Genomic DNA, 115,343 nt, shown 5'->3' on the forward strand with positions numbered 1-115,343 from the left:
TCGCCCATGGCCAGCTTCAGATTGGCCACCAGTTCGTCCATGCGCGTCTTGGCGATCTTGGGGAAATATTCGGCGACGTAGGCCTTGCCCACCTGCTCGCCCAGCGAACCGTCGATGGTGTCCACCGCGCGCTTCCAGCGGGCGCGCTGTTCGCTCGTCCCGTTCAGCGCGCTCGTGAACTGGAACCGGCTGTCGACCATTTTTTTGTTGAGGAACGGCGATGCCTGATCGGCGATATGCGCTTTTTCCCACAGCTTGAGCGTGTCCAGATCGGTACTGGCATACAGCGCCGCGATTGCTTTCACCGCCGTGTTATCGGTTACGATGATGCGGTCCTGCGGCGGGATGTTGTTGCCCTGGAAGAATGCATTCCAGTCCACCCCGGGCGCATAACTGGCCAGCTGCGTTCCCGACATGGGATTGTTGATCTTCTCGATCTGGCGCTTCTGTTCCGCATCCCAGTTGAGCTCGGCAACATAGGTTTCGAATGTCATTACGCGGCTGGCCGCCTCGCGCGGGTCGGGCTGGCCGATATTCCGGAACGTGCGTTCGAGGTAATCGAGATAGGCCCCGCGCTGCGGCGCGAACTTCTCGTCGAAATAATACTCTTTCTCCGGCAGGCCGAGCCCGCCGGACGACAGCCACAGCGTGTTCATGGTCGGATCGTCGGGATCGGCATAGGGACCCGCCCCGAACAGCGAACCGCCGAACTTGCCATAGGTCGAGCCCATGTAACGGGCGAATTCTGCCTTGTTCGAAATCGCATCCACCTGCGCCAGCTCGCGCTTCAGAGGGGCGATGCCTGCCTTTTCGATCGCCTTTTCATCCATGAAACTGGTATAGAGCGCGCCATATTGCGAACCTGCCGGCGCATCCGTGACGAGGCCGTTCACTTCTTCGGTTACATCTTCGCGCAGATTGTAGAACGATCCGACAGAGGGGCGGTCAGCGGGGATTTCAGTCCGGTCCATCCACGCGCCGGACGCATAGCGTTCGAAATCGTCGCCGGGGTCGGCGGTCAGATCGCGCGCTGTCAGATCGATGCCGTAATCGCCGATCTTGGCCTGGCCGGTCACGACGATGGTGTTCTCGTCGGACGCGGTTTCGTCGGCAAAGGCAGGAGCGGCGAGGGCAAGGCCGATCGCCAGTGCCGAGGCTGCGGACAGAGTTTGGAGTTTGCGATACATGGCTTTGAGTCCCCGTTGATCGAATACGCCTTTATATAGGATCGGTGGCTTTGCCGGCATCGGGCTAATCGGCAAGCGGCCGACGCGCATCGGCGAAAGACACGCTCGTGCCCTCGCGATCCGGTCGCCTCGGTAAACGGCAGGTCTCGGCACAGGTGAAGGCCGCGGAACACTGTCCCGCGGCCTTCTTGGTTGACGGGCAGAGCCCGTCTGGGAGAACAGTTTAGAAGGAGAAACCGGCTCCCGCAGCCACACCGCCCTTGCCATTGGCACCCATGGTGCCGCTGACTTTCAGGACGGCCTTGCCGTCGGCAAAGGCAGACGACAGGCCAAAGCCGAACGACGCCTCGCCGCGATAGTAGCCGACACCGCCGCCGACCATCATCCTGCCGGGCTCCAGGGCTTGCGGGATCGACGCCATCGCCATGGCCGAAGCCGTACCGGAGAAAGCATCGTCGCGCAGTTCAGCCAGATCGAAGCCGATCTGTGCCACTCGCATGTCGGTGTAGTTCATCGAGTCCGTCAGGACGCCGGTAAGTCCGGCCTCCATCTGGCGCAGATTGACCGCATCGGTTGCCGCAGTCGCATCGGCGACATTATGCAGCGCCACCGGGGCAGACGCATCCCTGCCGATCAGCGTGACATCGTTGGTGATGGTCCCGCCGTTGCTGGCCGTCGGATTGTCGGGGTTCGAGTACTGAACCGCCACAATCGTGCTGCCTGCCAGATTGTTGTTGATGGTCTGGATATCGTCCGTGTTCTGCTGAACGTTCTGGTTCGTGGCAAAGAGCTGCGAACCGTTCACGGCATCGGTCGACGTCGCGGACAGCGTCCCCGCGGCGACATTGGTGACCTGCACCGGACCGTCGTCGGCACCGAAGAAGGCTACCGTATTCGTCGGCGTGCTGCTGCGGGTCGATGTATCGGCCGTCGCCACATAGCCAACCGGAACATTGGCAAGGTCCGCCTGGATCTGGTCGATATCCGTTTCATTGACGGTCACTCGCGTATCGAGAGTGACGATATCGCCCTCGTTCACCGTGACCCGGTCGTCGAGATTGTCGATATCCCCTTCATTGACGGTAACGCGTGTGTCCAGATTGGCGATGTCACCCTCGTTGACGGTAACCCGGCCATCGAGATTGGCAATGTCGCCCTCGTTGACGGCAACCCGACCATCGAGATTGGCGATGTCGCCTTCGTTGACCGTGACGCGGCCATCGAGATTGGCAATATCGCCTTCGTTGACAGTCACGCGGCCGTCGAGGTTGGCAATGTCGCCTTCGTTCACGGTCACACGACCGTCCAGATTGGCGATATCCCCTTCATTCACGGTAACACGGGTATCGAGATTGGCGATGTCGCCCTCGTTCACCGTTACGCGATTGTCGAGATTGACGATGTCCGTTTCGTTCTGCGTGATGCGATCGTCGAAACCGTCCACCGTCACCTGGATCTGGCCCACACTCGTCTGCAGGCTGTTGATGTCGGTGCGGTTCTGGGCAATGTCGGTTTCATTCTGCGTCACCCTCCCGTCCAGTGCATCGACGGCCTGATTGGTGGCGAACAATTGCGAACCGTTCACCGCTTCGGTCGACGTCGCGCTCAACTCGCCGTCTGCGACATTGGCGATCGTAGTGCCGCCAGCGCCGCCCAGAGTGATCGACGTCTGCGTTGCATCGTCATAAGCGACCGACGTATCCTGTAGGGCAGCGATATCGGTTTCGTTTGTGGTTACCCGGGTGTCGATCGTGTCGATATCGGCAGCGTTCACCGCAACATTTTGATTGGTGGCGAACAATTGCGATCCGTTCACCGCCTCAGTGGACGTCCCGCTCAACTCGCCCCCGGCCACGTTGGAGATGGTCGTTCCGCCGGTACCGCCCAGTGCAATCTCGGTCTGGGTGGCGTCGGTGTACATCACGGACGTATCCTGCAGGGCAGCAATGTCGCCCTCGTTTGCAGTTACGCGCGTATCGATGGCATCGATATCATCGGCATTTGCCGTGACGTTCTGGTTCGTTGCGAAAAGCTGCGACCCGTTTACGGCATCGGTGGATGTCGCATCCAATGTGCCGGCAGCCAGGCCGGTTATGGTCGTTCCTCCGACACCATCGAGTGTAATCGTTGTATGGGCAGCGCTATCGTATGTGACCGTGTCGCCCACTGCGGCGGCGATCGATGCATTGACCTGACCTACGGTGGCAGCATCGGTGTCGGCCGTACCGTCCAGAACGTTCGTGATCTGCCGTTCCGCACCCAAGGCGCCGACGGAAACGCTGTTGATGCGATCCGCCAGCGACCCTGTACCCAAGGCAACCGAGTTGATGGCACTCGCGGTCGAGCCGGTACCAAGAGCCATGCCATTGACGGCAGTCACTTCGGCGTCGGTCCCCAGCGCAATCGCGCCGGTCGCCGTCAGGCCAGTGGTGGCACCGTTGCCGAATGCTATCGAATCCGCTGTTCCCGCACTGGCAACCTCACCTTCGCCAAGGCCGGTGATCTGGTTGCCGCCGATGCCGATACCGGCGGGATTGTTGAGGGTAAGGCCATCGACCGTGACATTGCATTCTCCCGGACCGACGATCGTGTTGTTGCTGTTCAGCACATCGACGCTGATCGGATTGCCGGCAACGGCGTTGCCGACGATGTCACCAACGTTGATGTTGAGGGGACTTGGCAGACCCGGCAGCAGCAAAGTGCTCAGTGGACCTAACAATCCATTCAAGTTCGTTTGTAATGGCGTAACGATACCGGTGTTCACCTCTCCCAACAGAGCTGTCAGATCGGATTCGTTCAGGCTCAAGCCCGTACAAACATCCACAACAGGCTGTGTCTGCGCGTAAACCGGTGTTTGCGGGATTGCGAAAGATAAGGCGGCTAAGGAAGTTGCAGTCGCCATGTTAACGATTTTGCTTCTAACCATTGATGTTCTCCCATTTAGGAACGGGCGTAAACATCTGTTTGATAATCTTAATTTGGTCTTCGAACCGAATCGCCGATACCCTAGGAAGTATCCTTACCAATCCCTTATCGAACGCGTTCGCAGATCGGGTTAACCGATTGGTTATCTTTATGATTACCAGTTAATGAACTTTTTGCTCGATGCGCCGGACTAGGGGCTAATACGGGGGGCTCTATCGGCCTCCGCGCCAAATCTTTGTCGCGGCAATGGTTTTTCGGGTCGAAGGGGCCCCACTGGCGTTTTCGATCGTTCGTTCCCATGTGGCAGGCAAACGTGGAAAGGTTGCGATAACGCGTCCTCACGGATACCACGTAATTGCGAACACAACGGGAACACTCTCCTTTTCATGGCACTCACCAAAATCTCGGTCCGCGGCGCGCGTGAACACAATCTCAAGGGCGTCGATATCGATCTGCCTCGCGACAGCCTGATCGTCATCACCGGGCTTTCCGGGTCGGGCAAGTCGAGCCTGGCCTTCGACACGATCTATGCCGAAGGGCAGCGTCGTTATGTCGAAAGCCTGTCCGCCTATGCGCGCCAGTTCCTCGAAATGATGCAGAAGCCCGATGTCGAACATATCGACGGGCTGTCTCCCGCCATCTCGATCGAACAGAAGACCACCAGCCGCAACCCGCGCTCCACCGTGGCGACGGTGACCGAGATCTACGATTACATGCGCCTGCTGTGGGCGCGCGTCGGTGTGCCCTATTCGCCCACGACCGGCCTGCCGATCGAGGCGCAGACCGTGTCCAACATGGTCGACCGCGTGATGGCACTGCCCGATGGCACGCGGCTCTACCTGCTCGCGCCGGTCGTGCGCGGTCGCAAGGGTGAATACCGCAAGGAACTGGCTGAATGGCAGAAGGCCGGCTTTACCCGCGTGCGGATCGACGGCGAGATGTACGGGATCGAGGAAGCGCCCGCGCTCGACAAGAAGTTCAAGCACGACATCGAAGTGGTCGTTGATCGCCTTGCCGTGAAAGAAGGGATCGAAACGCGCCTCGCCGACAGTTTCGAACAGGCGCTCAAGCTCGCCGATGGCCTGGCGTATGTCGATCTCGCCGATGGCGTAGTGCCGGGGCGCGAGGATGAAGGCGAAGCGGGCGGGGCGATGAAGGGGGCGGGCCTGCCTGCCAACCGCATCGTTTTTTCCGAACGCTTCTCCTGCCCGGTATCCGGCTTTACCATCGAGGAGGTCGAACCGCGCCTGTTCTCGTTCAACGCGCCGCAGGGGGCCTGTCCGACCTGCGACGGGATCGGCGAAAAGCAGTTGTTCGACCCGCAACTGGTCGTGCCCAACGAAGCGCTCAGCCTCAAGAAGGGCGCGGTCGTGCCCTGGGCCAAGAGCAATCCGCCGTCGCCCTATTACATGCAGGTGCTGGCCAGCCTCGCGAAGGAATTCGAATTCGATCTCACCACCCCGTGGGAGGAGTTCGACAAGGAAATCCGCGACATCATCCTTTACGGTACCAAGGGCAGGGCCATCCCGCTCACCTTCAAGGACGGGCGCAAAAGCTACACGGTCAAGAAGCCCTTCGAAGGCGTGATCGGCAATCTCAACCGCCGCATGCTGCAGACCGAAAGCGCCTGGATGCGCGAGGAACTGGCCAAGTTCCAGACCGCGCAGCCGTGCGAGACCTGCGGCGGCAAGCGCCTCAACGAGAAGGCGCTGGCGGTGAAGGTCCCGGGCCCCGACGGCCCGACCGATATCGCCACCCCTACCAAGATGAGCGTGGCCGATGCCAAGGGCTGGTTCCTCGCGCTGCCCGACCAGCTTTCCGAAACGCAGGCGCAGATCGCGCATGCCATCCTCAAGGAAATCAACGAGCGGCTGGGTTTCCTCGACAATGTCGGGCTCGACTATCTCAACCTCGACCGGACCAGCGGCACGTTGAGTGGCGGGGAAAGCCAGCGCATCCGCCTCGCATCGCAGATCGGCTCGGGCCTGTCGGGCGTGCTCTACGTGCTGGACGAGCCCTCCATCGGCCTCCACCAGCGCGACAACGACCGGCTGCTGGAAACGCTGAAGCGCCTGCGCGATCTCGGCAACACGGTCATCGTGGTCGAGCATGACGAGGACGCGATCCGCGCCGCCGATTACGTGGTCGATCTCGGCCCCGGCGCCGGCGTCCACGGGGGCGAGGTGGTGGCCGAAGGCACGCTGAAACAGGTGCTCAAGTCCAAGAAATCGCTCACTGCCGCCTATCTCACCGGCCGTCGCGAGATTGCCGTCCCGGCCAAGCGGCGCAAGGGCAACGGGCACAAGCTCACCGTCCACGGCGCGCGGGCGAACAACCTCAACAACGTCACCGCATCGCTGCCGCTCGGCACCTTCACCTGCGTCACCGGCGTGTCGGGGTCGGGCAAGTCGTCCTTCACCATCGACACGCTCTACGCGTCTGCCGCGCGCCACCTTAACGGCGCACGCGTGGTCGCCGGCGCGCACGACAAGGTCACCGGCCTCGATTATTGCGACAAGGTGATCGAGATCGACCAGTCGCCCATCGGCCGCACCCCGCGTTCCAACCCCGCCACCTACACCGGCGCCTTCACCCAGATCCGCGACTGGTTCGCGGGCCTCCCCGAAAGCCAGGCCCGCGGCTACAAGCCCGGCCGCTTCAGCTTCAACGTCAAGGGTGGCCGCTGCGAGGCGTGCCAGGGCGACGGGCTGATCAAGATCGAGATGCACTTCCTCCCCGACGTCTACGTCACCTGCGAGGAATGCGGCGGCAAGCGATACAACCGCGAAACGCTGGAGGTGAAGTTCAAGGGCCACTCCATCGCCGACGTGCTCGACATGACGATCGAGGATGCGGAAACCTTCTTCAAGGCCGTCCCTCCCATTCGCGACAAGATGGCGATGCTCAACGAAGTCGGCCTCGGCTACGTCAAGGTCGGCCAGCAGGCGACCACGCTGTCAGGCGGCGAGGCGCAGCGGGTGAAGCTGGCCAAGGAACTGGCCAAACGCAGCACCGGGCAGACGCTCTACATCCTCGACGAGCCGACCACCGGCCTCCATTTCGAAGACGTGCGCAAGCTGCTCGAGGTGCTGCACCGGCTGGTCGATCAGGGCAATTCGGTCGTCGTCATCGAACACAATCTCGATGTCATCAAGACCGCCGACCACATTCTCGATCTCGGCCCCGGCGGCGGCGTGCGGGGCGGGGAGGTTGTCGCGCAGGGCACACCCGAAGATGTCGCCCGGGTCGAAGGCTCCTTCACCGGCGCCTATCTCGCGCCCATGCTCGAACGGCAGAAGGAAGCGGCGGCATAGGGGGGTTCGCGCCCCGCCGCTGCCGCTTCAGCGCAGCATCCCCAGCTTGAACCCGGCCAGCACGGCCGAAACCCGGTCGTGCACGCCCAGCTTGGTGAACAGGCGCTTCAGATGCGTGCCCACGGTCGCCTCGCTGATCCCCAGGATCATCGCGGTTTCCGGGTTGGACTTGCCCGCCGCCACCCAGTTGAGGATTTCCGCCTCGCGCGGGGACAGCCCGTCGATCCCGGCGCCGTGTTCCTCCTCGATCCGGTCGATCCGCAGATGGGCGTGCTGCGCCACCGCGCACATCAGCGACCGGTCGACCTTCGCCAGGTCCTCCGCCGCCACATTGTCCACGCCGAAGAACCCGCGCGCATGGCGCAGGCCCGATGTCGGGATCGCCAGCCCGTCGGTCAGGCCCATCCGCGTCGCTTCTTCCACGAACAGACGCCCCACGTCGTTCACCGTCAGCTGCTTCAGCAATTCGCCCAGCGTGCCCACCTCGTTGCGGGTCGTCGCCGCGGTGGACACGGGGTCGATCGGGTCGAAATCCCGCTCCAGATAGCGCCGCATCCACTCGGGCGGCATCCCGCGCTCGTACAGGCGGAACTGGTCGGGCTTGGTGACCATGGGAATGACGAAGCAGAACGATCGAAAGCCCCGCGCGCGATAGAATTCGGCCACCACATCTAGCACGTCGTCGCGTGTTGCGGCCTCGTCGATCTGACGAAAGATTTCACTGTCGGGCATTACGCAACCACCTCCTTGGTGATATTTCGTTTCGCGAACCGACAGTCATGCTGCGCTGCTTACTGCAGCGTTCCTTCAATCCCATGTCCCTCAATCACGTGACTGGCGCGTTCGTTCCCTGTTCCGCACATGCGGCCCCCCGGAACACACCCCTCCGGCAAGGACCGGACACCATCGTGGCGCAGCCAAAGTTCATCATCGTCGACCCCGATTTCGCCCGCCAGCGCGATCTCGCCTGCGCGCTCGCGGGGCTGGGCCTGTCGCATTCGGCCGCCGACCCGCGCGAAATTGCAGAGCTATGGCCCGCCCGCTGCCAGATCTTCGTGCATGACGAAGAGAACCGGCTTGGCGAACTGCACGCATGGCTTGAACGCGGCGGCATGCGCTTCCCGCTGATCCCCTACAGCAGCGCCCCGTCGATCGAACGGGTGGTGGAGGCGCTGCACAGTTACGGTGCCGTCGGCTATCTCGACTGGCCCTGCGCGCACGACCGGCTGTGCCGCACGCTGGCGCTCGGCGCGGACAAGGCGGAGGAGATCTTTCGCCGCAACCAGGCCTATGCCCGCAGCCGCGCGCTGGTGGAGGTGCTGACCCCGCGCGAACAGGAGGTGCTGGCGGGCATCTTCAACGGCTGCACGGGCAAGGAGATCGCCCGCGATCTCGGCCTCAGCCCGCGCACGGTGGAAACCTACCGGGCGAACATCTTCACGAAGCTGGACGTGCGCAACGCGGTGGAGGCGGTGCGGCTACTGGCGGAGAAGCTGCCCGAACTGCATCTGGAACACCTCAGCTACGCGCGGCTGGCGGGTGTGGAGGGGTGAGATAACTAGAAAAAGAAGAGTGGGTAGCTCAGGTATGCCTAAGGTCAGCTAGCAGAACTTTTCAGCTAAAGGATGCAGTTAAAAAACTGGGTTCGATCCGCGCGAAGGATGCCAAACTCGTTGCAAATACGAGGTAAACTGAGTCCTGCGCCCTCAAGTGCGTCGGTTATGACTTGAAAGCCGAAAGCTAGAGCAGCTGCGCCGATGTATACAGCCGATTTGTCAATAACGAACGCCTCTCGAAAAGCTGGCTGCTGTTGGATTAGCTTCGAATGCTCAATTATTTGCGGGCATAGAGGAATGTTACAACCGGTGTCTAAGTAACAGGTGCAAAGTTCCGGCAAAGAGCGAAATCGTTCACGATCACTGTGAATAATCTTTACCGAGTTATTTTCACAAAGTTGTCTGACAGCCTCCCGACATTCAGTCGCGTCCTGTTCTTGAATAAGAACAGCAGTGCGATAATCAATTATCCAAGTTCCGTCGGGATCAAGCGGCATCGTCTAGCATTGCCTCGACCCTTCGCCGCGCCAACGCGAATGCCTTTGTTTGGAAAGCTCTCGAAATACCGAGAGCGGATTCCACGTCAAAACTATCAATAATCTTTCGAGAAACCGCTAATCCCGCTAAATATACAGGAAGATATCCAACCTCTCCGATTTGTTTAGCATGGTGTATATTGGGGATCACGACAGCACTATCTGTCTCTATTTTCTTATCTTCCTTGTACCACCTCTTGTTGGATCGAAACCATTCCGAATAATCGGTCTTCTTAAGGTATCCCAGCTCTTTAAGGCGCATCGCGGTCGCTTGTCTGCTTAAGAGAGAGCCGCGCGACGCATTCTCGATCATTGCACTCGGATCGCTACGTATCGTCCGGCCGAGTCCTACAACAAATTCTCCAAATACATTCTCGGGTGCGAGAAATTCTGCTGAAAATGAGTTGCAACGTCTTTCAATTGCATTTTTCGCAGAGTAGGGATTTGAAATTCCCTCGGCATCCTCAATATAATGCGCCATTTCGTGACAAAAAGTGAAAAGCTGCGACTTCTTCGATTGGATTGACCGATTAATAAAAATGGAAGGTAAATCGACACCGGCATCAGTGTAGAAACCCCAAAAGTCTTTCTCGGGCGCATCATGGACTGCCGTTACCGCGCCCTGAAGTTCAGTGAAAATGCGAAGCCAGTGAAGAAATTGGACCTCTGGCGCACCACCTATTTGTTCTTTTGTTTCTGCGCGCAGTCGCCAATCGTCAAATCTCGAACGTAATTCCGAAGCGAAGTCTTGGGTCAAGTCGCCTGTCAATCGCGGGAAAGCAGGGACAAAATTGTCCTTGAGTTCGATCATCAGAAATTTTGTGAATTTCGCGTGACGCTCAGCCCTTACTACCTTCTTCAATCCGTTTGCCGAAAGACGCGCGGGAGCAAGGTTTCTGGTTCGAAAATCGACCAAATCATCTTCAATCTCATGATTAGACTCACCATACAGGTGGCCAATCGATAGTCCTAGAAGATCTGCGATCCGGTCTGATTGCAGCGCTGTTGGATTACGGTCGCCGCGCTCAAATTCCTGCACCCGCTCCAGCGAAGTGCCGAGGAATTTCGCAAGTTCCGCTCGACTAATGTGTCGCTGCTTGCGAAATTGCTTGAGATTTTCGGAATTGAATAAAGCTGGCACGGATTCGTTATGCCCCAATTTGCAGATTTCTCAAGTTTCTTCGAAGTTGGGATTGGTTTGGGTGTCGGACTATCTTTATTTCGGATACCCATCGATAACCGCAAGTTTGCGCTAATCAGGCGTGTGGACAACGAACTCAGGTTATTTTCGCACCAAGGCACACAGGTTGCGGTTGAACGCTTTGAGCGCGCCGGCGAGTTGAGTATTTTGTTAGATGCTGCCGTTTTGCGGCTTGAAAAGCAGGTGAAGGACTTCCCCATAATTTCTCTTATCGGGTCGTTGTTAAACGCGATGATGTTATTTCGGGTTGCTATGTCATCCAGCCAGTATGTGACGGCTGCGGATATCTGGCTGTTCGCGTTTGTCTCAATCGGGTGGTATGTTCTTATGAGCCTTACGATAATTTGGTTCGTGGATAGAGCGTTTGGAAATATCGAGCGCTGCCTTAATGACCCTTCAATACCGCTTAATTCTGCGTGAAGTTCAAAAATTCATCTCTTGGGTCGGTAGGAACGCAGGAAAAACATTCCTCGTTTCAAGTTTAAGGTTGAGCGTTTCACTTCGCTGGCCATCGGGATACGTTGTTAAACAACCTGTGACTAGACGAAGCTGAGGGCGCTCGTCCTAGCATCCTGACAGTCATGTTATGCAAAGTGAGATTTCTTCAATTCCTCTTTTGCATCTTATTCGCGCCTAAATTCCCAAAGGCTAAGCTCCTTGCCAGTTGGCATGGACGTGAACCAACCGCCCAGACAGAGATCCCCCCATCTCACCCCCGCTACATCCCCTAGTCACGCATTAATGGCCAAAACGCCAAAACCTGCTATACAGCCGTCATCGCCGGACCGATCACGGGCCTTTCGGTGACTGAGAGAAGCTTCGGCATTGCTCCCGCCTAGCGTAGTGGAGCGGTCGCATGCCCACCCAAGTCTTTATACCTCTTCTCGTCGTGACGGCGTTCGTCAGCGCGTGGCTTCTGGGCGAGTGGATTATCCGCCACCGTCGCCGCGGCAGCTAGGCGCGCCGCCGCGCGCGCAAAAGGCGCTGTCCTACACGCGATTATTTCTATAGCTGGACCGGTTCCCTTCCACTTTAGCAAGGTGAACCCATGTCCTTCATGCCCGCCCGTCAAGGTCGTTTCATCTCCGCCGCCGAGCTGGCGGCGGCCGAGGCCGCCAGGCTCGCCGAAACGCGTGCCAAAGCCGCCAAACCGCCAGCCGCTCCCACACCGGAAAGCCCTGCCGAACCGCGCACCCGCAGCGCCGCGGCGCTGCGCCAGCGGGGGGAAGGGCAGGGCGCTCCGCCCCCACCCTGCGCAGAACCCGCGCCTGCCCCTGCCAGCCTCACCCCTGCCGCCGGGGCATCGCCCGCTCCCGCGCCCGCCGCAGCGCCTGCGCCCGCCAGTTTCCCCGCGCTGGTCGAGGATCTGCCCGGCGACGAGACGCGCGCCCCGCAAACGCAGTTCACGCTCGATCTGCGCATCGCCTTTCTCGAAGCGCTGGCGGTTAGCGGCAGCGTGCGGTCCGCCGCGCGGCGGGTGAAGATTTCGCACCAGAGCGTCTATCGCGCGCGCCGCTCCAGCGCTCCCTTCGGGCGCGCCTGGGATGCGGCCATGGTGATCGCGCGCGGGCAGGCGGAGGCGCTGCTCGCCGATTACGCCATGTCCGGGGTGGAGGAGGAGGTCTGGTATCACGGCGAGATCGTCGGCACGCGGCGGCGCGTCAGCGACCGGCTGCTGCTCGCCCATCTCGGCCGCCTCGACCGCATGCGCACCGATGCGCGGATAGAGGCGCTGGCGGAAGATTTCGACGGCCTGCTGCACCGTATGCGCGCCGGCGAGCCGATCGACGTGGATGTGGGCGAGGGGGCCAAGCCCGCCGCCGCCGGTCCCAATTCCGCGCCAGCGAACACTGCCAGCCCTCATACCTCCGCTCGCCCTGAGCCTGTCGAAGGGCCCAGCCCAAACCTTACCCCCGGCACCCCGGAAATTTTATCGCCTGGACAGTGTAACACCCGGTCCATGTCTGCAGCGGGGGACGCCGCGTCACCACGCGAGGAACGCCATCCCGACGAACCGCCCTGCGACTGCATCGCCGCGCGCAACGGCACCGATGGCGGCAGGCCGCATTACCGCATGGGCAAGGACGGCTTCGAACCCGTGCTGAGCGCGAAGGGGGAGGGGCCGTGTTGCGGCGAGCCGCGCTGGCCCTCCTGCCGCGCCTGCCCGCATTACCCGCCCGTTGCGCGTCTGCTCAACGAGATGGAGGACCAGCGCCCCCTCGATGCGCCCGAGCCGGACGATCTGGGTGGCGATCCTGCGCAGATCGAGGAATGCCAGATCGCCGCCTTCGAGGCGGGGGACGAGGACTGGTGGCGCTACGGCGTGGACTTCGTCGCCTATGCGATGAACGAGTTCGGCGACTGGGCACCCATCGAGGATGAGCAGGAGGGCGACACGGGCGGGGCTTCCGCGTCGAAGTAGGGCGCCGGGGAGGGGCTTGCGGCGGCTCCCGCCTTGCCCGCAGATGAACCCCTTCCGCATCTCGCACCCGCAGCACGTTTCGTCGCAGGTGCGGGATAGCGCTGGCGGGCGGGGCATTGGGTGAGTGATGGACCCGGCTGCGGGGCGAGATGATCCCTCCCCTCCCTCACGAACCCCGCGGCCGGCTCCTCCCTCTCCCCCTCACGATCTTGCAGGCAGGCAGGGCCGGTGTGCTGGTTCTCTCAGGCTGGTTCTCTCAGACCGAGATGATGCCGAACTTCACGCCCTTGACCGCCGCGGCGGACCGGTCGTTCACCTCCAGCTTGGCGAACAGCCGCTGGATATAGGTCGATACGGTGGGCAGGCCGATGTTGAGGATCGATGCGATCTCCGAATTGGTCTTGCCGTGCGCGATCCAGTGCAGGATCTCCACCTCGCGCGGCGCCAGCTTGGGAAACACGCCCTGCTGGTTGATCCGGTCCAGCTGCGTGTGCGCCGCCTGCATGATCGCCTGCAATTCGTCGATATCGGCGCGCTGCAGCACTTCGGGGCCCGTCACCTGTCCCAGCGCAAAGATGCCCATCTGCTGGTGCGATCCGAAGGTGGGGATCAGGAAGCCGTCGGTAATTCCGCCCGCGCGCGCGCGGCCCACGAACTCGCGTTCCGCCGGCGTCAGCGTCCCGCTCTTCCACACGTCGCTCAGCTGGATCGGGTGCCGGTGCCTTGCCACATACTGGGGGAAGGGGTCGGACTTGCTCAGCCCCTCGTCGCGATAGATGTTCCGCCACGCCTCCGGCAGGCCGCGCAATTCGAAAACCATGGCGCCCGGCTCCTCGGTCGACGGCACCATGTACCCGAACCCCTCGAACCCCTGTTCGCGGAAATGGGCCCCGAGCATGTCGAGCAGCGAATCCCGGTCGGGGCACGCCTTGATCCGTTTGAGCAGCTCGAGCACGTGCAGATCCCTATGTCGGTCAAGCGGATGACATTGATTCGAATGACATCCAATATCATGTCATACTGCACAATGTCTCGCATTCTTGGCACCTAATCAGTTACACGTAGTTAATCATTATGAACGGAAAGTTCATGGTGGCATAAAAAACAGGGTCGAAAACGTGCAAGACAGACAATTCATCGTGGTGGACCGCGACTTTTCCTGTCGCAATCAGCTCGCTCACAATCTCTCCCGCAAGGGTTACGTAATCCCCCTCGACCGCATGGAAGAGCTCGGCACACAGCGTCCCAAGGATGCCTGGGTCTTCGTCGGTGACGATGGCGATCAGGTCGAAGCCGCGGCTGATGTGCTCGACCGTGAACTCGAAAGTTTTCCCCTTGTGGCCTACGGCCGCACCCCGCAGATGAGCCGCGTCCTGGAACTCACCAACGGCCCCTGCGTCGGCTACGTCCAGTGGCCCACCGACGGGATTGAATTCTGGCGCAGCTTCGAAGCGCTCGAAAAACGTATTCCGCTCCGCTCGGAAGCCGCCCAGGTCGCCGCTCGCGCCCGGCGCATGCTCGCGGTCCTTACCGATCGCGAACGCGAAATCGCGGAAGGCATCTCGCAGGGGCTGTCGACCAAGGAAATGGCCGAACCGCTCGGCATCAGCCCGCGCACCATCGAGGTGCACCGCGGCAATATCCTCGCCAAACTCGACGCGCGGAATATGGCGGGGCTGGTCCGGCTCGTGGTTGAATCGGAACTGTCGACGCCCAGCTGATCCGCCGGGCGGGGAGGGGCTGTTACGCCGCTGAATCCAGAACGGCGAGTTCCACGGTTCCGCTTCCCGGGCCGATCAACCCAAGTTCCGTCGCCGCAGCGCGGCTCACATCAATGACCCGGCCACCGTGGAAGGGGCCCCGGTCGTTGATGCGGACCGTCACCGTTTTTCCGTTACGCGGGTTGGTGACTTCGACCAGGCTGCCAAACGGAAGCGTCCGATGCGCTGCAGTCATCGCGTTCATGTCGAACTTTTCGCCACTGGCGGTGGGCCGACCATGGAAGCGGCGGCCGTAATAGGAAGCAACACCACCCCCGATCGACGTAGCGACAGGCGATGCATCGACGGGTGGATCGATATGCGACAGGTCGATGGCATTGGCCGCCGGTGCCGGCGCAGTCGGAAGCGCCGTGCGCGCGACCAGATTGGCGTCGAACGCGGCACTGGCGGTCGCGGTGTTGGCGTTCTCACGCGGCTGAGCCGCGGTTGCGGGCAGCACGAGGGCTGCAAGAAGTACTATGCTGCGAAGCGCGCGATTGGCCATAATTCTGGACCTCCCGTTCGGTTCCGGCGTCTATACGGGAGCCTTTCGCAGGAGTCCTTAACACGACAGCCAGCTGCCCCATTCGTGCCACAGTTCATCGTAGATCGGGAACGACGATGCGCTTTCCTACCGTATTTCGTGGCTGATCGGGGCGCTGGATACCAAAGCTGGTTCCATGATTCCCGCTTCCATTTTCCGGTCGCGGTAAAGCAAATGGGGCCGGCATTGCTGCCGACCCCACTCTCACCGATGCGTGGTCATGTCCGAAGACGAGAACTTGGCATCCGATGTTTTCCCTTCTGAGCATCCGAAGATGTTCGTCCGGTTCTGTCACCGGCGCTCGCACCGGCATCCGGTTCCGTCCGGCGGCCTTACCCGGTCGAGTGCGCCAGATCCGAAGACCCTCGCTTCTGTTCCAGGCCGGCCAGCGATGGGCGGCACCGAGATCGCGCTTCCCATAATGGTCGTTCGCTTTCATCAGCGTCATGTATCCAGTCCGAAGACCTTTTCTTCTGATGCTTCATCAGCAGACGACCGGTTAGCCCGATCCATAAAAGAAGTTTTCTGTGCTCCGTCATCGACCCACTTGCGTCAGACCGAAGTCTTCAGCACGTCAGTCTCTGGAAACACATGGACAGCTTCTTCCATGTCTTTCCGGTTTGGATATTCTCCGTAATTTCAAGCCGTTAGGCTCTCAATTTCGTCGAATGTCCGTGCCGTTCCGATGACCTGAAGCTGCTCCCGATGTAGCGATTCGTCCAGCGCGCAAGGCGCGAGTTATCCACTTTCCCCAGATTTGCTTGTGGAGGAAGGTGGATAACCAAACGCTTTATCGCAAAATCATAATGTCAGAGGGCTTGGCGGCGTAATATTACACCGCCTTGTGGTCTTGTCAGCGTAATTACCGATCGCGTTTTGCGAGAAGGCGGAGACGCAGAGCATTGAGCTTGATAAAGCCTTCGGCGTCTTTCTGGTCATACGCGCCCGCGTCATCTTCGAAGGTCACATGGGCTTCGGAATATAGCGAGTTGGCCGATTTGCGCCCGACGACTATTGCGTTGCCCTTGTAGAGCTTCAGGCGAACGGTGCCCGATACCTTTTCCTGACTCAGGTCCACTGCGGCCTGCAGCATTTCGCGTTCAGGGCTGAACCAGAGGCCATTGTAGACCAGTTCGGCATAGCGCGGCATCAGCTCGTCCTTGAGATGTGCGGCGCCCCGGTCGAGCGTGATCTGTTCGATGCCGCGGTGGGCCCGGGCATAGATCTCTCCGCCGGGCGTTTCGTACATTCCCCGGCTCTTCATCCCGACAAAACGGTTCTCGACCAGATCAAGTCTGCCGATGCCATGTTTGCGGCCCAGATCGTTGAGCGCTGCGAGCAACGTTGCAGGGCTCATCGCCTCGCCGTTCAAAGCGGTGCCATCGCCGTTTTCAAAGTCGATTGTGATATATTCGGGCGTGTCGGGCGCGTCTTCCGGATGGTTGGTGCGCGAGTAGACATAATCCGGCGTTTCCTCCCACGGATCCTCAAGCACTTTGCCTTCGGACGAGGTATGAAGAAGGTTCGCGTCGGTCGAAAAGGGGCTTTCGCCGCGCTTGTCCTTGGGCACGGCGATCTGGTGCGCTTCCGCCCATGCGATCAGCGCGGTCCGGCTCGTGAGGTCCCATTCGCGCCAAGGAGCGATAACCTTGATGTCGGGATCGAGCGCGTAGGCCGAGAGTTCGAAACGGACCTGGTCGTTGCCCTTGCCGGTCGCCCCGTGGGCGATTGCGTCCGCTCCGGTTTCATGAGCGATTTCGACGAGGCGCTTGGAGATGAGTGGGCGGGCAATGCTCGTACCGAGGAGATAGTCGCCTTCGTAACGGGCATTTGCCCGCATCATCGGAAAGACGAAATCACGCACGAACTCTTCACGCAGATCTTCGATGAAAATATGCTGGTCCGGAATACCCATCGCGCGTGCTTTTTCACGCGCAGGCTCGATCTCCTCACCCTGACCAAGGTCTGCAGTAAAGGTGACCACTTCCAGTCCGCGCTCTACCTCGAGCCATTTGGCGATGACGGAAGTATCCAGACCACCGGAGTAGGCGAGGACGACGCGTTTGATATCGGACATGGGGGCACCTTGCTGTTACGCGCGCGCCGCTAGCAGGGGGAAGGGGCGCTAGGCAATCGTTTCACGCTTTGCCCGTCTAAAGCTGAAATGCTCACACGCTTAATGGGCGTGTCATGGGCGTGCGCCAGCATCAGCGCAATTGACTGTCCTTGCTTCCCCGGCGGTTGATGCCCGAACTGCGCGCGTTCGCATCACGGCCAGACTGGCAGGCAACGCACCGCTTGACGCCGGGAAGGGCTTCGCGGCGTTTCTCGGGAATCTCCTCCCCACATTCAACGCACCACCGCTCGCTTTCGCCTACCGGCAGACGTGCACGTGCTGCGCTCACCGCGTCGGACACGGTGTCGTCGATCTGGTCCTGTACGGCGCCATCGCGCGCCCAACCGCCTGCCATGAAAGCTCTCCTTCTCTTACAAAGGTAGGAAAGAAAACGAGATAATCAAATCAGGGGAGGCAGGCGTATTACTCGGCAGCTTCGCGCAAAGCCGGATCGAGATGCCATTGGGGCACATTGCCCTCGTCGGCGGCCCGGAGCCGTGCGCTTTCCGCTTCCAGATATTCGCGGGTCATCGGAATGGCCTCGCGATCCTTCACATACTGGATTTGCCAATTGACCATATTGCCGTGCCGAAAGCTCTGCTCTGCCCCAGCCAAATAGAATAACCACATGCGATAGAAGCGTTCGTCGTACAGTTCGACGATCTTTTTTTCGTGAAGGACGGTGCGGTTGTACCATTCTTCCAGAGTGTGACTGTAATGGAAGCGCATCGCTTCGACGTCCGTTACCTCCCAGCCGAATTTCTCGCTCTGGCTCACGAGTTCGGAGAGGGCCGGAATGTAACCGCCGGGGAAGATGTACTTGCGCGTCCACTTGTCGGTAAATCCGGGAGGGCCTGCGCGGCCACAGCAGTGGCTCATCATGACGCCCTTGGGCGCCAGCAGACGTGCGGTGTGTTCGAAGAACTGCGGGTAATGCGGCGTGCCGACATGTTCGAGAAGGCCGACCGAACTGATCCGGTCGAAGCTTCCGGTAACGTCACGATAATCCATCAATTCGAAACGCACACGGTCGGCCAGGCCAGCTTCCTCAGCCCGCTCCTGGCAGAAAGCGATCTGGTCTGGCGCGAGAGCGACGCCGGTGACTTCCACATCGTAATGGCGTGCGAGGTAGAGCGCGAACCCACCCCAGCCGCACCCGATATCGAGAATTCGCTGGCCCGGCTGCACGTACATCTTGGCGGCTAGATGCGCCTTCTTGTCGAGCTGTGCCTTCTCGAGCGAGGTCGTGGCCGGATCGCCACGGTAATAGGCCATGGTGTACTGACGGTCCTCGTCGAGGAAACGCTCGTAAAGCTCACGAGTGAGATTGTACGTGTGTTCGGCGTTCTTGCGCGCCTTGTCGCGCGGATTGAGGCTGTCGACTGTCGCGAGCAGTTTCTGGGCAGCCTTGCGCAGCGGTCCCTGCGGTTTCAGCGCCCGTTCGCCATCACCTTTGGCATTCTTGGTCACGAAGAGGACGAGGTCGCGAATATCGTGCGGCTCTTCGACATGAAGCCATCCCCACATGAAGGCTTCGCCCGCGCCAACCTGAGGGTAGCGGGCAATGTGATTGGCTGCTTTCTTGTCGGTCAGGCGGATGTGCAGGGGGGGCTCGCCTTCTGAAGCGGAACCGTACTCATACGTCGCGCCATCGTAATCGGTGACGACCATCCGGCCCTGCTTGATCGCGGCTTTCAAAAATTTATCGAGCAGCCACATCTGAGGCGATCTCCCTTGTCTGAATTAAAGGCGTCTGTGGGGCACCGGGGGAGGGCAAGTCAATCGAAGCGGGATCGCGGAGCAGGACGGTGCAGCAAAGCCAAGGTCGATCAGATGCCCGCGTACCACTGGTATCCGGCGCGGTCTTCCCAGTACCCGCCTTTGCCGAGACCCACATCGTCGAGACTGGCGACGGCTTCGATCCCCGTCAGATATTTCGCGTGCTTGTAACCAAGCTGTCGTTCGATCCGCATCCTGAGCGGGGCTCCGTTGCGCACCGGAAGCGCCTGACCGTTCAGCGAGTGAGCGATGATGGTTTGCGGGTGGTACGCATCGATTAAATCGACGCTTTCGTAATAATCGCCGCCGTTCAGATTATCGGCGCAGCGAAAGATCACGAACCTGGCATCGTCGCGCAATTCGGCAGCGTCGAGCAGCACAGAAAGTTGCGGCCCGGTCCATTGGCCGATCGCGCTCCAGCCTTCCACGCAATCGTGGCGGGTGATCTGGGTGCGCTGGGGAAGCCTGCGGATGTTCTCAAGGCTCAGGCTGAGCGGATTTGCGACCAGCCCGGTCACTTCAAGGCGCCAGTTGGCAAAGCCTTCCTCGACATGACGGGGATAGTCGCCGTTTTGCGGATCTGTCGAGCCATTGCCGCGAAAGACGGGCGAGATGGCGCTGGCCGGATATTCCGGAGCGAGAGCGTCGCGGCTCGTCAGCAGGCGCTGGGCATTTTTGTGCCAACTGTCGGCGGCGTCCAGAACCGCTTTGCCCGCGTTCGTTTCGGCTATCCGGTTACATCCGGCGACCAGAGCCGCGCCCGCAGCGACGAGGAAATTGCGACGCTTCATGCCTTGCGCCCTCCCGTAATCATGTCTCGCATCTGGCGGATGGGTCCGGAGAGAATCACCAGCAGAACGTGCACGATAAAGAACCCGGCGATCGCGAAAGCGAAAATGAAGTGCAGGCTCCGGGCCGACTGTCGTCCACCCAGAAGGTCTACCAGCCATCCGAAGGTCGGCTCCATGCCGGGGCTGATGGAGATGCCGGTGAAGATCATCATCGGCAGAAACACACCCAGGACGAGGCCATAGGCGAGTTTCTGGAGGAAATTGTACTTCCCTTCGTGATGATCGAAATTGAGCTTAAGATGTTCGACGACATCCCGCCAGATTGCGGAAGGTCGCCATTCCCTGCGTTTCGTCACGATATCGCGTTTGAAATGGCGATTGACCATCATCGCGATCCACATGAACAGCAGCCCCAATGCGAAAGGCCATGCCATCAGAATGTGCCAGTCCCGCGCAACGGCCAGGCTGTAATACCCCGGTATCGTCATCCAGTCGGGAAAGCGCGGCACCATAAGCCATGCCTGACTGGCTTCGAAGCCCCAATCGCCCCAGTACAGCCGACGATGCGCGTTCGAGATCGTCAGTCCCGACATGAACAGGACGACCACGCACAGCAGATTGAGCCAATGCCAGAGCCGCGTGCTGAGGGCGTGTCGTTTCATGCGTGCCGTTCCTCCCGGGCAAGGTAGATTACGTCGCGTGGCTGAGAGAGCAGGTGCTGCCCGCTGTCGCAATATAGCGTCTGTCCGCTGGCGAGATGACCTTGCGCGAGGAAAAGGGCGGCCTGCGCCACCTCGTCCTGGCCCGTCTTGCGCTTCAGCAGGTTCATGCGGTGGGAGATTTCGGTTTCCTCTTCGCGCTGATCGTGACTGGCAAGAATGGCGCCGGGGGCAAGGGCATAAACCCGGTCGTCCGGTCTGGCGGCACCCATGGCCAGCATCGGGACCGTCGATGCCAGCGCATGCTTGCTCATCGTGTAGCTGAAGAAATCCGGGTTGGGATTGGCGATCTTCTGATCGGTAATCTGGATCACGCGGCGTCCGGCGACTGCACGTGCCGAGCGCAGATAGGCCTGCGCCATGAGGGCGGGTGTGCGGGCATTGATCTGCATCGTGCGTGCATTCGTGCCAGGATCGAGAAAGGTTACATCGTCGGCTTCGAAAATGGCAGCGCAATTGACCAGTGCAGCCCAATCGGACAGGCGGGCGCTCAGATCGGTTATCATCTGTGCAGTGGCCGCGTCATCTGCGAGATCGCACTGCACCGTTTCGGCCGAGGGGAGACTGTCCGCCAGCGCTGCGGCGTCTTCTCGCGAGCTTCCGTAATGGATCACCACATGCCATCCGGCGTTGCCGAATGCCCGCGCGATCGCCGCGCCGATACGTTTCGCGCCTCCCGTTACGAGAACTGCTGGTCTGGCATCACTCATCGCCGCCGACCATAGCGGCACGCCCGGCAAAGAAAAGGCGCGCCGCCACCGATGGTTCGGTAGCGGCGCGCCGCGAGACCGGTTTCCCGATCAGATCCAGCGATTAGCGGCAGCTCAGGCTGCCCCTGTCGATTTCGCGACCGACAACGCCGCCGACGACACCGCCGAGGATCGCGCCGAGGGTACGATCACCGCGGCCGGCAATTTCGTGGCCGGCAAGGGCGCCGACGCCTGCACCGATAACGAGGCCGGTAGTGCCGTTATCGCGCTTGCAATAATAGCGACCGTCATTGCCGCGCCACATGCGGTCACGGCGGCTGATGCGGCGGGGTTCGTAGTAACGGCCGCGATCGTCATAGACCCGGCCACGGCCGCCACGATAACGACGGTCACGGTCGTGCAGGGCTGCCACGGTCGTGGTCGGGGCAGACGTTTCAACCAAGGCGCTTGCCGAAGTGAAAGGGGCGGGTGCAATTTCGACAGCAGCGGCTGGAGCGGCGATTGCTGCCAGCGAACCTGCGGCGATACCAAGGGCGATCCTGTTCATCTGAAATCTCCTCATTCGTGATTTGTGTGTGGATGACGCTCGAAATCGCCAGAGGCTCCACAACGTCCGATGAACGATCTGTTGTCCTGCCAAAAACGCGATGAGCCGAGCCAAAACAAAGGACCAGCCGCTGGTTTTCAGAGCTTTCGGGACAAGGAAAGGCGTACCGCTTCGCTCAGCTTTTCGAGCATGCAAATCTCCTCGAGCTGGTCTGGCGCGGGCTTGAAGGAAGGGGCGTAAAGCGCCGCGAAAAGGCGTGCCACGGTCCAGTCCGTCTTGCCTTCATCGACCTTCGTCAGATGATCGCCTGCCTGCGCGATGCCTTCTTCGATGACGCGGTAATACCAGCCGCTGATGTGCGTCTTTACGATATGCGCAACCATGCCTTTCCGGCCGAAGCGATGTTCGATCTTCCAGCATGGTTTGCGGGGTTGGCTGACCTCCAGCAGAGCTTCGCCAAGACGAAAACGGTCACCGATGCGGACGTCGGTTTCGACGAGGCCCGTAGCCTCGATGTTTTCCCCGAAGGCGGCGGGACCTGACAGCAGTTCGTGGCCGCCGAGCCATTCAGCCCATGCGGAATAGTGGTCGTGAGGATAGTGATGCACGGCCATGTCGGGGCCGCCATGGTGCCTGGTGTCGGCAACCATGTCCCCTTCGAGCCCGAAGCTGCGGATCATGACCGGACCCTCCGCGGGCCGCTTGTCGATCGCGCTGAGTTCTGCGCCGTTGAAAGGCCGGGGCTGGCCCGTGCACAAGGCTTCGACCACAATCGTCATGCGCAATCCCTCATCCGTCCCGATGGTTCGAGACCCGCACGGTAATAGACATGGACCACATGGACCACTGTCCAGGGCACAAAAATGTCAGCTTGCGAAAGGCCCGGAAACGCGCAGTTTTCCTGAGGGTCCGAGAGTGCCATCTGCCCGTTTCAGCACAGGAGAGGGGTGTAGGAAAGCGCTTAGATCCATAGAGGATCAGGACGGGCGCCGGGTCGTCAAGGCCATCCAGTCGCGCGGTGTTCCATCTGCGCCTTGTCCGGGGAAGATTTCCACACCCTCTATGGCGAAGCCGGCGTTGTAATAGCTGTCTTCGAGCCATTGCGGGTCGGGGAAATTATGTAATCGTCCGAGCAGATCGCGACCTTCGCCATTGCCGAGTTTGTAGCTTGCGAAGTGCCACCCACAGGGGCGCAGCGCCCGGCGGATTGCTGTTAGCAGGGTCGGTAGATCGGACCGTCCGACATGAAGCAGGCAAGCATTGGCCCATACCGCGTCATAATCGTCATCTGCCATAAGCTCGTCGAAACGCATCACCCGCGCACCGACGCCATAATGCTCGTTAGCCTTTGCAGCCATTTCAGGGGTGCCGTCCGTGGCATCGACATCGAACCCGCGTTCCATCATCCGCGCAGCATCGCATCCGGCCCCGCAGCCGAGTTCCATAACCCTTGCGCCAGCTTTCAGGCGATCGAGGAATGCGTCCAGATGTCGGCTCGGCTTCTGAGCGAAGTCGCGCGTGTATTGCGGTGCGTTGGCACGGTAAAACGCGAGTGTGGCCGGATCAGCGGTAATCCCAACCTCCAACTTCAGTACGACCAAACCGCACTACCGCGGCAGTGGCCCGCAAGTTGATCTCAGGCCGTCGCGGTTGATTCCAATGCTTCGGCCGCTTCGCGGTCGCGCTGGGCGCGGCTTTTCTTTTCTGCGGCGGTCTTGAGCTGGCCGCAGGCCGCGTCGATGTCGCGTCCGCGTGGGGTGCGAACGGGTGCGCTGATGCCGTGTTCGAACACGATTTCGGAGAAGCGCTTCACCCGTTCGGGCGTCGAACATTCGTAGGGCGCACCGGGCCAGGGATTGAAGGGGATGAGGTTCACCTTCGCCGGCAGTTTGTAATGCTTCAGCAGGCGAACGAGTTCGTGCGCATGCTCGTCGGTGTCGTTCTTGTCCTTGAGCATGACATATTCGAAGGTGATACGGCGCGCATTCGACGCGCCCGGATAGGCGGCGCAGGCTTCTAGCAATTCGTCGATGCCGTATTTCTTGTTGAGCGGCACGATCTCGTCGCGGATTTCTTTGGTCACCGCGTGGAGCGAAACCGCCAGGTTCACGCCGATTTCTTCCCCGCAGCGTTCCATTGCCGGAACGACACCGCTGGTCGAGAGCGTGATGCGCCGCTTCGACAGGGCCAGCCCTTCGCCATCCATGACGAGCTTGAGGGCACCTTTGACATTGTCGAAATTATATAGCGGTTCGCCCATTCCCATCATCACGATGTTGGTCAGTAGCCGGCCATCGGAGGTGTATTGGGCGCTGTCTTCTTCCACTTCGAGACCCGCCATCGAACCCTTGGGCCATTCGCCCAGTGCGTCGCGTGCCAGCATGACCTGACCGACGATTTCACCCGGAGTGAGATTACGCACGAGGCGCATCGTCCCGGTGTGGCAGAAACGGCAGTTCAGAGTGCAACCCACCTGGCTCGATACGCAAAGCGTGCCGCGGTCGGCATCGGGGATGAAGACCATTTCGAATTCATGGCCGTCCGACGTCCTGAGCAGCCACTTGCGCGTGCCGTCCGTCGAATGCTGGGCTTCGACCACGTCCGGCCGGCCGATAAAGAACCGTTCGGCAAGCCATGGGCGCATGGTCTTGGCGATATCGGTCATCGCTTCGAAATCGGTCACGCCGCGATGGTAGAGCCAGTGGAAGACCTGCTTGGCACGCAGTTTCGCCTGCTTGGCGTCGAGGCCCGCTTCGTCAAAAAGTTCGCGGATACGGTCCTTGGGCAGACCGATCAGGTCCACGCGGCCGTCTTCGCGCGGCGTGATGTCACGCGCGACGGGAACCGGGTCGATCTGCCCGGGAATGCTCATCAGTGTCGTCTGGGTCATGGGAGCGCCCCATATAGGGCGTGGAGGGCGATTTGGCCACATTGAAGAATTGCGGGAAAATTACGGACACCGAACAGGGTCCGGCAGGTGAACGCTTTCACTCCGCAGCGGGAGAAGGGTGCGTGGATTCCTGCGTTTCATCCCGGGAAGTACACGCCCGGGCCGTAATAATGTGTCCCTAATGCAACATATTCTTGTTGTGTTACGTTAATGAAACTCGCCAGCGGAACCACCGTTTTCCTAGTCCACGCGATGCAAAAATCGCGGGTTAAAAAACGGAGTATATAATGAACAAGACAACAGCTCTTCTCGTCGCAGGAACCATCGCCGGCATGTCGGCCCCAGCCATGGCGCAGAGCACCGATGGCCAGTTCACCGGCTTTCGTGCAGGTGTGACCGCGGGTTACGACGCCGTACAGGCCGGTAGCAGCGTCGACATCGACAACGAGCCGAACAACAACGACCAGTCGATCGACGGTCTCGCCTATGGCGTGGTCCTCGGTTACGACGTGGACCTTGGCGGCGCGGTTGTCGGTGTGGAAAGTGAATACACCGACTCCACGGCGAGCACCAATTTCGACGACGGCGATTTCGAAGGCTTTGGGCTGGGTGAAGTCGACGCTGGCCGCGATCTCTACATCGGCGCGCGCGTCGGTGCCAAGATTGCACCCGATGCCCTGCTGTACGCAAAGGGCGGTTACACCAATGCCAAGCTGAACATCCTCAGCGACTATGGCACGGTCGAAACAGATCGCGACTTCAAGCTGGACGGCTGGCGCGCAGGTGCAGGTGTTGAATATGCCGTCAACCCGAACACCTACGTGAACCTCGAATATCGTTATTCGAACTACAGCGACGCGAACATCGAGTTCGCCGACGGCAGCACCAGCCGCAACTTCGATGTCGACCTTGACCGCCACCAGGTCATGGCAGGCGTCGGCATGCGCTTCTAAGCCATTGCGCCATTAAGAAGGGGCCGGGGAGCTTTATGCTCTCCGGCCCTTTTTTTGTCAGCGTCGCGAACAGGAAAGCGTTGCTGCATCCATAGCCGTGGCCGCGCCGGCCAGGGAATAGCTGTCGGAGAAGCGACGGCCGTTGATGCCGGTAGCGCGGACGGTCATGCGGCTGGCCGACCGCATCGCTGCAACAATGGCGGCATCCATCGTGCGGTCTTCAGCCCAGGCATCGCCGCCGCCGCCGGTCAGCTGGAAGCTCTTGGCGCCGATGGAAAGCGTAATGCGGGGCCGCTGCGCGAGCTGGCGCGAGAGGCGGAAATGAACCTGCCCGCGGATATTCTGGCGCGGCCAGGTACCGATGGTGGCGAAGGGTTCGAAATCGCGGCGCGCGCGGCTGTCTTCCGCCATCGCGATGGCATAACACCGCGGTAGCGAGGGATCGCGAAATGCCCCCCAGTCGGAAAACACGCCGAGGCTGTCCTTCGCTGCGAGAGGCGCAGCCAAGGTAAGCGCGGCGACTGCGATCAGTTTACGCATAGGCGATCGCAACGATTTCCCATTCCTTCGTGCCGCCGGGCAGATTGACGTTGCGCAGATCGCCGACCGACGCGCCTTTCAATGCCCGGGCGAGGGGAGACGACCAGCCGATGCGCCCGGAGCTGGCGTCCTGTTCATCGTCACCGACAAGGGTGACGACCCGTTCGTTATCATCCTCGTCCGCCAGAGTGACGGTGGCCCCGAAAAAAGCCCGTGACTTGTCGGGCTGTTCGACGGGGTCGATGACCCGCGCGGTCTTCATCCGGCGTGCAAGGTGCGACAGTTCGCGATCGATTTCGCGCATGCGCTTGCGCCCGTAGAGATAATCGCCGTTTTCGCTGCGGTCGCCATTGCCCGCCGCCCAGCTGACTATTTCGACGATTTCGGGCCGTTCGATGCCAAGAAGATGGTCGTAACGGGCCTTCATCGCGGCATAGCCAGCGGGCGTAACGGGATTGGATTTGGGCTGCATGGGCTTGCGCCCTAGCGCAAATCAGCGGCGCAGGTAATTCCCGATATCGCGTTCATAGCTGGACGATTTGTCCGGATGCATGTTGGCATAGCTGACCGCGTTTCCGATCACGCGCATGACATAATAGCGCGTTTCGAAATTGGACGGGATCTGTTCGATCCAGGTAACCCAGTCGACCGAACCATTGCGCGGATCGCCATTGGCCGCGAGCCACTGGTTCACTCGCCCCGGGCCTGCATTATACGCTGCGATGGCCAGGGGATAAGCGCCGCCGTAACGGTCCATCAGGCGGGCGAAGTGCGCATCGCCGAGACGGATATTGTAGCTCGGGTTGGCGGTAAGGTCCGCCGACATGTAGCTGACCCCGATCTTGCCCGCTTCTTCGCGTGCGGTTCCGGGCATCAGCTGCATCATCCCGCGCGCACCGGCATGGCTCACACGGTTGCGGTCAAATTCGCTTTCCTGCCGGGCGATGGCATGGACCATGGTCCAGTTTGCGCCCGAATGGGTCTGGACGGTCGGGTAGCCGAGGCGTTCGAAGCCCTTGAAGCCGTGTTCGCCCGCCACGAGGCCTGCGACGACCGCCATTTCGTCCATACCGGTCTGTTCAGCCAGCTGACCGACGAGAGCCATTTCGCCGGGCGTGTCCGCCTTTTGGGCAATGGCTTCGAAGAAGGCGCGTTCGGTCCGCCAGTCGCGCCGATTGCGGGAAATCGCCCGCAGCGCACCGGTCAGCGGATCGGCTTCAAAAGCGGCGCGTTCGGCCGAACTGGCAGCGGGGACATTCGCGAATGTGGGCATGGGCCGGCCAAGCTCGCTTAGGGCGAGCTGTCCGTAATACCAGTCAGGATATTCGGCGGCCATTTCCCAGTAACGCTGGGCACCGGCACGATCACCGGCGCGGGACGCGGCACGGCCGGCCCAATAGAACCCTTTAGAACGGGTCAACGGCGTCTTGGCCGCAGTACCATAGCGATAGAACAGCGGCGCGGCCTGGGCGCCGTCACCCATCGACCACAATGCCTTCGTACCGCCGAGCCACATGAGATCGGTATATTTGTCGCGCAGAGTGAAGGAGCCGTCCGAAATATCCGTGCCGGGGGCGAAGACATCGTCGATTTTCGACGCGATGCTGACAGCTTGGGCGGAACCCGCGCTCTTGGCCACAGCCAGGGCTTCGCTGACAAATTGCGTGCCATCGAAGGCAGGCGCCGCAAAGGATGCACGGGACGAGAGCAGGTTGACCGCTTCGTAGGGCTGGCCCGAATTGCGATAGTAGCGGGCAAGATTGTAAACGTAACCGGCGTCGTTCATCGCGTTGGGGGGAACCGGCACGCCTGCCTGCGACGGCGTGCTGCCCTGAAGCATGGCGAGCCGTGCCTGCGCGGTCGGACGATAGGCCGGCGATACCCGCACGATGTGGCGCGAGGCGGCTTCGTAATTGCCCTGCCACAAAAGCGCATCCATCCGCGCGTCCTGATCTTCGGGCGCGAAACGCGCGCCGAACAGACCCTGCATGTACAGTTCTGCGGGGCCGCTCATCGTGCCACCACGCCAGGCTTCGCGTGCCACCTCCAGCGCTTCGGGACGATCCAGCGACGCCAGCGCCAGGGCGTAACGCGCCTTGCCGCTATTGGTGAGGGGCGGGTGCCGGTCGAAGAAGGAGACGAGCGTCTGCGGAGACGGCGCATCGCGATCCAGCGCAGCTTCCGCCCGCCGCTGGAGCAAGTCCTGCTTGGGGAAATCGGGATAGCTGTTGATGAAGCCCGCGTAGGAAGAGAAGGGCAGGTTTTCCTGACTTGTCAGATATTCCCACTGACCGACTGCCTGATCGAGGCTGCCCGGCTGCTGCGCGACAAGGCTGGTACGCGCATTGTCCTGTGCCTGAGAAATTGAAGGGAATGCCAGCGAAGTGCCGAGCACAAGTGCGAGAGTGAAAACTGTTTTACTGCCCATGCTGGACATAGTGCCCGGCCCCTCCTTATCAGGCGCTGAATGAATTATGGCGCGTGCCGCCAAAAACTGCCTTGTTTCATATCTCTAACGCAGGACTCACGTAAATGTTTTCAGGCTCGATTCCGGCTCTGGCGACTCCTTTTCGCGACGGATCGTTCGACGAAGCCGCTTTTCGCAAGCTCGTCGACTGGCAGATCGATAACGGGAGCAAGGGATTGGTGCCATGCGGTACGACCGGCGAGGCATCGACCCTGTCGAATGCAGAGCACCACCGGGTCATCGAAGTCTGCATCGAGCAGGCGGCCGGCCGCGTCCCCGTGATTGCCGGCTGCGGTTCCAACGACACGCGCAATGCGCTGCTGCACATGCAGTTTTCGAAGAAGGCGGGGGCCGCGGCCGGACTGTGCGTCGCGCCCTATTACAACCGGCCGAGCCAGGCAGGCCTTATCGCCCATTTCAGCTTTCTTGCAGAAAACAGCGACCTGCCGATCGTTCTCTACAATGTCCCGGGGCGGACGGTGACGGATATCGAGGACGAAACGGTCGTCGAACTGGTCCGCAAATACCCAGATCGGATCGTCGCCATCAAGGATGCTAGCGGCGACCTTTCGCGCGTCGCGGATCACCGGATGGGGATCGGGCGCGAGTTCTGCCAGCTATCGGGCAATGACGAATTGTGGCTGCCGCATTCGGCCGCAGGCGGATCCGGATGTATTTCGGTAACCGCCAATGTCGCCCCGGCGCTGTGCGCGGAATTCCACGATGCCATCGCAGCGAACGAGCTGGTCAAGGCGCGGGAGCTCAACGACCGGCTGTTCCCCTTGCACTATGCGATGTTCTCCGATGCCAGTCCGGCACCGGCGAAGTATGCGCTCAGCCGGGTGCACGACTGGTTTTCGCCCGATGTCCGTCTGCCGCTGTGCAATGCCAGCGAGGCAAGCCGCAAGGCGGTGGACGAGGCGCTCGAGATTGCAGGCCTGATCTAGAGCACTTCGTCTTCGTCGAGCAATGGCGCGGCGGGGAAGGGCGGATCGCTGACCGCCAGCGCTTCGACGATACTGTCGGAATGCTCGCCCGCGTGATTGAGCGCGTCGACTTCGGCGATATGGAATAGCGCATCGCCCTGATTGACGATCGGGAGCGTGGCATGTCCGATGATCACGCCGTCCGATGGGCTGACAAGCTTGATCGGGTCCTCTCCAAAGAGGCCGCCGACGAATGCCAGCGGTTCGCCCTTGCGCACGGCGTCGCCCGATTTGTGGATGCGGCGACTGACCCCGCCGCGCGGCGCGCGGACCCAGCTTGAACGGTTGGACCGCAGCGGCACATGGACATCTTCCAGGCCGTCCTCGGCATCGATCATTCCGATATGCGCAAGCACCCGCAGAACGCCCGCCACGCCGACATTGAGAGCGAAACGGTCGAAGCGAAGGGCTTCGCCTGCCTCCAGCAGGAGCATCGGCGTTTCGCGTTCGTGAGCAAGGGCGCGCATCGAACCGGGCCGCAGGGGACTTTCCATGATGATGGGCGCGCCGAATGCCATGGCGAGTTCCGACAGATAGGGGCTGCCAGAGGCAATGCGTATCTGCGGCAAATTGTAGCGATGGACCGCCGCCGAATGGATATCGATGCCCAGCGAACAGCGATCGATGACGTGGGTGAGGAAGCAGTGCGCCAGCTGAGCGGCCAGACTGCCATGCTCCGCGCCGGGGAAGCTTCGATTGAGATCGCGCCGGTCGGGCAGATAGCGGCTGTGCGCGGCAAAACCGTAAATGTTGACGGCAGGCGCAAAAATGATCGTCCCTGCCAGCATTTCGGGCGACAGGCGTTCGAGCAATCGCTGGATCACGGCTGTGCCGATGATCTCGTCACCGTGAATGGCAGCGCTGACGAAAACGCAGGGCCCTCGCCGCGTGCCGTGCATCACGCGAAGGGAAAGAGCGGAGTTCAGTCCCGTCACCTGCTGACTGACGGGAATGGCAATGGTCGCCTGCGTCCCCGGCGCGATCCGGCTTTCGTGAATGATGAAAGGTTCTGCGGAAGTTTCGGCGTTCATCTGCCTAATCGTCACAACGGCCAGCACCTTGGCAAGCGAAAAGCGTGGTCTGGCCCTTTCCAAGCGGCTCGTGCTCGCCTACATGCGCCCGCCTTATGGCTCGTCCTAAACCCGCCACTTTCGATAAGCAGAAGACCGTCGCCGATAATCGGCGTGTGCGGTTCGACTATCATGTCGAAGATACCTTCGAGGCGGGACTCGCGTTGCAGGGCACCGAGGTGAAGGCGCTGCGGGCGGGCGAGGCCAGTATCAAGGAAAGCTATGCCGAAGTGCGCGATGGGCAGGTCTGGCTGGTCAATGCCAATATTCCCGAATATTCGCATGGCAACCGGCTGAACCACGAACCGCGCCGCCCACGCAAACTGCTGCTGCACGAGCGCGAGATACAGAAGCTTTTCGGTGCGGTCGAGCGCAAGGGCATGACGCTTGTTCCGCTATCGATCTATTTCAACGCGACCGGTCGGGCAAAGGTCGAACTTGCGCTGGCGAAGGGCAAGCAGGCGCATGACAAGCGCGCCACGATCAAGGATCGCGACTGGCAGCGCGACAAGGCCCGCCTCATGCGCGAGCGGGGCTGACCGAGCCATTCGGCCCTTAAAAAATGCGCCCGCGGTAACCACATCGCCAGCCATGCCGCATTCGTCGCAGTCCGCTTCGCGCACCCCCTTGAACTCGCCTTCGAGGCAGCGCATGGCGGCGCTGTGTCAATGAGCAAGCGCAGATCGAAGACCTTTCTGACGGACTGGATCCGCCGGCATATGCCGACGCGCGAACAGATGGCTGAAAACAAGTATTTGCAGCCCATTGCTCACCGCTTTCTGACGCCGGAACTCTGGCGCTTCACGCGCCGCAGCGTGCCGCGCGGCGTGGCGCTCGGCATTTTTGCCGGCTTCATCATTCCGGTGGGGCAGATATTCCTTGCCGCTTTCATGTCCTTGCCCGCGCGTGCGAACGTGCCGTTGTCGGCGCTGGTCACCTTCATCACCAATCCGCTGACCTTTCCCTTCTGGGCCGTAGTGGCAAACAAGCTGGGTGTGTTCATACTCAAGGTGGATCTGGCGGCGACAGGCGGCGCGGCTCAGGACGAGATGACCAGCGGCCGCTGGTCGTGGTTCGTCAATCTGTTCGAAGGTGTGGGCGTGACGGTTCTGGTGACCATTTTCGGCTTCGTCGTCCTCGCCATCGTCGGCGCATCGATCGGCTATGTGCTGGCAAGCATCGGGTGGCGCATCATCGTGGCCCGCAAGCGCAAGCGCCGTCTGCGCGCTATGGAGCGTCGCCTTGAAGACCGCCTGAGCAAAGATGGCGAGGCATGAAAGTGCAGGACGATAACCCGATAACCCGCCTTCCACCCGCTCCACTGATGTTGGGAGTGGTGGCGGCCTGCATCGTTTCCATCGGTTTGGTGTGGCTGGTCGGCCAGCAATCGGTGGTGGCGCTGGCGTATGGCGGCGCGCTGATTGCGATCTTGCTGATGCTGCTGCTGGCCGCTCGTCTCAAGACCGACCCTGCCGAGACGCAGATGCTGCAACCCGATTGGTCCGTCACCAGTGCAGCGATCGAAACCCGGCACCGCGCTATTGCGATTGTCGATCGCGCGAACCGGCTGGTGTGCGCCAATTCCACATATGAAGGATGGTTCGACGGAATTTCCGCTCCGTACGAACTGGCAATGAACCCGGCGTCGCGCGAAGCTGCATCGGAGGCGGCGCGCAGTGCGTGGCGGGATGGACGGGCAGAGGTTCCTGTTGTCCGGCTGTCCAGCGGCGACATGGAATATCGCCTGCGTATCGAGCGCAGTGGGCGGGGCGAGGCCTATCTGGTCTGGCGCTTCGACGAAATTCGTACGCAGCGCAGTTACGATGGCCTGTCCGAACGGCTGGCCGGTCCGTTGGGCGAAGTATTGTCGCGCGCGGGCGTGGAGGTTGCGCTGGTGGCACCCGACGGCATCGTGCAGACGACCACGCCGGGTCTGGCGGAACGGGCCACCGGCCATCGCGAAAATGCAGTCGGCGGACTGGAGTTCGTGCAATTGCTGCGATCCGACGACCGCGACCGGATTTTCTTCGCCAGGGAAGGGCAGCAGGGTTCGCCCCAGACGCTGATCCATGTGCCGCTCGATATCCCGAACGCTTCGAAAATGAGCGATGCGGATGAAACGCCGTCCATCATGCTGTTGCTGGACAGCACCGTGGGTATAGGCGGCGGCTGGGAAAGCACGGGCAAGGCGGCGATACCGCAACTGGAAGCCCTGCTGTCGGCGCTGCCTCTGGGCCTTGCGCTTACCGACCGCGACGGACGCTTTCTGTTTGCCAACAAGGCCTTCTTGCGTGCGGTCGAACGCGAGACGTCCGGCCTGCCGCAGTTTCCATCCGATCTGGTCGTGCGCGAGGACAAGGCTGCGATGGCTGACACCGTCCGCCGTTTTGCAAAAGGGGCGACGGCCAGCGGCGACATGGCTGTGCGGCTTGGCAACAACAAGGACGAACCGGTCTCGATCGGTCTGGCCGGGGTGCGCGGGCTGGGCGATGCGGCGGTTCTTCTATCCATTTCGGATTCGTCGGAAGAAAAGCGGTTGCGGCGTCAGGTGGCCCAGGCGACCAAGATGCAGGCAGTCGGCCAACTTGCAGGCGGCGTGGCACACGATTTCAACAATGTGCTGACGGCCATTATCGGTTACTGCGATCTCATGCTGCTGCGTCATACGCCGGGCGACAGCGATTACGATGACATCCAGCAGATCAAGGCCAATTCGAACCGGGCGGCCAGCCTCACCCGGCAGTTGCTCGCCTTCAGCCGCCAGCAGACGCTGCGCCCCGTAGTTCTGCAATTGCCCGACGTGGTCAGTGAAGTGAGCCAGCTTCTGAAGCGGCTCATGGGCGAGAAGATCGAGTTCTCGGTTCGCCACGATCGGGAGCTCGGTTCGGTTCGCGCCGATCCCCAGCAGCTCGAACAGGTTATCATCAACCTGGCTGTAAATGCCCGCGATGCGATGCAAGCCTATGCGTCGAAACGGGGCAAGCAGGACTGGAAGGGCCGCCTGACCCTGGCCACACGCCGGGTTTCCGCCCGCGACGTGCGCAAGATGGGCATCGATATCATGCCGGCCGACGATTACACGGTCATGATCGTCCAGGACACGGGCGGCGGGATCCCGGACGAGCATCTCAACAAGATATTCGAGCCTTTCTTCACGACCAAGGAGCAGGGGAAGGGGACCGGGCTCGGGCTTTCCACTGTGTACGGTATCGTCAAGCAGTCGAATGGCTTCATTTTCGCCGATAATGTGCAGGGCCCGGATGGCACCCCGATCGGTGCCCGCTTCACCGTTTACCTCCCGGTCCACAAGGGCGAACTGCCCGCCATCATGCGCGCCGACGAACCGGAAGAGCAGAAGGCATCCGAGTGGTCTGCAGGCGGCAAGCTGCTGCTGGTCGAGGATGAGGACATGGTGCGCGCCGTCGCCGAACGGGCGCTGGTGCGCGCAGGCTATACGGTGACCACCGCTTCCGATGGCGAAGAGGGGCTGGGCATCGTGGCCAATGGCGATACGCAATTCGACCTGATCGTTTCGGATGTCGTCATGCCGGCAATGGATGGCCCTGCCATGGCGCGTGCGATCCGCAATGTTCGCGCTCACGTGCCCATCCTGTTCATGTCGGGCTATGCGGAAGAACAGCTGCGCAATGAAATCGACATCGAGAACATGTACTTCATACCCAAACCTTTCAGCGTGCAGCAGATCAACGCGAAAGTGGCAGAAGTGCTGAGTGCCCAGCGCAAGTAGCCTAGGCAGCGTTACGCTGCCGATTGAAAGACAACGGAAAAAACTTTCGTTCCCCACTTGTTCTTTTGGAACAAAGCCGATACATCACGCGTCAGTTGAAGAGTCGATACCGGCTCTGGCCAAGCGCAGGAGGTAATGTCATGGCGGCAAGTCTGAAGCTCGTAGAGGACAAGAAAGTGGACGCAGACCGTCAGAAGGCATTGGATGCCGCGCTTGCGCAGATCGACCGCGCATTCGGCAAGGGTTCGGCGATGAAGCTGGGCCAGAAAGAAGCGATGAATGTGGAGGCCATCTCCACCGGTTCGCTCGGTCTCGATATCGCCCTTGGCGTGGGCGGTCTGCCCAAGGGTCGCGTGATCGAAGTGTATGGCCCGGAAAGTTCGGGCAAGACCACGCTGGCGCTTCACGTAATTGCAGAAGCCCAGAAGGCGGGCGGTACCGCTGCCTTCGTCGATGCGGAACATGCGCTCGATCCGGTCTATGCCAAGAAGCTTGGCGTGGACATTGACGAATTGATCGTGTCGCAGCCGGATACGGGCGAGCAGGCGCTGGAGATCACCGATACGCTGGTTCGGTCCAATGCAATCGACGTGCTGGTCGTCGACTCCGTCGCAGCGCTCGTTCCGCGCGCCGAAATCGAAGGCGAGATGGGCGATAGCCACGTCGGCCTTCAGGCCCGTCTGATGAGCCAGTCGCTGCGGAAACTGACCGGTTCGATCAACCGCTCCAAGTGCATGGTGATCTTCATCAACCAGCTGCGCATGAAGATCGGCGTGATGTACGGCAATCCGGAAACCACCACTGGCGGCAATGCGCTCAAATTCTATGCGTCGGTTCGTCTGGACATCCGCCGCACCGGCCAGATCAAGGATCGCGACGATATCATCGGCAATGCGACCCGCGTGAAAGTGGTCAAGAACAAGGTGGCGCCGCCGTTCAAGCAGGTCGAATTCGACATCATGTATGGCGAAGGCATTTCCAAGATCGGCGAAATTCTCGATCTCGGCGTAAAGGCAGGCGTGGTCGAAAAGTCGGGCAGCTGGTTCAGCTATGACAGTGTCCGGATCGGTCAGGGGCGTGAGAACGCCAAGACCTTCCTGAAGGAAAATCCAGAGATGTGTACCAAGTTGGAAGCCGCAATTCGTGGCCGAACCGACGAGGTCGCCGAAGAGATGATGACCGGCCCGGACGCGGACGAGGACTGAATTCTCTTCAAGCGGGAACACGCTGATCCAGCATCCCCCGGATCAGCGCACTAGCCGGACTGTCCCCCGGCGTTCCCGAAAAAACGGAAAGCCGGTGTGCGCCGCTTCATGGCCACACCGGCTTTTCCGTATGGGATTGGTATCCGCTTCGATCCGGACCTAGTGTAGGTGCGAATCGCACGACAGGAGAGCCGCGTGACAGTCACCGTCCACCATCTCAACAACAGCCGTTCGCAGCGCATCTTGTGGTTGCTGGAGGAGCTGAACACTGATTACGACATCGTGCCGTATCAGCGCGATGCCGAAACCAACCTCGCCCCGCCCGAACTCAAGCAGGTTCACCCCTTGGGCAAGTCGCCGCTGATCGAAGATAATGGTCTGCAAGTGGCGGAAAGTGGTGCGATCATCCAGTATCTTTGCGAGCGTCACGGTGGAGGCAGTTGGCTGCCGGAAGCTGATACGGAAGACCATGTCCGCCAGCTCGAATGGATGCAGTTTGGCGAAAGCAGCTTCTTCGTGCCCGTCATGCTCAAATTGTACACCGGGCGGCTCGGTGACGCGGCGGCTGCCCTGGCCCCCCGCATCGACGAGCAGCTTGCCGCGCATATCCAGTTTGCGGAGGATGCCATTTCCGACGATCTCCATTTCGTCGGCAATGACTGGACGGCGGCCGATGTAATGATGAGCTTTCCTGCCGAAATCGCGATCATGCAGGGATATGGTGACAAGGCGCCCAAGCTGGGCCGCTTCGTCGAGGCGATCCATGCCCGTCCCGCGTGGCAGCGCGCCCGGGAACGCGGCGGTGCGTACTTCATGTGGTGAGTGTTACGGCGCGGTCCGTCCTGCCTTCCAGCAAACGCGTCTGCTCTGCCAGTGTCACGAAAGGTGAGGCATTCGCCATGACGGTAACCCGAATGAGCCCGGACAGAGAGTTTGAGCAGGTTCTTCAGCAACCACTTCAACCCTATAAGGCAGCCGGATATTCAGATTAGTGCAGGAATGATCAATGACTGAGACACGTACGGCACTGGTGACCGGGGCTGCCGGGTTCATCGGTTATTTCACCTGTCTCCGCCTCCTCAAGGATGGCTTCCGTGTCGTCGGTATAGACTCGCTTTCCGATTACTATGATCCCGAGCTGAAGCGACGCCGGCAGCAAGCTTTGCTTCAGCACCAGAGCTTTTCCGTGGTGAATGAGCCGATCGAGACGCCGGGACTGCTCGCCGATCTCTTCGCGAAACACACGCCGGACATCGTAGTTCATCTCGCGGCGCAGGCTGGTGTTCGCTATTCGATCGACAACCCGCGCAGCTATCTTGAAAGCAATCTCGTGGGGACATTCGAACTGCTCGAAGCCGCGCGTTGGAACCCGCCACAGCACATGCTGCTCGCGTCAACGTCTTCAGCCTATGGCGCCAATACGCAGATGCCGTATTGCGAAACGATGAAGGCGGACCATCAGATGTCCTTCTACGCCGCGACCAAGAAAGCGACCGAGGCGATGGCGCACAGCTATGCGCATCTCTACGATTTGCCGGTGACGATGTTTCGCTTTTTCACGGTTTATGGTCCGTGGGGCCGGCCCGACATGGCCTTGTTCAAATTCACAAAGGCAATGCTGAATGGCGAGGCGATCGACGTCTACAATAATGGCGAGATGATGCGCGACTTCACCTATGTCGATGATCTGGTCGAGGCTGTTCGTCGCCTTATCGATGCTCCCCCAATCCGGGTCGACCGCCCGCAGGACGTCGATGCAAACGACAGTCTTTCCCCTGTGGCGTCATGGCGGATAGTCAACATCGGCAATTCGCAACCGGTGCAACTCGGCGATATGATCGCAGCTATCGAGGAGGCGCTGGGAATAAAGGCGGAGCGTAATCTCATGCCGATGCAGCCCGGCGACGTTCCTGCCACCTGGGCGGATGCAGAATTGTTGCAGTCGCTTACCGGGTATGTCCCCCGAACCGATATTCGCGAAGGCGTGTCACGCTTTGTTACCTGGTATCGTGACTATTACCGGACGTGAATTCACCGCCATGGGCATATGCCGCCCCGCAAGGTCGCACGCTTCGCGATGAACGGTGCCATCGTACTTCGTAGCTATACACCCCGAGCATAGCGACTTTCGAGCGTCCGGCCCCGGTCTATCCGGCACCGTCCGCCGGTGCACATCCGTCTCATCCACTGCTGATCGTCTGTACCGCACAGTCTGGCTGGGCTTTCGCGCTTGTCGCATGCCACGCGATTGCTTACTTGCCTCGCCATGACTTCGACCAACGACATCCGCCGCAGCTTTCTCGACTATTTCGCCTCCCACGAACATGCGGAAGTCGCCAGCGCCCCGCTTGTCCCGTTCAGCGATCCAACGCTCATGTTCGTCAATGCGGGCATGGTCCCGTTCAAGAATGCCTTCACCGGTCTGGAAACACCGCCAGCGCAACGCGCAACCAGCGCCCAGAAATGCGTGAGAGCAGGGGGCAAGCACAACGATCTCGATAATGTCGGCTACACGGCGCGCCATCATACCTTCTTCGAGATGCTCGGAAACTTCAGTTTCGGGGACTATTTCAAGGAACAGGCGATCGATCACGCCTGGACCCTTCTCACCAAGGAATGGGGCCTCGACCCCGAACGCCTTCTGGTCACCGTCTACCATACCGACGACGAGGCATTCGATCTGTGGAAGAAACGGACCGGATTTGCGGACGAAAAGATCATCCGTATTCCGACCAAGGATAATTTCTGGGCCATGGGTTCCGATGGACCATGCGGTCCGTGCTCGGAGATATTTTACGATCATGGCGATCACATCTGGGGCGGCCCTCCGGGATCGCCCGAGGAAGACGGCGACCGGTTCGTGGAAATCTGGAACCTCGTTTTCATGCAGTACACGCAGGAAAACGACGAGATGGTCGCCGACCTGCCAAAGCCCAGCATCGACACCGGCATGGGGATCGAACGTGTCGCAGCCGTGATGCAGGGCGTGCATGACAATTACGATACGGACACATTCAGGAACCTGATCGCTGCGAGCGAGAGCCTGACAGGCGTAAAGGCCGAGGGGGACCGGACAGCCAGCCACCGCGTCATCGCCGATCACTTGCGTTCGACAAGCTTCCTAATGGCCGACGGTGTACTGCCATCCAACGAAGGGCGCGGTTACGTCCTGCGCCGAATAATGCGCCGCGCCATGCGTCACGCCCATCTTCTCGGGGCGAGCGAACCGTTGATGCACCGACTGGTGCCTGCATTGGTGACGGAAATGGGCCAGGCCTATCCCGAACTCGTCCGCGGCCAGCCGCTGATTCAGGAGGTCCTCGAGCGCGAAGAAACGCAATTCCGCCGCACGCTCGACAAGGGTCTCAAGTTACTGGATGAAGCAACGGAAGACATGGGTGAAGGCGGTACTCTCGACGGTGAAACCGCGTTCAAGCTCTACGACACCTACGGATTTCCCTATGATCTTACGGAAGATGCACTGCGCAGCCGCGGCATAGGCGTCAATAAGGACGGCTTCGACGCCGCGATGGCGCAGCAGAAAGCTGCTGCGCGCGCAGCATGGAAAGGATCGGGTCAGGCCGCGAACGAAGAGGTCTGGTTCGACATTGTCGAACGTGAGGGCTCGACAGAGTTCACCGGCTACAGCTCTACGACCGGGGAAGCCGCCGTCATCGCCATTGTCAAGGATGGCGCCGAGGTGCAATCGGCTGAGGAGGGCGACGAAGTCGTCATCCTGACCAATCAGACTCCGTTCTATGGCGAAAGCGGCGGCCAGACCGGCGATGCCGGGCGCATCTGGACACCCGAGGGCCTGGAATTTTCGGTCGAGACGACGAACAAACCTCTCGGTCGTCTGCACACGCACGCCGGCGCCATCACCAAGGGAACGGTTAAGATCGGCGATGCCGTCCATCTCGAGGTGGATGGCGATCGTCGCGATCGTATCCGCGCGAACCATTCGGCAACCCACCTGCTGCACGCCGCGCTGCGTAACCGGCTGGGTGGACATGTGACACAAAAGGGCTCGCTGGTATCCGACGATCGGTTCCGGTTCGATTTTTCCCATCCCAAGCCACTGAGCGAGGAAGACATCGCTGCGGTGGAAGCCGAGGTGAATGAGGAAATTCGCGCCAACGAACAGGTCGGTACACGTCTGATGACGCCTGACGATGCGGTTGCGGCCGGGGCGCTTGCGCTGTTCGGCGAAAAGTACGGCGACGAGGTGCGCGTACTTTCCATGGGCCGCAAGGGCGGGGAAGGGCGCAATTACTCCGTGGAACTATGCGGCGGTACGCATGTGAAGGCGACCGGCGATATCGGCATCTTCAAGGTTGTATCGGAAAGTGCGGTCAGCTCTGGCGTGCGTCGCATAGAAGCGCTGACCGGCGAGGCTGCACGCCAATGGCTGGTAGCGCGCGACGAAGCGGTTCGCGCGATCGCAAGCGCGTTGAAAACGTCGCCAGACGATGCCCGCACACGCGTCATGGCACTTATCGAAGAACGTAAAAGGCTGGAAAAGGATCTGGCCGAGGCGAAACGCGCGCTGGCGCTTGGCGGTGGCGGCGCTGCGGACGTCGCAGCAGCCGATGAGGACATTGGCGGTGTAACCTTCTCCGGTCAGGTCATTGCAGGCCTCGATCCGAAGGAGCTTCGCCCATTGCTCGACCAGGCCAAGAACCGAATGGGTTCGGGTGTGGCGGCGATTTGCGCGGTCAACGATGGCAAGGGCGCCTTCGCGGTGGCGGTCACGGACGACCTCACCGACCGCCTCAGCGCTGTCGATCTGGTGCGCGCTGGTGTCGAGGCTCTGGGAGGCAAGGGCGGCGGTGGCCGCGCCGACATGGCCCAAGGTGGCGGTCCGGACGGCTCGAAAGCCGATGCAGCACTTGACGCCGTGCGCCAGGCACTGGCCAAAGTGTCAGCCTAACGGTCGAAATGCTGGTATAAAGCGCGTAGTTCGCGCTCGATCGCCGCTACTTCGGCCGTATCATTCAGGCTCGATCGAGACTGGGCAACGTTTTGCAGACGCTCTGCCAAGACAGTCGCTTTGTCGCGTAGTTCGGCCTTGTCTGTCATCTCATGCGCCCGCTGCGCAAGGAAGTTCAGGTCTGCGACCGGCCGCATGGCGAGAAAGGCGTCGACCATGGGGCCGAGCAGCGCCTGATCATTACGCCAGTCGTTACCGGCAAACAGGTTCTGGACGACGTGCTGGCCCGCACCGAAGCATTCGAACCGGATACAGCCGGCAAAACCTTCCTCGGCCCGATGCTCGTAAATGGTGCAGAGACCGTTCCCGCCAAGTTTAGGGCACGGTTCGCCAGCAGATTTTATGGCGGAGAATCCTGGCATGTCTTCGGACGGGTAGGCGATGCAGCATAGCGCTGCACAGCGATCGCAGTCCGAGCGCGTTTCCAGCACTGTGGGCATGGGTCAGCGTTCCGATGTACTGGTGCGTAGCTTGGGCTTGTAGGTCAGCGCCCCTTCAAGCTCGATCTGCTCGCGGAATTCGTCGCGCTTTTCATGGATGGATGCAATCACCGGCCCCATCGCAACCCCGATATCGATGAGCACGGCCTCGGAAAGCTGGAGCGAACTCTCCAGCGTTTCCGGCACGGCATGACTGGCTCCTGCGCGATAGAGTTCGGCAGCGTGCGAACTGTCGCGAGCGCGGGCCACGATCAGCAGGTCAGGGTATGTCTTGCGCAGTTTAGCCACCAAGCGCTGTGCCAGAACCGGCTCGTCCATGGTGAGCACCAGAGCGAGGGCATTCTCGATCCCGAGCTTGTCGAGCGCGTCGGCACGAGACGCATCTCCGAAAGCCGCGCGGATGCCCTCGCGCTTGGCGTTGGCAATGAGGTCGGCGTTCGAATCGATTGCGATGTAGGGCTTGTCATGCGCTTCCAGCATCCGCGCGATCAGCTGGCCGACACGGCCCGCGCCGACGATGATGACGCGCGGCTTGTCCATATCTTCTGCAGGCAGTTCGGGTATCGGCTCGATACGCCGCCCGATGATCCTGCCGATATGCGCAAGCAAGGGCGTCACTGTCAGGCCGATCGCCGTAACGATCTGCCAGAACTGGGCCGTACCGGGCTGGATCAACAAAGCCGCCGATGCAGCGGAAATGATGATCAGCGTGTCTTCGGACGGGCTGGCCATGAGAATGCCCGTCTCGACTGCCGTACTGCGGCGTGCGCCCATCAAATACAGCAGCGTCGTGGTGATAAGCGCCTTGAGCGTCAGCAGGCAGACGACCGCGATGGCGATTGCGCCGATGTTCTCGAAGATACTGTAGACATTGATCGTCATGCCCACGGTCAGCAGGAATATCCCTAGTGCAAAGCCGCGAAACGGTTCGAGGATATTGGCTACTTCCGGGGAATAATCCGTTTCCGCGATCATCAGCCCCGCCAGGAGGGCGCCCACGATCATCGAGAGGCCTACCATCGAGGTGGCGAGGCTCGCCCCGATCACCACCAGAAGGCTTGCAGCGAGAAATATCTCGGGGCTTTTGGTACGGGCTGCCTGTGCGAAGAGGCGCGGCAAAACGAAGGGTCCTGCTGCGAGCATCAGCACGATGACGACGGCGCCCTTCCACAGCGTGTCGACCATCCCCTCGAACCCGTCCGCTGCGGCATGGGGGGCGAGGGTGCCCAGAAGAAAGATGATCGGAACCAGCGCGATACCTTCGAACAGCAACATCGACAGGGCCGCTCTGCCGACCGGTGTTCGAGTACCCGAAATCGGCAGAACTACGGCGGTCGACGACATGGCCAGAGCCAGGCCAAGCGCCAGGGCCCCGGTCCAATACTGCCCCAGAATGGACAGGAAAATCGCGATCAGCGATCCGCCGACCAGCAATTCGAGCGATCCAAGGCCGAAGACCAGTCGCCGCAATTGCCAAAGGCGTTTGTATGAAAGCTCCAGCCCTATCGCGAACAGCAGCAGCACGATGCCCAGCTCGGCAAACGGCTCGAGCCGTTCCGGATCGGTAATGGTGAACCAGGTGAGCCATTCATATTCGGATGTCGCCCGGCCCAGACCGAACGGCCCCACCACGACGCCGACCAGAATGAAGCCGATGATGGGCGTGATCTTGAACCGGGCAAACAGCGGGATCACGATCCCCACGGCACCCAAAATCACCAGTGCATCCGACATCATCGGAGGGATCGCGGTCTCGGCATTCATAAGGCGCGAATGTTTCCTTCGTGTTGAACGCAATGCCCCAGCGAGATTGTGCTGGCATCACATAGAGATGGCGCCTGCCGGGTCAGGCGACGTCCGTAACGGGCTTAGCTATGCGCAAGCCACCTGTCAGCCCCGCAATGGCGCGTGGGCTAACCTCCGCCGATGGTGGATGGACCCAGAGGTTCGCGGCGCGGACGCGGTTTGCCCGGGTGCTTGCCATCCTCGTCCCATTCGATGCGGTAGAGGTCGAAACGCCGGTCGGCCAGATTGCGAACCGTCCCTTCGGCGCGCGCCCATTGCAGATCGGCAAGGTTGATGTCGCTGATGGTCAGGGTCTCGACATTCTCGGTCGCTTCGGCTGCAATACCATCGCGTGCGAAGGGAAAATCGCAGGGGGTCAGGATACAGCTTTGTGCATACTGAATGTCCATGTTGCCCACGTTCGGAAGATTTCCGACATTCCCGCTGAGCACCACGAAGCACTGGTTTTCGATCGCGCGCGCCTGGCCGCAATAGCGTACCCGCAGATAACCTTGCCGGCTATCCGTGCAGAAAGGTACGAATATGATGCGCGCACCTTCGTCGGCGAGGCGGCGGCTGAGTTCGGGAAACTCGCTATCGTAACAGATCTGCACGCCGATCGGACCGCAATCGGTCTGGATCACCTCGACCTTGTCGCCGCCCTTGATGTTCCACCAGTACCGTTCGTTGGGTGTCGGGTGGATCTTCTCCTGGGCATGCACCGCACCATCGCGCAGGCAGACGTAGGCGACGTTATGAATATCGCCATCGTCCATGCGCGTGGGATGCGATCCGGCGATGATATTGATGTTGTAGCGCATGGCCATTTCCGAAATGTCCGTACGCAGCCGAGGCGTATATTCCGACAAGCGCTCGATCGCTTCGACCGGTGACAGTTCCTTCTCCTCGAAACTCAGCAGCATCAGCGTGAAGAGTTCGGGAAAGACGATGAAGTCGGCTTCGTAATCGCTTGCCACATCGACGAAATATCGGACGTGGCGCATGAATTCGTCGTAGTCGGCGACCTGCCGCGCCTGGAGCTGGCAGGTGGCCACGCGCACGGCTTCCACGCCGCGGGGCAGGCGCTTCTTCACCGGCTGATCCCGTTCGACGTAAGGGTTGCGCCAGACCATCATCACGGCATTGCTCTGCGAGGCCTTGTCCTCGGGCAGATATCCTTCGAGGATGCGCTCGGGCTCGAAGCCGTTTGCCATCTGAAAGCGCAGGACGGGATCGTGCAGCTTCTTCTCGACCACCTTGTCGAGATAGTCCTGCGGGCCTTCCACGCGTCGGCGGAAGCGGCGATAATTGGGCATGCGTCCGGCAAAGACGATGCCTGTCAGGTCCTTATCTTCGGCCAGCGCCCGGCGCTCTTCATAAAGGCGCCGCCCGATACGCACGCCGCGCACCTTGGGGTCGACGCACATTTCATACCCGTAGAGCCAGTCGCCGGTCGGATCGTGGCGGCTGCCGTAACCGTTGCCGGTGATCTCGTCCCAGTCGTGGTCCTGAAAGGCGAGTGCCTCGGCCAGCTGCATCGTCGCGCAATAGCCGACGACCTCATCATCAAGCAGGGCGACGAAGCACCCTTCGCGGAAATTGTTGATCTGCCCGCGGATCTCGCCATGCGTGTAGGCAGGCATGTCCTCGTAAACGCGGCGCACCAGATTGGCGATGCCGGGAATGTCCTTGATCTTGGCATTGCGGATATCGAGCCGCTTCTGTCCGAATTTCTCCGGACCCTTGCGTTTCACACTGCGCTTTTTGGTAGGCTGCTTGGCCATTGTATCCCCGTGTCAGATTTCTGGCATCAACGTTCAGTGTGAACGCGTTTCGCGAAGCGCGGTTTCGTGCCGATTTCGTGGTTGGCGATACGGCGCGCAGCGCGCTACGGCAACAGTCCTCGCACGAGCATCGCTGGCCGCCCTAGGGTCCGGGAATGATGCGGATCGTGGGCGATTGTGAAAGAGAGACAGGCGGAATGGTGAAACATGACGTGGTCGTTGTCGGGGGAGGGCCGGCGGGGATGATGGCGGGCCTCCTGCTGGCCCGGGCTGGTGTCGACGTTCTGGTGCTGGAGAAGCATGCCGATTTCTTCCGCGATTTCAGGGGCGATACGGTACATCCTGCAACAATGGAGATCCTCGATCAGCTCGGCTGGCTGGATGACTTCTTGCGTCTCCCGCACAACCGGGTCGATAGTGCCGAGTTCACTTGGGAAGACCGGACCTACAGTCTGGCCGACTTCTCCCATCTACGCACGCCGGCTCCTTTCATCGCCATGATGCCGCAATGGGACCTGCTCGACTTCCTGCGCGATAAAGCACGAGCTTTTCCCGGCTTTCATCTCGCGATGTGCGAGGAGGTTACCCAGCTTGCGCAGGAAGGCGGGCGTGTCACCGGTGTCGTTACCGCAGCTGGCGAGGAATTTCATGCTCGAAGGCTTGTCGTCATGGCAGACGGCCGATCCTCTCTGGTTCGTCGCAAGGGTCTCCTGCCCCTGCATGATCTTGGCGCGCCGATCGATGTCCTGTGGTTCAAGGTGCCCAAGAGCGTTTCCGGCAGCCGACTACGCGGACAGATAAAGGGCGGACACATGCTCGTTCTGTTCGAACGCGGCGATTACTGGCAATGCGCCTTCGTCATCGCCAAGGGGCAAGCGGCGCGCATGATGACACAGCCAATTGCGGACTTGCGCGCGCTGGTCGCCGCCGCGGCGCCGGAACTGCCCGATCTGGAACGCGCATTGTCGGATTGGGACCAGGTCAAATTGCTCAGCGTGTCGCTTGATCGGCTGGAAAAGTCGTATCTGCCGGGGTTGCTGGCAATTGGCGATGCGGCGCACGCAATGAGCCCGGTCGGCGGCGTGGGCATCAATCTGGCCATTCAAGACGCGGTCTGCGCGGCCAATGTCCTGGCCGCACCGCTAGCCGCGGAACGCGATATCGATCACCTTCTGAGCAAGGTCCAGGCAAGGCGCGAACTGCCCGGACGCGTCGTTCAGGGCGTGCAGAAACTGGCGCACGAGGTGGTAATCGAACCAATCCTGAAAAGTCAGGACGGCAAGCCCCGCGAAGCCCCCTTGCCGCTAAGGCTTGCCGACCGGTTCAGCCGCTTGCGACGTCTGCCTGCGCGTCTCATCGGGTACGGTTTCCGGCGTGAACGCCTGACAGCGCCATGCGCGGCGGAACATGCAGGCTGATACGAAAAACCCCCGTCCCGAAGGACGAGGGCATTTCAAATACTCAGTTGCGGTGGGGATTTAGCCCCAATTCGCCATTTCCTTCTCGAGGTTCTCGACAATCGCTTCGAAGAACTGTTCGGTGGTCATCCAACTCTGGTCCGGACCGATAAGAAGCGCAAGATCCTTGGTCATCTTACCGCTTTCGACAGTCTTGATGCAGACACGTTCCAGCGTTTCCGCGAACTTCACGACGTCCGGCGTATTGTCGAAACGACCGCGATAGATAAGGCCGCGCGTCCATGCGAAGATGCTGGCGATCGGGTTGGTCGACGTCGCCTTGCCCTGCTCGTGCTGTCGATAGTGACGGGTGACGGTGCCGTGCGCAGCTTCCGCTTCTACCGTCTTGCCATCGGGCGTCATCAGGACCGACGTCATCAGGCCGAGCGAACCGAAGCCCTGCGCGACCACGTCCGACTGCACGTCGCCATCGTAGTTCTTGCAGGCCCAGACAAACTTGCCGCTCCACTTGAGTGCCGATGCGACCATGTCGTCGATCAGGCGGTGCTCGTACGTGATCTTCGCTTCAGCGAACTTGTCCTTGAATTCATTGTCGAACACTTCCTGGAACAGGTCCTTGAAGCGGCCGTCGTATTTCTTGAGGATCGTGTTCTTGGTCGACAGGTACACCGGCCATTTGCGATCAAGGCCATAGTTCATGCAGGCCCGCGCGAAGTCGCGGATGCTGTCGTCGAGGTTGTACATCGCCATGGCGACGCCCGAACTCTGGAATTCGTAAACGTCGAGGTCGATGTTCTCGCCATTTTCGCCTTCGAAAACCAGGCGCAGTTTGCCGGCGCCGGGGATCAGCGTGTCCTTGGCGCGATACTGGTCGCCGAATGCGTGACGACCGACAACGATCGGGTCGGTCCAGCCCGGCACCAGGCGCGGGACATTGTCGATCACGATCGGTTCGCGGAAGACCACACCGCCCAGAATGTTGCGGATCGTGCCGTTCGGGCTGACCCACATCTTCTTGAGGCTGAATTCTTCGACGCGTGCCTCGTCCGGTGTGATGGTGGCGCATTTCACGCCAACGCCGTGTTCCTTGATGGCGTTGGCGGCGTCGACCGTGATCTGGTCTTCCGTTTCGTCACGCTTTTCGATGGAGAGATCGTAATATTTCAGATCGACGTCGAGGTAAGGCAGGATCAGCCGTTCGCGGATCCACTGCCAGATGATTTTCGTCATTTCGTCGCCGTCGAGCTCGACGATCGGGTTCGCAACCTTGATCTTGGCCATGGGTATCCTGTTCGTTCGAATTGAGGTTGCGCGCGCCATAGCAGAGCGCGGGGCGAGGGCAAGGGAGGGGGCAGGATAGACTTTGGCCGCTGGCGCTGAGAAGGCTCGGCTTGCTCCATGCGCAACCGATCTGGCGTGGGACCAGGCGATAAAAATGCTTTGGCTGGACACTGTCTGCATGCTCAGAGCCTTGCCCTGACGGTTTCTAAACTCGATAGTAACCATCGCAGCATAGGGTTTGCGGGCACTTCCAATCACCTGAATGATCAGATCTAACTAGGCGACGCATGACTATTGTTCCGGTAATTCTATGTGGCGGAAGCGGCACTCGGCTCTGGCCGCGAAGCCGGAAGGCGATGCCGAAACCCTTCCTGCCTCTTGTGGGCGAGAGAACGCTTTTCGAAGCGACCCTCCATCGCTGTGCCGATCCCGAAGTGTTTGCCCGCCCGATCGTGGTTACGGGTGCAGAACATGTCGAGCATGTCGAAGCGCAGTCCGCCCCCGGCACTGCGATCATCGTCGAACCTGAAGCGAAGAATACTGCAGCAGCGATCGCGCTGGCGGCATACCGGCTGCCGAAAGACGCCATAATGCTCGTTTGCCCGAGCGATCATCACATTGCCGATTTACAGGCGTTTACCGATGCAGCCACGAGCGCAGCGTCGCTTGCGAGCGATGGCTGGCTCGTCGCTTTCGGTATCGAGGCGAGGAAGCCGGAAACCGGATTTGGATATATCAAATGCGGCGCACGGCTTGGTGATCGTTCCTACCGTGTAGAACGGTTCGTGGAAAAGCCGGACCTCGCGACAGCCAGGTCTTTTCTCGCGCAAGGCGATTACCGCTGGAATGGGGGTTTGTTCGCCATCGTCGCAGGGAAATTTATCGAAGAACTGGCGTCGCATCGACCGCAAATTGCCGCCTTGGTCGAGCAGGCGGTTCTCAGTGGCCGCGACGAAGGCGGTCACTTTCATCCGGATGCGGAGGCGTTTTCCAAGGTCAGCGGCGAAAGCATCGACTATGCAGTGATGGAGAATACCGACAGGGCCGCGGTGGTGCCGGTTGATATGGGGTGGTCGGACATCGGCAACTGGGTGGCGCTGCGTGAAGCATGCGCAAGCGACGACAATGGGAATGTCGCGCCAAGCTCGGCGGAATTGATCGATTGCCGCAATGTGATGGTGGAGAGCGACGGCCCGCGTGTATCGGTCGTTGGGCTGGAGAATGTCACTATTGTCGTTTCGAACGGCGAAATACTGGTGACGAGCGATGCCGGGGCGCAAAAAGTGGGCAATCTGGCCGGTGCGAAAAATCAGTAATGCACGCTCGCGATTGAGCGGATTTCTACCGTGAATCTTTTCGAAACCTGCCTACTATCCCGCTGATAAAACGCGTGTAATGGGGTGAGGCACCTGGGTCCGTCTTTTTCGCAACGGTCCATGCCTTATGATCGATAAATCCCTGTTTATGAGCTCTGTGGCTGGCGTCTTGTTCGGGATGTCGGGCCAAGGCAATCGACAGCTCACATCTGGAATATCGCTCTTGATCGAATGATGGATCGGTGGGAACATAAGTGGAACATTGGTTAGGCCGATTCGTATCCACTTGATGTCACATGCTCAGAATATCTCACCGCCTCAACACACTCCTCTGGCTGGGGGAGTGGACGCTCTGCGTGCTTCGGAACTTCCCGTTGCCGTGGGGAATGGCGCAGACGAATGGTCTCCTGATCTGCAGCTTCCGCATTCCATGTGGGAAATCTTCGGCAGCATGGACGATGTCGCCGGTGACGCGCTGGCACTTGCTTTCGCTCAGAAACATTGTGCTGCCGGCGGCGAAGGCTGGCGGTGGCTTTGGGTTCAGGATGCGCGCAGCACCCGATCTTCGGGGCGCCCGTTTCTTCATGGCCTGCCGCCACCGTTGCGCAGCGGCTTCATTCATGTCGAGGCAGGTAGTGCGGCCGATGCCTTATGGGCAATGGAAGAAGGCGTAAGATGCGGCGAACTGTCCTTCGTCATCGGCGAGATCGTGGGCGATCCCAAGGTGCTCGATTTCACGGCCATCCGTCGGCTCGTGCTGGCGGCGGAACGCAATGGCGTGATGCTTTACCTGTTGCGCCGGGAAGGCTTTGCGAATCTTTCCGCTGCCCGGTTGCGCTGGCGGGCTACCGCTGCGCCTTCGGCATTGCACCGCTGGAACAGTATGGCACCCGGTGTGCCGCGCGTGCGCGCCGAATTGTTTCGCGGACGCGGCCTGAGGCCCGGGCAGTTTTGGCTCGAACATGGCGTGGGCTCGCATGAACCGGATCATAGTCTCCTTGTGGTTCCCGACCTTCGCGATCGACCGGTGGAGCCGGATTACCGCGCAACAGGGTGAGGAAGACGATCTGCGACAGCCCATCGTGCTGGTGAGCGACACGGCACATGGTCCCGTCATCGATGCCGTCAGCCGGATGGCCATGGCTGCTGGTGCGCAGTCCGGCATGCGCCTGGCCGATGCGCGAATGCTGGCACCCGAACTGGTGGCCATTCCATTCGATCACGAAGGCAACCAGCGCACGTTGGGAAAGCTGGCGCTTGCAACGCAGCGCTGGGGGCCCTGGAGCATGGTGGACGGTTACGATGGCATATTGCTCGATAGTTCGGGCAGTGCACATCTGTTTGGTGGCGACGGTCCGATGCTGACGAGGATCGAAACGTTTTTTCTGAGGCAAGGTTATCAATGCCGTATCGCCTGTGCGCCCAATAGCGGAACTGCCTGGGCGCTTTCCCACTATGCGGAGAATCGTTCGGCCATCGCCATGCCGGACGATCTGCCTGAAGCGCTTGCGCCTCTGCCTGTTGCTGCCCTGCGGCTCAATTCGGAAACCAGACTGTTGCTGGCCCGGCTCGGGCTGAAAACCGTTGGCGACTTGATGGAAGTTCCGCGTGAAAGTCTCGTCCGGCGCTTCCGCAATCGTCGTTCCGCCGAAGCCAATCCCCTGGTCAGGCTCGATCAGGTGCTGGGGCGTAAGCATGAGCCGCTCGTCCCGCTTATCGAGCACCCACCATTCGGGGCAGAGCGCCGACTTGCCGAGCCGATCCTTCACCTCGAGCCGCTGCAGCATATCGTGGGCGATATTACGCATGACCTCATGCGTATCCTGGAACAGGCCAAACATGGCGTGCGCAGACTGTCGCTGCGTCTGTGGCGGGTGGATGGCGAAGATATGTACCGAACGCTCGAACTGGCTTCGCCGTCACGCGATCCCGATCATATCATTCGTCTGTTCGCACAGCGGCTGGACGATGTTGAAGCCGGATTCGGCATCGATCAGATCAGGTTGACTGCAATATGGACCGAGCCGCTGGATGGCGCACAGGATACGCTCGACAAGCCCGATACCAGCGGCACGGCGCTACCGGTTCTGATCGACAGGCTGGTTACGCGCCTGGGCAGGGACAGGGTGGCACAATTTGTTCCGCATAGCAGCCATTGGCCCGAACGCTCACAGCGGGTGGCAGCGCCCGGCAAAACGAGCGCCGCAGTGCAATATGATCTCGGTTTCAACCAGCGCCCGCTCAAGCTGCTGGCCCGTGCCGAGCCGATCAGTGTCATCTATGCCACTCCCGAAGGTCTGCCCCGGCGCTTTCGCTGGCGCGGCGGGCTGCACGTTATTGTAAAGGCGGAAGGGCCGGAGCGGATAGCACCCGAGTGGTGGAGACAGCGGGCGAATGCGCGATTGCGTGATTATTACCGGATCGAGGACGAGGCCGGGCGCCGTTACTGGATCTATCGTAACGGCCTGATCGGTGACGGGCGAGGCGGGCCGCCCGACTGGTATCTGCATGGATTTTTCGCCTGATGCCCGATCAGCCGCTCACCCCTGATCGCCGAACGCTTGCCCGATTTTCCGACAAGGAATTCGTCGGCAACCCCCGCGCGCAATTCGTCGAACTGGGGATCACCAGCTGCTTCTCGTTTCTGCGCGGCGCGTCCGATGCGGTGGATCTGGTCCTGACCGCATTCGCGCAAGGCTACGATGCCATCGGCATCGCCGATCGCAATACGCTGGCGGGGGTGGTGCGCATTCATACCGAAGCCAAGACGGCCCGGATGCGTCCGGTAATCGGATGCCGGATCGTAACTGTCGAGGGCTGGCATTTTCTCGCCTATCCGACCGACCGCGCCGCCTACGGACGGCTTACCTCACTGCTGTCCAGGGGCAAAATGCAGACTCTGGAAGGGAAATGGCAGGACAAGGGCGAGACGCACATCGATCTCGCAATGCTGGCCGACCACGCAGAAGGCATACAGCTGATCCTCATCCCCCCGAACATTCTCGATGAGCGGTTTATGGCTGAATTGCGCAAGCTTGCCGTACAGCTGCCGACACTCCGGCATCTTGCCGCCGCCTATCTCTACTCCGGCGACGACATTGCGCGTATCAACCAGCTCGATACGCTGGCGCGAAGCACCGGCCTCACCATCCTTGCCACCAATGACGTGCACTATCACGTCCGCGACCGGCGGCCCTTGCAGGATGTGATGACATGCATCCGCGAAAAGACGACGATCGATGGTGCGGGCCTTTTGCTTGAGGCAAATGCGGAACGTCACCTCAAACCGCCGGAAGAAATGGTCCACCTGTTTGCCGAATGGCCCCATGCCATTGCCGCGGCGCGTGACGTGGCCGATGCGAGCACGTTCGACCTTGAGGAGCTGTGTTATGAATACCCGGACGAGCCGATCCCCAAGGACCGTTCGCCGGATGCGTATCTTGCCGAACTGGCCCGGCAGGGCGCACAGGCCCGTTACCCTCGTGGTGTTCCGGCCAAGGTAACACGCCTGATCGATTATGAGCTCGATTTGATCGGCAGGCTCGGCATCGCACGCTACTTCCTGACCATCAGGGACATCGTCGATTTTGCGCGGACCCGGGATCCGCCGATCCTGTGCCAGGGACGCGGCAGCGCGGCAAACTCCGCCGTCTGCTACTGTCTTGGCATTACGGCTGTCGACCCGGACGAGCACGAATTGCTGTTCGACCGCTTCATCTCCGAAGAGCGCAAGGAGCCGCCGGATATAGACGTCGATTTCGAACACGAACGGCGCGAGGAAGTCATCCAGCATATTTATGATCGCTACGGTCGTCACCGCGCCGGGCTGTGCGCAACAGTAATTCATTACCGTCCGCGTATGGCCATTCGCGAAGTCGGTAAGGTTATGGGACTGTCCGAAGATACCACGAGCGTGCTCGCGCGGACCGTCTGGGGCAGCTATGGGCGAGAAATTGCAGAAAAGCATGCGCAAGAAGCCGGGCTCGATATGCGTGATCCCCACTTGCGCCGTGTTCTGAAGCTGACTGAGCAGATGATTGGCATGCCACGCCATCTCTCGCAGCACGTAGGCGGTTTCATCCTCACCCAGGGCCCGCTGGTCGAAACCGTGCCAATCGGCAACGGTGCCATGCCGGATCGCAGTTTCATCGAATGGGACAAGGACGACATAGACGCCCTGGGCATTCTGAAGATCGACGTTCTGGCGCTGGGGATGCTGACCTGTCTGCAAAAGGGTTTCGACCTGCTGCGCGATCATCATGATCGTGATCTGACGCTGGCGACCGTCCCGCGCGAAGATGCCCGTGTTTACGACATGCTGGTGAAGGGGGACAGCCTGGGCGTATTCCAGGTGGAAAGCCGGGCGCAGATGAACATGTTGCCGCGCTTGAAGCCGCGCCAGTTTTACGATCTCGTCATTCAGGTGGCGATCGTACGTCCCGGCCCGATCCAGGGGGATATGGTACATCCCTATCTCAAACGGCGGCGGAAGGACGAAGCCGTGGTCATTCCAAAGCCATCCCCCCTTCATGGCCCGCCGAATGAACTCTCATCGATCCTCGATCGCACTTTGGGCGTGCCGATTTTTCAAGAGCAAGCGATGAAAATCGCACTTGATGCCGCAAAATTTTCCAGCACCGAGGCAAATCAGCTTCGCAAGGCGATGGCGACCTTCCGCAGCCGCGGCATGGTCGATGAATTACAGGACAAGATGGTCGGTCGGATGATCGCTCGTGGCTATGACCCGGACTTTTCAGAGCGCTGCTTCAACCAGATACGCGGTTTTGGAGAATATGGGTTTCCGGAAAGCCATGCGGCCAGTTTTGCCCACCTCGTCTACATTTCAAGCTGGATGAAATGCCATTATCCGGCTGCGTTTGCCTGTGCATTGCTCAATTCACAGCCGATGGGTTTTTATGCCCCTGCGCAAATCGTACGCGATGCGCAAGAGCATGGCGTGGAAGTACATGCGGTTGATGTCAACGAAAGCCACTGGGACAACACGCTCGAGCAGTGGGAAGGTAAATCTCAACCACCCATGCGGTTGGGGTTTCGCCAGATCGACGGACTGACGGAGGTATCGGCCGCGCGGCTGGTTGCGGCACGCGATGCAGGAGGTCCGTACGATAGTGTTGTCGAACTCCGGGAGCGTACGAAGCTTTCGCCCGGCGTTATCGAAAGGCTTGCTGCTGCGGACGCGTTTCGCTCCATGGGGCTCGACCGGCGACAGGCGTTGTGGGGTGCGCGCGCACTCAAATCGGTAGACGATCTGCCTTTGTTCACTGCGACCGCTGTTCGGGACGAAGGGGCGGAAATCGTGCATCATATGTTGCCGCTGATGCCATTATCCGAACATGTCGTGGCCGATTATCAGACCGCCCGACTGAGCCTGAAAGCGCATCCCATGCAATTTTTACGCAACGGGATGCATGATCGCGGGGTTACCGCAAATGCGGACCTGCGTCGGAAAAATTTCCGTAGCCGAGTGAAGGTGGCCGGTGTCGTGCTGATCCGCCAACGCCCCGGCAGCGCCAAAGGGGTGTGTTTCATCACCTTGGAGGATGAGACGGGGGTTGTGAACCTCGTGGTGTGGCCGGATGTGATGGAGCGATATCGCAAGGTCATAATGAGTGCGCGACTGATGGAGGTTACCGGCAGGGTCGAGATGGACGACGAGGTGCTCCACGTCATTGTATCGCACATAGACGATGCGACTTGGCGATTGACCGAATTGAGTGATGACCTGATCGCACCCCAGATGTCGCGAGCCGACGAAGTCAATCGGCCCTTGCGAACCATGAGCGCGGCAAAGCGCAAGGTCGAGATATCACCCGGTCCGGGGAATGCCGATAGTGCATCTCACCAATCAAGAGGAGCGTTGCGTGCGCCGCGGCCGTCGCATCCCCGCAACGTCCGCATCCTGCCCAACAGCCGCGATTTTCACTAGCCGGTGATCAACCGCGGCCGATGCTGGTGTAGGCAAATCCCATGTCGCGCATATCTGCCGGCCTGTAGATGTTGCGTAAGTCGACCATCACCGGCGATTTCGCCAAATCCATGACGCGCTTCAAATCGAGCGCGCGGAATGCATCCCATTCGGTAACGATTGCGATGGCATCGGCGTCTGCAATAGCGGCATACGGGTCTGCGACCATTTCCACCTCTGGCATCAGCGGCTTGGCCTGTTCCATGCCTTCCGGGTCATATGCTGCCACATGCACGCCCGCGTCGGTGAGGGTCTGCGCAACCGCGATCGCTGGCGAATCCCGCATGTCATCGGTGTTCGGTTTGAAGGTCAGGCCCAAGAGAGCGACCTTTTTCCCACGCGCGTCGTTCAACCCGCCAATCGCGTCGAGCACCTTGCGGCCCATCGCGCGCTTGCGGCTCTCGTTCGCCTTGACCACCGACTCAACGATCCGGGTGGGGCTGTCGTAATCCTCCGCCGTCTTGAGCAGGGCGAGCGTATCTTTCGGGAAACATGATCCTCCATAGCCGGGGCCAGCGTGAAGGAATTTCGAACCGATGCGATTATCCATTCCGATGCCGCGGCTCACGTCCTGCACATTCGCGCCAACTTTCTCGCACAAATCTGCCATTTCGTTGATGAAAGTGATCTTGGTGGCAAGGAATGCATTCGCCGCATATTTGATGAGTTCGCTCGTGCGGCGCCCCGTGAAAAGGATCGGCGATTCATTGAGGAACAAGGGGCGGTAGACTTCACTCATGATTTCGCGCCCGAAATCTTCTTCAGCACCAATCACGATACGGTCGGGGCGTTTGAAATCGCCAATTGCCGCACCCTCGCGCAGGAATTCAGGATTGGAAACTACTGCGATGCGATGCGGTGTCCCGCTGTTCTTGAGGATCCGCTCAACCTCGTCCCCGGTGCCGACGGGTACGGTAGATTTGGTCACGACCACGGCGTCGCCAGCCAGATGCTCGCCAATCTCCTCGGCCACAGCGTAGACGAAGGAAAGGTCCGCATGACCATCGCCGCGCCGACTAGGAGTGCCGACAGCGATGAAGATGGCGTTGGCGCCCTTGATCCCTTCGGCCAGACTTGCGGTGAATGTCAGGCGGCCTGCCTTCGCGTTCGACGTTACCAGATCGGCGAGACCCGGCTCATAAATCGGCATGATACCGTCATTCAGACGATCGATCTTCGACTGGTCCTTGTCGATGCAAACCACGTCGTGACCGAAATCGGCAAAACATGCTCCTGAAACCAGGCCCACATAACCCGAGCCCACCATTGCAATCTTCATATTCTCACCTTGCTCGAAGCTGTATCCTGCCGGCCCTTCAAGATCCTGACCAATTTCCCGCGCAATGCCCTGCTTACATATACAGCACAACAGCCTTATCGCAGGCCGAGACTCCATTGCCCACAAGCCCTTTGCATAAGCAATCGGATCAGCTAAGGGCGCGGCATGATATATTGTCACGCTAAAAGTCGAGGGTTAGCGCGCGGTGGACGCCGCTCGCTATCTCACCTTTGGTGTGCGTTGCTCGCGCTTTTCGTATTAGCGCAGAGTTTCATCGTCCAAACCCATTTCCATGAAACCCTCCAAGTCACCGCGCACACGCAAGGTACAATTGTCGCGCCGATACAAAAAGAACGGGACGACGACAGCCGATACGCCGGCCAGGATAGCTGTGCGATTTGCCGGGAGACAGGACAGTCGGGCCTCTATCTACTGCCCCCTGCAATACTGTTCTCTGCAGTGGAAACGAAAGAGCATTGGTCGCGCTGGCTGCCGATTGGCGAGTTTCGTTTGCCTACTCCGCCTGTCGGGTGGTTGGGGCGTGCCCCTCCTCAGTAACTCCATGTAAAATAACCGGCTATTCGCGCTGCGCGCCCGCTTTTGGCTGCAGCCGCGTCGTTTGTCGGTCCTTATCTTTATCGGAGTTATTTGAATGCGTTTTACTTTACTGACCTGCGCCGCGGCCGCCGCTCTCATCCCCTATGCGGCCATAGCCCAAGAAGCCTCATCTTCCGATCAGCAAGAGCCGGAAGCTCCGACGAGGACGTCCACCGAAAGGGGTGGAGACGATTTTCATAACGTGATCGTAGTTACAGCACCGGGTCTTGATCGCTTAGATGTTCTGGCAGGCACCTCCGTCGTCGATGGAATGGAGCTTCAGCGCAACCAGAACGGGCAATTAGGTGAGGTTCTGGCCAAGCTTCCAGGTGTGTCGGCGAGCGGTTTTGCGCCTGGTGTTTCGCGTCCCGTACTCAGAGGTTTCGGCGGTGAGCGCGTCCGAGTTCTGACGGACGGCATCGGTGCCATCGACGCTTCGAGTACATCCGATGACCACGCCGTTACCGTGGAGCCCCTGATCGCCGAACGCATCGAGGTACTTCGCGGGCCTGCAGTGCTGCTTTATGGAAGCCAGGCGATCGGCGGCGCTGTGAACGTCATCACAAAGCGAATTCCGCCACGCGTCCCGGATGAGCCCGTACATGTCGACGCAATGGCCGGCTTCGATACTGTCAGCAACCGGCGCGAAGGCGGCCTTTCGGTCGACGTGCCTGTTGGTGACAATCTCGCATTCCATGTGGATGGATCGTATCGCAACACCGATAATCTCGAGATTCCCGGATATGTAGCAACCGATCGCCTTCGCGCCCAACTCCTGGAATCTGCTGCGGAAGAGGAGGCTGAAGGTCATCTCGATGAGGCGGAGGAACTACGGGAAGGGGCGAACGCACGCGGAACTTTGCCGAATAGCTGGACGGAAACCTACACCCTGGGAACGGGTCTTGCTTATTTCTCCGGCAACAGCAGCCTTGGCGTGTCTTTCGACTACTACGACACGAATTACGGCATACCGGGCCTGCCAGGCGTAGGACACGTGCATGAAGGTGATCATGATCACGATCACGAAGAAGAGGATGATGATCACGCGCATGGCGAAGAAGGGCCCGTTTCAATTGGCATGAAGCGGTACCGCGCCGATCTGAAAGGCGTGCTAGATCTTGGCGACGGCTTTTTCGACGAACTGCGGACACGGTGGGGATACAGCGATTATACGCACACCGAGTTTGAAGGAGACGACGTAGGAACCGTATTCGATGTCGAGGGCGTCGAAGGCCGCGTGGAGCTTGTTCAATCGCGCCGTGGAAACCTTCAGGGTTCGGTCGGCGGTCAATACTCGCATACCAATTTCTCCGCCATCGGCGAAGAAGCTTTCGTGCCCAGCAACACGACCGATAGTTTTGCTTTGTTCACTGTGCAGGAGCTCGATTTCGACAGGTTCGAAGTGGAACTCGGTGCTCGCTATGAGCACACCGGTGTCGACGCTTCGGATTCGATCGGCGTATCCCGCGATTTCGATACGTTTTCCGGAGCCATCGGCGCATCCTATACTCTTACGGATGGCGCGGTGGGCGATCTGCGAGCAGGGGTCAATCTCTCGCGAGCAGAACGTGCGCCTTCCGCGCAAGAACTATTCGCCGACGGTCCACACGTCGCAACGCAACAGTTCGAAATCGGCAGTCCTACTCTAGGAACTGAACGCTCGTGGGGCGTGGAAGGCTACGTCCGCGGTAACCTTGGCCCGGCTCTTCTGAGTGCGAGCGTCTACAGGAACTGGTTCAACGACTTCATTTTTCTTTCCGATACGGGTGCGGAAGAAGACGGGCTGGAGGTGTTTCAGTTTCTGCAGCAGAATGCGGATCAGTTCGGTATAGAAGCCGAGGCGAGCATGCCCGTTTTCGAAACCAATGACTTCAAGCTGCTTGCGGATGTTCGCGGCGACTATGTCAGGGCCACTCTGGCAGATGGTTCTCCGGTACCTCGCATTCCGCCCCTGAGCCTTTCCGGTGCACTCGAAGGGCAGTTCGAACACGTCGATGTCCGCGCAGAGGTGGAATGGTTCGATAAACAGGACCGCGTGTCGGAACACGAAGCGCCAACGGATGGGTATACCTTCGTAAATGCTTCTGTCGCGTGGCACCCATTCGAGGGGGCGGACAACCTGACCATCCTCGCGCAAGTGGACAATATCTTCGATGTCGAAGGTCGGCGCCATACGAGTTTCACGAAGGAATTCGTGCCTCTGCCCGGCCGGAATTTCAAACTGACCGCTCGTTTGAGCCTGTAAGTCCGCACGAGACCGCGCATGCCGACGCCTGGATCACGGGCGTCGGCTTTCCTTTCCCTGCAGACATTCCTCAAAGGAAGAGACCGGATGCAATTCAGCAATTCTCCACATCGCAACCTGCTCGATGGAATGGCGATTGCCGGATCCGCACTCTGCCTGATTCATTGTCTCGCCTTGCCACTCATCATCGCGTGGCTGCCCGCGCTTTCGGACTGGTTGTCCTGGCCGGAAAGCGTGCATCTCTGGATACTGCTCGCGGCATTGCCTCTGTCGTTCTTTGCCCTGTGGCGTCATGCACTTTGCGAAGGTAGAAAAGTGCCGTTTCTTCTCGGGATGGCAGGACTTGCCATTATGGCCAGCGCCCTTCTCATCGAGGCATCTCCCCTTGAACCATTCGTGACGAGTATTGGTGCCGCGCTGCTGGCGGCAGCGCATATCCTCAATTGGCGTGGAAGGCGTTCGTGCCACGAAGGGGAGTTACGCCAGTAAGCTCGCAGTCAATGTCGGCAGGCCTCGACAGGGACGCAATTAGCTGCTGCAAGCCCTCCGATAATTCACTTACTGAAAGCGAACGAATGGCCGATCTGTCGCATATCGATAAACATGGGCGCGCACGAATGGTCGATGTTGGCGACAAGCCGGTTACAGCCCGCAAGGCGTCAGCAACCGGGATTGTGACGTGCCAGTTGCTTACGCTCGATTTGCTGAAAGAAAGCAAGGTTCCCAAGGGAAACGTCATCGGCACGGCCGAATTGGCAGGTGTCATGGCAGCCAAACGAACGGCCGACCTCATCCCCCTGTGTCATCAGATACCGCTTTCGCAGGTCGATGTTACAATTACTGCCGACGACACATTGCCGGGTTTCGCAGTCGCGGCAACGGTGCGAACGGAGGGACGGACCGGTGCCGAAATGGAAGCGCTAACGGCGGTATCCGTCGCGTGCCTCACATTGTTCGACATGCTGAAAGCGGTCGACAAGGATATGACGATCGGTGGAATACGCGTGACTGCGAAAGAAGGCGGCAGGTCCGGCGATTGGCAACGCGCGTGATCAACTGCGCTGCCAGAGTGCAAGACCATCGCGACGACGTTCGATATTGCCACTCGCTCCTACCGGTTCGCATCGGCCATCGGTGAGAAACGCGATGGTTTCGCCGTCATCGGCAGGAACCTTGGCCAAGGTACGTGATCCATTCGGCGTGAGTGCCACGATCACGCCGGATTTTGGAGAGCCGGCGCGGTCATAGTGCACCGTGTAAGTCTCTATAACGGCGGGGCCCGCATAATCTTCGTCGATGGGCGGAACTTCGCCGCGCCTGCCGTCGGCTTCGGTCTGATAATCGAAATCTTGCGGGAAATGCGCACCCGTTGGCGCGCCTGACAGCATGATGGCGTGATTGTGGGTGGCATATCCACCATTGGCGAACAGTAAACCTCGACCGTCGGTCCCGCGCAGTTTTTCGGCCATGGCGACCACAGCATGGCTCATATAGTTCCCGATCGGTCCTCCACCGAACGTCAGGCCGCCAAAAACCGTAACCGGTTTTTCGATCGGCCAATCCAGCACCCTGCGTGCCATCTTCGGAACACAGGGGAAGCAACTGTAAAGCTCTACATGAGCGAGGTCATTCGTGCCGATCTCGTTCAACGCCATCGCCCGTTCGATCGAGGTCGCCAGGCTGGGTGATTGGTCAAAGCGGTCGCGAGCAAGGAAGTTGCCGCTTTCGTGTGCAGCCGCACCATAGCCGATATGGACGAGCCGCTCATCCGGAATGCCGCGCCTTCGCGCTTCCGCTAGAGATGTTACGATAAAAGCTGCGCCCTGATTGACCGAGGAATTGGCCACCTGAAGCTTCGTATAGGGAAACGCGATGGGCCGGTTATTCTCGCTGGGCTCAACGACAGCCTCAGCCTTTACCGGCTTGCGTATCCACGCCCCGTCACTCTCCGCGGCCACCTCGCTCATCAGGGCCCAAATCGCACCGCTTTCTGCCTGCCCTTCTGCCAAGCTCAGGCCATAGGACGCCCGCCCGGCGTTTTCGTAAAGCGGATAGACATCCGTGGGTACGACAAGACCGTAGCTCTGCGGATAACCATGCCGGACCCGATGGCTCGCATCGCGAAGCGCGTTGGGTTTTTCGCCACCCTCCGGCTTCTTCAAAGCGGTGAGATGGCCGGCAGTTCGCAACGCTTCTCCACCTGCGATCGCACAGATTTTCGCTTCTCCGCGACCAATACGATTTGCGGCCTCGTGCAGGAGCAGGATGGGGCTGTCGCCATTAGGCAGTGCGGTCTGCATCCGGTGAGCCGGGTCGATCCCGAGGTCCTTCGCAACCTTCGCGTCGACCGGATTGAGCTGAGGCCAAGCGAGTTGGGCAACCACGGAAAGGGAATCGCAATCGACCAAAACGCCGCTGCCCGCATCTGCATCTGCGCGGCGCAGGGCGCGTGTCATTAGACCCACTGGATCGAGACCATCGGCCGGCGTCTCGGGCCGATCATTGATCTGGCCAACACCGATAATTACGGGCGTAGTTTCGGGGTCCTGTCCGGTCATAAAAGCGCTCCACCTGCCGCCATGCCTAGCAAGCAATCTGGTGCCTGCAACTGGAAGGTGAGAGAGCTGGCTGGGGTGGCAGGGATCGAACCTGCGAATGTCGGTACCAAAAACCGATGCCTTACCACTTGGCTACACCCCAGCAGGTGCGCGCCCCTATAGCGTGTCGTGCGCGGAAGGGAAGGGGTGGGATGTGGAAATGATGAGGGTGCCAGACCCGCGGCTGGATATCGGGCAAACGTCCTCTCCTCGATTACTTGGAGGAGAGGACATTTGCGCCCTCAGGCGGCGGCGCTTGCCGCGGCCTAGATATTCTTGCCTTCGAAATCGCTGGACGAATGCCGTTCGCTCAGCTGTTCGTTGTCTTCACCCCAGGTCTTGTTGACGATACGCCCACGGCGCACGGCTGGCCTCTCGGCGATCTGCTTTACCCACCGCTCGACATGGGTGTACTCATGGATCGAGAGGAATTTGCGCGCTTCGCCGTAAATGCCGCCAGTGACGAAGGGGGACAACCACGGCCAGCTTGCAATGTCGGCGATCGTATAGTCCTTGCCACCGAGATATTCGCTTTGGGACAGCCGCTTGTCGGCAACATCGAACAGGCGCTTCGTTTCCATAGCGTAGCGGTTGATCGGATATTCGAACTTTTCGGGTGCGTAGACGTAGAAGTGGCCGAAACCACCACCGATGAACGGGGCGCTGCCGACCTGCCAGAACAGCCAGCTCAGCACTTCTGCACGGGTGGTGTCAGTCGGAAGGAAGGCACTGAATTTCTCAGCTAGATGAAGCAGGATTGCGCCGCTCTCGAAAACTCGGATCGGTTCCGGTCCACTGCGATCGAGCAACGTGGGGATTTTCGAGTTGGGGTTGAGGTTGACAAAATCTGATCCGAACTGATCACCATCCGAGATGCTTATCGTCCAGGCGTCGTATTCCGCACCGGAATGACCCGCTTCCAACAGTTCCTCGAGCATGATGCCAGCCTTCACGCCGTTGGGCGTCGCCAGCGAGTAAAGTTGGAAATCATGTTCGCCGACGGGAAGTTCCTTGTCTTCCCGGGCACCCGCCGTCGGTCGATTGATGCTGGCGAAGCGCCCGCCATTCTCGGTGTCGGGTGCCCAGACTTCGGGCGGGGTATAGGTGGGATCAGCCATTGTGTTCTCCTGTGATGCGATGGCTAAGCCAGCCTTCGGTTCACCGCAAGGTGGGGAACCGGACTGCCCGTCCCACTGTTCTTCCCTTCGCCATGACGAAGCTCATCTATGTCGACGACGACCTGCCTGGAATCACCCGCAAGGGTGCTGGGAAGGGATGGGCCTATTACGATCCCAAAGGTAAGCTTATCGGCGATGCAGAGGAAAAGCGCAGGCTCAATGCTATCGCTCTTCCGCCGGCTTATGTCGACGCCTGGTTCTGCCCCGCGCCGAATGGTCATATTCTCGCGACCGGCATCGATGCCAAAGGCCGCAAACAATATCGGTATCACCCGGATTTCCGCACCACGCGAGAAGGCGAGAAGTTCGATAGTTGCGTTACCTTCGGCAGCCTGCTTCCTCTCGTCCGAAAGCGTGTAGAAAGCGATCTGCGCGGGCATAACCTCACCAGAGAGCGCGCCATCGCGAGCGTCGTGAGGCTGCTCGACCTTGGTGCGATCAGGGTTGGGAACGAAGGGTATGCAAAGGCCAACAAGAGTTTCGGTGCCACCACCCTGCGTAATCGCCACGCCGAACTGACCGGGAAGACCTTGCGGCTTCGCTACAAGGGGAAGGGCGGCAAGCTGCAGGAGGTTACCCTGTCCGATGGCAGCCTGGCACGAATGGTGCGCAAAATGCAGGATTTGCCAGGCCAACATCTGTTCAAATATGTCGATGACGATGGCGACCAGCACACGGTCGGATCGAGTGACGTCAACGAGTATCTGCGCGAAACCATGGGGCAGGATTTCACCGCCAAGAACTTTCGCACCTGGCACGCAAGCGTCAGGGCGCTGACCTGCGTTTATGAGGGCGATGGCAAGTTGCCGATGAAGCAACTGCTCGAATGCGTCGCTGACCATCTGGGCAATACACCCGCGGTCACAAGAAAAAGTTATATTCACCCGGCGGTGTTCGAAGTGCTCGAAAATCAGATCGAATGGCGCGAAGAGCTTCGCCTGCCACGCGCGACACGATGGTTAACACGCGAAGAACGCGGCCTGATCGACCTTCTGCAGAACAGTCCCAGCGCGAGCACCCTGCTCGCCGCCTAGGGCCGAAAATCTCAAAATCATTTCGTAATTTCGGTAGGTTGGGCTAACACTCTGCCATCGACGGAGTGGAGCTGTCGACGGTTCGCATATACGTTGGGGTTTATTGCGGACACCCATGTCTGCCGGAAGCTTGTCATCATGCATCGCCTCGCAAATTTCGATGTCAGCCGACAGTTTCTTACCCGTAAGGGCAAGATTACGGCTCAGATCGTATTCGGTACCTTGTGCGGTGCAGCGATGATCGGGCTCCGGACATTGTTCGATATGTGGGCGCCATCTTCGGGGCCCTTTGCTCTGATATATCCGACAGTGCTGCTATCGACGCTCTATGGCCATTGGCGCGCCGGACTGGCTGCTTTTTGCGTAACATTTGCGTGGGCCTGGTTCTTCGTCCTCCCAGTGCAATCCTCGTTCTTTTTTTCGGACCCCACCGATCCCGCTCGTGTCTTCCTGAACGCAGCAAGCGCGCTGGTCGTTCTGATTTTTGCCGAAGCGTTCCGCAGGGCAGCACACGCCACGCTGACTGAAATTCGCCTGCGGGCGGATCGTCGCTTGACCCTGCTTGCAGACCTCGAGCACCGAACAAAGAACAATTTTGCGTTGGTTGCCAGCATGCTGGAATTGCAGAAACGGCGCATTCCCCATCAGGAATTGCATGCGCCGCTCGATGACGCAGTGGGGCGTGTTCGAACCTTTGCGGATGCCTATTCCGCTCTCGCGCTCGAGCAATCGGACGATCCCAGCGTCGATATGAAGCCATATCTCGACTATCTGCTCAACCGGATCGAAGCGTCCAGTCTGCCACCTGCGGTCAAGCTGTTCCGCGAAATCGACGCAGCCACTTTGTTACGGGAGGAGGCGGTCGCCATAGGTCTCTATCTGAACGAAGCCGTCTCGAATGCCTGCAAATATGCCTTTCCGAACGACCGAAGCGGTACGATAGCAGTGTTCTTCCATGTGCGGGAGGGGGGGTGGCGGTTCACCATCGAAGACGATGGTGTCGGTGATGCCGCGATATCCCACCCAGGTGGGGGTCTGGGAAGCCAGCTCCTGACGGCATTCGCCGCTCAGGCGAGCGCAACCCACCATGGCGGGCCGGTTCTCAATGGCTATCGCAGTGAAATGCGAAAGGTTCTTGAAACCGAGGTTGCGTAGAGTAGCCTAAAAGGATACCGCACCAGCCATGCATCTGGCCGGTAGCAAAATTCGGCAGTGGCGCGAGGCGCATCACCCCCCGCTTAGTGCGGACGAATTCGGTATGCGCTACGGCCAACCAGCGCCTTGGCCCAGTCGAACCGTCTACGGCTGGGAGGCGAAGGGTAAGATTGCCCGTGCGTCGGTCCAGAAACGCCTCGCTGAACTGGGTATTTGCAAGCCCGCCGACTGGCTTGAGCCGGCTTCCGATAATCCCGACGAGAAAGGCCCCGCGTCAATGAGCGGTACCGAAACGCCCCCCTTCTTCGACCTGCATACGCATGGGTTTGTCAGAATTGCCACCAGCACGCCGAAGGTGCGCACGGCGGATGTCGAGTATAATGCTCAGGGTATCGTTGAGCAGGCGCGCATGGCGGATGCGAAGAACGTCGATCTGCTCCTCTATCCCGAACTTTCGCTATCGTCTTACGCTCTCGATGACCTTCATTTGCAGTCGGCGCTTCTCGACGCTGTCGAAGCGCAGGTTGAAGCGATCATAGATGCGTCGCGAACCTTGTCGCCCGTGCTCGTGTTCGGCGCTCCGCTGCGCCGCAATGGGCGTATCTACAACTGTGCGCTTGTGGTTGGGCATGGGGAACTGCTGGGCGTGGTGCCGAAGAGCTACCTGCCGAATTATCGCGAATACTATGAAAAACGGTGGTTCGCCCATGGTCGCGAATGCATCGGTCTAACCATCCGTTGCGGTGATCATGAGGTGCCGTTCGGCACCGACCTTACATTCGGCGCGAGCGATCTGCCGGGGTTTATCTTTGGCATCGAAATCTGCGAGGATTTCTGGGCGCCCAACCCGCCCGGAATCATGGCAGCACTCGCCGGCGCGACTATTCTGCTCAATCCGAGCGCATCGAACATAACCATAGGCAAGTCGGACGAGCGCCATCTGCTGAGCCGTGCCAGTTCGAGCCGCCTGGTGTGCGCCTACGCCTATTCCGCCAGCGGACACGGAGAAAGCACGACCGATCTCGCGTGGGACGGGCAGGGGATGATCTACGAACTCGGTGACCTGCTGGTCGAAAGTGTTCGCTTCGATCTCGATCCCGAACTCTGCATCACGGATGTGGATACTCAGCGCATCCTGTCCGAACGCATGCGGATGCAGACGTTCAACGATGCCGCCGAGGCCGCAGGTCGGCCCGAGGACTGGTATCGACGTATTGCCTTCGAGCATCGTCCGCGGGGAGGGGATAAAGGGCTTCAGCGCCCCATACGGCGCTTTCCGTTCGTCCCCAATCGTGCGGACAAGCTGGACGAAGATTGTTACGAGGCATTCAACATTCAGGTCGATGCGCTGATGCGCCGCATTGATGCCACGGATCCCAAATGCCTCGTGATCGGGATTTCGGGGGGGCTTGATAGCACGCATGCCCTGATCGTGGCTGCCAAGGCGATGGACCGACTTGGCCGTCCACGGACAGACATTCGCGGATATACTCTGCCAGGCTTTGCCACCTCGGATGGTACGAAGGCCAACGCCTGGCGGCTCATGGAAGCGTTCGGCATTGCGGCCGAGGAAATCGACATCCGTCCCACCGCCACGACCATGCTCGAGAACATCGGCCATGCGTTTGCCGACGGGCACCCGATCTACGACACGACTTTCGAGAACGTGCAAGCGGGGTTGCGGACAGATTATCTCTTCCGCCTGGCCGGTCAGCATGGCGGCTGGGTGATAGGGACCGGCGATTTGAGTGAACTTGCACTGGGATGGTGCACCTATGGCGTCGGCGATCACATGAGCCATTACGGTGTTAACTCGGGCGTACCCAAAACCCTTATCCAGTACCTGATCGGCTGGACGAGCCGGACGAAGCAGTTCGACGACGGGGTTGAACAGGTGCTCGGCGATATCCTCGATACCGAAATCAGTCCGGAGCTCGTTCCTGCGGGAGAAGACGGCGAAATCCAGAGCACGCAATCGATCATCGGGCCTTACGAGCTTAACGACTTCTTCCTTCATCACATTATTCGCTGGGGCCAGAAACCCAGCCACGTCGCTTTTCTCGCTTGGCATGCCTGGAAAGACGCCGAGCAAGGTCTTTGGCCCATAGGTTTTCCCGAAGATGCGAAGAACGAATATGAACTGGCCATCATTGCAAAATGGCTGCGAAATTTTCTGAAGCGCTTTTTCGGTTTCAGTCAGTTCAAGCGAAGCGCCTTGCCGAACGGGCCAAAAGTTTCCGCGGGCGGCTCGCTCAGCCCACGAGGCGATTGGCGGGCACCCAGCGATGCCGTTGCCGACATTTGGCTGGCCGAATTGGACGCTGCACTTCCACGGGACGACGGCTGACCATGCCGGTACGAGCCTTGGTCATAATGATGCTGTGCAATGTGGTCTGGGCGCTCAACGTCGTCGTCAGCAAGGTCGCGATCGCAGACCTCGGCACGCCGCCGCTATTCTATGCCTTGCTACGATCGATCATTATTGCAGTCGTGCTCGTCCCGTTGCTGCGGCCACTGCCCGACAAACTGTGGCGCGTCTTGCTGGTCGGTCTGGCGATAAGTGGCGGGTCTTTTGCGCTGCTGTTCATGGGTCTTGCCACTGCCAGCCCGTCTGCAGCAGGTGTGGTAAGCTTGACCGGTGCGCCGATGACGGTCCTGTTTGCCATCATATTTCTCGGCGAACGTATTCGGTGGCGCCGTGGGCTCGGTATCGGGCTGGCATTCGGCGGCGTCCTGTTCGCAATGGCGGGGGATAATCAGATGGAAACCAGCACAGGCCTGCTGCTCGTGTTCATTTCCGCAGTCATCGGTGCATTGGGGTCCGTTTTCGTGAAGCGGCTCGATCTGCCTTCAATCCGGCTGCAGGCGTGGGCCGCTGTCGCATCGGTGGCAGTGTTGATTCCGTTTACAGTGGCGATGGAAAGCAATCAGATCGCGGCGCTGTCCCAAGCCCCTTGGAAACTTGCTGCCTGCCTGTTCTTCGCTGCCATTATCGTATCGGTATGTGGACACACCGCATATTATCGCCTGCTGCAGGAACACGACGCCAATCTCGTCGTGCCTTTGACGCTGTTCACGCCGATCCTGACGATACTTTTCGGCGCCTGGCTGACGGGCGATGCCATTGGCGGGCGTTTGATCACAGGCGGAGCAATCGCACTCGCAGGTGTGGCGATTATCGTATTGCGGCCGAGCGAAACATTCACCCGGCGCTTTCTGGTCAGGCCAAGGTTCTGATCAATCGAGTTTGTGCGTCCAGCCGTACGTGTCCGGCACGGTCCCTTTCTGGATGCCGACCAGTTTTTCACGTATCTTGTGGGTCATCTGACCCATACCGCCGCTACCTATAGTGAATTCGCCATCCGGACCCAGAACAGTGCCGACCGGGGTCACGACTGCGGCAGTACCGCAGGCCATGGTTTCCAGTAGGCGGCCCTCAGTCGCATCTACGCGCCATTGGTCGATGCTGTATGGTTCTTCGCGAACCTGAAGCCCCTCTTCGCGCAGGAGCTGTATCAGGCTGTCGCGCGTGATGCCGGGCAGAATGGTACCAGTTAGCGGCGGCGTAATGACACTTCCGTCGTCGAAGACGAAGAACAGGTTCATGCCACCCAGTTCCTCGATCCATTTCTTCTCGACGGCGTCGAGGAAGACCACCTGATCGCAGCCGTTTTCGATACCTTCGGCTTGCGGGACCAAGGATGCAGCATAGTTTCCGCCGGTCTTCGCAGCGCCCGTGCCGCCCGGTGCCGCACGGGTGTAATTGCGGCTGACCCAGATCTTGACCGGCTTGGCGCCGCCTTTGAAGTAGGGTCCGACCGGTGAGGCAATGAGGATATATTTATACTGTCGCGCCGGCCGCACGCCGAGAAATGCCTCGGATGCGAACATGAACGGACGAAGGTAAAGCGAACCATCGGGATCACCGGGCACCCAGTCACGATCTCTGGCGATAAGCTGGCTGATCGATTCGAGAAAAAGTTCTTCCGGCAATTCCGGCATAGCCATCCGCCGGGCACTTTCATTGAACCGGCGCGCATTTTGCTCCGGTCGGAAAAGGGCGAGCGAGCCATCCTCTCGCTTGTAAGCCTTCATTCCTTCGAAGATCTCCTGCGCATAATGCAGGACCGCCGCTGCGGGATCGAGGCTGATCGGTTCGCGCGGGCCGAGCGTCGCTGTGTGCCATCCACCTTTGTCAGCATCGAAATCGATCACGACCATATGATCAGTGAACAGTTTGCCGAAGCCGGGATCCTGCAATGCCTGCTGACGCGTTTCGCCGGGCACTGGGGCGGAGTGGGGAAGATGCTTGAAATCCATGGCCCGCGGGTAATGTGCGCTGCGAAATTTCGCAAGCGATCGGGTTGCGGGATCAAAATGAGAAGGGCAGCTCCACGCCCGTAGGTGGAACTGCCCTTCGCATGGTCAGCGGCGGGAAGTGCCGCTCACGTAGCCTCTAAAGGTATCTGCTTACCGATAGTGCTCCGTGCGGAAACTTGCCGACCTCTCTGCTGAACCATGAGACATCGGATCACCTCCTTTCGCGCTGTTTAGAGCCAAAGTACCCCGTTGCCGGAGAACAAGACCGCGTTTCGCCGCTGATCTTGAGGACATATTTGAGTCTTTCGCGGGCCTAAAACAACCCTTGAAAAAAAGTTTTCCCACGTCAGAATTGTCGTTTCTGGCTCAGAACATTCATCGAGCCTTCCTCCAGCTCCTCTTCCGATCCACGGCCGTCGATAATCGCGAAGCGAATCCCCTCAGCGGCATTCCTCGATCACGTGCGATACTTCCGCCCATGGCGGCAGGTAGATTGTGGATAAGCCGGGGACTTCCACAGCGAATCGCCCCCTGGTGATCGCCATTGCGTCGAGCAAGGGATCGCGCGCGGAGACGGTGGCCACGGTGGTCGGCTGGCCGCCATCGCCGGGCCGGACTGCCATCGTCCGATCCGCGGTTTCGGTACGGATGGTCATCCCCGACTGGCCCTGCACCTGACCGGCGCGGGTTAGAATGATCTGATTTGCCGAACGATCGCAGCGAATGGAAAACCGAGTTTCGGACGCATTTTCGCCGTATAAGGCCATTCCGCCATTCGTATCGGCGCGATAACTCCAGTCCCCTGGAGTACGGGGCTGGTCGATCCAGTTCTCGACCGGCGGCGCCTGAGGCGGAGGTGCGGGGGGCGTAGTTTGCACTGGCGTGGGTGCAGGCGCAGGTGCCGGGGTGGAATCAGGTGCCGGAACGCAGGCAGCGATGGTAAAAGTGAGCGCCAGCGCGCCACCTAGATGGGCATAGATCGGTTTCATGCAGCAACAATGCTCGCTAAGCGCCATGTTTCCAATGCCGAAAAAGATGCGCCTTGATCAGATGCTGGTAGACCGCGGGCTCGTGGAGAGCCGTACGCGGGCCCAAGCCTTGGTAATGGCCGGTCTGGTTTTCTCCGGAGAACAGAAACTGGCGAAGCCCGGTCAGCAACTTTCCGAAGATGCACCCCTGGATGTGCGCGGACGAGATCACCCGTGGGTCAGCAGGGGCGGGATCAAGCTCGCCCATGCGATTGACCACTTCGGCCTGGATCCTGCAGGGGTCACTGCCATGGATATCGGGAGTTCAACGGGCGGGTTTACCGATGTGCTGTTACAGGGCGGCGCAGATCATGTATTCGCTATCGATAGCGGCACAAACCAACTCGCCTGGAAACTGCGGCAGGATGCCCGCGTAACGGTGCTGGAACAGACGAGCGCGCGCGTTCTGACGCCGGCGATGATCGATCGCCCGGCTACCTGGGTAGTATGCGACGCCAGTTTCATAGGGCTTTCAAAGGTGCTCGAACGGCCGCTGGCACTCGCCGAACGGGCTTGCCGTTTGGTAGCGCTGATCAAACCGCAATTCGAAGTTGGGCGTGAGGAAGTCGGCAAGAAGGGCGTGGTCAGCGATCCTGCGCTTCATCTGCGCGTTTGCGAGGAGGTGCGCGAATGGGTCGAAGGGCTTGATTTCCATGTGCAGGGGATCGTCGAAAGCCCCATCACTGGCCCGGAAGGCAATGTGGAGTTCCTGATTAGCGCCTCTCGCAATTGACCTTGAGGCATGCTTCGCCCTAGGCGCTCGTGCAATCGTATTTCACGGAGAGAGCATGTCCGCCAATATTGCCGAAATGGAACGCCGCCGCGATGCCGCACATATGGGCGGGGGGCAAAAGCGTATCGATGCGCAACATGCCAAAGGCAAACTGACCGCGCGCGAGCGGCTCGAAATCCTGCTCGATGAGGGAAGCTTCGAAGAGCTCGATACTTACGTAGAGCATGACTGTGTCGATTTCGGCATGCAGGACCAAAAGATCCCGGGTGACGGTGTGGTTACCGGGTCAGGCACGATCAATGGCCGGCTCGTCTATGTTTTTTCCCAGGATTTCACAGTCTTTGGTGGCTCTCTTTCCAAGCGCCATGCGGAAAAGATCTGCAAGGTCATGGACACCGCGATGAAGGTGGGCGCCCCTGTTATCGGTCTCAACGATTCCGGTGGGGCGCGCATTCAGGAAGGCGTCGCTTCGCTCGGCGGTTACGCCGAGGTGTTCCAGCGCAACGTCTTGGCAAGCGGCGTGGTGCCGCAAATCAGCCTCATCATGGGGCCGTGCGCGGGCGGTGCGGTTTACAGCCCCGCCATGACTGACTTCATCTTCATGGTCGAAGACAGCAGCTATATGTTCGTCACCGGACCGGATGTGGTAAAGACGGTGACAAACGAAGTGGTCACGCAGGAGGAGCTTGGCGGCGCGAAAACGCATACGACCAAGACCTCTGTTGCCGATAACAGCTTCGAAAACGACATCGAGACCCTGCTCGCAACGCGAAATTTCTTCGATTACCTCCCGCTGTCAAACCGCGAGGACGTGCCCGAGCGGCCGACCAGCGATGCCTGGGATCGCGAAGAGCCAAGCCTCGATACGCTGATCCCCGATAACGCTAACCAGCCGTATGACATGCACGAAGTCATCAGGAAGACGCTGGACGAAGGCGACTTCTTCGAGATCCAGCCCGCCCATGCAGGCAATATCATTTGCGGTTTCGGCCGGGTGGAAGGGCGCACGGTGGGCGTGGTGGCGAACCAGCCGATGGTACTGGCGGGCGTGCTCGACATAAACTCGTCCAAAAAGGCTGCGCGTTTCGTTCGTTTTTGCGACGCTTTCGAAATCCCCATCCTGACTTTCGTCGATGTGCCCGGTTTTCTTCCTGGGACGAGCCAGGAGCACAATGGCATCATCAAGCATGGGGCGAAGCTGCTGTTCGCATATGCCGAAGCGACAGTGCCCAAGATAACCGTGATCACGCGCAAGGCTTACGGCGGCGCATACGACGTGATGGCATCGAAGCACTTGCGCGGCGATTTGAACTACGCATGGCCGACGGCCGAAATCGCAGTGATGGGCGCAAAGGGTGCGGTGGAAATCATTTTCCGCCAAGACCGTGACGATCCGCAAAAGATCGCCGACAAGACCCAGGAATACGAAGCCCGCTTCGCCAATCCTTTTGTGGCTGCGAGCCGCGGTTATATCGACGAAGTCATCTACCCGCACTCCACAAGGCGGCGCATCGCACTCGGTCTGCGCAAGTTACGGACAAAGCAACTCGAGAACCCGTGGAAGAAGCACGATAACATCCCGCTTTGAGGGCCTCATGAGCGATATCTGGACTCAGCTGTCTTCGCCTTTGGGCCGAATTTTCCTGATACTTCTGATTGCGGGAGCGTTCGCCTTCTTGGCAAATGTCACCTACGACTTCGGTGCGTTACTTCACGAAATATTCTGCCCCACACATGGAATGGTATTCTCATGAAACTTGGCCGTCTCAACCACATTGGCGTCGCAACGCCATCGATTGAGGAATCGATCTCCTATTATCGTGATGTCATGGGTGCAGGAAGAATCCGCGATCCGTTCGAGATGGAGGAGCAGGGTGTAAAGGTCTGCTTCGTCGACACACCGGGCGAGAATGGGACTTTCGGAACGCAGATCGAATTGATCGAGCCGCTTGGTGAAGACTCGCCTATCCATGGTTTTCTCGCGAAGAATCCGGCGGGCGGGCAGCATCACCTGTGCTACGAAGTCGAGGACATCGACGAAGCGCGAAGCTGGTTCGAAGGGCTGGGCAAATGTATTCTCGGGCCTACGCGCATAGGTGCGCATGGCTCACCAATCTTCTTTCTGCATCCCAAAGACATGATGGGTCAGCTGACCGAAATCATGGAAACGCCCAAGGACGACACGCACTGGTCGAACTGACCGGCGTGTAGAGAGAGGATCACGATGCTTTTCTACGACAGCCCGAATCCCGCGCCAAATCCGCGCCGTGTGCGTATCTTCGCCGCCGAAAAGGGTATTGAACTTTCATCGAAGGAAGTGTCGATCCCCAAGCGCGAGCAGAAAGCGCCGGACTATGTGGCCAAGAACCCCAGAGGCCAAACGCCAATTCTGGAGCTCGACGACGGAACAGTGATCGCCGAAAGCGTAGCGATCATGCGGTACCTGGAAGCAGAACAGCCCGATCCGCCGCTATTTGGAACCACGGCACGTGAAATTGCCGAAATAGAGATGTGGAATCGCCGGGTCGAGATGATCCTCATGCCAGCCATTGCTGCGGTTTGGGTTCACACGCACCCTTTCACCGCGGCGCTTCCTGGCCGGAACGTCGAATGGGGAGAGTCCAACCGACCACGCGTTGCAGAAGGCATACGCTTCTTCGATGGATCGCTCGAGGGACGCGAATATCTGGCTGGGAGTGCTTTCTCTGCTGCCGACATCCTCTTGCTGACGACTGTCGATTTTGCAAAATTCATAGGTCTCGAAATGCCGAGCGAATGTGCAGATATTCTCCGGTGGCACGAACGCGTTTCCGCCCGGCCAAGCGCTTCAGCCTGAGTTCCGCACGGCGCGGCAAAGGGCTTGCGCGCCATATCGTTCGCAGCCAAGCTCGGTTGCTAAACGCAACGTTCGGGAGAGACGCGTGACCTACGAAACCATCATCGTCGAAAAGGACGGGCCGCTTACCACCATCACGCTAGATCGGCCTGACCGGCTGAATGCGATGGCACCGCAGATGGCGGACGAACTCAGCGAGGCTCTCTACGACTTGGGTGACAGCCGCGCGGTGCTGATCACCGGGGCAGGCAAGGGTTTTTGCTCGGGCGCCGACCTCGCAGCGCGGGGGGATCGTAGTGCCTTGAACAGCAAGGGCGGAAGTCACCGGGCTTTGCAGAACCATTACAACCCGGCAATCAACATGGTTCTGCGCGCGCCGGTTCCGGTTATATGTGCGGTAAATGGTCCTGCTGCCGGCGTAGGATGCAGCCTCGCGCTGGCCGGCGATTTCGTACTTGCCGGGAAAAGCGCCTATTTCCTTCAGGCCTTCGTCAACATTGGCCTCGTGCCGGATGGCGGATCGACTTGGCTTCTTGCGCGCGCAATAGGTCGTGCACGTGCCACCCGCATGATGATGCTGGGCGAAAAGATCGGTGCTGATCAAGCAGAGGATTGGGGCCTGATCTACAAGGCATGCGAAGACGATGCTCTAATGGAAGAGGCGAGGGCGCTCGCCATGACGCTCGCCAATGGTCCGACGCTTGCCTATGCAACGATGAAGCGTAATATTGCGACCGCACTCGATGGCAGCATCACGGAAGTCCTTCTGGCCGAAGCCGAGGGCCAACGTCTGGCGGGCGCCAGCAAGGATGCGATGGAGGGCGGTATGGCCTTCCTTGAAAAACGCAAACCGGCATTCAAGGGCGAGTAATTCGCCTGCCGGTCCTTCCCCTGTGCATACGATTGTGTTTAGGGACCCCGCATGACCGACAAGCCGACTTATGAAGACTGGAAGCCCCTCGCCGACAAGGAAGTAAAGGGGCGCGATCTGACTTGGCATACGCCCGAAGGCATCGCCGTTAAGCCCCTTTACACAAGTGCGGACACCGCCGATCTCGATCCTGGCGTCCCCGGTATCGCGCCGTTTACCCGTGGCCCCTATGCTTCGATGTATACCGGACGTCCTTGGACAATCCGGCAGTATGCGGGCTTCTCCACCGCGGAGGAATCGAACGCCTTCTATCGCCGCAATCTTGCCGCGGGGCAGAAAGGGCTGAGCGTTGCTTTCGACCTCGCGACGCATCGTGGGTACGACAGCGATCACCCCCGTGTGGTCGGCGATGTCGGCAAGGCTGGCGTGGCGATCGACACCGTGCGTGACATGGAAATCCTGTTCGACCAGATCCCGCTCGACACGATGAGCGTGTCGATGACGATGAACGGCGCAGTGATCCCGGTTCTTGCGTTCTACATTGTCGCGGCAGAGCGTCAGGGCGTCAGCCAGGACAAGCTTTCGGGGACCATCCAGAACGACATTCTCAAGGAGTTCATGGTCCGCAACACCTACATCTACCCGCCCGAACCGAGCATGCGGATCGTCTCGGATATCATCGCATATACATCCGCCAATATGCCGAAATTCAACAGCATTTCGATCTCGGGCTATCACATGCACGAGGCTGGCGCGACGGCGGTGCAGGAACTCGCCTTCACCATCGCTGACGGCAAGGAATACGCCAAGCGTGCGATGGAAGCGGGGCTGGATATCGACGCCTTCGCACCACGCCTGTCCTTCTTCTGGGGCATCGGCATGAACTTCTTCATGGAAGTCGCCAAGATGCGTGCCGGCCGCGCGCTTTGGCATGAAGTAATGGAAGGGTTGGGGGCGAAGTCCGAAAAATCGAAAATGCTGCGCACGCACTGCCAGACCAGTGGCGTAAGCTTGCAGGAGCAGGATCCTTACAACAACGTCATCCGCACCACGATCGAGGCGATGGCCGCAGTTCTGGGCGGCACGCAGTCGCTGCACACGAACGCGCTCGACGAGGCGATCGCGCTGCCGACTGATTTCAGTGCCCGTATCGCGCGTAACACGCAGCTGGTGATCCAGGAAGAAAGCGGCATTACCAATGTCGCGGATCCGCTGGGCGGTAGCTATTATGTCGAAAGCCTCACGGCCGCCCTGCTCGAGCAAGCGCGCGCGTTGCTCACGGAAGTCGAAGCAGCGGGTGGGATGACCGAATATGTCGCCAGCGGTAAGCCAAAGGCGCAGATTGAGGAAGCGGCGGCGGCCAAGCAGGCCTCCGTCGACCGGGGCGAGACCGTCATCGTCGGTGTAAACAAATACCGCCGTGACAAGGAAGACGAGATCGACACGCTTGATGTCGACAACCATGCGGTGCGTCGCAGCCAGATTGCGCGGCTGGAGAAAGTGCGCGCGGATCGGGATGAATTCGCGTGCAAGGCCGCGCTCGATGCGCTCGCCAGAGGGGCGGCGCAGCGACAGGGCAATCTGCTTGGCCTGGCGGTTGAAGCGGCCCGCCACGATGCGACGCTGGGCGAAATATCCGCTGCGATGGAAGACGCCTATGGGCGCTACGACACCATGCCCAAGCCTGTGCGCGGGGTTTATTCCGCGGCCTACGCTGAAGATGACCGTTATGCGCAGGTTGTCGAAGGTGTGAGGGCGGTCGAACGGCGCCTCGGCCGTGCGCCAAAGCTGATGGTTGCAAAGATGGGTCAGGATGGTCACGACCGCGGGGCTAACGTCATTGCCAGCGCCTTTGCCGACATGGGCTTCGAAGTGGTTTCGGGCCCGCTATTCCAGACGCCTGCGGAAGCAATGGCTCTTGCGCTGGAAAACGATGTCGATGCCATCGGGGCCAGCAGCCTTGCCGCAGGTCACAAGACACTCATTCCCGAACTGATCGACCTGCTGAAGGAAGCTGGCCGCTCTGACATCAAGGTTATCGCAGGCGGCGTTATCCCGCAAAAGGATTACGAATTCCTCCGCGATGCCGGAGTGCAGGGTATCTACGGCCCCGGCAGCAATGTCGTGGAATGCGCTGCGGACGTGCTCCGCCTGCTCGGCCACAATATGCCGCCTGCAGGCGAGGATCTGGACGAGGCGGCGGAGTGAAGTGGCTTGGGTTTGCCTTCGCTACGGTCATCATTATTGGTTTGGGGACCTTGCTAACCGGCATGAACGCCATGTCGGAATGCTTCCCAGACTTTCCGGATTTCGATCAATGCCTTTCTGACAAACGGCGCGATGCTATTGCAATTCTTGTTGTGACGGTCGCGCTCTCGATCGGAAATGCTTTCCTAATTTTTCGTAGGAAGAGACTTAAATGACCCAAATCCGCACCGACTGGACCCGCGAGGAAATCGCTGGCCTGTTCGACCTTCCTTTCACCGAGCTGCTGTTCCGCGCCGCCAAGGTCCACCGCGAATTCCATCCCCCCGAACAAGTTCAACTCTGCACTTTGCTCTCAATCAAGACCGGAGGGTGTCCCGAGGATTGCGGCTATTGCTCGCAGTCGGTGAAGGCCGATAGCGGGGTCGAGGCGACCAAGTTGATGGACGTGCGCGCCGTGCTGCAATCGGCGGCGCAGGCGAAGGATGCGGGCAGCCAGCGCTTCTGCATGGGTGCGGCCTGGCGCAATCCCAAGGACCGTGACATGCCCGCAATCGTCGAGATAGTGAAGGGTGTGCGCGATATGGGTCTCGAAACCTGCATGACGCTCGGTATGCTCACGCCAAAACAGGCGGAGATGCTCAAGGAAGCGGGCCTCGACTACTACAATCATAATGTCGACACGGGCCCGGAATACTACGAGCGTGTGATATCCAGTCGCAAGTATGAGGACCGTCTCGATACCCTTCAGAACGTGCGCGATGCGGGGATCAACGTGTGCAGCGGTGGGATCGTCGGCATGGGCGAAACGCGCGAGGATCGCGTCGGCTTCGTCCACACGCTCGCTACGCTCGAACGCCATCCCGAAAGCGTGCCGGTCAATGCGCTGGTGCCGGTCAAGGGTACGGTGCTGGGTGACATGCTGGCTGACACGCCACTCGCCAAGATCGACGATATCGAATTCGTCCGCACCGTTGCCGTGGCACGCATCTGTATGCCGATGAGCATGGTACGTCTTAGCGCCGGTCGCGAGTCCATGTCGGATGCCACCCAAGCCCTTTGCTTCCTCGCGGGCGCGAACTCTATTTTTACCGGCGACAAATTGCTGACCGCGCCCAATGCCGGCGACGACAGCGACGGCGCCCTCTTCGCCAAGCTTGGTCTGACCCCGCTTTTGCAGGAAGAGCCGATGCGGACGCGCCCCGTCATGGAACCGGCTGAGTGATCTTCGCCGCTCTTTTCTTGCTGGCTCAAGCGCCTGACGCGGTGGCGGAGTGTACGGAGCCCACTACACAAGGGGAGATGAATGCGTGCGCCAAGCAGGATTTCGACCGTGCCGACGCTGAACTGAATGCTGTGTGGAAGAAGGTGCGCGGCTGGGCAAAAAACGCCGATGCGAAATTGGACAGAGGTGATGGGCAATCGGGCTACGCAGAAAGCCTGCTCGCCGCCCAGCGCGCATGGTTGACCTACCGCGACGCCCATTGCCGTTTGGTGAGCTTCGATGCACGCGGTGGCTCGATGCAACCGCTCCTGATTAATAACTGCCTGACTGAACTGACAGAGAATCGTACTGCTGAGCTGCGCGAACTTCTCGTCAATCAGGTTTCGGGCGAGCCCAAGACCTTACCGGAGACTTAGCGTGTTCAAGAAAATTCTAATCGCCAATCGCGGTGAAATCGCTTGCCGGGTCATCAAGACCGCGCGCCGGATGGGTATCGCAACCGTGGCCGTTTATTCCGATGCAGATGCGCGTTCACCTTTCGTGAAAATGGCGGATGAAGCGGTGCACATTGGTCCCGCGCAAGCCTCCGAAAGCTATCTCGTCGCGGACAAGATCATCGCCGCCTGTAAGCAGACTGGCGCAGAGGCCGTACATCCGGGTTATGGCTTCCTGTCGGAACGAGCTAGTTTCGTGGAAGCTTTGGCGAAAGAAAGCATCGCATTCATCGGCCCGCCTGCCCAAGCCATTGCCGCGATGGGCGACAAAATCGAAAGCAAGAAAATCGCTGAAGAAGCGGGGGTCAACACCGTGCCCGGTTCGGGCGGCGCCATCGCCGATACGGCGGAGGCGCTCGAATGGGCGAACCGGATCGGCTATCCGGTAATGATGAAGGCCAGCGCGGGCGGCGGCGGCAAGGGCATGCGCCTGGCGTGGAACGATCAGGATGTGAAGGATGGCTTCGAAGCGACACAGCGCGAAGGACTGAACAGCTTCGGCGACGAGCGCGTCTTCATCGAGAAATTTATCGAAGACCCGCGCCACATCGAAATCCAGATCCTCGGCGACCAGCACGGAAATGTGATCTACCTCAACGAACGTGAATGTTCGATCCAGCGCCGCCACCAGAAGGTGGTCGAAGAAGCCCCGTCGCCCTTCGTCACGCCGAAGATGCGCAAGGCCATGGGCGAACAGTGCGTCGCACTGTCCAAGGCCGTTGGTTATTACAGTGCGGGTACGGTAGAACTCATTGTTTCGGGCGCGGACAAGACGGGCGAAAGCTTTTACTTCCTCGAAATGAACACTCGCCTGCAGGTGGAACATCCCGTTACCGAGGCGATCACGGGCGTCGACCTGGTCGAGCAGATGATCCGCGTCGCCGCTGGCGAAAAGCTCGAACTGACGCAAAGCGACGTAAAGATAGACGGTTGGGCGATAGAGAACCGGGTCTATGCAGAAGATCCTTACCGCGGCTTCCTGCCATCCACCGGCCGCCTCGTGCGCTATCACCCACCGGTAGAGCCCTGGGCTGACGACGGCTCGGAAAACGGGCGCCGCGGCGTCGACGGCGTTCGAGTGGACGACGGGGTGTTCGAAGGCGGTGAGGTCTCGATGTTCTACGACCCCATGATTGCAAAGCTGGTTACCTGGGGTGAAACGCGCGACGACGCCGCCGATCTCCAGATTGCCGCCCTAGATGCGTTCAGGATCGAAGGCTTGGGCCACAATGTCGATTTCCTCAGCGCGATCATGCAGCATCCGCGCTTCCGGTCGGGCGAACTGACCACCGGCTTCATCGCGGAAGAATATCCCGAAGGTTTTGAAGGCGCTCCGGCCGATGATCGTCTGACGAGCGTACTCGCAGCCGTGGGCGGGGTCATCGCTACGGCGGATGCCGACCGGGCACGACGCATCGAAGGGCAGTTGTCGGACGATCTCTATGCTCCGGGTGACTGGACCATTCGTATCGGCGAGCGCGAAGAGGGTTCGACGAGCTACGACGTGCGGCTGGAGGAAAACGCGCTGACGGTCGATGGTGAGCAAGTCACGATCGAGATGCAGTATACGCCAGGCGAGCGAATGGTGGATGTGGCGCTGTTTGAAAACGGCGCGGGCGAAGATGCCGAGCCGATCCAAAGCTACACATTTCAGTTGAAGCCGACGCGTACCGGTTATGCCGTGACAACGCGCGGGGCCACGCATCATTTGCGGATCCTGCAGACACGTATCGCCCATCTCGCATCGCATATGATCGAGAAGACCCCGCCGGACCTTTCCAAGATGTTGATCTGCCCCATGCCGGGCCTGCTGGTGAAGCTGCATGTTGGCGAGGGGGATGAAGTCCAACCCGGCCAGCCGCTTGCGACAGTGGAAGCGATGAAGATGGAAAACATTCTGCGGGCCGAAAAGCAGGCTACGATCGGCAAGATAAATGCCGAAGAAGGTGATAGCCTCGCCGTGGACGAAGTCATACTCGAACTGGAATAGGTCTTAGCCCGCGAAGGGCTTCAAGCCTTTCGCGGGTCAGATCGCCCCTATTAGAACATCGATCTTGCTCATTTTACGAGCGGCATGGATTTTTAGGTTAACGGCCTTCCAGCGATCGCCCAACTGACCCATACTACGCTCCTTCGAGTCGCTTCTGAACGCAATTACAGGAGCATCAAATGGCACAGCGGGGCACAGGGTTTTTCGATCGCAAAGGGCAGTATTTTAAGACTCCCGAAGAAGCGACGGTGAGCGATCTTGCCGGGATTCTCGGGAAAATAGGCGATGGTGAAAGCCTCGCTCCGGGCATTGCTCACACCATCCTTCAACGACGTAGCGAAATCGAACGATTGCTGGCCGAGCACGATTCGATGATGGCAGATTACCAGCCGATCGCGTCGGGCAGGATAATGCGGCTGGAGCCTCGGGCGGGCTAGCCAAGCTCCTACTGCGAAAACTCCGCGCTCGCGTCACGAGAGCGCGACGTTCTCCGGCTCGACGTCGCGCATCAGGCGCGGTGCGAGCAGTAGCTTGAACAGGAGGAAGACAGCGCCCGCTGTCGCGGCAAAGCCCATGTGCATCAGCCAGAACTGCGTGATCGGCATCGTCTCGAACCAGCCCCCGACGTAACCGACAATGGAATTTCCCGCGAAGAAGGACAGGTAATACAGGCCGATTACGGTCGCATTGATCTGCTTTGGTGCAAGGCGGGCGAACAGTGCAAGGCTGACCGGCAACATGTGCGCAAAGCCGATGGCGTTCACGATGTGAAACATGACCGGCCAGAAAAGCCCGATCTTCTCGCCCGGCGGTGTGGTGGCGGCGGCAAGATAGAGGCAGGCCATCCCGCCAATGGAGAATAACGATCCGATGATGATCTTCGTCAGTTCGTCTGGCTCCGTCCACTTGGTCTTCCACCAGCGATAGAACCCGGCGACGATGGCCAGAAAACTGACCGATACGATCGCATCCAGTGACACGAGCCAGCTGGTAGGAAGCTTCTCGCCGCCCCAGTAAAGCGCAAACTGCTGATCCCCCCACACCAGATAGGCATTGAATATCTGATTGTTGGGCACGATGGCGAGCGCGAGGACGGGGATGAGAAGAATAAGAGCTGATGTCGCCAGCCAGTCTTGCCGCGTCATGGGTTCGCGCGGTTTCTTATCCGTTTTCGCCGCAGCCTTGCCGGGAACATCGAAATGCTCCTTGGGCAGATATTTCTGACCCGCGAGATAGATTGCGAGGCCGATCAGCATGCCAATGCCCGCCGCGCCGAACCCCCAGTGCCAACCCACCTTTTCACCCAGCGTTCCAACGATGAAGGGGGAGGCGATCACACCGGCGTTGATGCCGAGATAGAAGATCTGGAATGCATCGGCCCGCCTAAGGTCGCCCGGTGAGTAAAGGCTGCCGACCTGGCTCGCGATATTGCCTTTGAAAAGCCCCGAACCGACGATCAGGCAAAGCAAAGCCAGCAGGAACGTCACGTTGAATGCCATCAGGAAATGGCCCAGCGCCATGACGATCGCACCAAGCAGCACCGTACGCCTCTTTCCCAGTATTCTATCGGCGATCCAGCCGCCGAAAATGGGCGTGAGATAGACGCTCGCGGCATATGTGCCGAAGATGGCGCTGGCGAAGGGTTGGCCGTCGATCCCGCCATATAGCGCGCGAAGCTGCTCGATGCCCGCAACACTGCCGACCTCTTCCGGTTTGAGCAGGAAATTGACCATGTAAAGCACGAGCAGCGTTTGCATGCCGTAATAGGAAAACCGCTCCCACGCTTCCGTGAAGGCGAGGTAGCCAAGACCTTTGGGATGTCCGAGGAAACTGCGATCCTCGGGGTCGTACAGTCGGAGTTCGGGAGTCGCTTCGGCGACGGTCATGCGCGCATCCTCACCTGCAAGAGGCCGCCGGGATAGCGGCGCACCCCAATGCTGTCGCGCGATTTTGAAAGTCGTTCGTAGAAAATTGCGGCGCGTTCGACACGCAACATGGCGCCTGCTCAGTGAGCTCGAAGCTGCTCGTCGAGAAAGGCCGCCACGTCCTCCAGCCGAACCTCGCGATCGAGAAATGCAGACCCGATGCCGCGCAAAAGGATGAAGGGCAGGATGCCTGCATCCATCTTCTTGTCATGCTGCATATGATCGGCAAGATCGCCGCCGCTGCATGCCAGTTCCAGCGCGGATATTTCTGCTGGCAGGCCCGCGGCATCGACCGCATGTGTAACGCGTTCGGCGTCTTCGATGCGCATCAGACCGCACCGCGCAGAATATCGCGCCGCCAGCACCATGCCCATCGCCACAGCCTCTCCATGGAGAAGCTTGTCGGAAAATCCCGTCTCGGCTTCCAGGGCATGGCCGAAGGTGTGGCCCAGATTGAGCAGGGCTCGTGCACCGCTCGTCTCACGCTCATCCTCGGCAACGATACGCGCCTTGGCCGAAACACTTCTCGCCACGGCTTCCTCCAATGGCGCTTGCTCCATTCCCAAGACCGCATCGCCATGCTCCTCCAGCCAATCGAAAAAACTGCGATCGCCAAGGACGCCGTATTTGAGAACTTCGGCATATCCGGCGCGCATCTCGCGCTGGGGGAGGGTGGAGAGGGTTCCGAGGTCTGCAAGCACAAGGGATGGCTGGTGGAAAGCTCCGACCAGATTTTTTCCTGCAGGTGTATTGATCGCCGTTTTCCCTCCAACCGAACTATCGACCTGCGATAACAGTGTGGTCGGAAGCTGGACGAAGCCGCAGCCGCGTTTGAGAATGGCGCAGGCAAAACCGGTCAGGTCACCGACGACCCCGCCGCCCAGTGCAAAGACGTGATCTCCGCGCTCGACATTTTGCGCCAGGAGCCAGTCTGTAAGACAGGCAAGGCTGTCCCAGCTTTTCGAGGCTTCACCGGGGGCGACATCAAACCAGCGCGGTTCGATTCCTGCCAACTCCAGCGAGCGCGAGACCGCATCGCCCCAGTTCTCGCGAGCATTGATGTCAGCCACAATGCAGACGTGGCGCTTGCGAAGAAACGGCTCTGCTTCGGTCGCGATGCTCTGAAGCAGGCCATGGCCTACCCGAACCTCATATTCCCGGCCTGCCAGTTCGACGGGGATTACAGCCATGCGTCGATTGCCTCCAGAATGCGCTCCGCCGTTTCGGCGTGGGGTCCGTTATTGGTCAGCACATGGATCGGCGCTTCGGCATAGGCCGCGCTGCGCTGATCCTTCAATTTGGCGAGTATCTCGCGGGGGTCGCCCGTCCGCAGCAGAGGGCGGTCATTGCGCCGCGAGGTTCGCTCGACCAGCGTGTCGACATCGCAATCCAGCCACACCGCAATAGCCTGCCCCAGAATTATTCCCCGCGTCTCGGGATCGACGAATGCGCCGCCACCCGTTGCGATTACGCCGTGGGCTTCGCCCATGAGCCGTGCGATCACGCGCCGCTCGCCATCGCGGAAATAGGCTTCCCCATGTGTTTCGAAAATCTCGCTGATGGTTCGATTGGCCGCGCGTTCTATCTCTTCATCGACATCTATGAAATCTGTGCCGAGAATGGCAGCGAGTCGGCGTCCGACCGTTGATTTGCCCACGCCCATAAGACCCACCAGCACGACCGGCCGGTCTATCCGCCGGGCAATGCCACCGATCTCGGCAGGGGTGAGGCTGATCGCATGGGTCATTGCCGCCGTGCCTAGAACTGGGCTAGGGCGCGGGCAAGGTATCAGCACTTGGAGCGGGACGCGAAAAACTTGGCTATGAGCGGCAGGAAGGTTGGCGGCGTATTGGCTGTGCTGTTCGTGGCGTTGCTGATTGCAGCGTTGATCGACGGCGGTGAGGAACCGTTACACCCCATCGAACAGACGATCGATGTGCCGGAGGCGGCACGATGAAATCGGCATGGTTGATAGGCGGCGCAGCGCTCGCGCTGACGTCGGCAATGGTCTGGGCACAGGAAGCGCCGGTCGATTTGCTGCCGCCTGGTTTCGATGATCCTGCGCCGAGCCCAAGTCCTGCCCCGGCACCGCAGCCGAGCCGTGCACCGGCACCGACCCAGGGCAGTACCCCGCAGCCGACGGCAACCCAATCTGGCGAGATCGTCCAGCCCCTGCCAGTGGAAGCGGCGCCATCGGGCGCGAATCTGGACTTGTCGGATCTGCCAACGCTGCAGGAACTTGAGGACATGTCGACCGACGAGCTCGACGAATTCCTTGGCCTCAAGCCCAAGTTTGATATCCCGCCCGCGGCCCGTCGCTCTATGGAGCGTGTAGGCGTTCTGGGTGCGGGCGAGGGCGGTCTTCCTTCGGCCTCGCTCGAAAAGCAGCCGGCGGCTCTGGTCCGGGCGGTGCTTGCCGGAACCACGCAGCCCATGGTTTCGCGCTGGGGCCATATCCTGCTTCGGCGGGCGCTGGCCAGCAGGCTTGCTGCGCCCGAAGGGATGGATCCGGTCGAATTCGCGACTCTGCGGGTCAACGTGCTTAACGCGATGGGCGAATATGTGGTCGCTCGCGCTTTGGTGCAGGATATTGACACTGGCAATTATTCGCCGGCACTCACCAATGCGGCGGTGGAAGCGTATATCGGAAGTGCCGATGTCGTGGGTGCCTGCCCCGCGGTTCAACTCGTCCAGACAAATCGTGACGATACCGAATGGCAGATGCTTGCGGGGATCTGCAATGCCTATGCAGGCGAAACGACGCGGGCACAGAACGATCTTCGCCGCCTGCTGAATCGCACTCAGGACGATCGCATCGATGTACTTTTCGCGCAGCGCTTCGCAGGGGCGGCTGGGCGCGGTCGTCGCGCCGTTACGATCGAATGGGACGACATCAATTCCCTGACGCCGTGGCGGTTCACCATGGCAAACACGCTTGGCGAGACGATCCCGGATAACTTGCTCGACCGGGCCAGTCCCCAGCTTCTGAGCATTGCGGCCATCACCCCGGCACTCACGCCTGCACAGCGCGCAGCCGGTGCCGACGTTGCCGGAACGAGCGGAATTCTATCTTCTGCAGCGATGGTCGATCTGTACAGCCAGCTTTACGCGCAGGACGGGGTGGCGGGCCCCGCGGCGCAGACCGCGTCTAGCCTGCGCGAAGCCTACGTCGGCACCAGCCCGGTGCAGCGCATCGGTGCGATCAGGGACATATGGTCAAGTGGTGGCGATTATTCTTATGGTCGCATGGTTCTGACCGCCTACGCTGCCGCGCGTATTCCTCCGAGCAGCGATTTCAGCGAAGACGCCGGCGGGCTCATCGCGTCCATGCTCGCTGCCGGGCTCGACAAAGATGCGGTTCGCTGGTCCGGCGAAGTCGATGACGGAAGTCAGGCTTGGGCATTGCTCGCCCTGGCTGCGCCCAACAGTTCCGCTGGCGTCAGCAGCGGCGATATCGACAGCTTTATCGACGATGATAGCTCGTCGGGGCAGCGAAAATCGCGCATGCTGGTCGCTGGGCTGGCCGGGTTGGACAAAATCGGCGAGGGCGCGCTGGATCAGTATGATGGGCGCCTCGGTGTGAATATAACGGCTGAAAGTCGCTGGACCCGCATGATTGATCAGGCTGCAGCAGTGAATAATCGCGCTCTTGTCGCCATGCTTGCGGGCCTCGGAATGCAGGGTGCAAGCTGGGATCGCATGACGGCCCGCCATCTCTATCACATCGTATCCGCCTTGCGGCGCGTGGGACTGGACGCCGAAGCCAGGATGATCGCCGCGGAGGCCGTGGCGCGCGCCTGATGTGAGCGCGATTCCCGATTTCCTCGCCATGCTTGCTGCCGAAAGGGGCGCGGCGCGCAATACGATTCTTGCTTATGGCCGTGACCTGGAGCAGGCCGAGGAACTGATCGGTTCGAACCTGGACACGGCGAGTTCTGCCCAGCTCGCCAAACTCGGAGCAGGCTGGTCCGACCTTGCCCCCTCGACACTGGCGCGGAAGGTTTCGGCCTTGCGACAGTTTTTCGGCTTTCTGGTGGATGACGGGTTGCGAGATGACGATCCGACCCATGCGTTGCCGCGACCCGCGACCCGCCGTCCTCTGCCGAAGATACTGTCTCACGAAGAGGTCGAATCGCTTTTCACGGCAGCAGAAGAAGCTGCGCAGGCAGATAGTCCCGCCGCCGTGCGTCTGCTGACGTTGTTGGAAATGTTGTACGGATCGGGCTTGCGGGCGACCGAGCTCGTGTCGCTACCCGTATCCGCGGTACCGCGGGATGCCCCTTTTCTTACCGTGATCGGCAAGGGTGGGCAGGCGCGGATGGTGCCTGTCAGCCACCGCGCGGACAAGGCCCTCAAACGATGGCTTGCCTTGCGCGATTCCAGTTCGAAATGGCTGTTTCCCTCGCGCACCGGCCACCTTTCTCGAGTGCGCCTGTTCCAGATCCTGAAGGATTTGGCCGTTCATGCCGATCTGCCCCCCGAAAAGCTGAGTCCTCACGTCTTGCGCCATGCCTTTGCAACGCATTTGCTTGAGGGCGGGGCGGACCTTCGTGCACTGCAGACATTGCTGGGCCACTCCGATATTTCGACCACCCAAATCTATACGCATGTCGATGCTGCGCGGCTCGTCAGGCTTGTCAACGAAAGGCACCCGCTTGCACGCGGGCCTCGTTCGGACTAGCGCACGGCCATGATTTCCTACCTCGAATTCGAGAAACCCGTCGCCGAACTGGAACAGCGCATCGCAGAACTGCGCAGCGCAGCCGATGGCGACGACGTCGATATCTCTACCGAGCTCCACCGTCTGGAGCAGAAGAGCGCCGATCTTTTGGCGAGTACGTACGAATCGCTCAGCCCCTGGCAAAAGACACAGGTCGCCAGGCATCCCTCACGCCCGCATTTCCGTGACTATGTCGAACAGGCTTTCGAGGATTTCGTGCCGCTCGGGGGCGATCGTAATTATGGTGACGACGAAGCCATTCTCGGTGGCTTCGCCAAGCTCAATGGACGCAAGATCATTCTGATCGGCCATGAAAAGGGCAACGATACGGCCAGCCGCATCCGTCACAATTTCGGGATGGGCAAACCGGAAGGCTATCGCAAGGCGATACGCCTCATGGAAATGGCCGGTCGTTTCGGACTTCCAGTGGTTACGCTCGTCGATACGTCGGGCGCGTTTCCTGGGGTCGAGGCGGAAGAACGCGGGCAGGCGGAAGCTATTGCCCGCTCGACGGAGGCGTGTCTCGCCCTGCCGGTACCCATGGTGGCGGCAATCGTCGGCGAAGGTGGTTCGGGCGGCGCAGTCGCGCTGGCCAGCGCCGAACGTGTTCTGATGATGGAACACGCCGTATACTCGGTGATCTCACCCGAAGGCTGCGCATCGATTCTCTGGCGTACCGCAGAAAAGGCGCCCGACGCGGCAGAAGCGATGAAGGTCACCGCTCAGGATCTAAAAGGTCTCGGCGTGATTGACCGCATCGTCCCCGAACCGGTGGGCGGTGCGCACCGCGATCCTGTAGTCGCTGCCACATCTCTGGGTGCCGCGATCGCTGAAGAACTGGACATATTGGGCGGCTACGCGCCGCATGAGCTCAAGCGTCAGCGCGAAGACCGTTTCCTGGCAATAGCTGGCTGATTTGCAGCCCGAGCGGCGGGAACAAAATTCCGCTCGTTCCGGTTCTCCTACCGTCAACGAACAACAACGCGCGGGCGGATAATGCCGTCCCGCGCGTTCGTGTAAATCGGGGAGAATTCTTCATGTTACGCAAAAGATTTATCGCGGCGTCATCCGTCAGCGCTCTCGCACTCGCCTTGTCGGGTTGTGTTGGTGCTGGAAACATTCCCAGTGCCTCGACGCCCATCACGCAGAGCGAAGCGCAAATGGGCGCCGAAGCACATCCGCAACTGCTCGCTGAATTCGGCGGTGCAATGACCGGCAGCCAAGCGCAATATGTCGAACAGGTCGGAAAAAACATCGCGGTCCATTCCGGATTGGGGAATGCGCGCGAATCGTTCACGGTGTCTTTACTCAACAGCCCGGTGAACAATGCCTTCGCCATTCCAGGCGGCTATATTTATACCACCCGGCAGCTCGTTGCTCTCATGAACAACGAAGCAGAACTTGCCGGTGTTCTCGGGCATGAAGTCGGCCATGTTGCCGCCCGCCACTCGCAGCGCCGCCAGGCGGCCGCCCAGCAGAATTCTCTACTCGGTGCGGCAGGTGCTATCCTTTCGGGTATCCTCCTTGGCAACAGCGGCGTCGGACAACAGATCTCGCAGGGGATTCTCCAGGGCTCGCAATTGCTGACCCTGAAGTTCTCCCGCTCGCAGGAACTGGAGGCTGACGGGCTCGGCATCCGTTATCTCAATCAGGCGGGCTACGATCCACGTGCCATGGCCAGCGTTCTGCAGAGCTTGGCGCTTCAGAACGCGCTCGACGCCAGGGTCCAGGGTCGCGGGAACGCGAGCATCCCTGAATGGGCATCCACCCATCCGGACCCGGCAAGCCGTGTGCAGAGTGCCCTTGCGACAGCGCAGGCTTCTGGCGCGACAGGTGGGGTCACCAATCGTGATACCTTCCTCACGCGCATCGATGGCATCACCTATGGTGACGATCCATCGCAGGGTGTGGTCGAAGGGCGCCAGTTCATCCATCCCGAATTGCGGCTCGCATTTACTGCTCCGCAGGGCTTTTTTATGGTGAACGGCACCGACGCCGTCACCATTAACGGTCAGAGCGGACAGGCACAATTCACGATGGCGCCGTACAGCGGCAACCTCGACAATTACGTCACCAGCGTTTTTTCGCGCCTCAGCCAGCAGCAACAGATCCGACCACAGTCGATTCAGAAGACGACCGTCAACGGGCTTCCGGCGGCTTACGGGAGCGCGCGTGTGAATTCAGGGAATGGACAGGTCGATGTGACGGTGTTCGCCTATCAATTCGCCAATGATCGGGCTTACCATTTCCTCGCCATCACCCCGGTTGGCGGGACTTCAAGCTTCAACGAAATGTTTGGATCGATGCGGCGTATCGATGCGCAGGCAGCAGCCAATGTGATCCCGCGTGTGATCGACGTAGTAACCGTCGGTAGCGGAGATACCATCAATTCGCTGGCTAGCCGGATGGCCTATAGCGACAATCAGGTAGAACGGTTCCGTGTCCTCAACGGGCTGACTTCAAACGAAGGGATTAGCGCAGGGCAGAAGGTTAAGCTCGTGGTTCGCGGGCGTTAATTTTAACCGCTAAATAATGAAAGGGCGGAGAACCTACATTCTCCGCCCTGCATAATTAGATTAAACGGCCTTCGGAGGCGCAGTCATAGAGCTCGAAACCTTGGTGAACGTCGTGCTGAGGTTCGTGCCGAGGCTGCTCATGGCAGTGATTGCAGCAACTGCGATAAGTGCAGCGATCAGGCCGTATTCAATTGCGGTAGCGCCTTCTTCATTGCGGCGCAGCTTGCGGAAAAACTTCATGTGTCGTCTCCTGGTTCAGTCTTCGTACCCGGCTCGTTCCAATGTCATGGTGCGAGCAACTTGCTTCTTGCACGGCAGTGGTTGAAAAAATCCTAACTGCACGAGCATCTTTTTGCTCTCGTCAAACCCCAGTCGAAGCGAGAATGGTGTCACTGATCAAGTTCCACATTCCGATGACTTCTTGCCCGAAAGTCTGCACTGCCCCGACCATGGCGAGGAAGATGAGAGCGAGGATCAGCCCATATTCGACTGCAGTGGCACCCCGCGTGTCGCGTCCCAGATCTTTAAGGAATTCGACCATTACCAGATGCCCCCATCCGTCACTTGTCCAAGCTGACCGCTCGTGACTACTTTTAGTCAGGTTAAAAAAGGGTTGAGGGCAGCAGCGACTTTGGAAAAAATCCCGACATGGATCTGCGTGGTCGCACTCGCGCTGCACGACGACAAAGGGCTCTGGCTCATGCATCGTCGGCCTCTCCAAAAACATCATGGCGGCCTGTGGGAGTTCCCCGGCGGCAAGGTGGAGCCCGGCGAACGCCCGCGTGAGGCTCTCGTCAGGGAAATACAGGAAGAGCTGGGACTGTCGCTTGCGTCGCACGCCGTTCAGCCTGTCGCATTCGCCGAAGAGAATGAAACGGGAAGCACGAAGCCGATTGTCATAATGCTTTACAGTTCGGCTTGGGACGGCAGTCCGGTCGCGGCTCTCGAAGGCGGCAAAATTGCCTGGTTCAGGCCGCACGAGATCGATTTGCTGCCAAAACCCCCACTCGATATCGAACTATCTCGAAGGTTGTTCGAAAAAGGGTGATTTAGGGATTGCCAAGACTCTGGAGCCTGCCTATGTGGCGCCCTCCAAGCGCGCCCGTAGCTCAGCTGGATAGAGCACCAGACTACGAATCTGGGGGTCAGAGGTTCGAATCCTTTCGGGCGCGCCAATTTCCAAAAGCCCGCCTCCTTACCGAGGCGGGCTTTTTGATTCCCGGCTAGTCGGCCTGGTCTTCGAGCCGGTGCATGTCCTCGTCGCTGAAGCCGAAATGGTGGCCCGCCTCGTGCACGACGACATGGCGAACGAGGTCTTCCATCCTCACCCCTGTTGCACGCCATTCCGCGATCAACGGTTCGCGAAAAAGCCATATGCGCGGCGGCATCCGTCCGCTTTCCCAGATCGATCGGTCGGGCAGGGGCTCACCCTGGTACAGTCCGGACAGTTGCCAGCGATCGTCGAGATCCACGGATTCAAGCTGTTCGGGCGTCGCAAAGTCCTCGACCTCGAGAACGACGTCGCTCAGTTGACTGCGGAACTCTGCGGGAAGGCCGGCAAAGGCCGCCTCCGCCATGATCTGCATCTGCTCTCTGGAAGGGGCCGGTCGGTCATGCATGGTGACATGGATATGATTGCGCCGCAGGATCGGTTCAAGGCAGGAACCGCACTGCGTGTGACCTGTTCAGGTTTCAAAGGAGATTGATTTCATGGCTACCGCCACCGAGATTTTCGAACGACTGAAGCAGGATCACGACAAGCACAGGGAACTTCTCGACAAGCTGCTCGAGACGAGCGGCGACAGCAATGATCGTGAAGCGCTGTTCGAGGAGCTGACCAAGGAACTCAAATCCCATGCCGCCGCCGAAGAGCAGGCCTTGTATTCGACGATGCTCAGAAAGCCGCCGACGACGGACGAAACCCGTCATTCGGTTGCCGAACATCACGAAATCGAGGAAGCGCTGAACGATCTCGCCGCCACGGACATGTCGTCGGGCGGCTGGCTGACGAAATTCAAAACGTTCGATCATGACTATCGCCATCACATCGATGAAGAGGAAGAAGATCATTTCCCGGATTTTGCGAAATATCTCGACGATAAGGATATGGAGCACATGGAACGGGTCTTCGAGCGTCGTAAGACAGAAGAGAAGGCGGAAGCCGAGGTGACTCCTGAGAAGAAGGAAGACGCCAAGGAATAGGGGGATCGGGGGGTTGTGAGCAAAAACGAAAAACCGGATCCGAGCCGTATCTCGCGGCTCGATCCTTCGGTTGAACCGGGCGTGTGGCGCTACGCGAAAGCATCGCGCGCCAGCGTCATCATTGATGCGGCGGATTATTTCGCCTTCATGCAGGAAGCCATGCTCGGCTCGCGCCGCCGCATCCTTCTCATCGGATGGGATTTCGATACCCGCATTCATCTCGAACGCGGGCGTCGGTGGTGGCAGCGCACTTGGAAGCGCGGCTATCCCTCTAGGCTCGGCAGTTTCATTGCCTGGCTCGCGCGGCACCGTAAACAGCTCGACATACGTCTTCTGAAATGGAGCGTCGGCGCCTTGTCCACGATCGGTCGGGCCTCGATGTGGTGGGACCTCGCTCGCTGGGTTCGCCACCGGCAAATCAGTTTCAAGTTCGATACGGCGCATCCGATCGGCTGCACGCATCACCAGAAGATTGCGGTTCTGGACAACAAGGTCGCCGTGTGCGGCGGTATCGACATGACCGACAAGCGCTGGGACACGCGCGACCACAAGGAACACGATCCGCGGCGCAAGACTCCTCGCGGAACCGATTACGGCCCGTGGCACGATGTCAGCATGATGATGGAGGGCGATGTTGCCAAGGCTTTGGTCGATCTCGGCGGTGACCGCTGGATATGCGCCGGGGGCAATCAGTTGCCGGACGTCGAGGATGGACCGGGCAATCCCTGGCCAAATGCCCTGACCGCACAGTTCGAAGATGTGGAAATCGGCATCGCCCGAACCCGCGCCGCCTATCGCGACTGGGACAAGGTCGATGAGATCGCGCAGCTCTATCTCAAGCATATCGCGGGCGCCAAACGGTTCATCTACGCCGAAAGCCAGTATTTCGCCTCGCGCGTGATCGCCGAAGCGATCATCGAGCGGCTGCAGGAAGACGATCCGCCAGAAATCGTGATCGTCCATCCGCGTCATGCCGATGGCTGGCTGGAACAGCAGGCAATGGACCATGCCCGCGCCGAGCTTGTCAGATCGATCGAGGAGGCCGACACGAAGGGCCGCTTCTCGCTCTGGTCACCCTTTAGCGGCGAAACGCCAATCTATGTTCATGCAAAACTGATGGTCATCGACGACCAGATCCTGCGGATCGGATCGGCCAATCTGAACAATCGCTCGATGGGGCTCGATAGCGAATGCGATGTATTCATCGATTCAACCCGTCCCGGCAACGAACATGCCGCTGATAATATTGCCGCCCTGCGCTATTCCCTCTTGGCCGAGCACTGCGGTCTGGAAGAAGCGGCCATGCCCGAACTGCTAAGCCGGCACGGATCGATGATCGGGCTGATCGAAGATTCCCAAGGCAACAAGGGGCGCACTCTGGAGCGTTATCGCCCGCCCGACCTCAACGATGTCGAAGAAACGCTGGCCCGCAGCGCCTTGCTCGATCCTGAGGACCCCGACGACATGTTCGAGCCATTTGCAAAGGGCGGTCTTTTCCGCAAGGGGAGCAGGCTTTCGCGGTTTCGCGACAAGGTCAGGAGGTACAGGGGAAAGTGAGTAGCCTAGTTGGACCCGACGAGGACGATCCGCGCGCAAAGCCGCCGGTGCCCCAGCATGTCCAGGATGCCATCCGCACTCTTATCGAGTGGACCGGAGACGATCCCTCTCGCGAAGGCCTGCTCGATACACCCAAGCGTGTGGCGAGGGCATGGAAAGAATACTGCGTCGGCTACGAAGAAGACCCGGCGCAGCACCTAGGCCGCGTGTTCGAGGAAGTGGGCGGTTACAACGAAATCGTCCTGCTCAAGGATATTCCGTTTCAGTCGCACTGCGAACATCACATGGCCCCGATCATCGGCAAGGCCGCCATTGCGTATCTGCCCAACGATCGGGTGGTCGGCATTTCGAAGCTTGCGCGTGTCCTTCACGGTTTCGCGCGTCGGCTTCAGGTTCAGGAACGCCTCACGGCCGAAGTCGCGGACTGCATCTGGGATAATCTTCAGCCTCAGGGCGTCGCCGTGGTCATCGACGCGCAGCACAGTTGCATGACCGCTCGCGGGGTCCGTACCCCAGGCGTGGGAATGGTGACCAGCCGCATGATGGGTACCTTTCTCGACGACCACCGCAGCCGCGAAGAAGTGCTCAAGCTCATGGGTTATGGGTAGCGATTGGCAGGCGGCCCCTTACCGCTAAGCGTCTTTAAACTTGCCGATCGCATGAATATCCGGTCGACGCCGGTGATCTATTCGGCTTCTGCGATGACCAGACGCAAGGGACCCTCATAAAAGGGTCGGCTCCGCCAGTGTCCGTATTGCTTATCCCACTGACCACTCGCCAGATCTTGCGACAACCTGTCGACGAACTGCTGGACGAGGGATTGTGGCACGAGGCTCCAACTCGAACATGCGAGCCGGGCACCTTCTTCTAGGAAAGCTTCCGGTCGGCCGTAATAAGCTTCGTTGAACCCGTCGGCGCATTCCAGCGGGATAGGTACTGGCTCCACCGTAACGGTCCCGCCGAGAGCCGCCTCGATGCGCTTTAGCGGAGGGAAACGGCGTGCTTCGATCTCGCGGACCTGTGGGATGTAGTCGCTTAGCCAGTAATCCATCATCATTGCAGGATCGCACACCAAAAGGACGACCGGACCCCGAGTGACCCGGCGCATTTCCGCAAGACCTTTTTCCAGATTGGACCACTGATGCACTGTCACGGACGCCATTGACGCATCGAAGCTGTCGTCTTCAAACGGGAGGCTCTCTGCCACCGCGTCGATGGCAACTGCCAGATGGGACGGCCTCTGGGCCCTCATGGCTGCCGACGGTTCTACTGCCGTTACATCGCAATTCGTCGGCTCGTAGGAACCGGCGCCCGCGCCGACATTCAATACCGTCTGCGCACCGCCAAGGGCACGGCGTATCTGCAATGCAATTGCGGGCTCGGGCCGACGGTAGTGACTGTAAGTCCCCCCGATCCTTCCGTAGTCGACATCGCCCGCACTGCCATCTGATAGTCTTGCCTGGCTCATGACCTCTCCCGTTCTTCCGCTGACTTGTAAAAGCTCTCCTGAAATTAATGAAGCCAGCAGGTGGCAGCGCCGATGTTGCTTCCTTGCTTCAAACGACTTTCCTACAGGCTCGATATCTGCTCCAGACTGGAAGATGTCCAAACGACCTGCCCATAAGGCCCGCCGTCGACCGCCATTCTTCCATCCCGCCACGCCAAGGACGCGCACCGACGGCTGGAGCGTTTCGCGCCAATGCGAATTCCTGGTGCAGCTATATGTCGCTGGTTCGGTCGGCATTGCGGCACAGCGCGTGCGAATGACACGGGCTTCTGCCTATCGGCTCCGCGATCGGGCTGATGGCGCTGGGTTCGCCTTTGCCTGGGACCATGTGCTCACGCCGCCAGGCACGGGGCACACAGCCCGCCGGAAACCGGATTGGCGGAAGGTGACAAATGAAGAGCTGATCCGCCGCGCGGAAGAGGGGCTGGTCCAGCCGGTCGTCTATCGCGGAGCAATGGTCGGTATCCGCTGGAAACCCGACATTTCCGCGGCGTTGCGACTGATGCGGAGGTCGGCGGGGGCGCCAATACGCAAAAGGGCGAGACCACCGGTCCCGCCCTTCCACGAGTTTTTAAAACAGCCCCGGTCGGTGTAAACCGGATGCCGTCGATGGACCTAGAGTTGGCCGAGCATATGTTCGGCGCTCGAAACCGAGAAGTCGCCGGGTTGTTCGACATTGAGCTGCGTCACGACGCCGTCGTCGACGACCATCGAATAGCGCTGCCCGCGTTTGCCCAGGCCGAAGCCGGAACCGTCCATGGTCAGTCCGACCGCTTCGGCGAAATCGCCATTGCCGTCGGCCAGCATGGTGATGTCGTTCGAACCGGAAGCATTGTTCCATGCGCCCATGACGAAGGCATCGTTGACCGCTGTCGCAACGATTTCATCGACGCCCTTCGACTTCAGCTCGTCGGCCTTTTCGACATAGCCCGGCAGATGGCGCGCCGAGCAAGTTGGCGTGAATGCTCCGGGGACCGAGAACAGGGCGACTTTCTTGCCCTTGAAATACTCAGCCGCATTGACCTGTTCAGGGCCGTTCTCGGTCGCTTTGACCAGGGTTACATCGGGCAGTTTGTCGCCCACCGAAATCGTCATGTTGGAAACTCCGTCTGTCCCATCCTTGGCGCGAGGTAGGACCGTGGCCCGTGCGGCGCAAGTTCTGCCGTATAGTAAATCGGGCCTGCGCTACGCCGGGGGGGCGCAGCATTGCCCTCGCGGCGGCAAGTGGCTAGGGGCGGGGCCAACAGAACGACCGGGATTTTCTATGCGGTCGCCAATTCTAAAGCCGAGGATTTTTTCGTGACCGATTTTACCGATTACGTCGTCAAGGACATTGCACTAGCCGAATACGGCCGCGCCGAAATCGCCATTGCCGAAACCGAAATGCCGGGCCTCATGGCCCTGCGCGAAGAATATGCGCAAAAGCCGCTCAAGGGCGCGCGCATCACCGGCTCGCTGCACATGACCATCCAGACGGCCGTCCTGATCGAAACGCTCGTGGCGCTGGGCGCAGATGTGCGCTGGGCGACCTGCAACATCTATTCGACGCAGGATCACGCTGCCGCGGCCATTGCTGCACAGGACATTCCGGTTTTCGCGATCAAGGGTGAAAGCCTGGCGGATTACTGGGACTATGTCGGCAAGATCTTCGATTGGTCCACCGATGAAGACCAGGATCAGACTGCCAACATCATCCTCGACGATGGCGGCGATGCGACAATGTTCGCGCTGTGGGGTGCCCGCATCGAGGCAGGCGAGGAACTTCCCGAGCCGCAGAACGCCGAAGAAATCGAAATCCAGCGCGCGCTCAAAGCCTTCGTTGCTGCCAAGCCTGGCTACCTGACCAATTCGGTCAAGAACATCGTCGGCGTGTCGGAAGAAACGACTACGGGCGTTCACCGTCTCTATCACCTTGCCAAGCAGGGCAAGCTGCCGTTCCCGGCCATCAATGTGAACGACAGCGTGACTAAGTCGAAGTTCGACAATCTCTACGGCTGCCGCGAATCGCTGGTCGATGCGATCCGCCGCGCTACCGACGTGATGTTGTCGGGCAAGGTTGCCTGCGTTGCTGGCTTCGGCGATGTCGGCAAGGGCTCGGCTCAGTCCCTCCGCAATGGCGGTGCGCGTGTCCTCGTTACCGAAATCGATCCGATCTGCGCACTGCAGGCCGCGATGGACGGTTTCGAAGTCGTCACGATGGAAGAAGCGGTGAAGGTCGCCGACATCTTCTGCACGGCGACAGGCAACGAGCATGTGATCACTGCCGAACACATGAAGGCGATGAAGAACATGGCAATCGTGTGCAACATCGGCCACTTCGATAGCGAGATCCAGATTTCGGCGCTCGACAATTACGAGTGGAACGAACTCAAGCCTGGCACTGATCTCGTGAAGTTCCCCGACGGCAAGGAAATCATCGTCCTTGGCAAGGGTCGCCTCGTGAACCTCGCTTGCGCGACTGGCCACCCGAGCTTCGTGATGAGCTTCAGCTTCACCAATCAGACGCTGGCCCAGATCGAATTGTGGACCAAGGGCGAAGACTACAAGAACGACGTCTACGTGCTGCCCAAGCATCTCGACGAAAAGGTCGCCGCGCTCCACCTCGACAAGCTCGGTGTGAAGCTCACCCAGCTCAGCCAGAAGCAGGCGGATTACATCGGCGTCCCGGTCGAAGGGCCGTTCAAGCCGGAACATTACCGCTACTGATTGTCGCAACTGGCGGAAATACCGTCGCATGAACGCGCGCGGGGGCATTGCACTCCCGCGCGCGTCCGCATAGCTGGCGGGTAATGGATACTTCTCCCGCACTGCTGGCCATTATCGGCCTCCTGCTGGCCTTATGGACCGCAGGCGCCGTCTGGGTGATGTTGCGCGCGACCGGGCGCGAACAGAAATCCGTCGCCAGCCGCAAGGCGGCGCAGCGCCTTTCCCGCATGATCGAGGAAGGCCCCGCCATCCCGATGTTGGTGCGGGCCGATGGAAGGATCGAGGCTCCGGACCGGCTGGCTCGCTGGATCGGCCTCGAAAAGGTGCCCGATTACCTCAGCGAACTGGCAGGCGCCGACGGCCGCGGGTTGAGCGAAGATCAGGTCGAAGAACTCACCCGCTATGTCCGCCGTACCCAGAAAACGGCCCGGCCGTTTCGGATGGCCATCACCGTATCGCCGGGGTCGGGCAAGTCGCTCGCAATGCAGGGCTCCCTGGCCGATTCGGCTGTGTCGCCCGGGGGCGCAGCCCTGATCTGGGTATTCGACTTCAGCGAGAGCGAAGCCGAGCTGACCCAGCTGCGCGAGGAAGCAGCGCGTGCCCGCGAAGATTTCGGCGCACTCGTGGGTCTGATCGAAGCCGCGCCCATGCCGATGTGGTTCCGCGGTGCGGACATGCATCTACGCCTCGTCAATAAGGCCTATGTCGCTGCAGTCGGTGCGGAAAGCGCCGATCAGGTCGTCGCCGACCAGATCGATCTCGTTGAAACGGTCAACGGGCGTACCGCAGCGCAAGTCGCGCAGCAGGCAGCCGATCGGCGGCAACCTATCGAACGGATCGTGAGCGCCACGATCGACAGGGCGCGTCGCACAATGCGCGTCACCGATCTTCCACTCGTCGGCGAAGGCATTGCCGGCTACGCGGTAGATATCGAGGAAATGGAAGAGCAGGCACGCGAATTTCGGGCCTTCCGCGAAGCCCAGCGCTCGATGCTCGACCAGCTTTCCATTGGTGTGGCCCAATTCGATTCGGCGCATCGCATGACATTTGCGAACCAGCCATTTCACCGCGTGTTTTCTCTGCCGCCCGGTGTGGTGAACGACCGGACGACATTCCAGCACATGCTGCTGATCGCCCGCGAGAATGGCCGCATCCCCGAAGTGCGCGATTTTCCGGCTTGGCGAAACGAACTCGCCGAATGGTTCCAGCACGACGAGCCGCACGAGGAAGCCTGGTCGCTATCCGACAGCACCCATCTTCGGATTGTCGCCCAGCCGCTGCCGGATGGCGGTCTCGTGATGATTGCCGAAGACCGGACGGAACAGCTGGCTCTGTCGGCAACGCGCGATACCTTGCTGCGCACCAGGACCGCCACCTTCGACAGCCTGTTCGAAGCGCTCGCGGTTTTCGCCCCGGACGGACATCTGGAATTGTGGAACCGCGGGTTCCCCGGCGCCTGGGGCATCGATCCGGAAGCATTGGATGGCCATCCGCAGGCTGAAGACCTTTTGAATGCCGTCGCCAAAAATCTGTCCGACCCATCGGCTATTTCGCGCATCAATCAGGTAATTCGCGCCGCAACGCTGGATCGCAAGAAGAGCGATGGCCGGGTCGAACTGGCCGATGGGCGAACGCTCGATTTTACCGGTGTACCGCTTCCCGACGGCAATGGCATGCTCACTGTCCTCGATGTCACCGCCTCGCGTCAGGCCGAAGAGGCCCTGCGGGAACGCAACCGTGCGCTCGAAGAGGCAGATGCAGTGATGACCCGCTTCCTCGCCAATATGAGCTATGAATTCCGCACGCCGCTGACGTCGATCGGTGGATTTGCCGAATTGCTGACAAGTGGCATCGCCGGAGATCTGACCCCGACGGCGAAGGAATATGCGCAAGCGATCTCGCTTTCCGTCGGCAAACTCACCGAACAGGTGGAAAATGTCCTCGACCTGTCTCAGTCAGAAGCGGGCTTGATGCCGTTGCGCAAGACAAAGCTCGAACTGATGCCCTTTGTCACCCAGATCGTGCGCAAGCAGGAAGACCGCATCCTCGAAGGCGGATTGACGCTCGACCTGCGGGGGGACCCCGGCAAAACGATCACTGCGGATCCGCAACAATTGCGCCGGGCCATCTCCCAGCTTCTCGACAATGCGATCAATGGGACACCGCGCGGCGGCCGTATCCTCATCGATATCGGTCGCAAGCGCGGCGAGACCAAGATCGTTATTTCCGACAACGGTCGCGGGATGAGCCAGCACGAACTTGCTCGCGCGCTGGAGGGCATCCGCATGTCGGCGGATGGAAAGGGTATCGAGCGCCGCCATGGGCTCGGAATTCCACTCGCGCGCCAGCTTGTCGAAGCGCACGGCGGCACGCTGGAAATCCACAGCCGGAAGAACGGCGGCACAACCGCCTCGATCACGCTCCCATGACCGTGCAGTTACCAGACTTGCTGGCGATGGAGGCTTTCGGCCGGAAAATTGCCGGGAAGATCGAGCCGGGTGATGTCGTGGCCTTGTCAGGCACGCTTGGTACCGGGAAGACAACGCTTGCCCGCGCCATCATTGCTGCGCTCGGCTATGATGGCGAAGTGCCGTCACCCACATACACCATCATCGAAACCTATGATGGACTGCGCGTCCCTCTCGTTCATGCCGATTTCTACCGATTGAACCATCCGTCGGAAATCGAAGAACTTGGCCTCGACGACTATCGCAACGGGGCAGTGTTGATTGCCGAATGGCCCGACCATGCCGGTGGGTTTGCGCATGAGGCAGGATGCCTTTCTATCACGCTCGAAAAAGTGGGTGAGGGGCGCGAAGCCGTTGTAACGTCCGGCGCATCTTGGCAAAGCCGCTGGCCATGAGTGACGCTCTGCCTGAAGGCATCCATAACTTCCTTGGCAACACCGAGTGGGAAGGGGCAGAGATTGCCCCGCTTGTAGGCGATGCCAGCTTCCGCCGTTATTTTCGTCTGCGCATGGGCGGCAAGACCGCAATGCTTATGCATGCTCCGCCACCGCACGAAGATCCGAAGCCCTTTCTCCAGGTGGCGCACTGGCTCGAGGCGAATGGCATGCGCGCGCCGCATATTCTTGCGGAGAGCGCGCCCGAAGGGTGGGTGCTGACCGAGGATTTCGGCGATCAGCGAATGCGCGAGTGGATCGATGAGCATCCAAAAGATGAACGTGACATCTACGCGAAAGCCATCGAAACCCTTGCCCAGTTGCATCGCCTGCCTCCCGGACCGTTCCCGCCCTACGATATGGCGGTGTATCAGCGGGAGGTTGACCTGTTCGTCGAATGGTACTGTCCGGCCATGGGGCTGGTCGTCGATGCGCCGAGCTGGGCCGCAGCGTGGGAGGAAGCACTCGCCCCCTTGATGAAGCGCCAGAACCCCGGCGTTATGGTTTTGCGCGACTATCATGCGGAAAACATCATGCTGCTCGAGCCAGAGGAACTGGCAGGCGAACAGGGGCTGATCGATTTCCAGGATGCGCTGGTCGGGCACCCGGCCTACGATCTCGTCAGCTTGCTGCAGGATGCTCGGCGTGACGTTTCTCTGGCGCTCGAGGAAGAAATGCTCGGTCGCTATCGCGCAGCAGCCGATCCGGGGGAGCATTTCGAAGCGGATTATGCTCGCCTCGGGGCTCAAAGGAATGCCAAGATTGTCGGCATTTTCACACGACTGTGGAAGCGTGACGGCAAGGCCCGGTACCTCGCCATGATTCCCCGCGTGTGGGAGGCAATGGAGCGCGATCTGGCACATGATGCAATGGCACCGGTGGCCGAATGGTTCGCCCGCAACGTACCGCAGGAAATCCGTGATACGTTCGGCGGTGAAATCCAGTGACGGCATTGGTCACCGACACGGCGATGTTGATGGCCGCGGGCCTCGGCAAGCGGATGCGCCCATTGACCGCATCCACACCCAAGCCCTTGGTCCGGGTCGCCGGAAGACCGCTGATCGACCGGGCGCTTGACCGGCTGGAAGAAGCAGGCGTTTCGCGCGCTGTGGTCAATGTCCACTACCTTGCCGATGCCATCGAAGCGCATATTGCGTCGCGCAAAGCGCCGAGCATCACCTTCTCGGATGAACGCGATGCACTGCTCGAAACCGGCGGCGGCATGGTGAAGGCGTGCGATGCGGGAATGCTTCCCGACCCTTTCTTCGCCTGCAACGCGGACAGCATCTGGCTGGATGGGCCGCGCAATGCCTTCGCCGATCTCTCCACTGCCTGGGATCCGGAGCGCATGGATGCGCTTCTGCTCGTCGTCACGCATGCAAGGGCGCATAACTTTGACGGAACGGGCGATTTCTACATGGATGGTGCAGGGCGGCTCAAGCGCAAGCTGCCCGGCCGCATTGCGCCCTTCATCTATACGGGTATCCAGCTCGTTTCGCATCGCCTGTTGCGCGATGCACCAGACGGCAAGTTCTCGACCAATGTTCTGTGGAACAGAGCCATCGAAGAGGGCCGCCTCTATGGCCTGGCATTCACTGGCCACTGGTATGAAGTCGGCACCCCAAACCATATTCGCCCAACGGAAGATGCATTGACCGGTGGCTGAGCGGGTTCGGCCCAAGGTCTATTCGATTGCCGCCCACCGCGGCTTCGCCGATGCACTTGTTGCAGGACTCGTGCCTCGATACTCTGAACCGGAATTCGGCCTCGCACGCCTGACGCTCTTGCTGCCGAGCAGCCGCGCGCGCCGCACCGTTTCCGAAGCCTTCATCCGTCACGCGGGAGAGCAGGGCAATCCGGGTTTGTTGATGCCGCGCATGGCGGTTGTCGGCGATCTGGATCTCGATGAAGCGTTGGGACCGCTGCTCGATCCGCTCGGTGCGGACATTCCAGCGGCCGTTGATCCGCAGCGTCGCCTGTTCGCCTTGGCGGACCTGATCGCCGGGACCATGGGGGAAAACGCCCCCACAGGCGCCACTTTGCTTCGTCTCGCAAGAGAAACCGGCGCGACGATGGACAGGCTTCTGGTCGAAGGAATTGGCCCGGAAGAGCTTGTCGGCGATGCAGTGCTTGACCTCTTCGGATCTTTGTCCGGCCATTGGCAGGACAGCCTGCGTGTGTTTGCGACTGTGCAGGCGAAATGGCTTGGCCGCCTGCAGGAATGGAACAGGCTGGATGCGGCTGCGCGCCGGAATCGACTGTTCGACTTCGCAGCCGAAAGCTGGAAAAGATCGCCTCCCGGCACGCCCATGGTGGCAGCTGGTGTGACGAGCGCGGCACCTTCGCTGGCGCGGCTGCTGCGCGTTGTCGCCGATCTGGATGAAGGGGCAGTCATTCTGCCCGATTTCGATCTTACGATGCCGACCGATGTGTGGGACGAGCTGGGCCGCGCAGGCGCCGCGCCCGAACCAGGAGACCCTCCATTCGCGCGCAATGATGCCGTGTCGCACCCACAATACCATTTGAAACTGTTGCTCAACCGGATGGGCGTGGCTCGGGAAGAGGTCCAACCTTGGCACCGCAAAGGTCTGGCTGCGTCGCCGCCGGAACGCAGTCATGCCATCGGCTCAATCTTCCTTCCTCCCGAGGCTAGCAAGACCTGGATCGAGCTACCCGCGGAAAAGCGCCGTTTGGCTGGCGTGCGGATTATGCAGGCCGCAACGCCCGAAGAAGAAGCGCAGGCTGTCGCATTGCTCGTGCGCGAAGCGCTGGATCATCCGGAAAAGCGCGTGGCCGTCGTCACGCCAGATCGGCCGCTTGCTCGGCGAGTCGTCCATCACCTCGCCCGCTGGAATATTCTTGCAGACGATTCTGCCGGACGCCCGCTTGCGCAAACTGCAGCAGGCCGTGCATTTCTCCTGACTGCCGAGGTCATGGCCGAAAATGTCAAAGCGGTGCCCGTGATGGCTCTGCTTGGTCACCCACTTGCCGATGGCGGGATGGAACGCGGAACATGGCTACGACACCTTCGGACAGTCGAGCGCGAACTGCGCGGTCCGAGGCTGGAAACCGGTCTTCGGCCAATCCGTGATGTCGTGGAAAAGCTGGTGCCCACCCATAAGCAGTTGGGGGATTGGTGGCAGCTAACCGAGGCGGCGATCGCTCCCTTGATAGAATATCAGCCGGACCAGACCGCACGATTGAGCGATCTGATCGATACGATTGCCATGGCTGCCGAGAATTTGTGCGGCGAGAAACTCTGGGCGAAGGAAGATGGCCGGAGTCTAGCGCAGTTCGTCGAGGATTTTCGTCTCCACGCCCGGGAGGCGCAATTCGAAATTCGCCCTCGCGACGTCGCTCGGGTTCTGGTTGATGCAATGGAGCCGGTGGCCGTTCGCCCGCCTTATGGCGGTCATGCCCGGGTACAGGTGCTCGGATTGCTCGAAGCGCGCATGAACCGTGCGGATATCGTGATCTGCGCAGGTCTTAACGAAGGTGTATGGCCGGGGCGTGGCAGCGTGGACGCGCTTCTGGCGCCGACGGTATTGCGGGCACTGGGTGTTCCCGGTGCGGATTTCCGTATCGGCCTTTCGGCGCACGATCTCGCCGGTGCGCTTGGCGCTCCTGAAGTTGTGCTCAGCCGTTCGGCGCGGGATGAAAGCGGGCCGACGATACCTTCGCGGTTTCTTCTGCGCGTTCAGGCGTTGCTTGGCGATCTGCTGCCGAAACATACCGACACACGCGCCATCGATCTGGCCCGGGCCATGGTCCGCACGCCCGAAGCGCCAGTATATCCGCGGCCTCGTCCAATGCCGAATGCGGATCAGCGGCTGGTCGATATTTCGGCGACTGCGCTCGATCGGCTGCGCGGTGATCCGTACCAGTTTTTCGCGGGCAAGATCATGCAGTTGCAAGCGCTCGACGCGCTGGACGCGCCGCCGAGTCCCGCATGGCAGGGTGAGGTCGCGCATCAGATCCTTGAGGAATGGCACAGGGCCGATCCCAAACCGCCAATCGTCGAGATAATGAAGCGAGTGTTCGAGGAGCGAAACGTCCACCCGCTTATGCGCGGTCTGTGGCAACCACGCCTAGAGCGCGCTCTCGAATGGGTGGAACATGAAGTCGCTGGTTACGGCGATCGCGAGGTTGTCGCTGTCGAAGCGTGGGGCGAAATGCAGGTCGACGGTGTGCGAATTCACGGAAAGATCGACCGGCTTGACCGGTATGCCGATGGGACGCTGGCTATCGTCGATTACAAGACCGGCTCGCCGCCGTCGTCGAAGATGGTCGAACAGGGATACGCCCTGCAGCTCGGACTGCTCGGGATGATGGCGGAGCGGGATGGCTTCAAGGCGGCATCGGGCGAAGCGACCGGGTTCGAATACTGGTCGCTCGCCAAGACCAAGACCGATGCCAACCCGTTCGGCTTCGGATACGTAGAGACACCGCTCAAGGTCGGAAGCAAAAGGAGCGGCCTGCCACCGGAAGATTTCCTACCGACGACCGCAGCTTATCTGGATGGTGCGATTGCGGCCTGGATCAAGGGCGATGAGCCCTTCACCGCGCGGCTCAATCCCGATTATCCGGGTTACGATACCTATGACCAGCTCATGCGGCTGGACGAGTGGCTCCCACATATGGACGTGGAAGGGGAAGAGGCGTGAGCGGCCAGGTTTATCCGCTCGTCGGTCATCAGCGCGACGCGGTCGATCCGCGGGAGAGTGTTTGGCTCTCCGCAAGTGCAGGTACAGGCAAGACGCAGGTGCTCTCTGCGCGGGTCCTTCGCCTGTTGCTCGAACCGGGCGCCGATCCTTCGCAAATCCTGTGTCTGACCTTCACCAAGGCGGGGGCTGCCGAAATGGCGGTTCGCGTGAATGAAGTCCTAGCGCGGTGGGTTCGCCTGCCGGATGAAGTGCTGGCCGAGGAACTGGCCAATCTGGGCTCGCCGACCGATCCGGAAACCCGTTCCCGCGCGCGGTCGCTGTTTGCACGGGTTCTCGACTGTCCCGGTGGCGGGCTGAGGATCGATACCATCCATGCCTTCGCCCAGTATCTGCTCGCAGCGTTTCCCAATGAAGCGCAAATCCTGCCCGGCAGCCAGCCGATGGAAGATCGTGACCGGGACCTCCTGAGCCTCGATGTTCTCGCTGAACTCCTCGAAAACGGCGAACTGATCGTGCGCGAGGCGGTGGCAGAGATGAGCCGCCGCAAGGGGGCGGATGCCGTACGCGGCTGGCTGATGAAATGCGCCGGGTATCTCGACACATGGTACCAGCCCGACTGGCAGGGCGATCTCACTGCGCCGGTGCGCCGGATGCTAGACATTCCATTCGATGCTGGAGCAGATTGGGTCGCTGAAGCCTGCACCGACGGTGAATTTCCTGTCAGCGCTCTTCTGGCTTGCAGTCGCATCAACGCGGAGTGGAATACCGCCACTGGCCTGAAGAGCGCCGATTTCGCCGCGGGATGGCTGGCCGCAAGTCCCGCTGCCCGTCTTACCGAAATCGATGGCTTCTTCGGCACATTGCTTACGCAGAAAGGCGAGCCGAAGAGCTTGGCCAATCTCGAAAAGATCGATCCCGCGTATGGCGGATATATAGCCGATGTCGTGGACGGTATTGCCTCAGTCGCGCAGCGTCGTGCGCTGCGTGACCTCGCCGATTTTCTTGTGCCCCAACTCACGGCTGGCCGCGCATTTGCTTTCGAGTGGGAGGCGGCCAAGGCGCGCGAAGGGCTTGTCGATTTCGACGATCTTATTGCCCGTGCCGCGAACCTGCTTTCTAACACGGCAATGGCTGACTGGATCCGCTACAAGCTGGATCGCAGTTTCGACCATATCCTCGTCGATGAAGCGCAAGATACCAATCGGGCGCAGTGGCAGATCATAGAGGCTTTGACCGACGATTTCTTCAGCGGCGAGGGCGCGCGGGGGAATGCAGTGCGCACGATTTTCACCGTCGGCGATTTCAAGCAGGCAATCTTCGGCTTCCAGGGCACCAGCCCGAAGAATTTCAGGGACGCCCGGGATCGTTTCGCCGAAAGCATGCGGAAAACAGCGGATGCGGCTGCCGACCTGCGAGGGGGGCCGTATCCGCGCTATCTGCGCGAATACGGGCTCGGTCAAAGCTTCCGTACCGCGGACAATGTTCTCGATTTCGTCGACAGTGCCATTGCCGCGATCGGCAGCAAAGGACTGGGTCTCGATAGAGACGCAGAAGAGCACGAAGGTCAATCCCGTCCCGGCATGGTAACTCTCTGGAACCTGATCCACGCCGATAGCGGCATGGAAGAAGGCGAGGTCGACGAAGGCTGGTTGGGACGTCACGATCGTAAATTGGCCGACCGTATAGCGCAGCAGGTGCGACACTGGATGGATTCGGGCTTTCCCTTGGTGAAAGATCGACGCAAGGATGGTGCACCTCGGCGGGCTGGTCCGGGCGATGTCATGGTGCTCGTGCGCAAACGGCGCGATCTGGCTTCGCTCATAGTAGCGCGCCTTCACCGTCGGGGCGTACCCGTCGCAGGCGTGGACAGATTGCGATTGGGAAATCCGCTCGCCGTCAAGGATCTGATGGCAACCATCCGGTTTGCGGCACAGCCGCTTGACGACCTGACCCTCGCATGTGTGCTCGTATCCCCGCTGATCGGCTGGTCTCAGGACGAACTGCTCGAGTACGGCTATCGCGCCAAGAATGTCCGCCTGTGGGAACACCTGCGTAATAGCGACGCGCCTCGCGTCGGGGAAACCATGGCAATCCTGCGCGAAATCCTTCGCCGGGCGGATTTCGACACTCCGCAGCAATTGCTTCACTGGATCTTGATCGGCCCGATGGATGGACGCCGGAAGCTTGTCGCGCGGCTGGGGCGTGAAGCGAACGATCCGATCGATGAATTGCTCAATGCGGCCAACGCCTACGCTGCAAGTCATATCGCAAGCCTGCAGGGCTTTATCCAATGGTTCGACGCTGGCGAGGGCGAAATCAAGCGAGACGCGGACGAGGGCGGCGATCAGGTTCGCGTCATGACGGTGCATGGTTCGAAAGGGCTCCAGGCCCCCATCGTCGTCCTCGCCGATGCGGCAATAGGCCCGGACGGTGCGCGCGATCTCGAGCTGGAGGAAACGCCGCTGGGGCACGTCGAGCCGCGGCGTATTCCCTTGCCGGGGTTGACCAAGGACCAGAAAGTCGGCCGGTTGCAAGTCGCGGAAGAGCGCGCTGCTGCAGCCGAAATGGAAGAACACTGGCGTCTGCTTTACGTCGCCATGACGAGGGCGGAGGAAGCGCTATTCATCGGAGGTTCGCTCGGTCCCCGCGACTTGAAGCGTGGCCAGGCGCACGAAGATAGCTGGTACGCACGGCTGAAGCCTCTCTTCGGCAATGAGCCGCTAGCCGATGATCTGTGGGGTTCGCGTTGGGAATGGGGCGAACTGACCAAGGAAGCCCCGCTCGAAAGTGTATCGGCGGCAGAGCCCGTCACCGCACTTCCTGCATGGGCAGTAAATCCGGTCGGGCCGGAACCGCGTCCGCCCCGGCCACTTGCCCCTTCTGGTCTTGGTGAGGTGGAGGGAAGCGATCCGCCCCTGCCGCCAACACATGCAGCCGACGCCGCCCGCAGGGGCACGCTGATCCATGCGCTTCTCGAACGATTGCCGCTTGTGGACGAAGACGATCGCAACGCGCGCGGATTATCTTGGCTCGCGCGGCAAGCGCCCGATCTCGATGAGCATGAACGTGCGGACATTCTCGAGCGGGCACTGACGGTATTGGGAGATCCGCACTTTGCACCGGTCTTCGGGCCGCAGGCTCTTGCCGAAATCCCGCTTGCTGCGGCAGTGAATGGGCAGGTGGTGATGGGGACCGCCGACCGGCTCCTCGTCACCCCCGAAAAGGTCACGGTCGTCGATTTCAAAACGGCGAGACGTCCGCCATTATCGGTCGATGCCATTCCCGACAGCACGATGAAGCAGATGGCAGCATATGCGGCGGCGCTGGAAGCGATATACCCTGGTCGGCAGATCGAGGCCGCCGTTCTCTATACCCAGACACCGCAGCTCTTCGCCTTGCCCGGCGAAAGACTTGCCGCTTACAAGAGCGCGTTTGCGGCTCCGCAGGAAAGTTTTGTGCTGCCGCCAGTTGAGTAAATACATGCGCAGCCCACATTGGGTGCCGAAGAAATACAGGAGATTTCCAATGGCCACCACCGCCGTTACCGACGCCAGTTTCAAGTCGGACGTCCTTGAAAGCGAGAAGCCCGTGCTCGTGGACTTCTGGGCCGACTGGTGCGGACCATGCAAGATGATCGCACCTGCCCTCGAAGAACTGAGCGAAGAACTGGGCGACAAGGTGACGATCGCGAAGATGGACATCATGGAAAATCCCGATGTTCCGGGTTCCATGGGCGTGCAGTCGATCCCTTATCTTGTCTTGTTCAAGAATGGCGAGCCCGCTGCGCAGATGCGCGGTGCCGCCCCGAAAGGCCAGCTAAAGCAATGGCTTGAGGGCGAACTTTAGTCCAATTTAGAATATAGTTCGGCCAGCTCGTCCCACAGGGTCGGGCTTGCTGCACCCAGCAGGCCCGTTCGGCCCACCTCGTCCACGCGATAGGGTGAGCCGTCGGGCCTTGCCGCTTTTCCGCCAGCTTCGTTCAGCCACAGAACGCCAGCGGCGTGATCCCAGGCAAGCGTGCGCTCGAAGATCGATACGTCGTTCACGCCGAGCGCGAGACGAGGATACTGCTCCGCCGCGCAATAGGGAATGTCGACCAGATCGTACATCGGCGCGATGTGCCGCCTGGTCCCATCTCGCCGCGCATCGTCCATGAAAACAAGCGAAATGGCAGCTATCGGCGGGATCTGGCCCGTCGGACGAGCGACGACCGTTTCCCCATTCACGCTCGCACCTTTGCCCTCGTGTGCAACGCAGAAGCGGCCCGTGAGGCAGTCAAAAATCCAGCCCGACCGGGCCACGCCCCCTTCTGCGCGGGCGATGATGATGCCGAAGGGCGGTTTGCCCGCGGCGAAATTGCGTGTGCCGTCAATCGGATCGACGATCCAGCATGGCCGATCCAGCCGATCGAGTATCGACGGGTCCGCATGCGCCGTCTCTTCGCCCACGAATGCGAGAGTTCCGTCGATAGCGGATAGCCCTTCGCGAAGCAGCGCTTCGCTATCCTTGTCCGCGATCGTAACGGGGTCGTTGCCGCCCTTGTCTTCCACATCGCCGGTCGCAAGGTTCTGGTAACGCGGCAGGATCGCCTGCTCCGTCACGCGTTGCATCAAGGCGAGGATCGCCTCGTTAAGCGCCCGATCTTCGGAGGTGAGCGGAAGAGTCACGAACGATAATCCGCGTTTATCGAAATATATCCGTGCGTCAGGTCGCAGGTCCAGACCGTCGCGCGGCCATCGCCCACACCGAGATCGACATCGATGCGAATATCCTGACCCTCGAGATGCTTGGCAACTGGTGCTTCGTCATAATCTGCGAGCGGTTGGCCGTCCTTGGCTGCCCAAGTGCCGCCAAAGCCGATCGATAGCCGGTCGCGATCGGCAGGCTCACCAGCCTTGCCGACGGCCATAACGACCCGGCCCCAGTTCGCGTCCCCCCCCGCAATGGCGGTCTTCACCAGCGGCGAATTCGCTATGGCGAGGCCGACATGGCGAGCGCTAGCGGCGTCGGCCGCGCCGGTCACCGCTATCTCGATGAACTTTTGTGCTCCTTCTCCGTCGCGCACGACCAGATGCGCCAGTTCGCGGCAGATACCGAGAAGGGCGGCGTAAAACGCATCCGCCCCATCGTCATCCCAGGACGAGAGTGCCGGATTGCCAGCCTTCCCAGTGGCAAACAGGAGAACCGTGTCGCTGGTGGAGGTATCGCCATCGACGGTGATGCAGGAGAATGTTGCCTCATTTGCCTTGGACAACATTTCCTGAAGAAAAGCCGGATCGACAGCGGCGTCCGTAAAGACATAGCCTAGCATCGTCGCCATGTCCGGCGCGATCATGCCGCTGCCCTTGATGAAGCCGGCGAGTTCCACGCGGGTTTGGGCGAGCATGGCGGAAGCGGAGGCACCCTTGGTGAACGTATCGGTCGTGCCGATGGCGCTGGCCGCATCTTCCCAGCGGCATGGCGCTGCAACCAGTGCAGCTTCGATCCCTGCCTGGGCCTTGTCCTTGGGCAGGGGAACGCCGATCACGCCGGTTGAAGACACGAACACCTCGCTCGGATCGCAATCGAGTGCAGAGGCGACCTGCGCCATGATCTGTTCCACCGCTTCGCGTCCGCGATAGCCGGTGAAGGCGTTGGAATTGCCAGCGTTGACGATAAGCGCCCGGGCCCGGCCCAGCCTCGCTTGTTCCCGACCGAGTTCGACCTCGCTAGAAGCGCAGGCGCTGCGCGTGAAGACCCCCGCCACGGCAGTGCCGGGGCAAAGCTCGACATAGGTCAGGTCGCACCTGTCCCACGCCTTGTATCGCGCGCGGGCGATACGCAGCGTTACACCGTCGATCTGCGGCATGTCAGGGAAAGGGCGGGCGAGGGGAGAGCGTTCGAGATCCATGAACCATGCCGAATAGGCGCAGAGGCGCGTCGGGTAAACGGTCAACCGGGGTGGACGTGCGCGGCGACACGCCCTATCTGAACGATGCAATGCTTCGTCGCCTGATTACCCTGCTTGCGATCCTGTCCGGCCTTACTGCTGCCGGCGCGCCTGCGCATGCGGTTGTTTACGATGCGGCATCCGGGGTCGAACTGGCGGCCAAGGCGGAAAAAACCTGCAAAGGCGATGCCTGCAGGTGCACCGATGCCGATCGCCAGACCTTCGATCTGCCCCGGGAAAAGAACCCCAGCAAGCCGGTGACCGTCATCACGGTTTTCATTCCGACTGTGCAGATGGGTATCGACCGCGCCTGCGAATAGGCTGCCGGTTCAGTTCCAGATTTCCGTTCGGCACGAGCAGCGTGCGCGGACGTTCACCCCATAGAATTCATCCGGAAGGCTCAGGGCCCCTCACATGTTCAATACGCTCATGAAATCGATGTTCGGTTCGTCGAACGAACGTTACGTCAAATCACTTGGTAAAATCGTCGCACAGATCAACGCGCTCGAACCGCAATTGCAGGCGCTTTCCGACGAGGAACTCGCCGCCCAAACCGACAAGTTCCGCGGCCAGCTGGCCGATGGCAAGACGCTGGACGATATTCTTCCCGAAGCCTTCGCCACCGTACGCGAGGCATCGGTCCGGGTGCTGGGCATGCGGCACTTCGACGTGCAGATGGTGGGCGGTATCGTCCTCCATCGCGGCGAAATTTCGGAAATGCGCACCGGTGAAGGCAAGACGCTGGTCGCGACACTGGCAACCTATCTGAACGCGATCGAGGGCAAGGGCGTTCACGTCGTGACCGTGAACGATTACCTCGCCGCGCGCGACGCGGAATGGATGGGCCGCCTGCACCGCTTCCTCGGCCTGACGGTGGGCGTGATCGTGCCCAATCTTGCCGAACCGCAGCGCCGCGATGCGTATAATTCCGACATTACCTATTCGACGAATAACGAACTGGGTTTCGATTACCTGCGCGACAATATGAAACACGAGCGCGGCCAGATGGTGCAGCGTCCGTTCAATTACGCGATCATCGACGAGGTGGACTCCATCCTCATCGACGAGGCGCGTACGCCGCTGATCATTTCCGGGCCGACCGAGGACAAGTCCGACCTCTACATCTCGATCGACGAGGTGGTGAAGACCTTCCCCGAAGACTGGTACGAGAAGGACGAGAAGCAGCGCAGCATCCAGCTGACCGAAGAAGGCACCGAAGAGGTCGAGAAGCTGCTGATCGAAAAGGGCCTGCTGGAGTCGGAAAATCTCTACGACGTGGAGAACACGCAGGTCGTGCACCATCTCGACCAGGCCCTGCGCGCCGTGCACATGTTCAAGAAAGACATCGATTACATCGTCAAGGACGACAAGGTCGTCATCATCGACGAGTTTACCGGCCGCATGATGGACGGTCGCCGCTGGTCGAACGGCCTGCACCAGGCGGTGGAGGCCAAGGAGGGCGTGAAGATCGAGCCTGAGAACCAGACGCTCGCTTCTATCACCTTCCAGAACTACTTCCGCATGTATCCCAAGCTGTCGGGTATGACCGGTACCGCCGCCACCGAAGCTGCCGAATTCTGGGACATCTACAAGATGAACGTGGTCGAGATACCGACCAATGTTCCCGTCGCCCGCATCGATGAGGACGACGAATTCTACAAGAACACGCAGGACAAGTTCAAAGCCATCGCCAAGGCGATCGCCGAGAAGAATGCCATCGGACAGCCGGTGCTGGTCGGCACGGTGTCGATCGAAAAGTCGGAAATGCTCAGCGAATTCCTGCGGCAGGAAGGCGTTCATCACGAAGTTCTCAACGCGCGCCAGCACGAGCGCGAAGCGCATATCGTGGCGCAGGCAGGGCGCATCGGTGCCGTGACCATTGCGACCAACATGGCTGGCCGCGGTACCGACATCCAGCTGGGCGGCAACGTCGATTTCCGGATCGACGACGAGCTGGGCGACATGGAAGATGGCGCCAAGAAGGATCTGGAAAAGGATCGGATCAAGGCGGAAGTTGCAGCCGAGCGCCAGAAGGTGCTCGATGCAGGCGGCCTGTTCGTGCTCGGCACGGAGCGCCATGAAAGCCGCCGCATCGACAACCAGTTGCGCGGCCGTTCGGGACGCCAGGGCGACCCGGGCCTGAGCCGGTTCTATCTGTGCCTAGAAGACGATCTGCTACGCATCTTCGGTCCGGACACGCTGTTTGCCAAGATGATGAATTCGAATCTGGAAGACGGCGAAGCCATCGGGTCCAAGTGGCTTTCCAAGGCCATCGAAACCGCCCAGAAAAAGGTCGAGGCGCGGAACTATGAGATCCGCAAACAGGTCGTCCAGTACGACGACGTGATGAACGATCAGCGCAAGGTCATCTATGAACAGCGCGCCGAAATCATGGACAGCGAAGCGGTCGATGATGTGGTGGTCGACATGCGTCACGATGCGATCAATTCGCTGGTGGGCGAAGCGTGCCCTCCCGGCTCCTATCCCGAGCAGTGGGATATCGCCGGCCTGAAGGAGCGCGTCGGCGAAGTTCTCGGCATCGACGTCCCCATCGAACAATGGGTCGACGAAGATCAGGTCGAACCGGAGATTATCGAGGAACGACTGGCGGCAGAAGCCGACACGATCATGGACAACAAGATCGCGGCGGCGGACCCGGGCCTGTGGCGTCGTATCGAGAAAAGCGTGCTGCTGCAGGAACTTGACGGTCAGTGGAAAGATCACCTCGCAACTCTCGACGCCTTGCGCCAGGTAGTGGGGCTGCGTGCTCATGCGCAGAAGCAGCCGCTGAACGAGTACAAACAGGAAGCCTTCAGCCTGTTCGAGAGCATGCTCGACAATCTGCGCGAGACGGTGACCAACAAGCTGATCAGGCTGGAACTGGTGGAGCCGGCACCGCTGCCCCAGATAGACCTGCCCGACCTTCCCGATTTCCTGACCGGCCATATCGATCCGCTGTCGGGTCTCGACGATTCGAACGATGGCGATGGTTCGGCCAGCCGCGCCGCGCTGTTCGGCGCCCTGGCGGGCAGCCCTCGTGCCGCCGTGGGGCCGGGCGGCTCTGCCAGCGACAACCCCTATGCGGGAATGGAAATCAGCCGAAATTCGCCGTGTCCGTGTGGATCGGGCAACAAGTACAAGCATTGTCACGGGGCCATCAGCGCCGGATCGACGGTCTGATCGAACCGTCGCGCCGCCTGTGGCGAAATATCAGCTAGTATGTTGGACGGGGGCCGTGGACGATCACGGTCCCCGTTCATTCATTTCCGGGCATAGGCCTCGGTTCGGATTGGGGTTGCACCTATGGCCGCATTGATTGCGGGATTTTTCGTTACGGCGCTGCTCTATGCGAGCGTCGGGTTTGGCGGCGGGTCGACCTATACGGCTTTGCTTGCCCTATCGGCGGTCGACTATCGTGTGCTTCCGCTTCTTTCGCTTGCCTGCAACATCGTGGTCGTCGCAGGCAGCACGGTGCGATTTGCGCGCGCGGAGATAACGCCCTGGCGCGGAGCGATAATCCTGACAGCGATCGCTGCGCCGGCAGCATTCCTGGGTGGTCTGACGCCTATCGGCCAATCCGCATTCCTTGCCATACTGGGTGCGAGCCTGCTGCTGACCGCGCTGACGCTGGTGCTTCCGTCGCGGGCAAGCGCAAATTCCGAACCGACACCCTTGGCGCGGTTCATGCCGTTGCTGGCCGTTCCGCTTGGCTATCTGGCCGGCCTGGTCGGCATTGGCGGCGGCATCTTCCTGGCGCCGTTTCTTCACCTGACGAAGTGGAACAGCGCGCGAGCCATAGCGGCGACGGCAAGCCTGTTCATTCTGGTCAATTCCCTGTTCGGGCTGGCCGGACAATTGCTGAAAGGCGGCGCAGAGCGATTGGGGGCGGCGGTGGACCTTGGCCTGCCCCTGCTGATCGCCGTCGCCATCGGAGGCCAGATCGGCAGCTTCCTTGCGCTGAA

The 115,343-nt window shown here is 60.2% G+C and carries 95 protein-coding genes and 2 tRNA genes (2 of these 97 running past the window's edge); 57 read left to right on the forward strand and 40 right to left on the reverse strand.

The genetic code is table 11. The features are described from left to right. Window positions 1–1,187, reverse strand: partial view of a M13 family metallopeptidase gene (locus ACIGGE_RS11290; RefSeq protein ID WP_397490396.1) — the 5' portion only. The gene continues 862 nt to the left of window position 1, outside the view; only the first 1,187 of its 2,049 coding nucleotides appear in the window; its start codon is at window positions 1,185–1,187; its stop codon lies beyond the left edge, outside the window. A gap of 223 nt (window positions 1,188–1,410) precedes the next feature. After that, window positions 1,411–3,993 carry a beta strand repeat-containing protein gene (locus ACIGGE_RS11295; RefSeq protein ID WP_397490397.1) on the reverse strand — a complete coding sequence of 861 codons (2,583 nt, stop codon included), beginning with the start codon at window positions 3,991–3,993 and terminating at the stop codon, window positions 1,411–1,413. A gap of 505 nt (window positions 3,994–4,498) precedes the next feature. Here ACIGGE_RS11295 and uvrA point away from each other — a divergent pair. Then, window positions 4,499–7,426 carry an excinuclease ABC subunit UvrA gene (gene uvrA / locus ACIGGE_RS11300; RefSeq protein ID WP_103023237.1) on the forward strand — a complete coding sequence of 976 codons (2,928 nt, stop codon included), beginning with the start codon at window positions 4,499–4,501 and terminating at the stop codon, window positions 7,424–7,426. Between the two features lie 27 nt (window positions 7,427–7,453). On the opposite strand, the gene ACIGGE_RS11305 is transcribed toward uvrA, so the two are convergent. Continuing rightward, window positions 7,454–8,158 (reverse strand): LuxR C-terminal-related transcriptional regulator, encoded by a 705-nt coding sequence (locus tag ACIGGE_RS11305; protein WP_397490398.1) that lies wholly within the window; start codon window positions 8,156–8,158, stop codon window positions 7,454–7,456. Window positions 8,159–8,334: 176 nt separating this feature from the next. On the opposite strand from ACIGGE_RS11305, the gene ACIGGE_RS11310 reads away from it, so the two are divergent. Continuing rightward, window positions 8,335–8,979, forward strand: coding sequence for a response regulator transcription factor (locus ACIGGE_RS11310; RefSeq protein ID WP_397490399.1), 645 nt, complete (start codon window positions 8,335–8,337; stop codon window positions 8,977–8,979). 489 nt (window positions 8,980–9,468) lie between these two features. Here ACIGGE_RS11310 and ACIGGE_RS11315 read toward each other — a convergent pair whose 3' ends face one another. Next, entirely contained in the window at window positions 9,469–10,659 is a 1,191-nt protein-coding gene (locus ACIGGE_RS11315; RefSeq protein WP_397490400.1) for a helix-turn-helix domain-containing protein, read from the reverse strand. Between the two features lie 9 nt (window positions 10,660–10,668). Between ACIGGE_RS11315 and ACIGGE_RS11320 the strand changes: the two genes are divergently transcribed. Both ACIGGE_RS11320 and ACIGGE_RS11325 read left to right on the forward strand, forming a co-directional pair. After that, window positions 10,669–11,139 carry a hypothetical protein gene (locus ACIGGE_RS11320; RefSeq protein ID WP_397490401.1) on the forward strand — a complete coding sequence of 157 codons (471 nt, stop codon included), beginning with the start codon at window positions 10,669–10,671 and terminating at the stop codon, window positions 11,137–11,139. Between the two features lie 628 nt (window positions 11,140–11,767). Continuing rightward, a complete protein-coding gene (locus tag ACIGGE_RS11325; protein WP_397490402.1) occupies window positions 11,768–13,141 on the forward strand; it encodes a hypothetical protein in 1,374 nt (457 codons plus the stop codon). A 256-nt stretch (window positions 13,142–13,397) separates the two neighbouring features. Here the strand turns inward: ACIGGE_RS11325 and ACIGGE_RS11330 are convergent, their stop codons facing one another. Next, window positions 13,398–14,096, reverse strand: coding sequence for an autoinducer binding domain-containing protein (locus ACIGGE_RS11330; protein ID WP_397490403.1), 699 nt, complete (start codon window positions 14,094–14,096; stop codon window positions 13,398–13,400). A gap of 163 nt (window positions 14,097–14,259) precedes the next feature. Between ACIGGE_RS11330 and ACIGGE_RS11335 the strand changes: the two genes are divergently transcribed. After that, window positions 14,260–14,862 carry a helix-turn-helix transcriptional regulator gene (locus ACIGGE_RS11335; protein WP_196846376.1) on the forward strand — a complete coding sequence of 201 codons (603 nt, stop codon included), beginning with the start codon at window positions 14,260–14,262 and terminating at the stop codon, window positions 14,860–14,862. Between the two features lie 22 nt (window positions 14,863–14,884). On the opposite strand, the gene ACIGGE_RS11340 is transcribed toward ACIGGE_RS11335, so the two are convergent. From ACIGGE_RS11340 to rlmN, 11 genes are all read right to left on the reverse strand, one after another. Further along, window positions 14,885–15,406: a septal ring lytic transglycosylase RlpA family protein gene (locus ACIGGE_RS11340; RefSeq protein ID WP_397490404.1), complete on the reverse strand. Its 522-nt coding sequence runs from the start codon at window positions 15,404–15,406 to the stop codon at window positions 14,885–14,887. A 901-nt stretch (window positions 15,407–16,307) separates the two neighbouring features. Beyond that, window positions 16,308–17,522 (reverse strand): argininosuccinate synthase, encoded by a 1,215-nt coding sequence (locus ACIGGE_RS11345; RefSeq protein ID WP_397490405.1) that lies wholly within the window; start codon window positions 17,520–17,522, stop codon window positions 16,308–16,310. A 130-nt stretch (window positions 17,523–17,652) separates the two neighbouring features. Continuing rightward, window positions 17,653–17,916, reverse strand: a complete 264-nt coding sequence (locus ACIGGE_RS11350) for a DksA/TraR family C4-type zinc finger protein (protein WP_103023245.1) — start codon at window positions 17,914–17,916, stop codon at window positions 17,653–17,655. A 68-nt stretch (window positions 17,917–17,984) separates the two neighbouring features. Beyond that, a complete protein-coding gene (locus ACIGGE_RS11355; protein WP_397490406.1) occupies window positions 17,985–19,280 on the reverse strand; it encodes a class I SAM-dependent methyltransferase in 1,296 nt (431 codons plus the stop codon). Between the two features lie 110 nt (window positions 19,281–19,390). Further along, a complete protein-coding gene (locus tag ACIGGE_RS11360) occupies window positions 19,391–20,131 on the reverse strand; it encodes a molybdopterin-dependent oxidoreductase (protein WP_397490407.1) in 741 nt (246 codons plus the stop codon). Next, on the reverse strand, window positions 20,128–20,793 hold the full coding sequence (locus ACIGGE_RS11365) for a cytochrome b/b6 domain-containing protein (RefSeq protein ID WP_397490408.1): 666 nt from the start codon (window positions 20,791–20,793) through the stop codon (window positions 20,128–20,130). Before ACIGGE_RS11365 ends, ACIGGE_RS11360 begins: the two co-directional genes overlap by 4 nt. Next, window positions 20,790–21,560: an SDR family oxidoreductase gene (locus tag ACIGGE_RS11370; protein ID WP_397490409.1), complete on the reverse strand. Its 771-nt coding sequence runs from the start codon at window positions 21,558–21,560 to the stop codon at window positions 20,790–20,792. Before ACIGGE_RS11370 ends, ACIGGE_RS11365 begins: the two co-directional genes overlap by 4 nt. Before the next feature lie 103 nt (window positions 21,561–21,663). After that, entirely contained in the window at window positions 21,664–22,107 is a 444-nt protein-coding gene (locus tag ACIGGE_RS11375; RefSeq protein ID WP_103023250.1) for a glycine zipper 2TM domain-containing protein, read from the reverse strand. Between the two features lie 137 nt (window positions 22,108–22,244). Further along, window positions 22,245–22,886, reverse strand: coding sequence for an MOSC domain-containing protein (locus tag ACIGGE_RS11380; protein WP_397490410.1), 642 nt, complete (start codon window positions 22,884–22,886; stop codon window positions 22,245–22,247). Between the two features lie 198 nt (window positions 22,887–23,084). Continuing rightward, on the reverse strand, window positions 23,085–23,708 hold the full coding sequence (locus ACIGGE_RS11385) for a class I SAM-dependent methyltransferase (protein WP_397490411.1): 624 nt from the start codon (window positions 23,706–23,708) through the stop codon (window positions 23,085–23,087). 35 nt (window positions 23,709–23,743) lie between these two features. Continuing rightward, window positions 23,744–24,997, reverse strand: a complete 1,254-nt coding sequence (gene rlmN / locus ACIGGE_RS11390) for a 23S rRNA (adenine(2503)-C(2))-methyltransferase RlmN (RefSeq protein ID WP_196846368.1) — start codon at window positions 24,995–24,997, stop codon at window positions 23,744–23,746. Between the two features lie 287 nt (window positions 24,998–25,284). Here rlmN and ACIGGE_RS11395 point away from each other — a divergent pair, with 287 nt between their 5' ends. After that, complete coding sequence (locus tag ACIGGE_RS11395) at window positions 25,285–25,950, forward strand: outer membrane protein (protein WP_397490412.1); 666 nt, start codon at window positions 25,285–25,287, stop codon at window positions 25,948–25,950. A gap of 57 nt (window positions 25,951–26,007) precedes the next feature. Here ACIGGE_RS11395 and ACIGGE_RS11400 read toward each other — a convergent pair whose 3' ends face one another. The 3 genes from ACIGGE_RS11400 to ACIGGE_RS11410 are packed head-to-tail and all read right to left on the reverse strand — an operon-like array spanning window position 26,008 to window position 28,918. Further along, window positions 26,008–26,490, reverse strand: a complete 483-nt coding sequence (locus tag ACIGGE_RS11400) for an invasion associated locus B family protein (protein ID WP_397490413.1) — start codon at window positions 26,488–26,490, stop codon at window positions 26,008–26,010. After that, on the reverse strand, window positions 26,483–26,962 hold the full coding sequence (locus tag ACIGGE_RS11405; RefSeq protein WP_397490414.1) for a GreA/GreB family elongation factor: 480 nt from the start codon (window positions 26,960–26,962) through the stop codon (window positions 26,483–26,485). Before ACIGGE_RS11405 ends, ACIGGE_RS11400 begins: the two co-directional genes overlap by 8 nt. A 21-nt stretch (window positions 26,963–26,983) precedes the next feature. Further along, window positions 26,984–28,918, reverse strand: a complete 1,935-nt coding sequence (locus ACIGGE_RS11410; protein ID WP_397490415.1) for a lytic transglycosylase domain-containing protein — start codon at window positions 28,916–28,918, stop codon at window positions 26,984–26,986. Window positions 28,919–29,022: 104 nt separating this feature from the next. On the opposite strand from ACIGGE_RS11410, the gene dapA reads away from it, so the two are divergent. Further along, window positions 29,023–29,904, forward strand: coding sequence for a 4-hydroxy-tetrahydrodipicolinate synthase (gene dapA / locus ACIGGE_RS11415; RefSeq protein ID WP_221597578.1), 882 nt, complete (start codon window positions 29,023–29,025; stop codon window positions 29,902–29,904). Here the strand turns inward: dapA and ACIGGE_RS11420 are convergent. Next, window positions 29,901–30,974: a succinylglutamate desuccinylase/aspartoacylase family protein gene (locus ACIGGE_RS11420; RefSeq protein WP_397490416.1), complete on the reverse strand. Its 1,074-nt coding sequence runs from the start codon at window positions 30,972–30,974 to the stop codon at window positions 29,901–29,903. The two genes, dapA and ACIGGE_RS11420, sit on opposite strands and share 4 nt — an antisense overlap. A 95-nt stretch (window positions 30,975–31,069) precedes the next feature. Here ACIGGE_RS11420 and smpB point away from each other — a divergent pair, with 95 nt between their 5' ends. The 7 genes from smpB to alaS all read left to right on the forward strand — a co-directional run bounded on the left by smpB (window position 31,070) and on the right by alaS (window position 40,896). After that, on the forward strand, window positions 31,070–31,552 hold the full coding sequence (smpB, locus tag ACIGGE_RS11425; protein ID WP_103023257.1) for an SsrA-binding protein SmpB: 483 nt from the start codon (window positions 31,070–31,072) through the stop codon (window positions 31,550–31,552). A gap of 129 nt (window positions 31,553–31,681) precedes the next feature. Further along, complete coding sequence (locus ACIGGE_RS11430; protein WP_222827275.1) at window positions 31,682–32,290, forward strand: DUF2062 domain-containing protein; 609 nt, start codon at window positions 31,682–31,684, stop codon at window positions 32,288–32,290. Then, entirely contained in the window at window positions 32,287–34,761 is a 2,475-nt protein-coding gene (locus ACIGGE_RS11435; RefSeq protein ID WP_397490417.1) for a response regulator, read from the forward strand. The genes ACIGGE_RS11430 and ACIGGE_RS11435 overlap by 4 nt, the downstream gene beginning before the upstream one ends. Before the next feature lie 140 nt (window positions 34,762–34,901). After that, entirely contained in the window at window positions 34,902–35,966 is a 1,065-nt protein-coding gene (gene recA / locus ACIGGE_RS11440; RefSeq protein ID WP_103023260.1) for a recombinase RecA, read from the forward strand. Between the two features lie 195 nt (window positions 35,967–36,161). After that, window positions 36,162–36,788, forward strand: coding sequence for a glutathione S-transferase family protein (locus ACIGGE_RS11445; protein ID WP_397490418.1), 627 nt, complete (start codon window positions 36,162–36,164; stop codon window positions 36,786–36,788). Between the two features lie 184 nt (window positions 36,789–36,972). Beyond that, a complete protein-coding gene (locus ACIGGE_RS11450; protein WP_397490419.1) occupies window positions 36,973–37,995 on the forward strand; it encodes an NAD-dependent epimerase/dehydratase family protein in 1,023 nt (340 codons plus the stop codon). Between the two features lie 237 nt (window positions 37,996–38,232). Further along, entirely contained in the window at window positions 38,233–40,896 is a 2,664-nt protein-coding gene (gene alaS / locus ACIGGE_RS11455) for an alanine--tRNA ligase (RefSeq protein ID WP_397490420.1), read from the forward strand. Here the strand turns inward: alaS and ACIGGE_RS11460 are convergent. The 3 genes from ACIGGE_RS11460 to ACIGGE_RS11470 all read right to left on the reverse strand — a co-directional run bounded on the left by ACIGGE_RS11460 (window position 40,893) and on the right by ACIGGE_RS11470 (window position 44,965). Further along, a complete protein-coding gene (locus tag ACIGGE_RS11460; RefSeq protein WP_397490421.1) occupies window positions 40,893–41,396 on the reverse strand; it encodes a YkgJ family cysteine cluster protein in 504 nt (167 codons plus the stop codon). The two genes, alaS and ACIGGE_RS11460, sit on opposite strands and share 4 nt — an antisense overlap. 3 nt (window positions 41,397–41,399) lie before the next feature. Then, a complete protein-coding gene (locus ACIGGE_RS11465; RefSeq protein WP_234003109.1) occupies window positions 41,400–43,160 on the reverse strand; it encodes a cation:proton antiporter in 1,761 nt (586 codons plus the stop codon). 149 nt (window positions 43,161–43,309) lie between these two features. Continuing rightward, entirely contained in the window at window positions 43,310–44,965 is a 1,656-nt protein-coding gene (locus ACIGGE_RS11470; protein WP_196846356.1) for a carbon-nitrogen hydrolase family protein, read from the reverse strand. Between the two features lie 197 nt (window positions 44,966–45,162). Here ACIGGE_RS11470 and ACIGGE_RS11475 point away from each other — a divergent pair, with 197 nt between their 5' ends. Next, window positions 45,163–46,383, forward strand: a complete 1,221-nt coding sequence (locus ACIGGE_RS11475) for an FAD-dependent oxidoreductase (protein WP_397490423.1) — start codon at window positions 45,163–45,165, stop codon at window positions 46,381–46,383. A 60-nt stretch (window positions 46,384–46,443) separates the two neighbouring features. On the opposite strand, the gene ACIGGE_RS11480 is transcribed toward ACIGGE_RS11475, so the two are convergent. Beyond that, window positions 46,444–47,664, reverse strand: coding sequence for an NADP-dependent isocitrate dehydrogenase (locus ACIGGE_RS11480; protein WP_103023265.1), 1,221 nt, complete (start codon window positions 47,662–47,664; stop codon window positions 46,444–46,446). Between the two features lie 287 nt (window positions 47,665–47,951). Between ACIGGE_RS11480 and ACIGGE_RS11485 the strand changes: the two genes are divergently transcribed. The 4 genes from ACIGGE_RS11485 (at window position 47,952) to ACIGGE_RS11500 (ending at window position 54,927) form a co-directional block, all read left to right on the forward strand. Beyond that, complete coding sequence (locus ACIGGE_RS11485; RefSeq protein ID WP_397490424.1) at window positions 47,952–48,980, forward strand: mannose-1-phosphate guanylyltransferase; 1,029 nt, start codon at window positions 47,952–47,954, stop codon at window positions 48,978–48,980. A 343-nt stretch (window positions 48,981–49,323) separates the two neighbouring features. Beyond that, complete coding sequence (locus ACIGGE_RS11490; RefSeq protein WP_397490425.1) at window positions 49,324–50,037, forward strand: ImuA family protein; 714 nt, start codon at window positions 49,324–49,326, stop codon at window positions 50,035–50,037. Then, window positions 49,958–51,505 carry a DUF6504 family protein gene (locus tag ACIGGE_RS11495; protein ID WP_397490426.1) on the forward strand — a complete coding sequence of 516 codons (1,548 nt, stop codon included), beginning with the start codon at window positions 49,958–49,960 and terminating at the stop codon, window positions 51,503–51,505. Before ACIGGE_RS11490 ends, ACIGGE_RS11495 begins: the two co-directional genes overlap by 80 nt. After that, window positions 51,505–54,927, forward strand: a complete 3,423-nt coding sequence (locus ACIGGE_RS11500) for an error-prone DNA polymerase (RefSeq protein ID WP_397490427.1) — start codon at window positions 51,505–51,507, stop codon at window positions 54,925–54,927. Before ACIGGE_RS11495 ends, ACIGGE_RS11500 begins: the two co-directional genes overlap by 1 nt. Window positions 54,928–54,934: 7 nt before the next feature. Here the strand turns inward: ACIGGE_RS11500 and ACIGGE_RS11505 are convergent, their stop codons facing one another. Continuing rightward, on the reverse strand, window positions 54,935–56,245 hold the full coding sequence (locus ACIGGE_RS11505) for a UDP-glucose dehydrogenase family protein (protein ID WP_397490428.1): 1,311 nt from the start codon (window positions 56,243–56,245) through the stop codon (window positions 54,935–54,937). Window positions 56,246–56,897: 652 nt separating this feature from the next. Between ACIGGE_RS11505 and ACIGGE_RS11510 the strand changes: the two genes are divergently transcribed. The 3 genes from ACIGGE_RS11510 (at window position 56,898) to moaC (ending at window position 60,139) form a co-directional block, all read left to right on the forward strand. Beyond that, on the forward strand, window positions 56,898–59,087 hold the full coding sequence (locus ACIGGE_RS11510) for a TonB-dependent receptor (RefSeq protein ID WP_397490429.1): 2,190 nt from the start codon (window positions 56,898–56,900) through the stop codon (window positions 59,085–59,087). An 87-nt stretch (window positions 59,088–59,174) separates the two neighbouring features. Further along, window positions 59,175–59,576 (forward strand): MerC domain-containing protein, encoded by a 402-nt coding sequence (locus tag ACIGGE_RS11515; RefSeq protein WP_397490430.1) that lies wholly within the window; start codon window positions 59,175–59,177, stop codon window positions 59,574–59,576. 86 nt (window positions 59,577–59,662) lie between these two features. Then, window positions 59,663–60,139 carry a cyclic pyranopterin monophosphate synthase MoaC gene (gene moaC, locus ACIGGE_RS11520; RefSeq protein WP_375246181.1) on the forward strand — a complete coding sequence of 159 codons (477 nt, stop codon included), beginning with the start codon at window positions 59,663–59,665 and terminating at the stop codon, window positions 60,137–60,139. Here the strand turns inward: moaC and ACIGGE_RS11525 are convergent, their stop codons facing one another. From ACIGGE_RS11525 to yghU, 3 genes are all read right to left on the reverse strand, one after another. Continuing rightward, on the reverse strand, window positions 60,140–61,645 hold the full coding sequence (locus tag ACIGGE_RS11525) for an acetyl-CoA acetyltransferase (RefSeq protein WP_397490431.1): 1,506 nt from the start codon (window positions 61,643–61,645) through the stop codon (window positions 60,140–60,142). Window positions 61,646–61,712: 67 nt separating this feature from the next. Continuing rightward, a tRNA-Gln gene (locus ACIGGE_RS11530) sits at window positions 61,713–61,787 on the reverse strand. Window positions 61,788–61,950: 163 nt separating this feature from the next. After that, window positions 61,951–62,802, reverse strand: coding sequence for a glutathione-dependent disulfide-bond oxidoreductase (yghU, locus tag ACIGGE_RS11535; RefSeq protein WP_397490432.1), 852 nt, complete (start codon window positions 62,800–62,802; stop codon window positions 61,951–61,953). Between the two features lie 92 nt (window positions 62,803–62,894). On the opposite strand from yghU, the gene ACIGGE_RS11540 reads away from it, so the two are divergent. From ACIGGE_RS11540 to ACIGGE_RS11555, 4 genes are all read left to right on the forward strand, one after another. Further along, window positions 62,895–63,896, forward strand: coding sequence for a DNA topoisomerase IB (locus tag ACIGGE_RS11540; protein WP_397490433.1), 1,002 nt, complete (start codon window positions 62,895–62,897; stop codon window positions 63,894–63,896). A 138-nt stretch (window positions 63,897–64,034) separates the two neighbouring features. Continuing rightward, on the forward strand, window positions 64,035–65,051 hold the full coding sequence (locus ACIGGE_RS11545; protein WP_158246595.1) for a sensor histidine kinase: 1,017 nt from the start codon (window positions 64,035–64,037) through the stop codon (window positions 65,049–65,051). Window positions 65,052–65,328: 277 nt separating this feature from the next. Next, window positions 65,329–67,398, forward strand: a complete 2,070-nt coding sequence (locus ACIGGE_RS11550) for an NAD(+) synthase (RefSeq protein WP_397490759.1) — start codon at window positions 65,329–65,331, stop codon at window positions 67,396–67,398. A gap of 26 nt (window positions 67,399–67,424) precedes the next feature. Next, window positions 67,425–68,288, forward strand: a complete 864-nt coding sequence (locus tag ACIGGE_RS11555; RefSeq protein WP_397490435.1) for a DMT family transporter — start codon at window positions 67,425–67,427, stop codon at window positions 68,286–68,288. On the opposite strand, the gene ACIGGE_RS11560 is transcribed toward ACIGGE_RS11555, so the two are convergent. Together ACIGGE_RS11560 and ACIGGE_RS11565 are read right to left on the reverse strand one after the other, a co-directional pair. Then, on the reverse strand, window positions 68,289–69,371 hold the full coding sequence (locus tag ACIGGE_RS11560; RefSeq protein WP_397490436.1) for a branched-chain amino acid aminotransferase: 1,083 nt from the start codon (window positions 69,369–69,371) through the stop codon (window positions 68,289–68,291). 440 nt (window positions 69,372–69,811) lie between these two features. Then, entirely contained in the window at window positions 69,812–70,360 is a 549-nt protein-coding gene (locus ACIGGE_RS11565; protein ID WP_397490437.1) for a hypothetical protein, read from the reverse strand. Window positions 70,361–70,406: 46 nt separating this feature from the next. Here ACIGGE_RS11565 and ACIGGE_RS11570 point away from each other — a divergent pair, with 46 nt between their 5' ends. The 10 genes from ACIGGE_RS11570 (at window position 70,407) to ACIGGE_RS11615 (ending at window position 81,190) form a co-directional block, all read left to right on the forward strand. Beyond that, window positions 70,407–71,132 (forward strand): TlyA family RNA methyltransferase, encoded by a 726-nt coding sequence (locus tag ACIGGE_RS11570; RefSeq protein ID WP_397490438.1) that lies wholly within the window; start codon window positions 70,407–70,409, stop codon window positions 71,130–71,132. Between the two features lie 55 nt (window positions 71,133–71,187). Beyond that, window positions 71,188–72,720, forward strand: a complete 1,533-nt coding sequence (locus ACIGGE_RS11575; protein ID WP_103023280.1) for an acyl-CoA carboxylase subunit beta — start codon at window positions 71,188–71,190, stop codon at window positions 72,718–72,720. A gap of 162 nt (window positions 72,721–72,882) precedes the next feature. Beyond that, entirely contained in the window at window positions 72,883–73,332 is a 450-nt protein-coding gene (gene mce / locus ACIGGE_RS11580; protein WP_397490439.1) for a methylmalonyl-CoA epimerase, read from the forward strand. Between the two features lie 24 nt (window positions 73,333–73,356). Then, window positions 73,357–73,968: a glutathione S-transferase family protein gene (locus ACIGGE_RS11585; RefSeq protein WP_397490440.1), complete on the forward strand. Its 612-nt coding sequence runs from the start codon at window positions 73,357–73,359 to the stop codon at window positions 73,966–73,968. 85 nt (window positions 73,969–74,053) lie between these two features. Further along, window positions 74,054–74,839 (forward strand): enoyl-CoA hydratase-related protein, encoded by a 786-nt coding sequence (locus tag ACIGGE_RS11590; protein WP_397490441.1) that lies wholly within the window; start codon window positions 74,054–74,056, stop codon window positions 74,837–74,839. Window positions 74,840–74,890: 51 nt separating this feature from the next. Continuing rightward, the gene (gene scpA / locus ACIGGE_RS11595; protein WP_397490442.1) at window positions 74,891–77,047 is read left to right on the forward strand and encodes a methylmalonyl-CoA mutase; all 2,157 of its coding nucleotides are present in this window, start codon (window positions 74,891–74,893) and stop codon (window positions 77,045–77,047) included. A 211-nt stretch (window positions 77,048–77,258) separates the two neighbouring features. Continuing rightward, on the forward strand, window positions 77,259–78,269 hold the full coding sequence (gene bioB, locus ACIGGE_RS11600) for a biotin synthase BioB (RefSeq protein WP_397490443.1): 1,011 nt from the start codon (window positions 77,259–77,261) through the stop codon (window positions 78,267–78,269). Beyond that, window positions 78,266–78,685: a lysozyme inhibitor LprI family protein gene (locus ACIGGE_RS11605; RefSeq protein ID WP_397490444.1), complete on the forward strand. Its 420-nt coding sequence runs from the start codon at window positions 78,266–78,268 to the stop codon at window positions 78,683–78,685. The genes bioB and ACIGGE_RS11605 overlap by 4 nt, the downstream gene beginning before the upstream one ends. A gap of 1 nt (window position 78,686) precedes the next feature. Next, entirely contained in the window at window positions 78,687–80,753 is a 2,067-nt protein-coding gene (locus ACIGGE_RS11610) for a biotin carboxylase N-terminal domain-containing protein (RefSeq protein WP_397490445.1), read from the forward strand. A gap of 179 nt (window positions 80,754–80,932) precedes the next feature. After that, on the forward strand, window positions 80,933–81,190 hold the full coding sequence (locus ACIGGE_RS11615; protein ID WP_103023289.1) for a hypothetical protein: 258 nt from the start codon (window positions 80,933–80,935) through the stop codon (window positions 81,188–81,190). A 33-nt stretch (window positions 81,191–81,223) separates the two neighbouring features. Here the strand turns inward: ACIGGE_RS11615 and ACIGGE_RS11620 are convergent, their stop codons facing one another. The 3 genes from ACIGGE_RS11620 to ACIGGE_RS11630 form a co-directional block, all read right to left on the reverse strand. Further along, the gene (locus tag ACIGGE_RS11620) at window positions 81,224–82,639 is read right to left on the reverse strand and encodes a peptide MFS transporter (protein ID WP_397490446.1); all 1,416 of its coding nucleotides are present in this window, start codon (window positions 82,637–82,639) and stop codon (window positions 81,224–81,226) included. 119 nt (window positions 82,640–82,758) lie between these two features. Beyond that, on the reverse strand, window positions 82,759–83,868 hold the full coding sequence (gene aroB / locus ACIGGE_RS11625; RefSeq protein ID WP_397490447.1) for a 3-dehydroquinate synthase: 1,110 nt from the start codon (window positions 83,866–83,868) through the stop codon (window positions 82,759–82,761). Further along, a complete protein-coding gene (locus ACIGGE_RS11630) occupies window positions 83,859–84,425 on the reverse strand; it encodes a shikimate kinase (protein WP_103023292.1) in 567 nt (188 codons plus the stop codon). Before ACIGGE_RS11630 ends, aroB begins: the two co-directional genes overlap by 10 nt. A 75-nt stretch (window positions 84,426–84,500) precedes the next feature. On the opposite strand from ACIGGE_RS11630, the gene ACIGGE_RS11635 reads away from it, so the two are divergent. From ACIGGE_RS11635 to ACIGGE_RS11655, 5 genes are all read left to right on the forward strand, one after another. Further along, a complete protein-coding gene (locus ACIGGE_RS11635) occupies window positions 84,501–84,635 on the forward strand; it encodes a hypothetical protein (protein ID WP_255407925.1) in 135 nt (44 codons plus the stop codon). Further along, window positions 84,632–86,479, forward strand: a complete 1,848-nt coding sequence (locus ACIGGE_RS11640) for a hypothetical protein (RefSeq protein ID WP_397490448.1) — start codon at window positions 84,632–84,634, stop codon at window positions 86,477–86,479. The genes ACIGGE_RS11635 and ACIGGE_RS11640 overlap by 4 nt, the downstream gene beginning before the upstream one ends. Before the next feature lies 1 nt (window position 86,480). Continuing rightward, window positions 86,481–87,359, forward strand: a complete 879-nt coding sequence (locus tag ACIGGE_RS11645) for a tyrosine recombinase (protein WP_397490449.1) — start codon at window positions 86,481–86,483, stop codon at window positions 87,357–87,359. Between the two features lie 9 nt (window positions 87,360–87,368). Further along, a complete protein-coding gene (locus ACIGGE_RS11650) occupies window positions 87,369–88,313 on the forward strand; it encodes an acetyl-CoA carboxylase carboxyltransferase subunit alpha (protein ID WP_397490451.1) in 945 nt (314 codons plus the stop codon). A 122-nt stretch (window positions 88,314–88,435) separates the two neighbouring features. Beyond that, on the forward strand, window positions 88,436–89,914 hold the full coding sequence (locus ACIGGE_RS11655; RefSeq protein ID WP_397490453.1) for a M48 family metalloprotease: 1,479 nt from the start codon (window positions 88,436–88,438) through the stop codon (window positions 89,912–89,914). A gap of 60 nt (window positions 89,915–89,974) precedes the next feature. Here the strand turns inward: ACIGGE_RS11655 and ACIGGE_RS11660 are convergent, their stop codons facing one another. Both ACIGGE_RS11660 and ACIGGE_RS11665 read right to left on the reverse strand, forming a co-directional pair. Further along, on the reverse strand, window positions 89,975–90,154 hold the full coding sequence (locus ACIGGE_RS11660) for a Flp family type IVb pilin (protein WP_397490454.1): 180 nt from the start codon (window positions 90,152–90,154) through the stop codon (window positions 89,975–89,977). A 121-nt stretch (window positions 90,155–90,275) separates the two neighbouring features. Continuing rightward, entirely contained in the window at window positions 90,276–90,455 is a 180-nt protein-coding gene (locus ACIGGE_RS11665; RefSeq protein ID WP_103023297.1) for a Flp family type IVb pilin, read from the reverse strand. Between the two features lie 117 nt (window positions 90,456–90,572). On the opposite strand from ACIGGE_RS11665, the gene ACIGGE_RS11670 reads away from it, so the two are divergent. Together ACIGGE_RS11670 and ACIGGE_RS11675 are read left to right on the forward strand one after the other, a co-directional pair. Continuing rightward, window positions 90,573–90,962, forward strand: a complete 390-nt coding sequence (locus tag ACIGGE_RS11670; protein ID WP_397490455.1) for an NUDIX domain-containing protein — start codon at window positions 90,573–90,575, stop codon at window positions 90,960–90,962. Window positions 90,963–91,012: 50 nt separating this feature from the next. Next, window positions 91,013–91,089: transfer RNA gene (locus ACIGGE_RS11675), tRNA-Arg, on the forward strand. 48 nt (window positions 91,090–91,137) lie between these two features. Here ACIGGE_RS11675 and ACIGGE_RS11680 read toward each other — a convergent pair. Continuing rightward, the gene (locus ACIGGE_RS11680; RefSeq protein WP_397490456.1) at window positions 91,138–91,500 is read right to left on the reverse strand and encodes a metallopeptidase family protein; all 363 of its coding nucleotides are present in this window, start codon (window positions 91,498–91,500) and stop codon (window positions 91,138–91,140) included. A gap of 124 nt (window positions 91,501–91,624) precedes the next feature. On the opposite strand from ACIGGE_RS11680, the gene ACIGGE_RS11685 reads away from it, so the two are divergent. From ACIGGE_RS11685 to folE, 3 genes are read left to right on the forward strand one after another with little or no spacing between them, the layout of a single operon-like run. Beyond that, window positions 91,625–92,116 carry a hemerythrin domain-containing protein gene (locus tag ACIGGE_RS11685; protein ID WP_397490457.1) on the forward strand — a complete coding sequence of 164 codons (492 nt, stop codon included), beginning with the start codon at window positions 91,625–91,627 and terminating at the stop codon, window positions 92,114–92,116. A gap of 15 nt (window positions 92,117–92,131) precedes the next feature. Continuing rightward, entirely contained in the window at window positions 92,132–93,673 is a 1,542-nt protein-coding gene (locus ACIGGE_RS11690) for a phospholipase D-like domain-containing protein (protein ID WP_397490458.1), read from the forward strand. After that, window positions 93,670–94,281 (forward strand): GTP cyclohydrolase I FolE, encoded by a 612-nt coding sequence (folE, locus tag ACIGGE_RS11695; protein ID WP_103023301.1) that lies wholly within the window; start codon window positions 93,670–93,672, stop codon window positions 94,279–94,281. The genes ACIGGE_RS11690 and folE overlap by 4 nt, the downstream gene beginning before the upstream one ends. A gap of 77 nt (window positions 94,282–94,358) precedes the next feature. On the opposite strand, the gene ACIGGE_RS11700 is transcribed toward folE, so the two are convergent. Continuing rightward, entirely contained in the window at window positions 94,359–95,141 is a 783-nt protein-coding gene (locus ACIGGE_RS11700; RefSeq protein ID WP_397490459.1) for a class I SAM-dependent methyltransferase, read from the reverse strand. Between the two features lie 654 nt (window positions 95,142–95,795). Next, complete coding sequence (locus ACIGGE_RS11705) at window positions 95,796–96,275, reverse strand: peroxiredoxin (protein ID WP_103023304.1); 480 nt, start codon at window positions 96,273–96,275, stop codon at window positions 95,796–95,798. A gap of 204 nt (window positions 96,276–96,479) precedes the next feature. On the opposite strand from ACIGGE_RS11705, the gene ahcY reads away from it, so the two are divergent. From ahcY to trxA, 8 genes are all read left to right on the forward strand, one after another. After that, window positions 96,480–97,886, forward strand: coding sequence for an adenosylhomocysteinase (ahcY, locus tag ACIGGE_RS11710; RefSeq protein ID WP_397490460.1), 1,407 nt, complete (start codon window positions 96,480–96,482; stop codon window positions 97,884–97,886). Between the two features lie 83 nt (window positions 97,887–97,969). Then, window positions 97,970–100,315 (forward strand): PAS domain-containing sensor histidine kinase, encoded by a 2,346-nt coding sequence (locus ACIGGE_RS11715; protein ID WP_196846322.1) that lies wholly within the window; start codon window positions 97,970–97,972, stop codon window positions 100,313–100,315. Next, a complete protein-coding gene (gene tsaE / locus ACIGGE_RS11720; RefSeq protein ID WP_397490461.1) occupies window positions 100,312–100,749 on the forward strand; it encodes a tRNA (adenosine(37)-N6)-threonylcarbamoyltransferase complex ATPase subunit type 1 TsaE in 438 nt (145 codons plus the stop codon). Before ACIGGE_RS11715 ends, tsaE begins: the two co-directional genes overlap by 4 nt. Then, complete coding sequence (locus ACIGGE_RS11725; protein ID WP_397490462.1) at window positions 100,746–101,735, forward strand: aminoglycoside phosphotransferase family protein; 990 nt, start codon at window positions 100,746–100,748, stop codon at window positions 101,733–101,735. Before tsaE ends, ACIGGE_RS11725 begins: the two co-directional genes overlap by 4 nt. Continuing rightward, window positions 101,732–102,454 carry a nucleotidyltransferase family protein gene (locus tag ACIGGE_RS11730; protein WP_222827316.1) on the forward strand — a complete coding sequence of 241 codons (723 nt, stop codon included), beginning with the start codon at window positions 101,732–101,734 and terminating at the stop codon, window positions 102,452–102,454. The genes ACIGGE_RS11725 and ACIGGE_RS11730 overlap by 4 nt, the downstream gene beginning before the upstream one ends. Further along, a complete protein-coding gene (addB, locus tag ACIGGE_RS11735) occupies window positions 102,447–105,452 on the forward strand; it encodes a double-strand break repair protein AddB (RefSeq protein ID WP_397490463.1) in 3,006 nt (1,001 codons plus the stop codon). The genes ACIGGE_RS11730 and addB overlap by 8 nt, the downstream gene beginning before the upstream one ends. Beyond that, window positions 105,449–108,928 carry a double-strand break repair helicase AddA gene (gene addA, locus ACIGGE_RS11740; protein ID WP_397490464.1) on the forward strand — a complete coding sequence of 1,160 codons (3,480 nt, stop codon included), beginning with the start codon at window positions 105,449–105,451 and terminating at the stop codon, window positions 108,926–108,928. Before addB ends, addA begins: the two co-directional genes overlap by 4 nt. Before the next feature lie 49 nt (window positions 108,929–108,977). After that, window positions 108,978–109,298, forward strand: a complete 321-nt coding sequence (gene trxA / locus ACIGGE_RS11745) for a thioredoxin (RefSeq protein ID WP_103023311.1) — start codon at window positions 108,978–108,980, stop codon at window positions 109,296–109,298. Here the strand turns inward: trxA and ACIGGE_RS11750 are convergent. Together ACIGGE_RS11750 and argJ are read right to left on the reverse strand one after the other, a co-directional pair. Beyond that, the gene (locus ACIGGE_RS11750) at window positions 109,295–110,062 is read right to left on the reverse strand and encodes an inositol monophosphatase family protein (protein WP_397490760.1); all 768 of its coding nucleotides are present in this window, start codon (window positions 110,060–110,062) and stop codon (window positions 109,295–109,297) included. The two genes, trxA and ACIGGE_RS11750, sit on opposite strands and share 4 nt — an antisense overlap. Window positions 110,063–110,115: 53 nt before the next feature. Continuing rightward, the gene (argJ, locus tag ACIGGE_RS11755) at window positions 110,116–111,342 is read right to left on the reverse strand and encodes a bifunctional glutamate N-acetyltransferase/amino-acid acetyltransferase ArgJ (RefSeq protein WP_397490465.1); all 1,227 of its coding nucleotides are present in this window, start codon (window positions 111,340–111,342) and stop codon (window positions 110,116–110,118) included. A gap of 5 nt (window positions 111,343–111,347) precedes the next feature. Here argJ and ACIGGE_RS11760 point away from each other — a divergent pair, with 5 nt between their 5' ends. From ACIGGE_RS11760 to ACIGGE_RS11770, 3 genes are all read left to right on the forward strand, one after another. Next, on the forward strand, window positions 111,348–111,701 hold the full coding sequence (locus tag ACIGGE_RS11760; RefSeq protein WP_397490466.1) for a hypothetical protein: 354 nt from the start codon (window positions 111,348–111,350) through the stop codon (window positions 111,699–111,701). A 94-nt stretch (window positions 111,702–111,795) separates the two neighbouring features. Further along, window positions 111,796–114,561 carry a preprotein translocase subunit SecA gene (gene secA / locus ACIGGE_RS11765; protein ID WP_397490467.1) on the forward strand — a complete coding sequence of 922 codons (2,766 nt, stop codon included), beginning with the start codon at window positions 111,796–111,798 and terminating at the stop codon, window positions 114,559–114,561. A gap of 123 nt (window positions 114,562–114,684) precedes the next feature. After that, window positions 114,685–115,343: the 5' portion of a sulfite exporter TauE/SafE family protein gene (locus tag ACIGGE_RS11770; RefSeq protein WP_397490468.1), read on the forward strand. 82 nt of this gene lie beyond the right edge of the window; the window shows 659 of its 741 coding nt (coding positions 1–659); it begins with the start codon at window positions 114,685–114,687; the stop codon falls past the right edge of the window.

This window comes from Qipengyuania sp. NPDC077410 (genome assembly GCF_044543405.1).
Classification (GTDB): Bacteria; Pseudomonadota; Alphaproteobacteria; order Sphingomonadales; family Sphingomonadaceae; genus Qipengyuania; species Qipengyuania pacifica.

Coding starts and splice junctions, on each gene's coding strand:
- uvrA (WP_103023237.1), top strand. CDS start 4,499: ATGGCACTCACCAAAATCTCGGTCCGCGGCGCGCGTGAACACAATCTC.
- ACIGGE_RS11305 (WP_397490398.1), bottom strand. CDS start 8,158: ATGCCCGACAGTGAAATCTTTCGTCAGATCGACGAGGCCGCAACACGC.
- ACIGGE_RS11320 (WP_397490401.1), top strand. CDS start 10,669: ATGCCCCAATTTGCAGATTTCTCAAGTTTCTTCGAAGTTGGGATTGGT.
- ACIGGE_RS11325 (WP_397490402.1), top strand. CDS start 11,768: ATGTCCTTCATGCCCGCCCGTCAAGGTCGTTTCATCTCCGCCGCCGAG.
- ACIGGE_RS11340 (WP_397490404.1), bottom strand. CDS start 15,406: ATGGCCAATCGCGCGCTTCGCAGCATAGTACTTCTTGCAGCCCTCGTG.
- ACIGGE_RS11345 (WP_397490405.1), bottom strand. CDS start 17,522: ATGTCCGATATCAAACGCGTCGTCCTCGCCTACTCCGGTGGTCTGGAT.
- ACIGGE_RS11350 (WP_103023245.1), bottom strand. CDS start 17,916: ATGGCAGGCGGTTGGGCGCGCGATGGCGCCGTACAGGACCAGATCGAC.
- ACIGGE_RS11355 (WP_397490406.1), bottom strand. CDS start 19,280: ATGTGGCTGCTCGATAAATTTTTGAAAGCCGCGATCAAGCAGGGCCGG.
- ACIGGE_RS11360 (WP_397490407.1), bottom strand. CDS start 20,131: ATGAAGCGTCGCAATTTCCTCGTCGCTGCGGGCGCGGCTCTGGTCGCC.
- ACIGGE_RS11365 (WP_397490408.1), bottom strand. CDS start 20,793: ATGAAACGACACGCCCTCAGCACGCGGCTCTGGCATTGGCTCAATCTG.
- ACIGGE_RS11370 (WP_397490409.1), bottom strand. CDS start 21,560: ATGAGTGATGCCAGACCAGCAGTTCTCGTAACGGGAGGCGCGAAACGT.
- ACIGGE_RS11375 (WP_103023250.1), bottom strand. CDS start 22,107: ATGAACAGGATCGCCCTTGGTATCGCCGCAGGTTCGCTGGCAGCAATC.
- ACIGGE_RS11380 (WP_397490410.1), bottom strand. CDS start 22,886: ATGACGATTGTGGTCGAAGCCTTGTGCACGGGCCAGCCCCGGCCTTTC.
- rlmN (WP_196846368.1), bottom strand. CDS start 24,997: ATGACCCAGACGACACTGATGAGCATTCCCGGGCAGATCGACCCGGTT.
- ACIGGE_RS11395 (WP_397490412.1), top strand. CDS start 25,285: ATGAACAAGACAACAGCTCTTCTCGTCGCAGGAACCATCGCCGGCATG.
- ACIGGE_RS11400 (WP_397490413.1), bottom strand. CDS start 26,490: ATGCGTAAACTGATCGCAGTCGCCGCGCTTACCTTGGCTGCGCCTCTC.
- ACIGGE_RS11405 (WP_397490414.1), bottom strand. CDS start 26,962: ATGCAGCCCAAATCCAATCCCGTTACGCCCGCTGGCTATGCCGCGATG.
- ACIGGE_RS11410 (WP_397490415.1), bottom strand. CDS start 28,918: ATGGGCAGTAAAACAGTTTTCACTCTCGCACTTGTGCTCGGCACTTCG.
- dapA (WP_221597578.1), top strand. CDS start 29,023: ATGTTTTCAGGCTCGATTCCGGCTCTGGCGACTCCTTTTCGCGACGGA.
- ACIGGE_RS11420 (WP_397490416.1), bottom strand. CDS start 30,974: ATGAACGCCGAAACTTCCGCAGAACCTTTCATCATTCACGAAAGCCGG.
- smpB (WP_103023257.1), top strand. CDS start 31,070: ATGGCTCGTCCTAAACCCGCCACTTTCGATAAGCAGAAGACCGTCGCC.
- ACIGGE_RS11430 (WP_222827275.1), top strand. CDS start 31,682: ATGAGCAAGCGCAGATCGAAGACCTTTCTGACGGACTGGATCCGCCGG.
- ACIGGE_RS11435 (WP_397490417.1), top strand. CDS start 32,287: ATGAAAGTGCAGGACGATAACCCGATAACCCGCCTTCCACCCGCTCCA.
- recA (WP_103023260.1), top strand. CDS start 34,902: ATGGCGGCAAGTCTGAAGCTCGTAGAGGACAAGAAAGTGGACGCAGAC.
- ACIGGE_RS11450 (WP_397490419.1), top strand. CDS start 36,973: ATGACTGAGACACGTACGGCACTGGTGACCGGGGCTGCCGGGTTCATC.
- alaS (WP_397490420.1), top strand. CDS start 38,233: ATGACTTCGACCAACGACATCCGCCGCAGCTTTCTCGACTATTTCGCC.
- ACIGGE_RS11460 (WP_397490421.1), bottom strand. CDS start 41,396: ATGCCCACAGTGCTGGAAACGCGCTCGGACTGCGATCGCTGTGCAGCG.
- ACIGGE_RS11465 (WP_234003109.1), bottom strand. CDS start 43,160: ATGAATGCCGAGACCGCGATCCCTCCGATGATGTCGGATGCACTGGTG.
- ACIGGE_RS11470 (WP_196846356.1), bottom strand. CDS start 44,965: ATGGCCAAGCAGCCTACCAAAAAGCGCAGTGTGAAACGCAAGGGTCCG.
- ACIGGE_RS11475 (WP_397490423.1), top strand. CDS start 45,163: ATGGTGAAACATGACGTGGTCGTTGTCGGGGGAGGGCCGGCGGGGATG.
- ACIGGE_RS11480 (WP_103023265.1), bottom strand. CDS start 47,664: ATGGCCAAGATCAAGGTTGCGAACCCGATCGTCGAGCTCGACGGCGAC.
- ACIGGE_RS11485 (WP_397490424.1), top strand. CDS start 47,952: ATGACTATTGTTCCGGTAATTCTATGTGGCGGAAGCGGCACTCGGCTC.
- ACIGGE_RS11495 (WP_397490426.1), top strand. CDS start 49,958: ATGAACCGGATCATAGTCTCCTTGTGGTTCCCGACCTTCGCGATCGAC.
- ACIGGE_RS11500 (WP_397490427.1), top strand. CDS start 51,505: ATGCCCGATCAGCCGCTCACCCCTGATCGCCGAACGCTTGCCCGATTT.
- ACIGGE_RS11505 (WP_397490428.1), bottom strand. CDS start 56,245: ATGAAGATTGCAATGGTGGGCTCGGGTTATGTGGGCCTGGTTTCAGGA.
- ACIGGE_RS11510 (WP_397490429.1), top strand. CDS start 56,898: ATGCGTTTTACTTTACTGACCTGCGCCGCGGCCGCCGCTCTCATCCCC.
- ACIGGE_RS11515 (WP_397490430.1), top strand. CDS start 59,175: ATGCAATTCAGCAATTCTCCACATCGCAACCTGCTCGATGGAATGGCG.
- moaC (WP_375246181.1), top strand. CDS start 59,663: ATGGCCGATCTGTCGCATATCGATAAACATGGGCGCGCACGAATGGTC.
- ACIGGE_RS11525 (WP_397490431.1), bottom strand. CDS start 61,645: ATGACCGGACAGGACCCCGAAACTACGCCCGTAATTATCGGTGTTGGC.
- yghU (WP_397490432.1), bottom strand. CDS start 62,802: ATGGCTGATCCCACCTATACCCCGCCCGAAGTCTGGGCACCCGACACC.
- ACIGGE_RS11540 (WP_397490433.1), top strand. CDS start 62,895: ATGACGAAGCTCATCTATGTCGACGACGACCTGCCTGGAATCACCCGC.
- ACIGGE_RS11545 (WP_158246595.1), top strand. CDS start 64,035: ATGCATCGCCTCGCAAATTTCGATGTCAGCCGACAGTTTCTTACCCGT.
- ACIGGE_RS11550 (WP_397490759.1), top strand. CDS start 65,329: ATGAGCGGTACCGAAACGCCCCCCTTCTTCGACCTGCATACGCATGGG.
- ACIGGE_RS11555 (WP_397490435.1), top strand. CDS start 67,425: ATGATGCTGTGCAATGTGGTCTGGGCGCTCAACGTCGTCGTCAGCAAG.
- ACIGGE_RS11560 (WP_397490436.1), bottom strand. CDS start 69,371: ATGGATTTCAAGCATCTTCCCCACTCCGCCCCAGTGCCCGGCGAAACG.
- ACIGGE_RS11565 (WP_397490437.1), bottom strand. CDS start 70,360: ATGAAACCGATCTATGCCCATCTAGGTGGCGCGCTGGCGCTCACTTTT.
- ACIGGE_RS11570 (WP_397490438.1), top strand. CDS start 70,407: ATGCGCCTTGATCAGATGCTGGTAGACCGCGGGCTCGTGGAGAGCCGT.
- ACIGGE_RS11575 (WP_103023280.1), top strand. CDS start 71,188: ATGTCCGCCAATATTGCCGAAATGGAACGCCGCCGCGATGCCGCACAT.
- mce (WP_397490439.1), top strand. CDS start 72,883: ATGAAACTTGGCCGTCTCAACCACATTGGCGTCGCAACGCCATCGATT.
- ACIGGE_RS11585 (WP_397490440.1), top strand. CDS start 73,357: ATGCTTTTCTACGACAGCCCGAATCCCGCGCCAAATCCGCGCCGTGTG.
- scpA (WP_397490442.1), top strand. CDS start 74,891: ATGACCGACAAGCCGACTTATGAAGACTGGAAGCCCCTCGCCGACAAG.
- bioB (WP_397490443.1), top strand. CDS start 77,259: ATGACCCAAATCCGCACCGACTGGACCCGCGAGGAAATCGCTGGCCTG.
- ACIGGE_RS11615 (WP_103023289.1), top strand. CDS start 80,933: ATGGCACAGCGGGGCACAGGGTTTTTCGATCGCAAAGGGCAGTATTTT.
- ACIGGE_RS11620 (WP_397490446.1), bottom strand. CDS start 82,639: ATGACCGTCGCCGAAGCGACTCCCGAACTCCGACTGTACGACCCCGAG.
- aroB (WP_397490447.1), bottom strand. CDS start 83,868: ATGGCTGTAATCCCCGTCGAACTGGCAGGCCGGGAATATGAGGTTCGG.
- ACIGGE_RS11630 (WP_103023292.1), bottom strand. CDS start 84,425: ATGACCCATGCGATCAGCCTCACCCCTGCCGAGATCGGTGGCATTGCC.
- ACIGGE_RS11635 (WP_255407925.1), top strand. CDS start 84,501: ATGAGCGGCAGGAAGGTTGGCGGCGTATTGGCTGTGCTGTTCGTGGCG.
- ACIGGE_RS11640 (WP_397490448.1), top strand. CDS start 84,632: ATGAAATCGGCATGGTTGATAGGCGGCGCAGCGCTCGCGCTGACGTCG.
- ACIGGE_RS11650 (WP_397490451.1), top strand. CDS start 87,369: ATGATTTCCTACCTCGAATTCGAGAAACCCGTCGCCGAACTGGAACAG.
- ACIGGE_RS11655 (WP_397490453.1), top strand. CDS start 88,436: ATGTTACGCAAAAGATTTATCGCGGCGTCATCCGTCAGCGCTCTCGCA.
- ACIGGE_RS11660 (WP_397490454.1), bottom strand. CDS start 90,154: ATGAAGTTTTTCCGCAAGCTGCGCCGCAATGAAGAAGGCGCTACCGCA.
- ACIGGE_RS11665 (WP_103023297.1), bottom strand. CDS start 90,455: ATGGTCGAATTCCTTAAAGATCTGGGACGCGACACGCGGGGTGCCACT.
- ACIGGE_RS11680 (WP_397490456.1), bottom strand. CDS start 91,500: ATGCAGATCATGGCGGAGGCGGCCTTTGCCGGCCTTCCCGCAGAGTTC.
- ACIGGE_RS11685 (WP_397490457.1), top strand. CDS start 91,625: ATGGCTACCGCCACCGAGATTTTCGAACGACTGAAGCAGGATCACGAC.
- ACIGGE_RS11700 (WP_397490459.1), bottom strand. CDS start 95,141: ATGAGCCAGGCAAGACTATCAGATGGCAGTGCGGGCGATGTCGACTAC.
- ACIGGE_RS11705 (WP_103023304.1), bottom strand. CDS start 96,275: ATGACGATTTCGGTGGGCGACAAACTGCCCGATGTAACCCTGGTCAAA.
- ACIGGE_RS11715 (WP_196846322.1), top strand. CDS start 97,970: ATGGATACTTCTCCCGCACTGCTGGCCATTATCGGCCTCCTGCTGGCC.
- tsaE (WP_397490461.1), top strand. CDS start 100,312: ATGACCGTGCAGTTACCAGACTTGCTGGCGATGGAGGCTTTCGGCCGG.
- ACIGGE_RS11725 (WP_397490462.1), top strand. CDS start 100,746: ATGAGTGACGCTCTGCCTGAAGGCATCCATAACTTCCTTGGCAACACC.
- trxA (WP_103023311.1), top strand. CDS start 108,978: ATGGCCACCACCGCCGTTACCGACGCCAGTTTCAAGTCGGACGTCCTT.
- ACIGGE_RS11750 (WP_397490760.1), bottom strand. CDS start 110,062: ATGCAACGCGTGACGGAGCAGGCGATCCTGCCGCGTTACCAGAACCTT.
- argJ (WP_397490465.1), bottom strand. CDS start 111,342: ATGGATCTCGAACGCTCTCCCCTCGCCCGCCCTTTCCCTGACATGCCG.
- ACIGGE_RS11760 (WP_397490466.1), top strand. CDS start 111,348: ATGCCGAATAGGCGCAGAGGCGCGTCGGGTAAACGGTCAACCGGGGTG.
- secA (WP_397490467.1), top strand. CDS start 111,796: ATGTTCAATACGCTCATGAAATCGATGTTCGGTTCGTCGAACGAACGT.